101 protein-coding genes are annotated in these 105,952 nt (G+C 36.1%); 26 read left to right on the forward strand and 75 right to left on the reverse strand.

From position 1 onward, the window contains the following. Nucleotides 1-151 precede the first annotated feature (151 nt). Nucleotides 152-1,507, forward strand: coding sequence for an SGNH/GDSL hydrolase family protein (locus tag LRP81_RS11895; protein WP_230501499.1), 1,356 nt, complete (start codon nt 152-154; stop codon nt 1,505-1,507). Nucleotides 1,508-1,578: 71 nt separating this feature from the next. On the opposite strand, the gene LRP81_RS11900 is transcribed toward LRP81_RS11895, so the two are convergent. From LRP81_RS11900 to LRP81_RS11915, 4 genes are all read right to left on the reverse strand, one after another. After that, a complete protein-coding gene (locus LRP81_RS11900; RefSeq protein ID WP_230501500.1) occupies nt 1,579-3,066 on the reverse strand; it encodes a hypothetical protein in 1,488 nt (495 codons plus the stop codon). 90 nt (nt 3,067-3,156) lie between these two features. Then, the gene (locus LRP81_RS11905) at nt 3,157-3,477 is read right to left on the reverse strand and encodes an ArsR/SmtB family transcription factor (protein ID WP_230501501.1); all 321 of its coding nucleotides are present in this window, start codon (nt 3,475-3,477) and stop codon (nt 3,157-3,159) included. Next, nucleotides 3,474-3,899 carry an SRPBCC family protein gene (locus LRP81_RS11910; protein ID WP_230501502.1) on the reverse strand — a complete coding sequence of 142 codons (426 nt, stop codon included), beginning with the start codon at nt 3,897-3,899 and terminating at the stop codon, nt 3,474-3,476. The genes LRP81_RS11905 and LRP81_RS11910 overlap by 4 nt, the downstream gene beginning before the upstream one ends. A gap of 77 nt (nt 3,900-3,976) precedes the next feature. Beyond that, nucleotides 3,977-6,556, reverse strand: coding sequence for a helicase-related protein (locus LRP81_RS11915; RefSeq protein WP_230501503.1), 2,580 nt, complete (start codon nt 6,554-6,556; stop codon nt 3,977-3,979). A gap of 244 nt (nt 6,557-6,800) precedes the next feature. On the opposite strand from LRP81_RS11915, the gene LRP81_RS11920 reads away from it, so the two are divergent. After that, on the forward strand, nt 6,801-7,331 hold the full coding sequence (locus LRP81_RS11920) for a YceI family protein (protein ID WP_230501504.1): 531 nt from the start codon (nt 6,801-6,803) through the stop codon (nt 7,329-7,331). Nucleotides 7,332-7,460: 129 nt separating this feature from the next. Here LRP81_RS11920 and LRP81_RS11925 read toward each other — a convergent pair whose 3' ends face one another. The 9 genes from LRP81_RS11925 to LRP81_RS11965 form a co-directional block, all read right to left on the reverse strand. Beyond that, on the reverse strand, nt 7,461-8,135 hold the full coding sequence (locus LRP81_RS11925; protein WP_230501505.1) for a GNAT family N-acetyltransferase: 675 nt from the start codon (nt 8,133-8,135) through the stop codon (nt 7,461-7,463). A gap of 159 nt (nt 8,136-8,294) precedes the next feature. After that, a complete protein-coding gene (locus tag LRP81_RS11930) occupies nt 8,295-8,561 on the reverse strand; it encodes a DUF1871 family protein (protein ID WP_230501506.1) in 267 nt (88 codons plus the stop codon). 18 nt (nt 8,562-8,579) lie between these two features. Next, a complete protein-coding gene (locus tag LRP81_RS11935) occupies nt 8,580-10,547 on the reverse strand; it encodes a penicillin-binding transpeptidase domain-containing protein (protein WP_230501507.1) in 1,968 nt (655 codons plus the stop codon). 97 nt (nt 10,548-10,644) lie between these two features. Further along, on the reverse strand, nt 10,645-11,028 hold the full coding sequence (locus LRP81_RS11940) for a VOC family protein (RefSeq protein ID WP_230501508.1): 384 nt from the start codon (nt 11,026-11,028) through the stop codon (nt 10,645-10,647). A 66-nt stretch (nt 11,029-11,094) separates the two neighbouring features. Further along, a complete protein-coding gene (locus tag LRP81_RS11945; protein WP_230501509.1) occupies nt 11,095-12,087 on the reverse strand; it encodes an LLM class flavin-dependent oxidoreductase in 993 nt (330 codons plus the stop codon). Nucleotides 12,088-12,109: 22 nt separating this feature from the next. Next, nucleotides 12,110-13,279, reverse strand: coding sequence for a M20 family metallopeptidase (locus LRP81_RS11950; RefSeq protein WP_230501510.1), 1,170 nt, complete (start codon nt 13,277-13,279; stop codon nt 12,110-12,112). A 131-nt stretch (nt 13,280-13,410) separates the two neighbouring features. Continuing rightward, nucleotides 13,411-13,503, reverse strand: a complete 93-nt coding sequence (locus LRP81_RS11955; RefSeq protein ID WP_230501511.1) for a YjcZ family sporulation protein — start codon at nt 13,501-13,503, stop codon at nt 13,411-13,413. Between the two features lie 86 nt (nt 13,504-13,589). After that, on the reverse strand, nt 13,590-14,801 hold the full coding sequence (locus tag LRP81_RS11960) for an aminopeptidase (protein WP_230501593.1): 1,212 nt from the start codon (nt 14,799-14,801) through the stop codon (nt 13,590-13,592). A gap of 140 nt (nt 14,802-14,941) precedes the next feature. After that, nucleotides 14,942-16,219, reverse strand: coding sequence for a hypothetical protein (locus tag LRP81_RS11965; RefSeq protein ID WP_230501512.1), 1,278 nt, complete (start codon nt 16,217-16,219; stop codon nt 14,942-14,944). A gap of 283 nt (nt 16,220-16,502) precedes the next feature. Here LRP81_RS11965 and LRP81_RS11970 point away from each other — a divergent pair, with 283 nt between their 5' ends. Continuing rightward, complete coding sequence (locus LRP81_RS11970) at nt 16,503-17,252, forward strand: AraC family transcriptional regulator (protein WP_230501513.1); 750 nt, start codon at nt 16,503-16,505, stop codon at nt 17,250-17,252. Nucleotides 17,253-17,569: 317 nt separating this feature from the next. Here LRP81_RS11970 and dat read toward each other — a convergent pair whose 3' ends face one another. The 3 genes from dat to LRP81_RS11985 form a co-directional block, all read right to left on the reverse strand. Beyond that, the gene (dat, locus tag LRP81_RS11975) at nt 17,570-18,427 is read right to left on the reverse strand and encodes a D-amino-acid transaminase (protein ID WP_230501514.1); all 858 of its coding nucleotides are present in this window, start codon (nt 18,425-18,427) and stop codon (nt 17,570-17,572) included. A gap of 20 nt (nt 18,428-18,447) precedes the next feature. Next, entirely contained in the window at nt 18,448-19,212 is a 765-nt protein-coding gene (locus LRP81_RS11980; RefSeq protein ID WP_230501515.1) for an exodeoxyribonuclease III, read from the reverse strand. 84 nt (nt 19,213-19,296) lie between these two features. After that, nucleotides 19,297-20,199, reverse strand: coding sequence for a DUF899 family protein (locus tag LRP81_RS11985; protein ID WP_230501516.1), 903 nt, complete (start codon nt 20,197-20,199; stop codon nt 19,297-19,299). Between the two features lie 107 nt (nt 20,200-20,306). Between LRP81_RS11985 and LRP81_RS11990 the strand changes: the two genes are divergently transcribed. Together LRP81_RS11990 and LRP81_RS11995 are read left to right on the forward strand one after the other, a co-directional pair. After that, nucleotides 20,307-20,591 carry a hypothetical protein gene (locus LRP81_RS11990; protein ID WP_230501517.1) on the forward strand — a complete coding sequence of 95 codons (285 nt, stop codon included), beginning with the start codon at nt 20,307-20,309 and terminating at the stop codon, nt 20,589-20,591. Between the two features lie 457 nt (nt 20,592-21,048). Next, nucleotides 21,049-21,387: a hypothetical protein gene (locus LRP81_RS11995; RefSeq protein ID WP_230501518.1), complete on the forward strand. Its 339-nt coding sequence runs from the start codon at nt 21,049-21,051 to the stop codon at nt 21,385-21,387. Nucleotides 21,388-21,507: 120 nt separating this feature from the next. Here LRP81_RS11995 and LRP81_RS12000 read toward each other — a convergent pair whose 3' ends face one another. From LRP81_RS12000 to LRP81_RS12030, 7 genes are all read right to left on the reverse strand, one after another. After that, nucleotides 21,508-21,822, reverse strand: coding sequence for a ferredoxin family protein (locus LRP81_RS12000; protein ID WP_230501519.1), 315 nt, complete (start codon nt 21,820-21,822; stop codon nt 21,508-21,510). Further along, nucleotides 21,804-23,099: an FAD-dependent oxidoreductase gene (locus tag LRP81_RS12005; RefSeq protein WP_230501520.1), complete on the reverse strand. Its 1,296-nt coding sequence runs from the start codon at nt 23,097-23,099 to the stop codon at nt 21,804-21,806. The genes LRP81_RS12000 and LRP81_RS12005 overlap by 19 nt, the downstream gene beginning before the upstream one ends. Before the next feature lies 1 nt (nt 23,100). Next, the gene (locus tag LRP81_RS12010; RefSeq protein WP_230501521.1) at nt 23,101-24,123 is read right to left on the reverse strand and encodes an electron transfer flavoprotein subunit alpha/FixB family protein; all 1,023 of its coding nucleotides are present in this window, start codon (nt 24,121-24,123) and stop codon (nt 23,101-23,103) included. After that, nucleotides 24,120-24,950, reverse strand: a complete 831-nt coding sequence (locus LRP81_RS12015) for an electron transfer flavoprotein subunit beta/FixA family protein (protein ID WP_230501522.1) — start codon at nt 24,948-24,950, stop codon at nt 24,120-24,122. The genes LRP81_RS12010 and LRP81_RS12015 overlap by 4 nt, the downstream gene beginning before the upstream one ends. Before the next feature lie 284 nt (nt 24,951-25,234). Further along, nucleotides 25,235-25,804 (reverse strand): DUF402 domain-containing protein, encoded by a 570-nt coding sequence (locus LRP81_RS12020; RefSeq protein ID WP_230501523.1) that lies wholly within the window; start codon nt 25,802-25,804, stop codon nt 25,235-25,237. An 11-nt stretch (nt 25,805-25,815) separates the two neighbouring features. Beyond that, nucleotides 25,816-26,433, reverse strand: coding sequence for an NUDIX hydrolase (locus tag LRP81_RS12025; protein WP_230501524.1), 618 nt, complete (start codon nt 26,431-26,433; stop codon nt 25,816-25,818). 65 nt (nt 26,434-26,498) lie between these two features. Then, the gene (locus LRP81_RS12030) at nt 26,499-27,377 is read right to left on the reverse strand and encodes a LysR family transcriptional regulator (RefSeq protein ID WP_230501525.1); all 879 of its coding nucleotides are present in this window, start codon (nt 27,375-27,377) and stop codon (nt 26,499-26,501) included. A gap of 109 nt (nt 27,378-27,486) precedes the next feature. Between LRP81_RS12030 and LRP81_RS12035 the strand changes: the two genes are divergently transcribed. Next, nucleotides 27,487-28,569: a citrate synthase/methylcitrate synthase gene (locus LRP81_RS12035; RefSeq protein WP_230501526.1), complete on the forward strand. Its 1,083-nt coding sequence runs from the start codon at nt 27,487-27,489 to the stop codon at nt 28,567-28,569. Nucleotides 28,570-29,168: 599 nt separating this feature from the next. Here the strand turns inward: LRP81_RS12035 and LRP81_RS12040 are convergent. From LRP81_RS12040 to LRP81_RS12050, 3 genes are all read right to left on the reverse strand, one after another. Then, a complete protein-coding gene (locus LRP81_RS12040) occupies nt 29,169-29,882 on the reverse strand; it encodes a DsbA family oxidoreductase (RefSeq protein ID WP_230501527.1) in 714 nt (237 codons plus the stop codon). An 80-nt stretch (nt 29,883-29,962) separates the two neighbouring features. Then, the gene (locus tag LRP81_RS12045) at nt 29,963-32,164 is read right to left on the reverse strand and encodes a DEAD/DEAH box helicase (RefSeq protein WP_230501528.1); all 2,202 of its coding nucleotides are present in this window, start codon (nt 32,162-32,164) and stop codon (nt 29,963-29,965) included. A gap of 38 nt (nt 32,165-32,202) precedes the next feature. Next, entirely contained in the window at nt 32,203-32,505 is a 303-nt protein-coding gene (locus LRP81_RS12050) for a hypothetical protein (RefSeq protein WP_230501529.1), read from the reverse strand. Between the two features lie 70 nt (nt 32,506-32,575). Between LRP81_RS12050 and LRP81_RS12055 the strand changes: the two genes are divergently transcribed. Then, nucleotides 32,576-32,890, forward strand: a complete 315-nt coding sequence (locus LRP81_RS12055; protein WP_230501530.1) for a hypothetical protein — start codon at nt 32,576-32,578, stop codon at nt 32,888-32,890. Between the two features lie 38 nt (nt 32,891-32,928). On the opposite strand, the gene LRP81_RS12060 is transcribed toward LRP81_RS12055, so the two are convergent. Continuing rightward, nucleotides 32,929-33,567 (reverse strand): DUF1232 domain-containing protein, encoded by a 639-nt coding sequence (locus LRP81_RS12060; protein WP_230501531.1) that lies wholly within the window; start codon nt 33,565-33,567, stop codon nt 32,929-32,931. A gap of 165 nt (nt 33,568-33,732) precedes the next feature. Here LRP81_RS12060 and LRP81_RS12065 point away from each other — a divergent pair, with 165 nt between their 5' ends. Continuing rightward, a complete protein-coding gene (locus LRP81_RS12065) occupies nt 33,733-34,725 on the forward strand; it encodes an LCP family glycopolymer transferase (RefSeq protein WP_230501532.1) in 993 nt (330 codons plus the stop codon). Between the two features lie 59 nt (nt 34,726-34,784). Here the strand turns inward: LRP81_RS12065 and LRP81_RS12070 are convergent, their stop codons facing one another. From LRP81_RS12070 to argC, 14 genes are all read right to left on the reverse strand, one after another. Then, a complete protein-coding gene (locus LRP81_RS12070; RefSeq protein WP_230501533.1) occupies nt 34,785-35,642 on the reverse strand; it encodes a YihY/virulence factor BrkB family protein in 858 nt (285 codons plus the stop codon). A 16-nt stretch (nt 35,643-35,658) separates the two neighbouring features. Next, nucleotides 35,659-36,498, reverse strand: a complete 840-nt coding sequence (locus LRP81_RS12075; RefSeq protein WP_230501594.1) for a dimethylarginine dimethylaminohydrolase family protein — start codon at nt 36,496-36,498, stop codon at nt 35,659-35,661. Between the two features lie 164 nt (nt 36,499-36,662). Next, a complete protein-coding gene (locus tag LRP81_RS12080) occupies nt 36,663-37,535 on the reverse strand; it encodes a CAP domain-containing protein (RefSeq protein ID WP_230501534.1) in 873 nt (290 codons plus the stop codon). A gap of 103 nt (nt 37,536-37,638) precedes the next feature. After that, nucleotides 37,639-38,595, reverse strand: coding sequence for a Gfo/Idh/MocA family protein (locus tag LRP81_RS12085; RefSeq protein ID WP_230501535.1), 957 nt, complete (start codon nt 38,593-38,595; stop codon nt 37,639-37,641). An 87-nt stretch (nt 38,596-38,682) separates the two neighbouring features. Continuing rightward, nucleotides 38,683-39,204 carry a type 1 glutamine amidotransferase domain-containing protein gene (locus LRP81_RS12090; RefSeq protein ID WP_230501536.1) on the reverse strand — a complete coding sequence of 174 codons (522 nt, stop codon included), beginning with the start codon at nt 39,202-39,204 and terminating at the stop codon, nt 38,683-38,685. A gap of 75 nt (nt 39,205-39,279) precedes the next feature. Continuing rightward, nucleotides 39,280-40,650: an argininosuccinate lyase gene (gene argH, locus LRP81_RS12095; protein ID WP_230501537.1), complete on the reverse strand. Its 1,371-nt coding sequence runs from the start codon at nt 40,648-40,650 to the stop codon at nt 39,280-39,282. Nucleotides 40,651-40,663: 13 nt separating this feature from the next. Further along, nucleotides 40,664-41,875, reverse strand: coding sequence for an argininosuccinate synthase (locus LRP81_RS12100; RefSeq protein WP_230501538.1), 1,212 nt, complete (start codon nt 41,873-41,875; stop codon nt 40,664-40,666). A 68-nt stretch (nt 41,876-41,943) separates the two neighbouring features. Further along, entirely contained in the window at nt 41,944-42,918 is a 975-nt protein-coding gene (argF, locus tag LRP81_RS12105) for an ornithine carbamoyltransferase (RefSeq protein WP_230501539.1), read from the reverse strand. Further along, nucleotides 42,903-46,127, reverse strand: a complete 3,225-nt coding sequence (carB, locus tag LRP81_RS12110; protein WP_230501540.1) for a carbamoyl-phosphate synthase (glutamine-hydrolyzing) large subunit — start codon at nt 46,125-46,127, stop codon at nt 42,903-42,905. Before carB ends, argF begins: the two co-directional genes overlap by 16 nt. Further along, nucleotides 46,114-47,190 carry a carbamoyl phosphate synthase small subunit gene (locus LRP81_RS12115; RefSeq protein WP_230501541.1) on the reverse strand — a complete coding sequence of 359 codons (1,077 nt, stop codon included), beginning with the start codon at nt 47,188-47,190 and terminating at the stop codon, nt 46,114-46,116. The genes carB and LRP81_RS12115 overlap by 14 nt, the downstream gene beginning before the upstream one ends. A gap of 1 nt (nt 47,191) precedes the next feature. Continuing rightward, a complete protein-coding gene (locus tag LRP81_RS12120) occupies nt 47,192-48,376 on the reverse strand; it encodes an aspartate aminotransferase family protein (RefSeq protein ID WP_230501542.1) in 1,185 nt (394 codons plus the stop codon). Continuing rightward, nucleotides 48,369-49,163, reverse strand: a complete 795-nt coding sequence (gene argB, locus LRP81_RS12125; protein WP_230501543.1) for an acetylglutamate kinase — start codon at nt 49,161-49,163, stop codon at nt 48,369-48,371. Before argB ends, LRP81_RS12120 begins: the two co-directional genes overlap by 8 nt. 15 nt (nt 49,164-49,178) lie before the next feature. After that, nucleotides 49,179-50,399: a bifunctional glutamate N-acetyltransferase/amino-acid acetyltransferase ArgJ gene (gene argJ / locus LRP81_RS12130; RefSeq protein ID WP_230501595.1), complete on the reverse strand. Its 1,221-nt coding sequence runs from the start codon at nt 50,397-50,399 to the stop codon at nt 49,179-49,181. A gap of 35 nt (nt 50,400-50,434) precedes the next feature. Then, on the reverse strand, nt 50,435-51,481 hold the full coding sequence (gene argC, locus LRP81_RS12135) for an N-acetyl-gamma-glutamyl-phosphate reductase (RefSeq protein ID WP_451923574.1): 1,047 nt from the start codon (nt 51,479-51,481) through the stop codon (nt 50,435-50,437). A 400-nt stretch (nt 51,482-51,881) separates the two neighbouring features. Here argC and LRP81_RS12140 point away from each other — a divergent pair, with 400 nt between their 5' ends. The 5 genes from LRP81_RS12140 (at nt 51,882) to LRP81_RS12160 (ending at nt 57,074) form a co-directional block, all read left to right on the forward strand. Continuing rightward, entirely contained in the window at nt 51,882-52,889 is a 1,008-nt protein-coding gene (locus LRP81_RS12140) for a Gfo/Idh/MocA family protein (RefSeq protein ID WP_230501545.1), read from the forward strand. Nucleotides 52,890-53,029: 140 nt separating this feature from the next. After that, nucleotides 53,030-53,245, forward strand: a complete 216-nt coding sequence (locus LRP81_RS12145) for a hypothetical protein (protein WP_230501546.1) — start codon at nt 53,030-53,032, stop codon at nt 53,243-53,245. Between the two features lie 27 nt (nt 53,246-53,272). Next, entirely contained in the window at nt 53,273-53,743 is a 471-nt protein-coding gene (locus LRP81_RS12150; protein ID WP_230501547.1) for a spore coat protein, read from the forward strand. 665 nt (nt 53,744-54,408) lie between these two features. After that, nucleotides 54,409-55,239, forward strand: coding sequence for a hypothetical protein (locus LRP81_RS12155; protein WP_230501548.1), 831 nt, complete (start codon nt 54,409-54,411; stop codon nt 55,237-55,239). Between the two features lie 197 nt (nt 55,240-55,436). Continuing rightward, the gene (locus LRP81_RS12160) at nt 55,437-57,074 is read left to right on the forward strand and encodes an AMP-binding protein (protein ID WP_230501549.1); all 1,638 of its coding nucleotides are present in this window, start codon (nt 55,437-55,439) and stop codon (nt 57,072-57,074) included. A 159-nt stretch (nt 57,075-57,233) separates the two neighbouring features. Here the strand turns inward: LRP81_RS12160 and ltaE are convergent, their stop codons facing one another. Further along, on the reverse strand, nt 57,234-58,253 hold the full coding sequence (gene ltaE, locus LRP81_RS12165; protein ID WP_230501550.1) for a low-specificity L-threonine aldolase: 1,020 nt from the start codon (nt 58,251-58,253) through the stop codon (nt 57,234-57,236). 150 nt (nt 58,254-58,403) lie between these two features. Between ltaE and LRP81_RS12170 the strand changes: the two genes are divergently transcribed. Together LRP81_RS12170 and LRP81_RS12175 are read left to right on the forward strand one after the other, a co-directional pair. Continuing rightward, on the forward strand, nt 58,404-59,648 hold the full coding sequence (locus LRP81_RS12170; protein ID WP_230501551.1) for an MFS transporter: 1,245 nt from the start codon (nt 58,404-58,406) through the stop codon (nt 59,646-59,648). Between the two features lie 74 nt (nt 59,649-59,722). After that, complete coding sequence (locus LRP81_RS12175; protein ID WP_230501596.1) at nt 59,723-60,793, forward strand: DUF3900 domain-containing protein; 1,071 nt, start codon at nt 59,723-59,725, stop codon at nt 60,791-60,793. Nucleotides 60,794-61,012: 219 nt separating this feature from the next. Here the strand turns inward: LRP81_RS12175 and LRP81_RS12180 are convergent, their stop codons facing one another. The 5 genes from LRP81_RS12180 to recQ all read right to left on the reverse strand — a co-directional run bounded on the left by LRP81_RS12180 (nt 61,013) and on the right by recQ (nt 65,927). After that, the gene (locus LRP81_RS12180; protein ID WP_230501552.1) at nt 61,013-61,402 is read right to left on the reverse strand and encodes a VOC family protein; all 390 of its coding nucleotides are present in this window, start codon (nt 61,400-61,402) and stop codon (nt 61,013-61,015) included. 40 nt (nt 61,403-61,442) lie between these two features. Further along, on the reverse strand, nt 61,443-62,630 hold the full coding sequence (locus LRP81_RS12185; RefSeq protein ID WP_230501553.1) for a DHH family phosphoesterase: 1,188 nt from the start codon (nt 62,628-62,630) through the stop codon (nt 61,443-61,445). A 22-nt stretch (nt 62,631-62,652) separates the two neighbouring features. After that, complete coding sequence (msrA, locus tag LRP81_RS12190) at nt 62,653-63,198, reverse strand: peptide-methionine (S)-S-oxide reductase MsrA (RefSeq protein WP_230501554.1); 546 nt, start codon at nt 63,196-63,198, stop codon at nt 62,653-62,655. Between the two features lie 263 nt (nt 63,199-63,461). Further along, a complete protein-coding gene (locus tag LRP81_RS12195) occupies nt 63,462-63,731 on the reverse strand; it encodes a hypothetical protein (protein WP_230501555.1) in 270 nt (89 codons plus the stop codon). Between the two features lie 75 nt (nt 63,732-63,806). Continuing rightward, nucleotides 63,807-65,927 carry a DNA helicase RecQ gene (gene recQ / locus LRP81_RS12200; RefSeq protein ID WP_230501556.1) on the reverse strand — a complete coding sequence of 707 codons (2,121 nt, stop codon included), beginning with the start codon at nt 65,925-65,927 and terminating at the stop codon, nt 63,807-63,809. A gap of 270 nt (nt 65,928-66,197) precedes the next feature. Between recQ and adh the strand changes: the two genes are divergently transcribed. The 6 genes from adh (at nt 66,198) to trhA (ending at nt 72,502) form a co-directional block, all read left to right on the forward strand. Continuing rightward, nucleotides 66,198-67,718, forward strand: a complete 1,521-nt coding sequence (adh, locus tag LRP81_RS12205; RefSeq protein WP_230501557.1) for an aldehyde dehydrogenase — start codon at nt 66,198-66,200, stop codon at nt 67,716-67,718. A 1-nt stretch (nt 67,719) separates the two neighbouring features. Next, the gene (locus LRP81_RS12210; protein ID WP_230501558.1) at nt 67,720-68,049 is read left to right on the forward strand and encodes a DUF779 domain-containing protein; all 330 of its coding nucleotides are present in this window, start codon (nt 67,720-67,722) and stop codon (nt 68,047-68,049) included. Nucleotides 68,050-68,202: 153 nt separating this feature from the next. Further along, nucleotides 68,203-68,652 carry a cupredoxin domain-containing protein gene (locus tag LRP81_RS12215; protein ID WP_230501559.1) on the forward strand — a complete coding sequence of 150 codons (450 nt, stop codon included), beginning with the start codon at nt 68,203-68,205 and terminating at the stop codon, nt 68,650-68,652. A gap of 94 nt (nt 68,653-68,746) precedes the next feature. After that, a complete protein-coding gene (locus tag LRP81_RS12220) occupies nt 68,747-70,366 on the forward strand; it encodes an ABC-F family ATP-binding cassette domain-containing protein (RefSeq protein WP_230501560.1) in 1,620 nt (539 codons plus the stop codon). 257 nt (nt 70,367-70,623) lie between these two features. Further along, on the forward strand, nt 70,624-71,721 hold the full coding sequence (locus tag LRP81_RS12225; protein WP_230501561.1) for an AI-2E family transporter: 1,098 nt from the start codon (nt 70,624-70,626) through the stop codon (nt 71,719-71,721). Nucleotides 71,722-71,854: 133 nt separating this feature from the next. Continuing rightward, nucleotides 71,855-72,502, forward strand: a complete 648-nt coding sequence (gene trhA / locus LRP81_RS12230; RefSeq protein WP_230501597.1) for a PAQR family membrane homeostasis protein TrhA — start codon at nt 71,855-71,857, stop codon at nt 72,500-72,502. Between the two features lie 166 nt (nt 72,503-72,668). On the opposite strand, the gene LRP81_RS12235 is transcribed toward trhA, so the two are convergent. From LRP81_RS12235 to LRP81_RS12250, 4 genes are all read right to left on the reverse strand, one after another. Then, nucleotides 72,669-74,096 carry a phospholipase D family protein gene (locus LRP81_RS12235; RefSeq protein ID WP_230501562.1) on the reverse strand — a complete coding sequence of 476 codons (1,428 nt, stop codon included), beginning with the start codon at nt 74,094-74,096 and terminating at the stop codon, nt 72,669-72,671. A 73-nt stretch (nt 74,097-74,169) separates the two neighbouring features. Beyond that, nucleotides 74,170-74,934, reverse strand: a complete 765-nt coding sequence (locus tag LRP81_RS12240) for an STAS domain-containing protein (protein ID WP_230501563.1) — start codon at nt 74,932-74,934, stop codon at nt 74,170-74,172. A gap of 302 nt (nt 74,935-75,236) precedes the next feature. After that, nucleotides 75,237-76,325 carry a PQQ-dependent sugar dehydrogenase gene (locus tag LRP81_RS12245; protein ID WP_230501564.1) on the reverse strand — a complete coding sequence of 363 codons (1,089 nt, stop codon included), beginning with the start codon at nt 76,323-76,325 and terminating at the stop codon, nt 75,237-75,239. 97 nt (nt 76,326-76,422) lie between these two features. Then, nucleotides 76,423-76,626 carry a DUF6501 family protein gene (locus LRP81_RS12250; protein ID WP_230501565.1) on the reverse strand — a complete coding sequence of 68 codons (204 nt, stop codon included), beginning with the start codon at nt 76,624-76,626 and terminating at the stop codon, nt 76,423-76,425. A 106-nt stretch (nt 76,627-76,732) separates the two neighbouring features. Here LRP81_RS12250 and LRP81_RS12255 point away from each other — a divergent pair, with 106 nt between their 5' ends. Further along, nucleotides 76,733-77,437, forward strand: coding sequence for a class I SAM-dependent methyltransferase (locus tag LRP81_RS12255; RefSeq protein ID WP_230501566.1), 705 nt, complete (start codon nt 76,733-76,735; stop codon nt 77,435-77,437). 13 nt (nt 77,438-77,450) lie between these two features. On the opposite strand, the gene LRP81_RS12260 is transcribed toward LRP81_RS12255, so the two are convergent. Further along, on the reverse strand, nt 77,451-77,903 hold the full coding sequence (locus LRP81_RS12260; RefSeq protein WP_230501567.1) for a hypothetical protein: 453 nt from the start codon (nt 77,901-77,903) through the stop codon (nt 77,451-77,453). Nucleotides 77,904-78,123: 220 nt separating this feature from the next. Between LRP81_RS12260 and LRP81_RS12265 the strand changes: the two genes are divergently transcribed. Beyond that, complete coding sequence (locus tag LRP81_RS12265; protein WP_230501568.1) at nt 78,124-78,711, forward strand: cell wall hydrolase; 588 nt, start codon at nt 78,124-78,126, stop codon at nt 78,709-78,711. A 54-nt stretch (nt 78,712-78,765) separates the two neighbouring features. Here LRP81_RS12265 and LRP81_RS12270 read toward each other — a convergent pair whose 3' ends face one another. Beyond that, entirely contained in the window at nt 78,766-78,963 is a 198-nt protein-coding gene (locus tag LRP81_RS12270) for a DUF2187 family protein (protein ID WP_230501569.1), read from the reverse strand. A gap of 66 nt (nt 78,964-79,029) precedes the next feature. Beyond that, the gene (locus LRP81_RS12275) at nt 79,030-79,896 is read right to left on the reverse strand and encodes an alpha/beta hydrolase (protein ID WP_230501570.1); all 867 of its coding nucleotides are present in this window, start codon (nt 79,894-79,896) and stop codon (nt 79,030-79,032) included. A gap of 146 nt (nt 79,897-80,042) precedes the next feature. Here LRP81_RS12275 and LRP81_RS12280 point away from each other — a divergent pair, with 146 nt between their 5' ends. Beyond that, nucleotides 80,043-80,591: a YhcN/YlaJ family sporulation lipoprotein gene (locus tag LRP81_RS12280; RefSeq protein ID WP_230501571.1), complete on the forward strand. Its 549-nt coding sequence runs from the start codon at nt 80,043-80,045 to the stop codon at nt 80,589-80,591. A 54-nt stretch (nt 80,592-80,645) separates the two neighbouring features. On the opposite strand, the gene LRP81_RS12285 is transcribed toward LRP81_RS12280, so the two are convergent. The 9 genes from LRP81_RS12285 to LRP81_RS12325 form a co-directional block, all read right to left on the reverse strand. Further along, nucleotides 80,646-81,845, reverse strand: a complete 1,200-nt coding sequence (locus LRP81_RS12285) for a toxic anion resistance protein (RefSeq protein ID WP_230501572.1) — start codon at nt 81,843-81,845, stop codon at nt 80,646-80,648. A gap of 32 nt (nt 81,846-81,877) precedes the next feature. Further along, on the reverse strand, nt 81,878-82,510 hold the full coding sequence (locus LRP81_RS12290; protein WP_230501573.1) for a 5-bromo-4-chloroindolyl phosphate hydrolysis family protein: 633 nt from the start codon (nt 82,508-82,510) through the stop codon (nt 81,878-81,880). A gap of 232 nt (nt 82,511-82,742) precedes the next feature. Further along, nucleotides 82,743-84,143 carry an NAD-dependent succinate-semialdehyde dehydrogenase gene (locus LRP81_RS12295; protein ID WP_317987068.1) on the reverse strand — a complete coding sequence of 467 codons (1,401 nt, stop codon included), beginning with the start codon at nt 84,141-84,143 and terminating at the stop codon, nt 82,743-82,745. Nucleotides 84,144-84,250: 107 nt separating this feature from the next. Next, entirely contained in the window at nt 84,251-85,453 is a 1,203-nt protein-coding gene (locus LRP81_RS12300; protein WP_230501575.1) for an MFS transporter, read from the reverse strand. Nucleotides 85,454-85,591: 138 nt separating this feature from the next. After that, nucleotides 85,592-86,107, reverse strand: a complete 516-nt coding sequence (locus LRP81_RS12305) for a YusW family protein (RefSeq protein WP_230501576.1) — start codon at nt 86,105-86,107, stop codon at nt 85,592-85,594. Nucleotides 86,108-86,159: 52 nt separating this feature from the next. Continuing rightward, nucleotides 86,160-86,813, reverse strand: coding sequence for a phosphatase PAP2 family protein (locus tag LRP81_RS12310; protein ID WP_230501577.1), 654 nt, complete (start codon nt 86,811-86,813; stop codon nt 86,160-86,162). 94 nt (nt 86,814-86,907) lie between these two features. Next, nucleotides 86,908-88,821, reverse strand: a complete 1,914-nt coding sequence (locus LRP81_RS12315; RefSeq protein WP_230501578.1) for a vWA domain-containing protein — start codon at nt 88,819-88,821, stop codon at nt 86,908-86,910. Between the two features lie 11 nt (nt 88,822-88,832). Next, a complete protein-coding gene (locus tag LRP81_RS12320) occupies nt 88,833-89,711 on the reverse strand; it encodes an AAA family ATPase (protein ID WP_230501579.1) in 879 nt (292 codons plus the stop codon). Between the two features lie 121 nt (nt 89,712-89,832). Continuing rightward, complete coding sequence (locus LRP81_RS12325) at nt 89,833-90,615, reverse strand: TerC family protein (RefSeq protein ID WP_230501580.1); 783 nt, start codon at nt 90,613-90,615, stop codon at nt 89,833-89,835. A gap of 371 nt (nt 90,616-90,986) precedes the next feature. On the opposite strand from LRP81_RS12325, the gene LRP81_RS12330 reads away from it, so the two are divergent. Both LRP81_RS12330 and LRP81_RS12335 read left to right on the forward strand, forming a co-directional pair. Next, a complete protein-coding gene (locus LRP81_RS12330; protein WP_230501581.1) occupies nt 90,987-92,351 on the forward strand; it encodes an MATE family efflux transporter in 1,365 nt (454 codons plus the stop codon). A gap of 94 nt (nt 92,352-92,445) precedes the next feature. Further along, nucleotides 92,446-92,823, forward strand: a complete 378-nt coding sequence (locus tag LRP81_RS12335) for a hypothetical protein (protein WP_230501582.1) — start codon at nt 92,446-92,448, stop codon at nt 92,821-92,823. 42 nt (nt 92,824-92,865) lie between these two features. On the opposite strand, the gene LRP81_RS12340 is transcribed toward LRP81_RS12335, so the two are convergent. The 12 genes from LRP81_RS12340 to LRP81_RS12395 form a co-directional block, all read right to left on the reverse strand. Next, on the reverse strand, nt 92,866-93,672 hold the full coding sequence (locus LRP81_RS12340) for a CAP domain-containing protein (RefSeq protein ID WP_230501583.1): 807 nt from the start codon (nt 93,670-93,672) through the stop codon (nt 92,866-92,868). Nucleotides 93,673-94,035: 363 nt separating this feature from the next. Further along, nucleotides 94,036-95,187, reverse strand: a complete 1,152-nt coding sequence (locus LRP81_RS12345) for a homogentisate 1,2-dioxygenase (protein ID WP_230501584.1) — start codon at nt 95,185-95,187, stop codon at nt 94,036-94,038. 10 nt (nt 95,188-95,197) lie between these two features. Next, nucleotides 95,198-96,109 (reverse strand): fumarylacetoacetate hydrolase family protein, encoded by a 912-nt coding sequence (locus LRP81_RS12350; RefSeq protein WP_230501585.1) that lies wholly within the window; start codon nt 96,107-96,109, stop codon nt 95,198-95,200. An 18-nt stretch (nt 96,110-96,127) separates the two neighbouring features. Further along, nucleotides 96,128-96,736: a flavin reductase family protein gene (locus tag LRP81_RS12355; protein ID WP_230501586.1), complete on the reverse strand. Its 609-nt coding sequence runs from the start codon at nt 96,734-96,736 to the stop codon at nt 96,128-96,130. Next, a complete protein-coding gene (hisC, locus tag LRP81_RS12360; RefSeq protein ID WP_230501587.1) occupies nt 96,733-97,842 on the reverse strand; it encodes a histidinol-phosphate transaminase in 1,110 nt (369 codons plus the stop codon). Before hisC ends, LRP81_RS12355 begins: the two co-directional genes overlap by 4 nt. Before the next feature lie 246 nt (nt 97,843-98,088). Next, nucleotides 98,089-99,207, reverse strand: a complete 1,119-nt coding sequence (gene hppD / locus LRP81_RS12365; RefSeq protein WP_230501588.1) for a 4-hydroxyphenylpyruvate dioxygenase — start codon at nt 99,205-99,207, stop codon at nt 98,089-98,091. 121 nt (nt 99,208-99,328) lie between these two features. Continuing rightward, nucleotides 99,329-100,750, reverse strand: a complete 1,422-nt coding sequence (locus LRP81_RS12370) for a dihydrolipoyl dehydrogenase family protein (protein WP_230501589.1) — start codon at nt 100,748-100,750, stop codon at nt 99,329-99,331. Beyond that, nucleotides 100,750-101,988 carry a dihydrolipoamide acetyltransferase family protein gene (locus LRP81_RS12375; protein ID WP_230501598.1) on the reverse strand — a complete coding sequence of 413 codons (1,239 nt, stop codon included), beginning with the start codon at nt 101,986-101,988 and terminating at the stop codon, nt 100,750-100,752. The genes LRP81_RS12370 and LRP81_RS12375 overlap by 1 nt, the downstream gene beginning before the upstream one ends. 16 nt (nt 101,989-102,004) lie before the next feature. Beyond that, complete coding sequence (locus LRP81_RS12380) at nt 102,005-103,000, reverse strand: alpha-ketoacid dehydrogenase subunit beta (protein WP_230501590.1); 996 nt, start codon at nt 102,998-103,000, stop codon at nt 102,005-102,007. Beyond that, the gene (pdhA, locus tag LRP81_RS12385; protein ID WP_230501591.1) at nt 103,000-104,064 is read right to left on the reverse strand and encodes a pyruvate dehydrogenase (acetyl-transferring) E1 component subunit alpha; all 1,065 of its coding nucleotides are present in this window, start codon (nt 104,062-104,064) and stop codon (nt 103,000-103,002) included. Before pdhA ends, LRP81_RS12380 begins: the two co-directional genes overlap by 1 nt. 16 nt (nt 104,065-104,080) lie before the next feature. Then, nucleotides 104,081-105,217 carry a Leu/Phe/Val dehydrogenase gene (locus LRP81_RS12390; protein WP_230501599.1) on the reverse strand — a complete coding sequence of 379 codons (1,137 nt, stop codon included), beginning with the start codon at nt 105,215-105,217 and terminating at the stop codon, nt 104,081-104,083. 23 nt (nt 105,218-105,240) lie between these two features. Next, on the reverse strand, nt 105,241-105,639 hold the full coding sequence (locus LRP81_RS12395; RefSeq protein WP_230501592.1) for a thioesterase family protein: 399 nt from the start codon (nt 105,637-105,639) through the stop codon (nt 105,241-105,243). Nucleotides 105,640-105,952 lie beyond the last annotated feature (313 nt).

Below are 105,952 nucleotides of genomic sequence, written 5' to 3' on the forward strand. Positions count from 1 at the left end.
AGGAGGAAAAAGAATTGTCCCAAATGATCCTATTATCATTATCTAGAAATATCTTGAGACGTCCAAGCATTATGCAAGTCGCTCAATTAAAAAGAAGGAAGATTTTAGCTCTGCAGAAGGGCTTAAACATATAATACGAGGAGGATTTTAAGTGAAGCTGAAACATTTATCAATTCTGTTTGCTGTTTTGCTAGTGTTTAACTTGTTTACTTCCACCACTGTATTTGCTGAAGCTGAAACAAAACCTAAAATTGTTGCCTTAGGGGACTCGATACCTTTTGGGACAAGCCTTCCTGAACAAACATTACCATTTCCACACTTACTCTTAAATGGACAGACAGATGTCATTAATCTTTCTATACCTGGGCTTCAGACAGAAGGGCTACTTACGCAGATAACTACAAATTCAGAAGCTAAAGCTGCGATTCAATCTGCAGATATCATCACACTTAATATTAGTAACAATGATTTATTACAAGCTGCAGATATTAATGCAATTAGACAAGCTCTTTTAGCAGGAGAATCAATTGATTTTGATTTAGTCGAAGCAAATGTTACACTTGCTGCTCAGGCAGCATTTAGTAATGTACTACAAATCTTAGCTGTACTTACTACTTATAACGATGATGCTACCATTCTATTTTATAACCTTTATAATCCTTTCCCTTATGTTGATACTGAACCTGAACAGACTTTACATTCATTTGGAGAGAGCATTTTATCAGCAGTAAATCCAGGATTCGCTACTATTCCAAATATCTTTTCCAATACAATCGTTCTCGATGCCTACGGGGCATTTCATGGAAAGCAAGCAGAATTTGTTTATGCTGCACCAGATATACATCCCACCCCAGCTGGACATAAAGCATTGGCTAGCTTGGCTGATCAAGCACTAAAAGGTATATTTCCCCCAGAACATCCTGAACCAGAACCTGAGCCAGAACCTCAATATGATTTGGTACTGAGTGCTACTCTTGAAGGAACAGCTGCCACTATTAATATTGATACAAAAGGTCAAGCACCACATACTCTTATGTGGCTACCCGGTGATAGAGAAATTACTGATTTCATAGATAATCCAGATGTAAATCTTTTAACAAATACATTTTTTGAAGTAACTGAAAATGGAATTTACTCTGTGCTTGCACTATTCCATAATGATACTACTACACCAACTGCAGTCCTTAAAAAAATAGAAATAACAAATATTGTACCGCCAAAAGGGGATCCACCTACCGAGGAACCTCCTGTTGAAGAAGAGCCTCCAATAGAGGAACCACCAGTCGAAGAGGAGAATAAAACTCCTCCTCCTGTAAAAGTAGATGATAAAAAAGATCAAGGAAAAAAGAAGCCTGAATCAAAAAATGAGTCAAAGAAAGGTAATAAATTACCCAATACTGCAACAGGTGCCAATAATTACATCCTTTGGGGTAGTGCTCTCTTTATTGCTGGGATTGCGGTAATGACAGGATTATTCTATTTTAGAAGAAAAGTCACTGTTTATTAGAAGATTCATTCTAAGATATAGCGACGAACAAGCTAATAGTGAAAAGTCTAAAAACGATTTTTTCATGCTAATCAAAAGCATCTCCCATTTAGATGAGATGCTTTTGATAATTCAGTAAATTGATCCATTAAATACGTTAAGGTTCGTTCAAAATTAGTAATATTCATTAGCTTATTTTGAAAGATGAGTCTTTCTTTCAACTGCCAACTTCCTGTTTTTATCCATTCTATTTTGCGATAGGATGGTGCATTAGGAAACTTCGGAAACATATAATCTGAAGTAATCCTACCTAATGCGATAAGTTTTTCACTACCATTCTTAATAATTACATAGTCTCCAACTTTCATTTCATGGCAAAATTGATATAGTGCAGAAATTTTTAAATAGGGAATTTTCGTTTTTCGGTATTTTTGTCTAAATGTTTTCCATAGCACTTGTTTGTTCTTGTATGTGAGGATGTTTCCAAGCTTGCCATGGTGCATGGTCAACAAACCTCGGTCAAACTGTATTCCACCTGAGGCTAATTCATAAAGCCAGTATTGGCTATCTTCTTTTTCAGAGAATTGCTCCAGCTTGTTTTCGATATGGACTTTATAAAAGTAATATAAAAAGCAGCTGACTTCATAATAAATGGGAAGCTCTGTTCTCCTCCCTACAATTTCGAGATACTTTTCTGGTAGGTAGCTTTTTTCAATCAAATCTTGATAATATTGAATTTTCATTCCGATTGATAACATTTGTTTTGGGTCCTCCCCATACAAAATTTCAACAGCTAAACTTTCAAAACTCGTTAATCTACAGAAGTAAGTGGGAAAGATATTATGCATCATCTCTCCGATTGCTTGGTGGCCAAAACCAATCAGCTTAAATTGAGTGTTTGCGTAAAATAGTTGAATTCGATCACTAATTGCTCCTTCACCTTTAGTCAGGAAGAGAAAACTATTTCGGTATTTTTCCAAAGGTTCTCGTTGTTTGCCAAGCGCCCTCTCTTTTGCAAAAGGAAATTGAAAGGCGTTAAGCTGGTCTCCTATTGCTTGAACTTCTTTCCAGTTCATAGTGGTTAAATGTTCTTCTTTACTGAATTCTCGAAAAAAGCGATATCTTTCTTTTTGAATGTTTTCATTTCCTAGCCACTTTTGAGCCACTTTTTGAAACAAATATAAATAATTGTCTAGGTAATGATACTTTGCTTTGTCTGGCAATGAACCAGGAATCTCTAAAAATGATTGAATGAGGAGATCTTCTTTCATCGATAACCTTTGAAATTTTATCGTATCCAATCTAAACAAATCCAGGTTTTTTAATCCCCAAATTTTCCTTAAGTGTTTGAATGGTAGTATTTGTTTCTCGTGAATAATTTCCATTGTAAGCGTTATATGTTCTTTTATTCTTATATCAACCAGTTTACAGATATGCTCAATTCCATCTGAGTTACTATAGTAGATTTTGTCACCAATTGATAACGGCATGATTTTGTGGTGTTCATACATATCCAATTGCATGGAAATTATTCCGGCTGTTGCTTGTAGTTTATCCCCACGAATAATCCAGGTTGGCATGCTGAACTCCCCTTTCAATTTTTCCCTCTTATACACTTTATTTTCAAGAAAGAAAAACATTCAAAAAGAATGAGCTACCATTTAGGTACCTCATTCTTTTTCAGATATATACTTTAATTTCAGTAGTTTGTTACTCCAGAACTTTTCATAATATGAAAGAAATTCATGAATTTCTGTAAGACCATCTGGCATCAATCTATATCTCTTTTCTCTGCCAACTTTTCTACTTGAGACAAGAGATGCTTCTGATAAAATTACAAGATGTTTTGTTACTGCTGTTCTACTTATCGGGAATTCTTTGGCAATATCTGATATCGCAAGCTCACGTTCCGATAACAAATGTAAAATACTTCTCCTCGTTGAATCTGCAATAGCTTGAAATGCATCATGCTTTTGGCTAGTTTGATTCATCCATTCTCTACTGCCTGTTTTAATCTATTGACAATTTGGCTCCAGCCACCATTCATTCTTTCACGAACTACGGAACTCTTTTCGTTTGCTTTTAGCAGTATGACATCAGCCTCTTTCCACCCGCCATGAATCAAGGTAAACTCAGTTTGTCCATCTCCTTCGTTTAAAAGAAAGGTAATAATCCAGCCTTCACTGTCCCAAGAAAAGCTAAGTTTTTTTGGCTTATCCACCTCTAATACTTTACACGGGGATGGACCAAAAGGTGATTGAAGAGTAAACTCATGTCCTTCTTCAGGTTCAAAATTGTTTGGCATAAACCACTCTTCTATTCCTTTTGAAGACGCTACTTTTTCCCATACTTTGTTTATTGGAGCATCAATTGTAACGGTTTGCTTAATTGAATCAAGTATTTTATTTGTCATTTTATCTTTACTCCTTTAATTTAAAATAAAACCAACAGGTGTTATAATTCCACTATATAACACCTTTTGGTTTCGTGTCAATTGCTTTTATTATTTCTCCCTTGTTTCCTCAATTGAGTGTAATGACATGCGTCACAAACTTCATATGAGAATGATGGGTCCAGTTTCTTTCTGCATTTTTTACATGTCTTTTTTAATGATATTACATCCTCGTTTAGTTTTTCATGAACTTCATCACTAAAGGATTCTCTTACTTTTTCCCAATAGGAGGCTTCTGTTCTTCTATCCAAACGATATAAAAAGAGCAAATAAAGTCCAATTGATTTATAGGAAAGTTCAGTTGTTTCTAAGGAATTCTTACTCATATACGGTTCTGGAAGGGGCTGTTTAGAAACAATGGCTTCCATTGTGTTTTTCCACTGATCAATCAGTAGTTGTTCGTTTTTTGAAAACGGCATATGTAAAAAACTGTATAAATATTGTATCGATAATCTAGCTTCAATCATTGAGTCTTCTATTTCTTCGTAAAGCAGCTGTTCTTCAGTAAGTGTAGCTTTTTCTGTTCCAATAGGACTCTTGAATTTATCCCATAGTTCAAAAAAGATGCTTAGCTTGTTGAAATACTTTTCAAAGCGGTTCAATATTGCACTAGTCGGTGCGATGGCAAAAGTATGCACCAGCTTATCTTTTTTTGTTAGGAGACGCTCCATTTCTTTAATATCACTAGTGAAAGAAACACGCCCCACATTATAAATTCCTTTCCTTCCAGCTCTTCCCGCAATTTGTTTCACTTCTTGGGATGTTAGCCTTCTCCTTCTTGTCCCATCAAATTTGTCATTTTGTAAGAAAACAATTCGTCTTATCGGTAAATTTAATCCCATTCCAATGGCATCAGTAGCAACAATAACGGTTGTTTCTCTATCTAAAAATCGCTTAATCTGCTTTTTCCTAGTTTCTGGAGGCATACTGCCATATATCATGCTAACAGAATGACCATTATTTTGGAGAATAGATGCTGTTTCAAGAACTCTTTTTCTGGAAAAGCAAACAAGAGCATCCCCTTTTTGAGTATCAGATAGCACAAATGTTTTAGTCTCTACCTTTAGAGGAGTATCTCTTGTATATTCAATTACTTCAACATTTGCATCTCCCAATAGTTGGAGTATCATTTCCTTCATATTAAAGCTTCCAATGATATGAACCTCTGTTGAATTTGCTTTTGTGATAGCTTTATACCAGGAAAACCCCCTGTCTTTATCAGCAATCATTTGCGCTTCATCAATTACCAATATGTCATAATACTCCCTCTCGTGAAACATTTCCACAGTACTTGCAACATGTGAAGCACCTTCTGTTACTTTTTCTTCTTCACCAGTTTTTAACGTACATCTAACCCCCTCGGCATTTAATTGATCATATACTTCTAACGCCAATAATCGCAATGGTGCTAAGTACAATCCACTTTTTGCTGCTTTCATTCTTTTCAACGCATGAAATGTTTTTCCTGTATTTGTTTCTCCAACATGCATCACATATTTTACATTTTGCACAGTGGAGGGAATGTATTCTTTGCCAAAAATATCGTCCATCATTCTTTGTTCTTTTTCTTGTTGCCTCCGTAGCTCTTCCTCTCTCTCCTTTAGTTTATACTCTCTGTCTTGTATATCAGCTAGAAGTTGTTTTTGATGTAATGGAAGATCAAAAGTTGTATCTGCCAATTGAATTAAGTCAATTATAAAGTCGTCTTGTAACTTTTCCATATATTCATGAACTAGGAGATGAAATGAGTTAGCGAGCATCTTTCTTAATATAGAATCTGATAGCTCTTCGTGAGTAGCTAATTCAAATTGTCCAATTATATGAACTTTGATTTCTTCTTTGATTAAACTTGGGAAAAATCCGAATAGAAAATCTGTTACATTCTTTTCGTAATAGGTAAAGTAAGTTTCGTACTCTATAAAATCTCCATCATAATCCACTATTTGATGGACAGCGCCTGTGTATTCTGAAAAGAAATCTTTTAATGTTAGATAATCGGAATATTGGAGCTTTCCGACCTCCCGAATTACATCTCTTCCCCTATTTGTATAAATCTCTTCATATTTTTTATTTGAATTAAAATTTCCATTCAGTTTTTTTGCAACAAAATGACGTACATATAAAAAGTACTCATTTCTCTTCATTTCAACAATATTTTGTGCAGCTGAAAAAATAACTTCCTTCGAATTCTCTAATAAAAGCTTAAGTTCTTCTTCTTCCTGTCTCTTAATTTGTGCCTTTTTTACTTGATCGAATTTACTTTGCCAATTTCCTTGCTTTAATAATTCTGATGAGAGGAGCCAATTTAAAGTATCGAAAGGTTGGTAGTTTCGCATTTCGTTTCGAAACAATTGATTGATAATTTTCTTATCCATTCCCTCTGTATCATAATCCAATTCAGATAAAATTTGCTTCTTTTCCTTTCTAGATACATCATTGGTAACTTTATTAAGCCAAACATTTATCCAAATTTGATCCAAGTAATGAGATCGTTCTTTTACATATTGTTCTGGAGTGGAAATATCATTTTTTGACTCCATGAAATTTTGTATATCCTCTTCTACTTTATATTTCGTCCTGTCTTGGGCCATTTCATATATCAGATTAAATTTATTCATATTTTTAAACTCCCTATGATCGTCCACCATAAATTTTTATTAGCTTTTCACTTTTACGTATTATCATTCTAAAACATTCGCATGAAACATATGATATCAACAATTTCCGAATCTTTCATGTGTAATTTTGTAAATTTCAAGAAAATATATTGACAACATGTTAAACCGAGAATATAATTTATCTTGAAGTTATAAATCTTGAATTAAAGATAAATTAACTAAAGGGATATTGGAGGAATTTCTAATGGCAAAAACAGTTTGGAATGTAGACAAAGCTCATAGTTCAGTTGACTTTTCAGTTAAACACATGATGTTTGCAACTGTTAAAGGTGGTTTTCAAGAATATGACGCAACAATAGTTGCAGACCCAACAGATTTAACTACCGCAGAAATTGAATTCACTGTAGATGTAGCAAGCATCGATACACGCAGTAATGACCGTGATGCACACTTGCGCTCTGCTGAATTCTTTGATGTAGATAATCATCCAACTATGACTTTCAAAGCTACAAATATTGTTAAAACAGATGATAATGAATATAATGTTACAGGTGATTTGTCCCTTCTTGGTACTACTAAGTCAGAAACATTCTCCGTCGTTTTTGAGGGCACAGGTCAAGATCCATGGGGGAATGAAAAGGCTGGATTCTCCGTTGATGGTAAAATTAAACGCAGTGATTATGGTCTTACATGGAATGCAACGCTTGAAACTGGTGGAGTATTAGTTGGAGATCAAATTAAGATTTCCTTACAATTACAAGCGGCAAAAGGTTAAGCTATAGATAAAAAACACCGCAATCCAACATATGATTGCGGTGTTTTTTTCATCTCAAGGTCTGTCAAGAAGTTGAAAACCAGCCTTCTCACAGGCTAAGTTTAAGCACATCATGCTTGACAAGTGCATTCACTTTTCTAATTTTTTGAAGGGATTTTTCCATTCCATCAATGTACCGTAATTTAAAGAGTCCTCATCTTCTAGGTAGTTTTCAATCAACTTCACTGGCATACGACCGCATCTTAAAAGAAAAGTGATGACCGGATCCTTTATATTTCCAGCCAGGACTTCATTGATATACTCTTCTGCAGATAGTTTTTTTGCATGACTACTATAACCAGGCATCCTACCACCACCTAAAAGTCTATCTAAATTCAGTTGAATGACTACTTCATACATAGATTGCATTAGCCATTTACCAAGTCCTAAACCCCTATATTGTGGACTAACACTAATGTCGACTACATATAGAGTGTTCCCGTTTGGTGTGTGATTGGAAATATAACCATTGTCTGTTATCTCTTCCCACGTATGGTCAGGATCGTCAGGATGATAGTTAACTAATAATCCCGTCATCGAGCCAACCATTTTACCTTCCACCTCTATACAAAGTGCTCCGTCAGAAAATAATGAAACATGATTCTTTAATTGATTCTTATTCCACCATAGGTCAGCAGGAAAAGGTGGTGGAAAGCTTTCTTGCTGAATTCTTATCAAATTATCGAAATCTACTTCTGTATAGTTTCTGATAACTGCATGGAGTGGCTTGCCATCATCAAATACAAGCCAATCTTTTCGATACATATTTGTCCCCTCCTTAATAAGAATATTAAGAAAACCTTCAAAAGAAAGAAACTCTCATATCGCTTTCCCCGTTTCAAGAAAGGTTGTTTTCAACCATTCTTGCTTTTTAAAATGTATAGTAACGCAAAATTATCGTTACTATTTTGTTAAAGAAAACTCTTATCTAATCTCCTCCCAAACCATTACAGCTACTTGCAGACAGGTTATAGGAGAAAGATCTGTTGAAAAGGAGTTGTCGAACACTGTCTTGATCTGGACAGCTAATTCTTCTACTGATTGACAGTCTTCAATATATTTTATAATTTGACATACTTCCTTGATGTATTTGTCTTCGTGTGCTCCTAGTGCTAGAAAATCCAAAGGGTCCCAGTCATTCACGATTGTTTTTGTAACCTCTATCAATCTTTTTTTAGTTGAAAGTTCCAATATGAACACCTGCCCAACTTATTGTGATAGAGCTTGATAAAATTTACTGGTCAACTCAATTGTATGTCTGCTGCCGCCTTTCTCAAGAACATCTTCTATTAGCATCGCAGTTATTAAGGTAGGGTCTTTCTGGTCATATGACACCCATAATCCGTTTTCAATTCCTTCTTCTTTATTTATTTCAGCAGTTCCTGTTTTACCAGCTATTTCACGACCAGGTAAATTGGCAATATTTGATTTACCTTCTGTAACCGTTGTACGTAAAAGCTTTTGTAATAGTTGGGCATTTTCAGTCGAGGCAATCTCTTTCCAAATTTCAGGATTTTCATTATTTATTAGCATCGGTTTCATCATGGAACCATCATTTACAATCCCACCATAAATACTCGCTAAATGGACGATGTTAATCAAAAATTCACCTTGACCGTATGCAGTATGTGCTAACAAAACATCATTATCAAAAGTGCCATTATTGGATATTTGTGAATTTCCTTGAATGGGATATGCGAAAGGTAATTCCTCTCCAATACCGAGCTTTTTTAGGCCATCTTCAAAATCTTTAGCTCCAATGTCAACACCAGCCATGGCAAAATAGATATTATCAGAATTGTTCATACCACTTCGCAGGTCTACTCTTTTATCATCCGAGTAAACTCTTGTTACGGTACTACCACCTATATTCCATTGTTTTTCGGGGATATCATATTGATGGCTAGGGTCAAGTTTGCCGCTTTCCAATCCGATGATAGATGTTAAAAGTTTCATTGTTGAACCTGGTGAATACGTATATCGAAATCTATTGGAGGTATCAGCAGATAAATCCTTTAATGGAGTTTCTTTACTTAGACTCGGACCTAAAGTTACCCTATTTGGGTCATAGGCAGGTACACTTAGAAGGCTAAGTACTTCTCCAGTAGTAGGATCAATCACGGTAGCTTGCCCGACATCATCCTTCATTGTTTCATAAAGCTTTGTTTGGATGTCCGCATCAATCGTTAATGTTATATCTTCTCCTCGTTCTGGTTCAGTCCTGGCAACCGTTTTTTCTGTGCCATCTTCTTTAACTTGAGTTACTTCAATACCTTTCTTTCCTTTGAGCCTATCTTCGTACAGTCCTTCAATTCCAGCTTGTCCTATTCTATCTCCTGCAACATATCCATCATATTTTTCAAGATCTTCTGAAGTTACTTCGTCGATATATCCAACAAGATGGGCCGTTGCTTCTTCATATGGATAAACGCGTTCCATTGAACGGTGATTTGTTACCCCACCGATTTCTATAGCTTCCAGTACAAGAGGTCTATCTTTCTCCCTAAAATTCTTTACATACATTAATTGGTCATCTTGAGCCCAACTCACTGTATATCGCTTCGTAATTTCTTCTTCCGACATATCTATCATGCTGGCAAGTTTGGTTAAATCATTTTCTGCATTAAATTGTCCTGGGACAATCCCAAGATTCATTACTTCTTCGTTTGCAGCAAGTTTATTTCCTTTGTTATCGAAAATTTCACCGCGAGTTGCTCTTGTATACGTTACCTCAAATGAATCAGCAAATTCGTATTCAGGAAATATAAAGGTTGGTTGCCAGTCAAGATACCAAGAATCGTTATCGTCTTCATCTAACACCTTTTCCATAACAAATTCAACGTCGAAATCTACTTTTCTCGCAAATGTATCATAAGAGATGTTAGCTGGAATACTAATTGTTTCTTGTTCTTCCCAATCAATCTCGTTATCTATTACCTCAATCTCTAAATTTTCCATTTCGAAAAAATCATATACTTCCCTATGTTTTTCTTCAAACATTTGGAGAGTGAATTTATCTTTGACCTCGGAAGAAAGATAATCATTATACATTTGAGTGTATTTATTATCTTGCCATGCGGTTACAAAATCATTTAATACATCATATGGATTGACAGGTTCTTTCTTACACCCAGTTAGTAAACAAATCATTCCAATTAATAATAGTACTTTTTTCATAAAAACCTCCCCGTCTAATTCTTGTTTCATCTACAATTAAGCATACAGTATTTCCATACATGAAAAAAGGAGAAAATGCTTGTATGTGGGTACCCCTCTAATTTTGGTCTACATTAAATTCAATTAGGTTATTATCAGGATCCATGCAAAATATTTGCTTAAATCCACTTTTACTGTTAGGTTTGGCCTCCACTTTTAAACCATGATCATTCAGGTATTGTAATGTATCTTCATAGCTTTTTACCCTTATGGCAAAATGACCGTCTCTGCTATCAATCGTTTTACTAGAACGCAATGACTCTGCTCCGTTATTTTGAATTAGATGTAATTGGCTACTTCCAATTTGATACCAAGCTCCAGGAAAGTCGAAGTTTGGCCTCTCCACTTCAATTAGACCAAGGAGCCCACCGTAAAACTGCTTCGACCTCTCTATATCTGTTACACATAGACTAACATGATGGATATTTTCATACTTTATCATTTCATCACTTCCTTATTTAATATTTGTGACAAACCCAGAGAAACCTCTCCTATTGAGGAGAGGTTGTTAAAACCAAGCATCTGCAAGAATTTGATAGGATATCAATCTTGCATTTTGGTCATATACATGAGTATTTACAATTATTTCATCAGCTTGGGTTTCTTCTTGGATTTGTTTTAGTTGGGTTTTTACTGATTCTTTGCTTCCCGTTACAGTATATTTCAGCTGTTGATTAACAGCATGTTTTTCATATGCACTCCATAATGTATCCATATTAGAAATGGGTGGTTGTAACTGTCCTGGTTTACCCCTTATTAAATTTAAAAATTGTTGTTTAATAGAAGTTCCCAAATATTCGGCCTCTTCATCAGTTTCAGCGGCAATTACATTCACGCCTATCATTGCATATGGTTCACTTAGCTGATCTGATGGCTTGAAGTTCGCTTTGTAATATTCTAATGCTGGTAAAGTATAATCAGGTGAAAAGTGACTTGCGAAAGCAAATGGTAACCCTAGGTCAGCAGACAGCCTTGCACTAAATCCACTAGAACCGAGGAGCCAAATAGGTATCTCCAGTCCCTCTCCTGGTACTGCGCGGACACGTGTTGTTCCATCTGGATTAAAATAGGATCTTAATTCCGCCAATTGATTTGGAAAGTCTTCTCCACCACTTTTTCGGTCACGGCGAAGTGCAGCAGCTGTTAATTGATCACTTCCTGGTGCACGGCCAAGTCCAAGGTCAATTCTACCAGGGTATAAGGACTCCAATGTCCCAAATTGTTCTGCAATTACAAGTGGAGCATGATTAGGTAACATAATTCCACCAGAGCCGACTCTAATCGTTTTTGTTGCACCTGCAATATGACCAATGACGACCGATGTAGCAGAGCTGGCAATACCACGCATATTATGATGTTCGGCAAGCCAATATCTAGTAAAACCAAGGCCTTCGACATGCTGTGCTAACTCCACGCTGTTTTGGAAGGAGACACTTGCATTACTTCCTTCCACGATTGGAGCCAAATCAAGCACAGACAAAGGAATATTATTATTTTTCATCGATTTAACTCCTTTCTAATCATTATTTTTTAGTTGCTTGAAATTCTTTTTTTATCTCTTCCAAAATATAAGGCTTTGTTAAAATTTCAAATGCTGTAAAGGCCATCGCCTTTGCACCTAGCATCATAGCCTCTTGACCTTGTTTACTTAATGCTGCTTCACGAAACTCTGTCGTGTGGCAGCTATACATTTCGTTACAAATTTTTATATATGGATGTATGGAAGGACACACAAGGCTTACATTCCCCATATCAAGAGAGCCTGAACCATCTCGGCTTTCTATAATATCTGAAGTGTCTACGCCTAGTTCAACAAGTTGATCAGAAAAGATGTCAGACAAAACTTCATTTGTTACCATATTGTCGTATGACAATTCATAATTAGACATTTGCATCGTTGAGCCTGTCATCAAGGCAGCACCTTCTGCAATGGCTTTTACTTTTTGGACAAGCTCATTCACATAGCTTCTAGTGTTTGCACGAACGTAGAACTGTGCTACTGCATAATCCGGTACAACATTGGCTGCTTTTCCTCCTTCAGGGATAATGCCATGAATTCTCGTGTCAGAAGTAACATGTTGCCTTAGTGCATTTATTCCATTAAACGTATGAATGACTGCATCTAGCGCATTAATTCCCTGTTCAGGGTTTGCTGCTGCATGGGCTGGTTTCCCATAAAATTCAAATTGGATTGCATCCATTGCAAGGGAAGATCCACTTTTAACATATGAATGAAGTGGATGAACCATCATTGCGACATCTAGTTTATCAAAAACCCCTTGCTCAGCCATTGTAACCTTTCCACCCTTTGTTTCCTCAGCAGGAGTTCCATAAACGATTACTTTTCCACCCGTCTCAGAAATAATCCTACTAGTCGCAATACCTGCTGCAATTCCCATAGTGCCTATCAAATTATGACCACAAGCATGTCCGATTTCAGGCAGTGCATCGTACTCACACATAAATCCGATTACAGGACCAGGTGCTTTACTTTCAAATACTGCTTCAAATGCAGTAGGCAACCCACATGTGCCCATTGATACTTTGAAGCCATGTTCTGAAAGTTTTTGTGCCAGTATTTTGGAAGATTGAAATTCCTCATGTCCTAATTCTGGATTATTCCCAATGTATGAACTTATATCAAAAAAATCCTGTTTATGTTTTTCAAGAAAATCTTCCATAATCTGTTTCATTTACATCCCCCAATATATGTCTATGTTTGTAAAAAATATAGTAACACGAAATTTCTTGGAATAATAATTTTCTGCCTAGAAATGCAAATAAAAAAACGGCTGGATAATTTACCCAACCATTTCGGTTATTTCTAGTATCTTAACGCTCCGGCACCAGCGATAATTAAAATAATAAAAAGAACAACTATTAACGCAAAGCCCCCACCATAACTTCCACCAGACATAAAGTTCCCTCCTTCACATAGACTACTTTACAATCTATGCAGGATACATGTCATGGGTATAGGCTATAGGGGGCTTTTTTTGAAAACTACGCCCAATTCCCCTGTCGGAATAAAGGCACCCTCTTTCCTTCTTGTGTTATTCCGTCAATATCCATATCACTTGAACCAATCATAAAATCAACATGGGTGATGCTCGCATTTGCTCCTGCTGCTTCCAGCTCTTCATCACTCATTTGCTTACCACCTTCTAATGCAAAAGAATATGCATTTCCAATTGCAAGATGATGGGAGGCATTTTCGTCAAATAATGTATTATAAAAAATTAGATTCGTATTGGAGATAGGTGAATCATGTGGTACCAAGGCCACCTCGCCTAAATAATGAGAGCCTTCATCTGTTTCAATTAATTTTTGGAGTGTCTCATACCCTTCTTCGGCTTCATATGACACAATTCTTCCATTTTCAAAGGTAAGTGAAAAATCTTCAATTAAATTGCCACCGTAATTTAATGGTTTTGAACTCGTTACTTTTCCATTTACACCTGATTTTAATGGTGTTGTGAAGACTTCTTCAGTTGGCATATTTGCGATAAATGAAACCCCATTCTCATTCGTGCTTTCAGGTCCAATCCAAACATGCTTTTCAGGTAGCTCAATAGTTAAATCGGTACCTTTTGCTTTATAATGTAACGCTTTAAATTTATTATCGTTGAGGAAAGCTACTTTCTCACTCAATTTATCTTTATGCTCTATCCAAGCTTGAACTGGATCATCTAAATTTGCTCTTGTAGCATGAAATATTGCTTCCCATAATTTTACTTCCTGCTCTTGTTCAGAAAGCTCGGGAAATACTTTTGCAGACCATCCTTTAGAAGGTACAGCAACTATTGACCAACTTATTTTATCTGCCATTACCATTTTACGGTATGCTTTTGTTGCTTCACCTGCAGCTTTCTGCAGATTAGCAATTTTGTTCGCATCGACACCTTTTAATAAATCGGGATTGACAGAAGTTATTGCTAACATTGCTGCCCCCTCCTGAAAAGCTTTTTCCATCATTTCTGCTCTCCAGGATGGGAAGTGATGAAAAGACTCATCTAGTGCGATATCATAACGAATTCTTGTAACTTCTTCATCCGTCCATTCGATATGGACAAGTTTTGCTCCAGTTTCATAAGCTTTTTTTGTTACAAGTCTTACAAATGGAGCTGTTGCAATATCAGCATTAATAATTAATGTTTGCCCTTTTTGAATATTGACTCCAACTTTAACGGCAAGGTCTGCATATTTTTCCATCATATCTATTAGTTTATTCACTACGTACAGCCTCCTTTTAGACTACTTCTATTACCAAAATTATCATGTAGTTATAAATTTGTCTACCTAACTTACATACAAGAAAAAACAGTAACAGTTCAGAAAACTGTTACTGATAATTGTTAGTTTTTGTGTGATGTACTGATTTTTGGAAGATTGTCACTGAAAAAGGACATGCCATGCTTAAAGGCAGTTAATCCGTAAAGCATACTGCTCCAGTCAATCAGTGTTACTTTTGTTGGATACCAGCGTTTTGGTTGTTCAAGATGCCACCAAGATATCCGGTGTAGACCGAACTTATAGGCAGCGCGGAATTTCTCTTCCTCTTCTTTGTCGTTTGGATTCTCATAAACATCATAAGGAATGTGCAAGGAATACTGTGCATAAAGATCATAAATTCCTGCTGGGTATACTGGTAAATATCCACCAATGATATACGATGAAGCAATATTATGTGGTGCGTTGTTTATTTTATCTGCGTGATAGCCATCGAATAACCCGTCATTAGGTCCTGCACCATAACCCCAAATGTAGGAAGGAACATCATCTAGTTCTCTCCACTTCAAACGATCAGCTAGGCATGCATTTCTAAAATATTCTAAGTATGTTTTGCTCTCAGCATATTCTGGAACTAGGTAAAATGGGAATTGGTGAACAAAGGAAGATAAAAAAGCTCCAGGATAATCATTTAATAAAGGTAACCCTCTAAAATCTTCTTGTGAAAGCTTATTGATTTTATCCTCAGCAAAGTTATTATGCCATAATGCTTGTACATTATGATCATCAGGCTTTCCTAACATAGCGAGATACGAAACCATAACATATTCATTGAATGCTGGTAATGGAGCAATTCCTTCTCCATCTTTTGAAATCATATTGATGACACCTTTATCTTTATCAGCCACGACGATACTCCAATTTATAGAGTAAAGCAGTTGCTCTGCCATATGTAAAATACGTGGTTCTTTATTTTTGAATTGATTACCTGCCAATAATGCACCTGTAATTAATAAAGTTGTATCTATAGTTGAATATTCTGAATTAAGGTTTTCTCCTGTTTCCATATCTACAAAGTGAGCGAAGAACCCAGATTTTTCGTCCCTTGCAACTTTACAACCTTCTATTTCCCCTGACACAGCTTTTAAAGTTATAAGTGCTTTTTCCGCTGCTTTCCCGTCCCAATTTTCTTTTTCGGCAATTGCCAAGCTTATTAAGCCAACGCCAGTAGCTGCAATAGAACTGCGAAAATCAGGATTTTCTCCTAAAGTCATGTACCCGTCAGCATACAAGCCTGTATATGGATGACGAGATGCTTCAAAAAGTGCATAGGAGTCATAAAATTGACGGTCAAAAAATTTCTTTACGTTTGAAGGTAGTGCCTCATAATATTGATTTGACATTATTTTGTCCCCTTTCGAATTGTAAAATTGTATATTTTATTAATATTGAAATTACAATCACTGTTTTTAATAATATAATAAGTAGCACAAATGCTATAATTAATCATATACAAATTCTATTCTTTTGAAAATAGACAAAACTATACTATTTGGATGATTTATCGATTGTTTTTCATTATCTTATTGAAAAGCTTTAACTAGTTTTATAGGAAAAGAGTGCGCTTCTTGAAAATACACATAAGCAATAATTTAGGCAAATCAGCTTTTTTTAGGGGAGAATATGATGACAATCATTCATGGTGTTTTTTATGATATTGCACCACATTGGTGTGTGGAAAACGCAAAGGGTCAGGATACTCTAGTTTTTGTAACAGAAGGAAAAGTTCATTATCATGTGGAGAATGATAACTTTGAGTTAACAAAAGGTGATTTACTATTCATTCCATCAAGGTTTAATCGCAAATGGATCAATGATGAAAAAGAGCTGCATAAAAAATATGCTGTCGTTTTTGAAAAGGAAAACAATTCATTCGTTGACGAGGACCTTTTTTACTTAAAACCGAGAAAATCAGGATACTTTGAACAACGTCTAGCTTTTTTAAATGAACAATGGCTAGGAGAAAGAATTTATTTTCAAGAACTATCTCAAAACATATTATCTGAGCTACTGATTATGATTGCACAGGAAAAATCAGAATGGCGAACCTCTCCGATAAAGGAATCTTCTGTTCGAAAAATGCAGGATTATCTTCTAGCTAACTACCGAAGAAATATTTCAATCGAGGAACTTGCTGAATTAACAGGAGTAACACCTAATTATGTTACCGTTCTTTTTAAAGAGGTGTTTGGTAGCACCCCTATACAGTATTTACATCAAATCCGGATAAACACTGCTTCCAATTTAATTCGCACTACAAATATGTCCGTTCGTGATGTAGCGGAATATTTAGGATATTGTGATCAATCCTACTTTAACAGGATGTTTAAAAAATGGATGGGTGTGCCTCCATCTCATTTAAAGATCAAAAGGTAAAAAGCATAGCATTTTTTTCTATGCTCAGACTGATGACAAACCCAAATTATTTGTAGATTTGCATTTAACTGTTGATCTTCGTTGCAGACGCTTCGCTTTCCGCGGGCGGTCCGGGAACCTCTTCGGGCTTGCGCCCTGCGGGGTTTCCCATGTCCCTTCCTCCCGCAGGACAAAGGCTTCGACAGCGATTCATCGCACGAAGAAAATGTGGTAGCATTTTCGAGGAGTCTTCGCGTCTTTCACTACGATCAACATAGGAATCGCGTTAACTTATGAAAAGTACCTTTGTCTACACACTGAGCATAGCATTTTGTATGCTATTCTTTTTCATATGATTGAATATCCTTTTCCACTGCTTCCCGAAATGCACTCTGTAATTTCTGGGTCATTGGACCTGGAATTCCGTCGTGGAAGACAACGTCATCTACTTTAATAATCGGCATTATTTCGCTGGTTGTGGAGGTCAAAAATACTTCATCCGCCTCTAATAACTCCGATTTTGTAAATGGTTCCAATTGATATTCCCAGGCATGTTGATCCACAATTTGAAGTAATTTCATTCTTGTAATACCATTCAAAATTTTGTTGTTTGCAGGATGTGTTTTTACCATTCCATCTTTTACAATAAAAATGTTGGAAGAGGTGCCTTCTGTCACTATTTCTTCTCTTATAAGAATGGTTTCAAATGCCCCAGCCTTTGCAGCTTTTTGCTTACTCATAATATTGTATAGAAGATTCAAGCTCTTTATATCACAACGTAGCCATCTTAGATCTTCCTCAGTAATTGCAGTTACACCATTCGTTTGAGGTGCTAAAACATCTTTATGTGGGAGTGGGTATGCGATTAGTTTTGATTCTATTGCTTCATCATAGTGATGAGTACGAGGAGCTGTTCCTCTCGTAATTTGTAAATACAAACCACCTTGAATTACATTGTTGGCATCTAGAAGACTCATTAAATTTTCTTTGAGTTTTTCAGGACTATACGGAATGGACATACCTATTTCTTGTGCACTTCTGTACAGTCTTTCAATATGTTCATTGAACGTAAATGGAACACCATTATATATATTAATCACCTCATATACTCCATCTCCGAATTGATAGCCGCGGTCTTCAAAATCTATCTTTACTGCTTCTTTGTCGAGAATGGATTCATTCACTAAAACTTTCACAATTCTGCACCTCCAAGAATTTATACGTCTAGTTCTAAGATAACTGGACAATGGTCACTTCCATGGATATCAGCATCGATGTCAGCTGAAACTAGAAAGTCATGTAACCTATTAGAAACGAGAAAATAATCAATTCGCCATCCGATGTTCCGCTCCCTAACCTTATTCATATAAGACCACCAGGTGTACCTCTCTTTTTCATCCGGATAAAAGTACCTGAACGTATCGGTAAAACCTGTCCCAAGCATTCGAGTCATTTTTCCTCTTTCCTCTTCAGTAAAGCCCGAATTGTTTTTATTCGACTTAGGATTTTTTAAGTCTATTTCTTCATGAGCAACATTTAAATCACCACAGATAATGACTGGCTTTAACTTATCTAACTTTTTTATATATGCAAAAAATCTATCTTCCCAATCCAACCGAAAAGGGAGCCTAGCTAAGTCCCTTTGTGAATTAGGTGTATAAACATTTACCAAAAAGAATGATTCATATTCTAGCGTTAAAATCCTTCCCTCTGGTTCCCTGTCACCGGTCTCTTCTTCATCCAAACCATATGTAACATGTATAGGCTTTATTTTGGTGAAAACAGCTGTTCCTGAATATCCTTTTTTAATTGCATAATTCCAATATTGATGATAATCAGGAATAGACAACTCAATTTGTCCTTCTTGTAGTTTTGTCTCTTGGATAGAAAAGATATCTGCATCCACTTGGTGAAAATACTCTAAAAATCCTTTTTTTACACATGCTCTCAAACCATTAACATTCCACGATACCAGTTTCATAGTTGAATTTATTTCTCCTTATTTATTTAAGAGCAAGTATATCAAACTATTTCGTTTTTAGAAAAGAAATAATACCATAATTACTTACACCTCAAAGAGATGAAAAGATAATCCAAACGGATCTCTAATCATATAGCTTTTGTCATTATATTTCTTTATTATGTTACAATCGAAATTGTTCAATTCCTGGATTGCTTTGTTGATATCCACTACAGCAAATTCTAAAAATAACGTTCCTGATTTATATTCTTTATCTTCAATGTAAATATTTGTATTATTTAAGGAAAAGTGAGTTTCTGATTCGGTGCTTTTTATTGGCTTCATTCCAAAAATTCGATGATAGAAATGTATCGCCTTTTCATATTCGCGAACCTGAAGTGCTATGTTATTTGTCAATTGATATTGTGACCGATCATTTATCTTCTTGTCTGGCCTATAGTCATCATATCCAGACGGTAACAGATCAAAAAGCGGCCAAACTGGGCAAAAATCATCCCCAGGACCGAACGGTGAACTAGAGTGTTTGTAGATATTCCCCTCTATATCCTTTGAAAAAACGGTTACACCTGGATAACTGTGATTGTCTTTAGCGAAGCCCATATCTTCTTTAAAAGTGGTTTCCTTGGTAGATATCATAGGGAAGCTCCAGCCTCTCTCCGCTGCAATGTTTTCTTGTTCAATAACAGCATCTGGAGTAGAAACAACAAATGCAGCTTTTCTCTTTATATGATGGTAAAGACCGTTCAGACCATCTGCCCACATCGTGCAATAGGAGCAACTTCTTCCCATATTATGGACAATAATCAATTCATCCTTATCTTCAAACAGTTCTATTAGCGAGACCTTCCCCCAAGTTTTAGATGAAAAAACATAATTGCAAACAAGCTGGGGTTCTACATTTTTCCTCAGGGAAGCTAATCTTTGTTTTCTCTCCACTATTTCTTTTTCAAGATTTTGTATTTCTCGAAGTAATTCTTGGTCTATCATGTAACCTTCTCCTTTCATTGTGTAATATTTTGTCATGAATTAATACTGTTCTTTTTTTCAGCAATCCTTTATAGTAGTAGATAATCTTATTTTGGAGGTGGAAAGAAATGTTCATAAAAGCAGGGTGCCTGATTGCTGTTCTAGTGGCATCTTTTTGTATAAATTCAAACCTTTCTACACCGGATAAGATTCTAGATATGTATGAACAATCCCTTTTTTCTGATATAGATAAGAAAATTATTTATGAACATGATGATGGGCATACTCCACCTCATTTAACTAATTTTATTCCTACTTGGAATGAACTTACTTTATCGATAGTTTTTGAAGAGACTTCTCATTTTCATCGTGACCATCTTGTTACGGTATATTACCAGGCGAACTATGTTTAATGGCAACCGCTTCATTCAACTTCATTCTAAACTAAATTAGAATATAGGAGGCGTTGCGTTATGTTATGGGCAAGAGTAATTGCCATTTGCTTTTTTTCTTTTACATCTATTAGTCTATTTCTTTTTCAGGGAATCGAATTTGTAAAAGCATTTAGTGAATATTTTCATAATAAATAAGATAAATAAGATCGAAGCCGCACAAAGTACACATGTGCGGCTTTTCTATTTTCTTTTATTAAATCGTTAAACTTTTATTCCAGAGATCGTAGTTCTGAACTTGTTTCTTGCAAATAAATTGTTGATTTTGCTTTAAAAACAATTATTTCGAGTTTCCTGAAAATAATTTTAAAACATTCTCATTTAAAATTTTCAAAAAATACAAAATATTTTATGTCGTAAATCATATAATAATACAACAATATATCACTATTATTTTAACGGAAAAGGAGCGTTGTACATGAGAGAAGCACCAAATTTTGGTGAGTTTTATCCAAAGTCATTGGTTCCAATCAGCAAAGACGATCTTCTTATTTTTTTAGAAAAAGTACAGGACTTTGAGTGTTGTGATAACTACAGTCACTGGCTGATAGCCTTAGAAGGAAGACAAATTAACCTAGGTGAAGATTATTATCATTGGCAGGTGGTCGTATTCCCAGCCGAAATTGGTGGTGGATTTGACTATAAACATCCTTTGTATGTGTCTACTTTCTTTTTTTCTATTGATGAGGCGATTGATTATACATCGGTAGTAGAAAAAATTGCAAATAATGGTCAATTGTATACCATTGCTGGATAATAACACCAACCGTTTCTAACGGAAAAAGAAAAACTATAGTTTTTCTTTTTGAAAAGGTTTGTGAAACAATATACATATTTCTTAAGAATGAAAAAAAGCTACCGTCAAAGCGATAGCCTTCTATGCTAGTCGGAATACTATACCGTGTCCGCCTTTAGGATATTCCCATTTTATATTTTGATGCGGACAGCCAATCCTGCAGCTTCCACATTCATGACACCCCTCATAACCTACGTGCATGCGAATTTCTTCCCATTTATAAATTTCAGCTGGACAAAATATGGTGCATATTTTATCAGGACATTTGGTCAGACAGATATCTTCATCCATCACAGTTAAATGCGATTTAGTGTCAGCATTGAATCGAACAAGATATTGTTTCTCTTCGATTGACTGATATTTCTTCTGTTCACTCATTACTTCATCACCTTCCATGCCCGGTAAGCATCTCGAGCTAATTTGAGCTTTTCCTTCGGTGAGCCAAGGTCTTTCCAAATTTTCTTCTGTTTCTCCCATTTAGACTTACCGTCAACTGTAAACATTTGACTTGCAGCCCGGTTAACCATCGGAATATACTGATCAAAGTATTGTGGAAATTTATTAAAATGATGGGTAGAATCCTTGTATTTTTTCATATCTTGACCGACAAAGCTTTTCATTAGATTTCTTCGATATAGATCCAATGTTGCCTCTGAAAAATCGCCAACTTTCATCGCATGAAAAATCGTTTCTGCAGCAAGTCTTCCAGATGTCATCGCAAGATTCGATCCTTCCCGGTGAATGGCATTGACAAGCTGGGCGGCATCCCCTACCACTACTACACCATTTCCAACAATTCGACCCATTGATTTCAACCCGCCTTCTGGAATGAGGTGAGCCAAGTATTCAATTGGTTCACCACCTGCAATTAGGGTGCGAATCATCGGATGGTTTTTTACATATTCCAAAAGCTCATATGGTTTTATTTTATGCTCAATTAGCCCAGATAGAAGTGTTCCTACACCAATACTTAACGTATCTTTATTCGTATATAGAAATCCAGTCCCTAGTATTCCTTTTGTTGCGTCACCGAACAGTTCGATAGTACAGCCTTGATTTTTTTCAAGATTAAATCGTTCTTCAATGGTCTTGCTGTCCAGTTTAATGATTTCCATCGTTGCAAGGGCTACTTCATCTGGACGGTATTCTTTGTGAAAGCCTAATGATTTACCTAACAACGAGTTTACTCCATCTGCAAGGACGACGACATCTGCATATACTTCTCCATCCGGACGATCCGTGCGGACCCCAACAACTTTTCCGTTTTCAACTATACACTCCAATACTACCGTTTCATTTACGAGTAAAGCCCCTTGTTCCACAGCTTTATTGGCAAACCATTGATCAAATTTTGCTCGCATAACAGTAAAATTATTATAAGGTTCTTTGGCCCACTCTAGGCCTTTATATCCAAAAGTGAGTGCAGATTCTTTATCCATCATCATAAATCGTTGCTCTACAACAGGTCGCTCAAGTGGTGCCTCCTTATGGAAATCAGGAATAATATCTTCCATCATTTTACGATATAGGACCCCGCCCATGACATTTTTACTTCCAGGGTACTCGCCTCTTTCCAAGAGAAGGACATTTGCTCCTCCTTTTGCTAATTCAAAGGCACAAGAGATTCCTGCTGGTCCAGCTCCTACGACGATGCAATCAAATTTTTCTGCCATCTTAGACTTCGACCTCCTCTCCATGTAATGCGGTATGAAAAGCTTGAATTAATAAAGGGATTATTTCAAATGCATCTCCTACTATTCCGTAATGACAAGACTGGAATATAGGTGCATTTGGGTCTTTATTTATCGCAATGATTAATCCGGAATTTTTCATCCCAACAATATGTTGTATGGCGCCAGATATTCCAATTGCAAAATAAATTTTTGGTGTAACCGTAACACCAGTTTGTCCAACCTGGTGATGATGCTCCACCCATCCTGCTTCTACGACATCCCGGCTCCCCCCAACTACGCCACCGAGTGTGTGTGCAAGTTGGTGTATAAGGTTAAACCCTTGTGCACTTCCAAGTCCCTTACCACCAGCTACAACAATGTCAGCCTCATCTATCTTAATTTTCTTACTCGTATGACGGACAATCTCCAAAACCTTTGTGCGTATGTCCTCTTCCTTTAAATCAATCTTTTCTTCTATCACATTCCCTATTCGTCCTTTTTCCTGGGATAGGGCCTTCATTACTTTCGGCCTAACCGTTGCCATTTGTGGTCGATATTTCTTACAGAGGATAGTTGCCATAATATTACCACCGAAAGCTGGTCTACTAGCCAAAAGTAACCCTGTATCCTCTTCCACATCCAACTCGGTCGTATCTGCAGTCAAACCTGTAGGCAAGTCGGTTGCTACTGCACTTGCTAAATCCTTTCCGGTTGAGGTTGCCCCGTACAGGATAATTTCCGGTTTATACTTTTCACTACAGTGAAGTAGTGCTTGCATGTATGATTCTGTTCGATAATATTTAAAGATTGGCTGATCATATACATAGAGAGAGTCTGCACCGTATTCAAAAATCGTTTTCGATAGTCCATTTATCTTATCTCCGATCAGGACTCCTGCAAGCTCCACTCCTCTTTTATTAGCAAGAGCTCGACCGGCCCCTAACAATTCAAGAGACACCTGAGCTATTTTCCCATCGTTTTCTTCAATAAACACCCATACTCCACTGTACTCTTCAAAGTTCACTCCGATCCCCTCACTTCTTCAAACAACTCTTTCTTTTCCAATACGATAGAAAGTATTTGTTCAACTTTCTCGTCTGTACTGCCTTCTATTAGCTTGCCACCCTCTGGTTTAGGAGGTGCCCATACCTTTGCCACAATTGTAGGCGATCCTTTTAACCCTAATTGTTTCTTATCAATCCCATCCAAATCATTTACTGACCAAATATGAGGCTTGTACCTGGCAGCTTTCAGCATATTGGGAAACGACGAATATGGAACATCATTTATTTCTTTTTCCACTGCTAGTAAGCAAGGCAACGAAGTTTGGATGACCTCATGTCCATCCTCTAGCTTCCTATGAACAACCATGAATCCTTCCTCTTTATTCACTTCCACCACTTGATTCACAGATGTTAAGGGGGGAATATCCAAACGTCTTGCAATACCTGGTCCAACTTGTCCGGTATCACCGTCGATGGTCATCTTTCCGCAAATGATTAAATCAATCGGTTTTATTTCACTGATTTTATTAATTGCTTTTGTAAGAGCGTAACTGGTTGCTAAAGTATCTGCCCCGGCAAAAGCTCTATCCGAAATCATATAGCCTTCATCTGCACCAATTTCGATACATTTTCGAATTGCTTTGACAGCTGGAGGCGGTCCCATTGTCACTACTGATACCGTTCCTCCGTATTTGTTTTTCAGTCGAACCGCTTCTTCCACTGCATGTGCATCATATGGATTTAGAATCGCTGGGGCACTTGCCCGGTCCATTGTGTTTGTTTTTGGATTCATTTTTATTACTTTAGTATCTGGAACTTGCTTAATACAGGCAACAATATGGAGCAAATCATATCCCTCCTTACCTTTCTCTACATGACATTCATGTATATTTGTCCCACTACTATTACTATATAAATCTAGTATGCAGAAAATACCGATTTATACAGAATTGCTAAAAGAGTTTAGGTAAAATTTATTTTCCTACGATTTTTCAGTTGCACTAACTCAATAATTATTAAGTCTGGTGAGTAGACCCAGCATTGCCACAATTCCACCTGATGTAACGAAAAAAATGTGTATGGAAGGTAAAGTGGTGTTGGCCTGATAATAAAAAGCTATCCTAGGAGTCGTTAATACGGTCTCTTAGGATAGCTACAATTCCACCTATTTATCATCAAACTCAAATGTTCCTCCGATGTACCCAACAAAGGAAATCGATTTGTCCTCACTCTATCTTCTATATCATTTGCTGCCTTTATGGCAGTTTCCATTTCCTTTTTATTTATGTACCCTGACTGAAAAGCCTCCTTTAATTCTTCTTCATCCAAACGGAATACTTCTCCAGAAGGTAACACAATAATATCAAGATATAAATCTTTTAACCATGGTTCTTCTTCAGGCAGCAAAGAAATTTTCTCACAGATATCAATATACCACTGCAAAATCTCACCCTTATCATTAATGGAGGTGGTAACTGAATAGTTCTCCCCAGTGGGAAAATGTTGAAGCCAAAAATAACCATGATCTGCGATACACAATTCATTTCCTTCATAGTTTACTAGTAAAGGGGTGGTGATCTCCTGAATTTGTATTAAGCTGATATGTCCTGAAAAGGTATGGTTTCTTAAGTAATATTGGGAATAGTTACGTTTCGTAACGCGGTTCCATTCTGGTCTGGAAGCATATTTAACTTTTTTCATATTTCTTCCAGCTAATCCACGTATACTTGTTTATCAGGGTTTTCATGGTATTTAAACATTTGAAGTATTTGGGATTCTGTATTTCTTTCAATAGAAAGTTCAGGTATATTATTTTTCCCAAAAAAACCTACATCAAGCGTTTCCATTCCTGTTTTTAAACTTCCACCAATTATTTCGCAAAGGATAAAAAGCTTATAAACATGATATGGAGATGGTGGGTGTGGGTGGCATTTTTTGTCCATTACTGCAAGTAATCTTAACGCGTTTACATGAAGTCCAGATTCTTCGTACACTTCTTTGGCGGCTACTTCTTTTGGAGAAAGACCTATATCCCCCCATCCACCTGGAAGTGCCCAGCCCCCATCCAGCTGTTCTTTTACCATTAGTAGTTTCCCTTCTTGAAAAATTACTGCTCTTACATCAACCTTTGGCGTCTGATAGCCAGTTTCATTGGCAAACAAATCTTTCACCTTTTCTTTTGGAACATTCGTCTGTTCAGTCAGCATTTCCACACTGATCTCCCTTAAATACTCAAAGCGTTCTATATCATATTTGTCTTTTGAATAAGTAAGTCCAGCTTGTGCAAGTGCTTGAATTTGTTTAGCCCAATCTAACCATTTATATGTCATTAGGATTCTCCTTTCATCACGATTAAACATTCTTCGGTAAAAACAAGCAAAATCCTCTTTTTCCTTTATATTCGATAATTGGAAAGGAATCCTAGGAATTCTTTTTGAACGGTGTGTTTGTATTTCATCAGAGCATAAGTGGCTACTTCAGGAAATATTATCGTCTTGCATACTACCTCCAGTAATCGTCCCTCCATTAATTCTCGTCTGACAGTGGACATCGGAAGAATTGAAACACCCAATCCTTCTATAATAAATCGTTTCGTAATATGTGTTTGTGAAACTTTCATCATTTTTGTAGTTGGATATTTAGCTTTTATTTGTTGACAAAGGTCGTTCCAATAAGCTGGATGATTATGTGTTAATAACGTATAATTCAAAAATATACCTTCTTCATCAATTGGGGCACCTCGTTCTGAATCATACCCATCATGAGGTACGACAAGAGCTAGGGAATCTGATGCTACTTTATGCGAAAATATGGAAGAATCTCTTTTATCTAAGCATGATAGACCTATATCTACTTCTTCATTCATTACTGCTTTTTCTATTATGTTGGACTCGATTATTTTAACGGTTATTTCAAAATTAGTATGCTTCTTTAAGAATTGCTTTAATACGAAAGGTAAAACGGTATCTCCAATAAGCGGTGATATTCCAATTATTAATTTTGTGTTAAAGCCTTGTTGAATAGAGTGAATTTCATTTACCCCTTCTTCAAATTTGTTTAACAATTCGTTCGCATGTTTTGCATATCGTTTTCCTGCTTCGGTTAATACCACATTTCTTCCTTCTCTTTCAAACAACTGTGCACCAATTTCCTTTTCCAATTGCTTGATATGGACCGTAATGGTTGGTTGAGATAAAAATAACAACTCTGAGGCTTTTCGAAAATTAGAATGTTCTGCAGCTGTAACAAAAGTACGCAACCAATTTAGTTCCATTTCAAAACCTCCCATCAATTTAGAATTATAATTATTTCATTTAAAAATATTTAATTTTCATAATTAATTTAATTTTATACAATTTATATATAGAAAGGAAGGGATAATTATGAACATTCAAAAAGGATTAAAAGGGGTAGTAGTCACTGAAACACAAATAGGTGAAGTGGATGGTACGGAAGGAAAGTTGATCTATCGGGGGTATGACGTTAGAGATATTGCATCAAGCTATACGTTTGAGGAAATTGCACATTTAATATGGTATGGGGAATTTCCCACAATTGAACAGTTGGACCAAACTGATTTCATGTTTAAGAAGTATCGCAAACTTACACCAGTAATGGAAAAAGTTCTAACGTCGTTACCAGAAAACATGACTGCCATGAGCGTTTTACGAACTGTACTTTCGGCAGCTGGTGATGATACTTTTATAAATAAACCATCTATTGAAGAAGCAATAAAACTAACAGCTGTCATACCCACTATCATTGCATATAGGTTTAGACTATTGGAAGGAAAAGTAGTGGTACCACCAAGTAAGGATCTTAGTCATGTTGAGAATTATTTGTACATGTTAAATGGTGAAAAAGAAGCTGAGGAACTTGTTAGAGTGTTAGAAACCTATATGAATCTGACTATGGAACATGGAATGAATGCTTCTACTTTTGCTGCAAGGGTTACTGCATCAACAGAATCAGATATGGTATCTTCCATTACTTCTGCGATTGGGACAATGAAAGGGCCATTGCATGGCGGGGCACCTTCTGAAGTGATAAATTTATTAGATGAACTATCTCTTGTTGATAATTTAGAAGAACACCTTCGCGCTAAAGTACAGTCCGGTCAAAAGTTAATGGGATTTGGCCATAGGGTTTACAAGACAATTGATCCGCGTTCTGTTGCTATAAAGAATCTTCTTATTAGTTTGGTTGGAAAAGATGAATGGTTGGACTTGGCTTTGAAAGTTGAACAACTTGCACTAAAGGTATTACAAGAAGAAAAACCAGGCAGATCTTTATATACAAATGTTGAATTTTTTGCAGCAGCAATCATGAAAGCAATTTCTTTGGACCCTTCCTTGTTTACACCAACTTTTTCTGCAAGCAGAATGGTTGGCTGGACTGCTCATATTATGGAACAGGCAGAAGACAATGTGATAATCAGACCGCTTTCCAAATATATAGGAAAATAATGATGAAGTCGTCCTCTTTCTCTAATTCATCGTTGAATTTGTTAACATAACATTATTATCGTATTCTAAATCTGTTGGAATGTTGAAATTGTAACACTTTTGATAAAAAGAACTTATGAAATAAACTAGCCAATAAATTTTGGCTAGTTTATTAGGGAGGTAGATTTATAAGAGGATTGCACTAAAGAATAATAGATTATTCTACTTCTATTATGGTTAATTTGAGATATATTCTTTTTTTCGACAAATACACACTATAAGTGGACAATTCTCTTGAAATGTACTTTTATCAAAATTCCCATACATTTGTTCGATGATCAATCTATTATAATAAAGTAAAGTCTCGAGTTCTTGTGGGAATGTGTAAGGTAGTACGAAAGGTTCAGTTGTTTCCCTAATAAATGTTTCATCTTTCCATAATTGGTTTGTAAAGGTGTAATATTCCATTTGGGTCTTATGTTCATAAGTGAAGAATTTTCAAAATCCTCTCACACTTTAATTTTTTACAAGGAAGTAATAATGTAACCTTGCATGAAAATAGTACTTTTTTATACTAAAAAACCCGGCACCTTTTGGTTACCGGATTTGTATTAAATAATTTAATCACAACAATCATCTGAGCAATAGGATGTTTCTGTTTTTTTCCCAGATTCAAATGTTTGAAGCTTAGGCTTTTCATTTTCTTCTTCCCATACCCGTTCTAATGCTTCCAAAAATACGTCAGGAGGCTGCGCACCAGATATTGCGTATTTGCTGTTGAAAACAAAGAAAGGCACTCCTTGCACACCTATTTCCCTTGCTTCTTTTTCATCAAATCGGACATCTTTTTCATACTCTTCTCCCGCTAGAACTTTTTTTACTTCATGTGCTTCTAGACCAATTCCTTCTGCCAGTTCTGTAAGAAATTCATGATCTCCAATATGTTTGGAATCAGTAAAATAGGATCTAAGGAGACTTTCAGTCATTTCACTAGCTTTCCCTTTAGTTTCTGCATATTTTGCCAATCTGTGTGCATCAAATGTATTGGCTGTTATAGCTGTATCAAAGTTGAAAACGAGACCGATTTCTAAGGCTTGTTTGGCAACATTGTCACTCATTTTTTTAGCTTCTTCTACAGGCATCCCGTATTTTTTTGCTAAACTTTCGTAAACTGTCGTGTTTGGGTTACTCTTAGCATTTGGATCTAATTCGTAGCTTTTAAATTCTATCTCTACTTTTTCGTTGTGTGGAAATTTTTCCAATGCTGACTCTAGTCTACGTTTGCCAATGTAACAAAACGGACAAACAAAATCAGACCAAATTTCTATTTTCATCGTTGTACACCTCTTTCTTATGACTAGTAGGAATATCATACCATAATAGATGAGAAAGAACCCCAAATATGCACCACTGGTTATAGATCTATTTCCTTCAATAGTTTACTGCAAATTATGTTAGAGAATACCCTAATACTTACATAAGGTGGCTGGATTCTCATTGCTGCTTCTATAGGTACACCTAACCATAAGCACTGATGATCAATCATTACGAATGGGAAGGAGCTTTTTGCAGAGATTATCAAAATATTTATTTGCTTTTTTACTTTTTGTAACGTTTCTTGCCATTCTATTGGAAGCTTGCGCTTATCTGGTAAAGAAATAATAATGCTTGTTCTGGCGTGTAGGATATCTAAAAAGATCCTTTCTACTTTCCGCGCGTGCATCCATTGAACATTTGGGTGCTGATGTTGAATCCACTTACCGATATCTTTTGGATAAACAGTAGATTGGTTTCTTTCTTGAAAATCTACTAACTTACGGATGGTTTTATTACTAGAAACCTTTGTCTTAATAAAATGAGAATCACAAATATGGACGAATTTACCTCTTGCTCTAGTAATTGCCACATTTATAAGTCTTTCACTGTCTTTCCCAGTTAGGAGTAAGCTTGTTCGATTAAACGGATAGCTTTCCACAGTATCAAAGATGACGAAATCTCTTTCGCTCCCTTGAAATCGGTGTACAGTTGCAGCAGTGATATCAGTAGCAGCAATTTCGGTTGGCAAAAGTTCTTCTAATAATTGTTCAAACCACTTAGCCTGTGCTCGGTAAGGAGAAATATAAGCAATGGAATGTGTACCATTCAAATATGCTTCGTATACTAGCTGAAAAGAAAGAAATAAATGCCATAAATTCACTCTCGACTTTGATCCTTTTTCAAAGAATGCATGTTCACCTGTCCATGAGGATGAAAGCATTAATGAAGCTATGTTCGCGTATGGTTTTCTTTTTGTAATTGCTTCTCTTTCTTTTGCAACGTTAGGATGATCTCCTACAAGTAATTGATAAACATAGCGATTAGTAAAAGAAGATATCTCAGGATGCATTCTTCTTTGTTCATTCAGTAAAAACAAATGTGGGTGCATAACATTAGTCTGAACCGATCTTGCTACTCTTGAGCTATGAAATACATCTTCCTTTAACCATTTATCTACGAGTTGATGTTTGGCTGATGCTATAGGTGGTAGTTGTTTGAAGTCGCCACAAACAATTAAATGCTTACCTAGTGAAGCAGCAAAAGCTATTTGGGGTACATAAGCCATACTTGCCTCATCTACAATGACAACATCATATTGTTTTTCATAGAGAGCTGGATCAGCTGCAGCTTTCGCTAAAGTTGTACCAATAACATAGGCATTTTCTAATAATTGTAGTTCTTTCTGTTTCATTCTTTCAAGGAGCTTAGCGAGTTTCGATTCTAGCTTCAACAATTCCTCAGAGTCTCTACTACTAAAAGATTTGGCCAGATCCTCTTTTAGTCCCCTTCGTTCTTCCACGACATTTCTCTTTTCTTCTGCTAAGCTAGGATTGAATTTTTGAATGAGACTGTTACTTGTGAAAGGCTGAGCATTATTTTCTATTATTGTGGTGGAAGAACCGTATCTCAGTATATCCCCGTCCTGAAACTTGTTCCGTTTGGAAATAAATGAAGATACTTCTTTTACTAATACATCAACAGATTGATTACTGTGGGAGAGTAGTAAAACTTTTTTCTTTTTAAAGTATTTATTGGCAGCAACTCGTGCTAGTGTGTAAGTTTTTCCAGTACCTGGAGGGCCCCAAACAAAAGTAACCGGATTGTACTTACTTCGAAGAATTAATTCATGTACATTGGACTTTATGATATTAGTTGGATGCTTCGGTGGCATTTGAGGGTTCATAAGCCGTTTAATACGGATTCGCTTCTTTTTACTTTCTGTTATTTCATTTAAACGTTGAATTAAATTATCAAGTAGTTCCCATGGATCATGCACTACATATGCTTCTGTCAAGGTGTCACCTATATGGTTTTCTGAAGCTATTATCATGTTCTTTCCTTCTGATGATAATACCTTCGCTTCCGTTTTCATTCCTCCCCATTCTACCTTTACAATGGAACCAATAGGAATAGTAACAATTGATATAGTATCAAAATAATAAATGTATCCTTGTAGCTTCTCATATTTAAGCAAAGATCCATTCACTAATAAATATCTAGTACTACCAAACTTTTTAAGATAGTAAATTTCAGCTTGCAATGCCTTCTTCCATTCTTGTATATATACGGAGGTTTTCACTTACCATCTTCCTTACTATTTTGACTCATATAAGAAGATTAATCGTACCAGCTATCCTCTTCTCCGTCCACTATTCTTTCTAATTCATTTAAAAAATTGAGCTGTAAAGGAGCAGGTAATGTCTCAAGAATTTCTTGAACGAAAGATAGTGATTCTGCTTCTTCTATTGTAAAAGGCTTACTCAGTTGCCTTTGTAGCCATGTTTCAAAAGTTCTAATAAAACGGTAAAAATCGGTTTCCAACTTTTCTGCCCATTCAGAGCCTTCGTCTCCTTCTGTATTCTGCATCCAGCTCCAATCCTCAAGTATAAGCATAAGGTTATCCTTTACTTCCTTCTCCACATAAGTCCCTCCTTCTTTTGTTTTTATTTTAAAATGACGGGTATTGTTTACATATAAGGTGGTGATAAAGATGTTTTTAGTATATGTAAGCATCGGCTTACTAATTGTTTCTCTCATTATAGTAATTAGGGCGTTAATATCTTTTCGTAAACGGACAGAACCTACCTTTACAACTTTCAATGAAATTAGTGAAGAGATGCAAGAAAGAAATAATGCAATCCAAACTCAGATTAATCTAATGAAAGAAAAACAAAGTGCATTGAAGTATGATTTGGACTGGAAAAAATCTGTTTTCACCTTTACTATGAGAGAAGTTAAAAAACTCCCTAATACCTTTAAGAGTACATCAAAACAAACCGTAGACGAACACGATTATAGCTTATGAATGCCGAACCTAGTTCACTATCGGTTCGGTCCTTTTTATCAGTAACTTCCTTTAAATACAGAATACGCTACCAATTTAACGGCAATAGCATCATCAAGATAACCAATAGGAAAAATGTAGTCTGGGATACAATCTACTGGTGCGATAAAGTAAAGTAAGGCACTTCCAATTAACACTCGATCACGGAATGTTACATTATTAAGGCGGAACGAATGAAACATTTTTTTTAGATGCTCTATAAATGGTCCGTGACTGTCAACCTTTTGCAACTTCACCTCAAATTCATTTAAAATAACTTCCTCTCCTTTACTAGTGTGGATGTAATCTTCGTATTTAGATAACTCCTTTTCCACTTTTTCCATACTAAATTTTGCATCATAACCATCGTACGTCCTTAGCACATTCTCTATTTGATGAATGGATGCATAAAGATCCTTACTTTCTTCTTTAAGTGGATGACCAGCAGCAATATATAATTCAGATGTCGGAATGTTTAAACTTTCAGAGAAACGCTGCAAATGTTCGGGAGTAGCTTTTCTTTTTCCATTGATTATTCTAGAAATGGTAGCTGGGTCCACATTTGTAAGTATGCCGAATTTTCGGATCGATAAAGATTTTTCTTTTAATAATTCCTTTAATTTAGAACCTAGATTTATATCTATGTGGTCATTCAGCATGTTAATTATCCCTTCCTATCCATTTTTCATATCTTTTTCAATCTTAGAGTATATAGAAATCTATACTAATATTATTACCCATGTGTTGACAAAACGTCAACACATGGGTATATTTTTGATAGCAATTACATACCTTGAATTGTGTCGGTAGGGGGAATAATGGTAATGAGAAGAAAGAGAAGAAAGAGAAAAATGTTAAGAAATATAGTCATTGTCCTTAGTCTAATAGGTTTACTTGTTATTGGTGGTGTAACTTGGTATATTTCAGATAAATTAACTGAGGTTTTTACAGATGATGAACAACTTGAAAGAGGGGACAAATCTGCGCTCCGACAAGAAGGTGTTTCTCCATCCAAAGACAATTTTTCTGTATTACTTTTGGGAGATGATGCTCGTCCAGGAGAATCCGGTGCAAGAACAGATGCAATCCTAGTTGCCACGTTTAATAAAGATGAGCATTCCATCTATTTAACTAGTATCCCAAGGGATATGAGGGTAGAAATCGTTGGAAAATCTGAGTTAGATAAAATAAATCATGCATATGCTTTCGGTGGTATTGATATGGCAATAAATACAGTAGAACAATTCCTCGACATCCCTATTGATTATTATAGTGTGATAAACTTTAACGGACTTGTTGAAATTGTGGATGCACTTGGCGGGATTGATGTTGATGTACAGCTTGATTTTAGGGAAAAAACACCGAGTGGAGAATATGTACAATTTCAAAAGGGTACTCAACATCTAAATGGCGATGCGGCTCTTGCATATTCCCGAATGCGCAAGCATCCTGAGGGTGGCGGTGATAGAGGTCGGGGTCAACGTCAGCAACAAGTCATTGAGGCAATGATCAATAAGGCCGGTGGTTTCACAACTATTACTAAGTTTGACGAAATACTGGATTCTATTGGTGATAATATTAGAACTAATTTATCATTTCCTAACTTAATTTCATTACAAGGTTATGCGAAATCGTTATCACAAATTGAAATGATTCAATTACAGGGCGATGATGCTAGGATTGATAATATTTACTATATGATACCATATGAAGATAATGTTTATGAGGTACAAGATATGTTAAAGCGCCACCTTGGTTTAGCTGTGCAGTCAGCAGATGACTCAAATGAGTTGACATCAGATGACTTTTCCAACTAAATAGACGTATAAAGTAAAGGGAAAAGCCGCTTTATCTGGCTTTTCCCTTTTTATATAAATTATAATGCTGTAAAATCTTCATCTTTGTATTGTGGCGGCTTAGTTATTTTATCTTTATGATAAATGGCGTTAATTTCCCCACCAATTACAAGTGCAAGACCCGTTAAGAACAACCAAAGCATTAGAATGATCACGCCACCAAGACTACCGTATGTGGCAGAGTAATTTCCAAAATTACTGACATAAAAGGAAAAACCAAAAGATACCAACTGCCATATCACCGTTGCTACCATTGCACCAGGTATAAGTTCTTTATAGGTTTTGTCAATGTTAGGTGCAAACCTATACAGACTAGTTATTATCGTCAGTATTAAAAAGAAAGCAATAATCCATCTAATAACGTTTAATAGTATTGCTGTATTCCCTTCAATTCGTAAAAATGACTCCAGTTGATTTATGATAATTCCGCCAAAAACAGGAAGAAAAAAAGCGATAAGGAAGGCGAAAATTAATCCGATGGTTAGTCCAATGGACAGCAGTCTCACAATATAAAATGGCCTATTTTCTTCTACGTTAAAGGCCGCATTCATTGCACCAATAAATGCATTCATTCCGTTGGAAGCCGACCAAATAGTCCCAAGTATCCCGAATGTCAAAAGACCGCCATTCGGAGTTTCCAGAAATTCATATATATTAGCTTCAAATACAGCGATAGTTTCCGAAGGCATAATTGTTTGTAGGAATTCAATTGCTTTTTCTGGATCAATATTCAAATATGGAAGAAGTGAAAGACCTAAGAAAAGTAGAGGAAATAATGCGAGCATATAATAGTAAGCCTGTTCAGCTGCAAGTCCAGTTGCCCTGTCTTTTTTCATTTCATCCCCTAAACGTTTAGTAAACTTTACGAATCTCTGCATGCTCGCGCTCCTTTCTTCATCTATTGGCTCTTGCTAATGGCATAGTGCAGCAACGAAATGAGCCACCTGACTTAATAATTTCTGAAATGTCTACTTCAATTACTTCATATCCTCTCATTCTCAGCTTAGTGTTTATGTCTTTATTACATGGTAAACTGATTATTTTCTTGCTTCCTATCGATAACACGTTAGTTCCTAAAGTAAATTGTTCTTCTTTTGTTACTTCAATAAGGTCGTATCGACTAGCAAGATATTGCCGATCTTCTTCTCTGATACCTTCTGGGAAAATAATGGCTTCATTTGGTGAAATAACATTAAATACACAATCAAGATGTAAATACTCTTTATCAATTAGAATTGGGAGAATTTTATAACTTGGAAGCTCCTCTTTCAACACATTTATGGCCTCAATAGTTGTTCTTCCGCTAATTCCAACAAATATCGTACTTCCATCTACTAACACATCCCCTCCTTCTATACTGTGTTTTGATTGAGGGATAAAACTCGTCTTATTCTCTTGCAACCACTTCCTTAAGATTTCTTCCTCTCCAGACCTGATGTCACTTCCCATATGTGAAACAAATACTTTATCACCTAAAGTAAATCCAATATCTCTTGTGAATACCTGCTCTGGAAATTGCTCTTCCGGAGGTAATCCATAGACCTTTATCCCATTGATAACTAACGTTTCCACGAACTTCTTATGTTGCTTAACTGCCAACGATTCATCAATATTTTCTTTTGCAAAATGTTTTTGTGTTTCATTTATGATTTCTTTAATTTTCATATGAATGGGTGAACACACAATTACTTCTTTTAACTCGCTAAATTCATTTGTACAAGTTTTTTTCATCATCGTACTCTCGGATTCAAGGTTAATGGTCACTTTATGGGTCCTCCGTTCATTATGTAAAGTTTAAAGATATATTCCCTTTATCGTGGCTTCTATAAACATGTCTTTGATGAATATAAAAAGCAAATTTAACATTGACATTAAATTTGCTTTTCATTAGTATTAACTTATTTTCCTGTAAACATTTGTGTCCAATAGTTTCCTTCTTCTACATAACCTACTCCGATATGAGTAAACTGCCCATTAAGGATGTTTTTTCTATGACCTTCACTATTCATCCATGCTTGAACTACTTCCTCTGGAGAACGCTGTCCCATTGCGATATTCTCACCCGCCGTGTTATAGGAAATACCATAGTCCCTCATCATATCAAACGGAGATCCGTGAGTCGGACTCGTATGAGAGAAGTAATTGTTCTGTTGCATATCTTTTGATTTGTCACGGGCAACATTGCTTAATGAAGCGTCTGCTTTAAGATCAGACAAACCATTCTTTCTGCGTTCTGCATTTGTTAGCTCGATAACTTTTTGTTCTGTTTCTGAAATTCCTTCAGTTGTTTCTGCTTGCTGCTGGTTATTATTTTTTGCTTGTTCATTATTCCGTGGTGCGGCCTGACCAGCTTCTGGTTGCCCTTGAGGAGCTGCACCCGGCTGACCTTGAGGAGCTCTTTCTGGTTGGCCTTGAGGAGCCCCTTGTTGATATTTATAAATAGCAAAAGGACCTTCCTGCTGGAATTGTTGAACATGTGGAAATTTTTCACTAGGAATTGTCGTGCTAAATGAATTCTGATCAATTGTAATGTAACCGTTATTGATTTCTTGAATATCTGCACTTCCATTTTGAGCAGTATTAAATCCTACATTGGTAATACCGTTTTGATCATTCAGTCTATCTCGATTAAACAATCCCCTTTGATTGTCTCTGTCATTAAAAGCTGTATTACGATTATTTAAATTATCCTGAGTCGTACCGTAATTACAGCCGACTAGCAAAGATAATGAAAAAGCAATAATTGTCGTGATTTTTAATATCTTTTTCATGATACATCTCCTTTTTTGTGGTTAATACCTCTTTAGTTTTACTTTTCTTATGAAAACTATAAATGGTAAAAACCTCAAAAAGGACATATTACTGGAATTGTCTTTATTTTAGAAGCTTCTCAAGGGTCTTTTGAATGTTGAATCCATCATTAAAATCAACAAGATGAGCATCCTGCATTTGCATTTTTTTAACAAACTCACTGACTAAATTAGAGGTTTCTGGCATCATTTCATTTTCCATTAGTTCATTCCATTCTCCCCCTAATTGAGCAATGTAAATTTTTCGCCAATTAATAAGTGAAAGACTAGATTTTTCACCATGTATAGTAAATGCTATTTCTTCTTTTTCTGCCTGACCACTAATGCCATCCATTAATACCTTGATACCATTTTCTAATTCAATTGTTGCGATAAGCCCAGTTTCACATAGCTCTGGATCTATCGGATAGTCAACGTGACTCGTTACTTTAATGACAGTTCCGAAGAAGTAGGTAATTAATTGCAAATAATGTGGGGATATTTCTCTAATAAACCCACCTTGTTTTCTAGAGCTTATCCAATTTGTTTGCTGCCAAGGACGTGGCCATTGATGAAAATGCATTTTCAATGTAACTCGTTTTATCTCTCCAAAATATCCGTTTTCTATCATGTTTTTAATCGTTGCAAACCCTTTTTCATATACTAAGGGGAAATGAATAGCATGTACTAACTTTTTTTCCTCCACTATTTTGAGCATATCCTCAGCCTCTTCTAAAGAATTTGCTAGTGGTTTTTCACAAAGGATATGTTTATTATGCTTGGCAGCTGCTAAAACTACTTGATGATGATAGGCTGGCGGCACAGCAACATATACGAAATCAATATCTTCTAGTTCTAAAAGTTCGTTATAATTTGTAAATTGGTCGGCATCCTCACACTCCAAAGCCGTTATCTTTAACAAATCTTGATTGGTATCACATACTGCTCTAATTTTTATATTCTCATTCTTTTTGAATTGAGAAATTAAGCGCTGACCAACAACACCAAGGCCAACAATCCCCACATTGAATACTTGTTTCATCGTTTATCTCCCTTTTATCGGACAGCTTCTTTTTATATGCTGACCTAACCCTATTCGCATTAATTTATTGTCTCATTAGTAAGCCGTTTAATTACTTAAAACCTTAATAAACTCTCTCATATAATCAGGCAGATCAGGTGGACGGCGACTTGAAACGATATTCCCATCAACCACAACTGCTTCATTGACCCATTCTGCACCTGCGTTTATCATGTCGTCTTTTATACCTGGTGTACTTGTAACCCGTTTTCCTTCAAGTATTTTGGCAGAAATTAATACCCAACCAGCATGGCAAATCTGTCCGATAGGTTTTTTCTGCCCATTCATTTTCTGGATCATTTCTACTATTTCCTCATATCGACGAAGTTTATCTGGTGACCATCCTCCTGGAACGAGAATCGCGTCATAATCATCAGGATTGGCATCAAGAAAGGATATGTCTGATACTATTGGGACTCCATATTTTCCGATATACGTAGTATTTGCTTTTTCCCCTGCAATTATTACTACTGCCCCTTCCTCTCTTAATCGAAGAACAGGATACCATAACTCCAAATCTTCAAAATCTTCACTCACTAGCTGTATTACTTTTTTATTATGTATTGTCATAAAAAAATCCCTCCTTCACGTTATATACGTATATTGTGAAGGAGGTGGGCTGTATTTGCAAATTGAATATTTGAATTAGATAAAAGATTCAGCTAGCTGGATTTGTTGTTCAACTTGTTCAAATGAAGTCCCTCCCTCACTTACACGTGCCTGAACAACTTGTTTTGGAAGAAGGATTTGAAAAATATCTTCAGAAAAATATGGAGAAAATTGAGTATATTCTTCTAGCGAAAGGTCCAAAAGGAACTTATCATTATTTATTGCATGTAAAACAATTTTTCCAATGATTTCATGGGCTTGACGGAATGGCAGCCCTTTTGTTACGAGATAATCTGCAATATCTGTTGCATTAGAAAAATCTTGTGAAACAGCACTATACATATTCTCTTGTTTTACTATCATTGTTTCAATCATCGGCGCTAGCAACCTTAATGTGCCATCCAATGTTTTCACTGTGTCAAACATGCCTTCTTTATCTTCCTGCATGTCTTTGTTATAGGTAAGGGGAAGCCCTTTAAGAACAGTAAGCAGTCCCATTAAATTCCCGTAAACTCTGCCAGTCTTTGCTCTAAGTAGCTCTGGAACATCAGGATTTTTCTTTTGCGGCATAATGCTAGAGCCTGTACAGAACGAGTCATCTAGCTCAATAAATCTGAATTCTTGGCTCGACCATATAACTAACTCCTCTGACAATCGGGAAATATGTGTCATAATTAAAGATGCATGGGAGAGGAACTCAACGATGAAATCTCTATCACTGACTGCATCCATGCTATTAGGATATACCATCTCAAACCCTAAGATCGCCGCAGTTTGCTTTCTATCGATTGGAAATGTTGTACCAGCAAGTGCTCCTGCTCCTAGTGGAGACCAATTGATTCTTTTTAAACTATCTTGCAACCGACCTTTATCTCGTTCTAGCATCCAAAAATATGCCATTAAGTGATGTGCAAAAGATACCGGTTGTGCACGCTGCAAATGTGTATAGCCTGGCAAGATAGTATGTACATTTTCTTTTGACTTGGCTAGAATTGACTTTTGTATGTCAACTATTAGATTTATGATAGTTTCAGTTTGTTTTTTTAGATAAAGATGCATATCCGTTGCAACTTGATCATTACGACTTCTCCCAGTATGTAATTTGCCGCCAACTGTCCCTATTTCATCAATTAGTAGTTTTTCGATATTCATATGAATGTCTTCGTGAATCACCGAGAATTCCACTTCACCAGCATTAATTTTCTTTTTAATTGAAAGTAGGCCATTTTGAATGACATGAACATCTTCAAGTGGAATTATTCCACAATCACCAAGCATTTTTACATGAGCCAAACTTCCTTGGATGTCTTCCATTGCAAGTTCTTTATCAAATTCGATTGATGCAGTAAATTCTTCAACTAACTTATCGGTTGCTTTCGTAAATCTTCCGCCCCATAGTTTCGACATGTTGTATTCTCCTTTAAAGAGTGATTTTTTGCTTGGAATGAATTTCTGAGTAGACCTTTGTTGGTAAGCCCCAAAGCTTGATAAATCCAACTGCAGCTTGATGATCAAACATATCGCCTTTGGAATAGGTAGCAAGCTCCTCGTTATAAAGGCTGTTTTCTGATTGGCGACCGACCACGGTATGGTTTCCTTTTTGCAGTTTAACGCGAATTTTACCACTTACATCTTTTTGGGTTTCTTCTATAAAAGCAGCTAATGCTTTTACTAAAGGAGAAAACCATAGCCCTTCATATATGACTTTTGCCATTTGGGCATCAACGGTTGTCTTGAACTGAGTGACTTCTCTAGGCAGCGTTAATAATTCCAATTCTTTATGGGCATTTATTAAAATAAGAGCAGCTGGATTTTCATACACTTCACGAGATTTTATCCCTACTAGACGATTTTCGATATGGTCAATTCTTCCAACTCCGTGTTTACCACCAAGTACATTTAGTTCTTCTATTAAATCCACTAATTCCATTGGTTTATCGTCTAGTGCAACTGGTACTCCCCCATGAAAGGTAATTTCCACATATTGTGGCTCATCTGGTGTTAATTCAATCGGATTCGTCCAGTCAAAAGCTGCCTCTGGTGCTTCATTCCAAGGGTTTTCTAAAACTCCAGCCTCACATGCTCTCCCCCAGATATTGGCGTCAATGGAAAATGGATTTTCTAAGTTTACCGGAATTGGAATATTATGTTCTACTGCATAGGCAATTTCTTCATCTCGAGTCATTCCCCATTCACGGACTGGGGCTATTACTTTTAAATGAGGATTTAGTGCTTGAATAGACACTTCAAAACGCACCTGATCATTTCCTTTTCCAGTACAACCGTGTGCAACAGCCACAGCACCTTCTTGTTCTGCAACTTCCACAAGTAATTTAGAAATTAATGGTCGAGATAATGCTGAGGATAGTGGATACTTCCCTTCATACATAGCATTTGATTTAAGTGCTGGTACTATATATTCTTTAGCAAGGAGTTCCTTTGCATCGATCATAATTGCTTTTATGGCACCAACATCAAGTGCCTTTTGCTTGATGGATTCTAAATCTTTTCCTTCTCCCACATCCAACCCTAGAGCGATAACGTCATACCCATATTTTTCTTGAAGCCATTTAACAGATACAGAGGTGTCAAGGCCTCCAGAATACGCTAAGACAACTTTCTCTTTAGTCATTTCTTCATCCTCCTACAGTATAAAAATCTAAGTTGTTGTATTTTTATTCATAAATTTGTAAAAAAAAATTAACTTCCCATTAATGCTTTTAATACGGCCTTTTGAGCATGAAGGCGATTTTCTGCTTCGTCTAAAACAACAGAATGAGGGCCATCTAGAATTTCGGCAGTTACTTCTTCTTCCCTATGAGCTGGTAAACAATGAAGAAAAATAAAATCATGTTTTGCATGTTTACAAAGAGCTTTGTTTACTTGGTATGGCGCTAAAGTGGCCAACCTTTCTTCCATTTCTTCTTCCTGCCCCATACTAGTCCAGACATCCGTAACAACCACATCAGCATTCGTAATCATTTCCTGTGGGGATGTTCCAATTTGAATGACAGCACCGGTTTTTTTTGCAATCTTTCTTGCATTTTCAAGAATTAACTTATCAGGCTGATAATTGTCAGGACAAGCAATCGAAATATTCGTGCCTACCAATACTGCTCCCTCTATTAAGGAATGACACATATTATTACTCGCATCTCCCAAATAACATAACTTCAAACCTTTCAAATTTCCTTTCTTTTCTTTTATTGTCAAAAGATCAGCAAGAACTTGTGCAGGGTGGTGAAGATCTGTTAGACCATTAATAATAGGAACACTTGCTTGATCAGCAAATTCTTCAAGTATTTCATGCCCATAGGTCCTAATCATCATCCCATCTACATATCTAGATAATACTTTGGATGTATCTGTTGGAGATTCTCCCCGTCCGAGCTGAATATCATTTGAGCTTAAAAACATCGCGTTTCCACCTAGCTGTAGCATTCCAACTTCGAAGGAAACTCTCGTACGTGTGGATGATTTTTCAAAGAGCATCGCAAGCACTTTTCCTTTTAGATATGGATGAGGTATTCCTTCTTTTTGATATTTTTTTAATTTACTAGCTTCATCCAACAAGTAATGAATATCATTTGTTGTAAAAGACCCCAACGTCAAGAAATGAGATTGACTTAGCTGATTGGTATCATTTGTTGGTTCCCATTTTAGTACATTTTGCATAAATATTCAACCTCCCTATTTCCTTTTTTCAAATAATCCGTTATGGTAAGGTATTCCATTTTGTTGTTTTCTTGTATTGTTAATGCCTTAGAAACAGTATCTAAATGAGTAAACGTTTTTATTCCGTGTTTTAAAAATAAGGCTCGTAGTTTAGCACCATTACGACTATGATCTCGTCCTCTAGTTGGAATAATTATAGCAGCTGTATATTCTTCGGTTTGCAAGTATTCATGTGTTTCGCATTGTGATAATGCTTTTGCTGGGATTCCAATACTATTAATGAAAGCTGCAGTTCCATTTGTTGCCTGAATCGTAAAACCCAATCTATGCAATTCAGTAAAAATCGGAATAGCGTGTTGTTTTTCACGATCAGTAACGGAACAAAAAATTATTTTTTTCTCTCCTATTTTTGTAAAAGGGTTATTATCCCTACTGAAAAGTGCTTTGTGAAGGGCCACGTCAAAAGTTGTTCCCATACCAATAACTTCACCAGTGGATTTCATCTCAGGTCCTAATGAATGATCCACATCTTTTAATTTGGCAGCTGAAAAAACTGGTGATTTAACTGTCCAAAAGTTCGGTTCGGATAACAAACCGGTATTAGTAAGTTTCTCTTTCAATTGTACGCCAACAGCCAGTTCTATCATGGGAATACCTGTCACTTTGCTAACAATAGGGAGAGTTCTTGAAGCTCTTGGATTTACTTCAAGAACGAAAACCTCTTCTTCTGAAATAACAAATTGAATGTTTGCAACTCCGATAATTTGTGCTGTTGTACTTATTGTTTTTGTATATTCAAGCAGTTTTTGTTTAAGTTGCTCAGATAATGTAACAGGCGGAAAAACAGCAATGCTGTCACCTGAATGAACCCCTGCTCTTTCAATATGTTCAAATATTGCCGGGATCACGATTTCTTCACCGTCTGAAATGACATCTAATTCACATTCAAGGCCAGGAATGAATTGGTCGACTAATAATGGCCAAATACTTTCATTATTAGCCTGTGATTGAATAAATGCGTTCAGGTCATCTTCATCATAAAGAGTAAACATGGATTGTCCTCCTATTACATACGATGGACGGACAAGGACCGGTAGACCAAGATCCATAGCAGCACTCTTTAATTCTAGTGGTGATTCTATCGTAATTCCCTTTATATGGGGTATTTCCGCTCCTTCGAGCATTTTATAAAAACGTCCTCTTTCCTCTAACATATCAATGGAATCCATTTTTGTTCCTGCAAGATTTACCCCTGCTTTGTGTAGTCCTTCTGCTAGATTTATAGCTGTTTGCCCCCCAAATTGGTTGAAAACAAGGTCCACTTTTTCCTTTTGGATTATTGGGAGAATATCTTCACATGTTATCGGTTCGAAATAAAGTTTATCTGCCACCGAGAAATCAGTGCTAACCGTTTCAGGATTATTGTTTACAACTATCGTTTCATAGCCGGCTTTCTTCAAAGCCTGAACCGCATGTACAGAACAGTAATCGAATTCAATTCCTTGACCTATACGAATTGGACCAGATCCTATAACAAGTGCTTTTTTATTTGTACTTACCTTTACTTCATCGTATCCGTTAAAGGTCGAGTAATAATAAGGGGTAATCGCATCAAATTCTGCTGCGCATGTGTCCACTAATTTATAGGAAGGAAAAATTTGATTTGCTTGTAACACTTTTGAAAGTTCTACTTCTTTACATTGTAAAAGAGAGCTTAGTCTTTTATTGCTGATATTGTACTTTTTTGCCATTAATAATAGTTCAATGGGCAGATTTCCCAATCGATACGTTTGGATGACATTTTCCAATTTTACGATATTGTTTATTTTGTGAAGAAACCACTTGTCTATGGATGTTATCTCATGGAGTTCCTGAACCGACATCTCTTTTTTCAGTGCTTGAGCAAGTCCAAATAATCGTAAATGAGTTGGAGTTGTAATAAACTTCATCCAATCTTGTTTCGTTAATTTATCTAGGCCGGGATGAACAACTGTTTCTAATTTCATTTCTAATGAACGAATTCCTTTGTTTAAAGCCCCTTCAAATGATCGGTCGATCGCAAGTACTTCCCCAGTTGCTTTCATTTGTGTGCTTAAACTTTGATCTGCCTCTGGAAATTTATCAAATGGAAATCGAGGTAATTTCACTACCACATAATCCAAAGCAGGCTCAAAGGATGCAAATGTGTTTCCTGTAATTGGATTCGGTATTTCATCCAGGTTGTATCCTATTGCACACTTAGCTGCAATTCTTGCAATGGGATAACCCGTCGCCTTTGAAGCAAGTGCAGATGATCTACTAACTCGCGGATTGACCTCTATTATGTAGTAATCATCTGATTGAGGATCCATGGCAAATTGGATATTACAGCCTCCAATTATTTTCAAACTACGAATAATGTGAAGAGAAGCATTTCTTAATAGCTGATATTGTCTGTCTGTCAATGTCTGAGATGGGGCAACCACGATGGAATCACCGGTATGAACTCCGACTGGATCGAGATTCTCCATGTTACAAACGATAATACATGTATCATTGTCATCCCGCATTACTTCATATTCAATCTCTTTCCAGCCTTTGATGCTCTTTTCAACAAGTACTTGATGAATTGGGCTAAGGTAGAGGCCTTTACGTAACAACGCATCAAATTCTTCATCGTTGTAAGCAAAGCCACCTCCTTCACCACCAAGTGTGTATGCAGGTCTGATAATTACAGGATAGCCAATTTCTTTTACAAACTTTTTGCCGTCTTCCACTTGATTAATTATTTTTGATTCTGGGATGGGTTCCTGTAATTCCATCATTAGCTTACGGAATTTTTCCCTATCTTCTCCTTGTTCAATGGAAGAAACAGAGGTCCCTAATACTTTAACATTATATCTATCTAGGATTCCTTCATGATGTAAGGAGACAATTAGGTTTAATGCCGTCTGACCACCTAAGGTGCCGATAATACCGTCCGGACGTTCTTTTTTAATCACCTCGCACAAGCATTCCACATTGAGAGGTTCCATATATACCTTATCTGCGATATTACTATCAGTCATAATAGTAGCAGGATTGTTATTTACAAGTATTACTTCCAATCCCTCTTCCCTCAATGCCAAGCAGGCTTGTGTTCCTGCGTAATCAAACTCTGCAGCCTGACCAATTACGATTGGACCAGAGCCTATAACTAACACTTTTTTTATCGTTTCATATAGTGGCATATGACATTACTCCTGTTTTTTCATTGATGTAATTTAAAAATTGGATAAAGACATAATGTGTATCCTGTGGACCTGGGTGTGCTTCTGGATGAAATTGAACACTTATCACTTTGAAAGAATTATGCTTAAGTCCTTCTACTGTTTGGTCGTTAATATTTTTGTGAGTGACTGTGAAGATATTCTGATCTATTGAAGTTTCGGAAACTACGTAACTATGGTTTTGCGAAGTCATGAATACTTTTCCTGTTATCAAGTCTTTTACAGGATGATTTCCCCCCCGATGACCAAATAACAACTTTTCTGTATCTGCACCAAAGGCAAGTGCTATTAGTTGGTGACCTAAACAAATACCTAATGATGGATACGCTTCTGCCATCTGTTTATATTCTATTAGGAATTTACTTAACACCTTGGGATCTCCTGGACCATTACTAAACACAATACCATCAGGATTTAGTTTTACTATTTCGGTAAAAGTAGAGGTATATGGCATAATCGAAACGCTACATCCCTCTTTTAACAGCGCTTCTAAAATGGACTTTTTATACCCAAAATCGAGCAGTGCAACGTGAGGACCATTCCCTTGATAAAACATCATCTCTTTTGTTGATACAACCTCAACCCAGTTTGGATAATCCTTTTGTTGAGGGAAAATACCAGGTTGTTTCGTAATGATGCCTTTCAAGGAGCCATGCTTCCGAATGGTTTTTACTAGTTCCCTAGTGTCAACGTCTACCAAACCGCTAATATTCAAGCTTTCCAACCATTCATTTGCAGCTCTTTCTGATGAATAATGGTTTGGAAATGTACATGACTCACCCATCACAACTCCCTTAATATGAATAGTATCACCTTCAAAATCACGAGAATTTATACCATAGTTGCCAATAAGCGGATAACAAAATACAATAATTTGTCCTGCATAGGAAGGATCAGACATAATCTCCTGATATCCTGTCATACTTGTATTGAATACAACTTCCCCAACAGCGTCTTTTTCACTTCCAATAAATGTACCAGGGAATACCTCTCCTGTCTCAAGTACTAAGAACCCCTTTTCCATTTTATACCTCCTCACACATGTGTAAGACTTTGATGAATTGACCCAAAAATAGCTGTATGGTTTTCTTGGATACATTAATCGGGGGAAGAATACGTATCACATTTTTACCTGCACTAAGTATAAGAAGCTTTTCCTGAAGTGCAGCTTTTACGTATGGTAATGCATCTCCTGCTACTTCCAACCCAATCAAAAAACCGATTCCTCTTACCTGTATTATGTTTGGAAATTTTTCACTTACCTTTTCTAATTCTTGCAGAAAAAATTTACTAGTTTGATTTGATGCATCTAGAAAGTCTGGAGAAATCTCTGTCAACGTGGCGATTGCCGCACTACATGCGAGAGGATTACCTCCAAAAGTGCTTCCATGCATTCCTGGTTGAAAAGTGCTTGCAACCTTTCCCTTTGCAAGCATGGCACCAATTGGGAATCCTGACCCAAGTCCTTTTGCTAATGTCATAATGTCTGGTTCAATCCCATATTGTTCGTAAAGAAATAGGCTACCAGTTCTTCCCATTCCTGTTTGAACTTCATCCACAATGAAAAGAATATCTTGTTGTTTACATATTTCAGCAAGCTCTTTTATCCATGCCGGCTCTGCTGGAATTACACCACCTTCTCCTTGAAGTAACTCCAACATCACCGCAGTTGGTTTTATTTCTTTTATTGCCTGTAAAGTTTCCCACTCATTAAATCTCAAATGGATAAATCCTTCAGGTAATGGTTCAAAACCGGTTTTTATTTTTTCTTGTCCTGTTGCAGCAACTGTTGCAAGAGTTCTACCATGAAAGCTTTGATGAAAGGTTATAATTTTTGCAGACCTTTCCGTCTTTTTATTTTCATAGGCTTTAACAAGCTTTATTGCTGCTTCGTTTGCTTCCGCACCACTATTACAGAAAAAAACTTGGTCAAAACAAGAACGAGAAGTTAGGATATTTGCAAGTTCTTCTTGTTTTGGCAGTTGATAGAGATTGGATATATGCCATAGGGAGTCGAGCTGTTCTTGGAGGGCTGCCTTTACTGGTAAAGGGCAGTGCCCGAGATTGCAAGTTGCAATACCAGAAGTGAAATCCAAATATTCTTCTCCATCAGCTGACCAAACGATACTTCCGCTTCCTTTCGTAATCGCCAGCGGAAAACGGCTGTAAGTATTCATAATGGAAGAATAGTTACTTAATGTATTAGACATGCTGTTTCAGTACCTCCTCTATATAAAAGGTAGTTCCAGCTACTGCTTCCCCTGTTGCAAATTTATGAACTAGATTTGCCTTCGAACCATTCACTATCCCTACTTTTTCTACGCCAGACTTCAAGCATGAAATTGCCGCTTTTACCTTTGGGATCATCCCACTTGTAATGTGTTGCTCTTCAATTAATTTGGTCACTTCTAAATCTGAAATAGTTGGGATAACGTTACCATTAAGTAATACACCATCGACGTCACTTACCATACATAACGGTGCCTGAAAATGTTTTGCGATAGCTGCTGCTGCCAAATCAGCATTAGTATTATAATGCTGACCTTGTTTATCTACTGCAACTGGAGAAATAACTGGAATAATTCCCTCATTAATCAACGTCAAAAGTAAATTCTTGTTAACTTCAAAAATTTCTCCTACCAAACCTAGTTCTTCCGAATTTTCTAACGGTTTTGCTTTTAATAGCATACCGTCTACACCACTTAACCCTAAGGCTATCCCTCCTGCCTTTATAATGTGTCGAACAATGAGTTTATTAACATTACCAGAAAGAACCATTTCAACAACATCTAAAACTGGAACTGTTGTTTTTCTTAAACCGTTTACAAAAACGGTCTCCACATCCAATGTATGTAAAAGTTCCGTTATAGCAGGCCCGCCACCATGAACAATAATTGGATGTATCCCATTTGACTTAAGTTTTACAATTTCGGTAAAGAATGAGGAAGGAAGAACATCTACCGTACTTCCTCCACATTTAATCACTAACATTTTCATAAAATCCCCTCCCCATTAAGTACGATAAGAGGCATTTATTCGGACATAATCGTAGGAAAGATCACAACCCCATGCTGTTGCATTATTCGTACCTTCTCCAAGCTGTATATGAATATCAATTTTTTCATTTTTCAAATATAATGCTGCTTCAGATTCCTTAAATGATATAGGCAGACCGTTTTCAACAATTTTTATTGGTCCAAGACTTATATGAATGTTCATAGGATCAAACAGAATTCCACTATATCCAACTGCTGACACAATTCTTCCCCAGTTTGCATCTTCTCCGTATATCGCTGTTTTTACAAGACTTGAACCGACAATCGTTTTGGCAATAGTTTGGGCATCAGAGTTCGTTAATGCCCCTTTAACCTGTACTTCTATAAGCTTAGTGGCACCTTCCCCATCACGGGCAATCTGTTTAGCTAATGATTCACAGACTTGCTTCAATCCTTCCTTGAAAAGTAAATATTCTTGATCATGAAGAGACCATTCACTATTGTTGGCTAATCCATTTGCAAGTACCAATACCATATCATTAGTACTTGTGTCACCATCTACAGTTATCATGTTAAATGTTTCATTCGTTACATCTTTCAATGCCTGATTAAGTGCACTTGATTGGATATTTATATCTGTAGTGATAAAACCAAGCATTGTTGCCATATTAGGGTGTATCATCCCAGATCCTTTGGCAGCGCCAGCAATGGTCATCGTTTTTCCGTCAATTGTGATTTGTACACATGCCTGCTTAGGAAATGTGTCCGTCGTAAGGATGGAATGATGAAAGGCATCATAATCCCTTACTCCTTCGATTGTTGTAATCGATTCGACTCCCTGCTGTATCTTTTGAATAGGAAGCTGCTCTCCAATCACCCCTGTCGAAATAACAGCAACATCGTTTTCTAAAAGCCCTGCCTTCTGGGCATATATCCTCCGCATTTCATAGGCATTAATAAAACCAATTTCTCCTGTACACGAATTTGCATTGCCGGAATTAACTAAAACACCTTGAAGTGTTTTATTCTCATTAATGCTTTCTTGTGTAACCTTTAATGGAGGTGCTTGGAAAATATTTGTTGTGTAAACTGCTGCTGCTTTAGCTGGAACACTAGAGTAAATCCAACCCAGGTCTTTTCTTTTTCGATTAATCCCGCAATGTAAACCTCCTGCAGAAAAACCTAATGGTGTACAAATATGCCCATGAGTTACGTCAGTCCATTTTACATGTTCCATTAATATATCTGTTTTCACATTTTCACCCCATTTTCTTATGGATAAACAGGTGTCATTTGTAGTCCTGTTTGTTCTTCCCAACCATTCATAATATTCATGTTTTGTATTGCTTGCCCTGATGCACCCTTCATGACATTATCAATGACAGATACAATAATGAGACGATTTGTCCTTTCATCTACTTTTAGACCAATATCGCAATAATTGGAACCATAGACCTCTTTTGTAGAAGGCCAAGCATTTTCAGAACGAATTCTGACAAAATAATGGTTTTGATAATAATGGTTATATAGTTCTAATAATGTTTGAGTTGATTCATTTTTGGAAAGATCCGCATATATCGTACACATAATACCTCTTGACATAGGAATCAGATGAGTGGAAAAAGTTATGTTACAAGATTCTGCAGCGAGATTTTGCATACATTGTTCCATTTCCGGGATGTGCTGATGTGTTCCAATTTTATATGCTTTTACATTCTCATTCACTTCACAATAATGTGTTCCTAGGGTTGCCTTTCTTCCCGCACCAGTTACACCGGATTTTCCATCTATAATAATGGAATTTGTATGAATCGAATTTTTTACTAGTAATGGTGCTAAACCTAATAAAGTTGCTGTCGGATAACATCCAGGATTTGCAATAAATGTTGATTGAGCAATTTCCCTTTTATATAATTCCGATAATCCATATGTAAATTTTTGTAGTATTTTACTAGGTGATGATGAATTTTTATACCATTCTTCGTATAATGAAGAATCTTTTAGCCTGTGGTCTCCTGATAAATCTATACATGGAATCTCATTCTCTATAAATCTTGGGATTAACTCTTTTGCAACACCAGATGGAGTTGCGAAGAAGAAAAAGTCTGCCTCATTCATTGCATGATCAACATTTGTTTCTTCTAATTTCTGCTCAATAATTCCTTGTAGATGAGGATACTGCTCTGAAATCATTTTTCCACTTGTGGAGTGGGATGCAAGGAAACTTATTTCTACTTTCGGATGCTGTTGTAATATTCTAATTAATTCTACTCCGCTGTAACCGTTAGCTCCGATAATTCCTACCTTCAAATCCCTCATCCTTTCCCTAGGTTCATAATATGAATTATTATAACTATATATGCATAAAAATACAATAAAGAATTGTAAAAAAAGTTAACAAGGTTCAGTGATTATTTTCGGAATAAACTATTTTATTGATTTCTTCTCTACATTTATGCTATTGTTTAACTGCGATGAGCTGAATTGTGTAAGTCGATGAACACGCTGTTTAAGCAAGGCATGAATGTGGTCATGCTGTTTATCGCCTCAATACGCAAGAAGGCACCTTTTTAGGTGCCTTCTTTTTTAGTTTCATCCTCTTGTTTTTGTTCGTGGTCTGCTCAAATACTTATCAAGGTTGGACTAAACTCTTCTGCTTTTCTAAATTTTTCTTCTTTTGATATAATAGCTACATCATGAAATGAAAGAAGGAATTATATTGGTACGCTTTGGTATTATAGGAACAAATCGGATTACAGAGTCCTTTATAGATGCAGCAAGAGAGCTAAATGACTTTAAATTATCAGCCATCTATTCAAGAAAACAGGAAACTGCCACTGATTTTGCAGCTAAATATGATGTAGAGCATACATACACGGATTTGAATGAATTTGCAAAAAGCGAACATACTGATGCAGTCTACATTGCCAGTCCTAACTCTTTACATTCCAGTCAGGCGATTACTTGTATGCAACATGGAAAACATGTAATTTGCGAAAAACCATTTGCCTCCACTTCAAAGGAAGTAGAACAAATGATAGATGTTGCCAGAAGGAACGATGTAGTTCTAATGGAGGCAATGAAATCAACTGTATTACCAAATTTTATTACTATTAAAGAGAACTTGCACAAAATTGGAAAAGTCCGCAGATACTGTGCAAGCTACTGTCAATATTCCTCACGATATGATAAGTATAAAGAAGGTATTGTTCTCAATGCCTTTAAACCAGAGTTTTCTAATGGCGCATTAATGGATATTGGAATATATACCATTTACCCTATGGTCGCTCTTTTTGGTAAACCTAAATTCTTACATGCGAGTTCGTATATGCTCTCTACTGGTGTAGACGGGCAAGGTAGTATCATGTTTACTTTTGATGAAATGGAAGCGACCGTTAATTATTCAAAAATTGCAGATTCTTTTCTTCCTACTGAAATCCAAGGTGAAGCAGGTAGTATGATTATTGACAAGATACACACTCCTGAGAATGTAAGAATACTCTACCGGAATGGTTCGGAAGAAGTCTTAACAGTTTCTCAACTTTCCAAGTCCATGTACTATGAAGCGAAAGAATTTATAGACCTAATAAATAGTGGAAAAAAAGAATCGTCACTAAACTCCCATAATAATTCATTGCAAACAATCAAGTTAATAGAAGAAGCAAGAAGAATAACCGGGATTGTCTATCCAGCAGATCTAACAAATAACGAAAGGGACCGCCATTAGATGGCTGGTCCCTTTTTCTAGTAAACTATTACCCAATTTATTAAATCTATTAAAAATGGACTATAGGCAGAGGTCATTCGTCCACTCTTTTCTCTATTAAATTCATACAATGTGGTAGATAAGAAAAGGGGGTGTAAGGAATGGCAGAAAGTAAAAAATTACAAAGCGACATTTCTAATCTGACTCAATCTACAACCAATATGATGCTACAAAATGTTTTAAAGAAACACAAAGTAAAACTAAATGGAGATAATCTCTCCAAAGATCAAAAAGCGCAACTTCGTAAGCTGGTTGCAGATATTCAGGATTCCTTTGGAAAACTGGAAAAGCTTCAAAATGAAGAAAAAAATCAATAAAACAAATCTTAATGGGGGATTTTTATAATGAGAAATGTAGACAACTGGTTATTTGGAAGTAGAGAATGCTCAAACTCTTGTAATAACACTTGGAACGCATTAGATGAGAGAAGTAGACATCCACTAGATGATATAGCTCAAGAAGCTGACCAAGTAAATAAAATGATTCAAAAATCATTTGAGCAAATAGTCATTAGAAATTCTTGTGATGTAGAAGTTTCCACAACTGATACAAAAATTGCCGCTTCTTTACAGGCTGCTATTCAAGCTGCAATTGCTTTAGTTATTAGTGTAAGTATTGCAGATAGCAGCAAAGCAGAAACAATCACTCAAGAACTACTACAAAAATCTAAGTCCGTTCAAGTAAATCATCAACAAACTGTCATTGAAAATTCTAAAGGTGTACGTGTAGCAACAACTGATACAGACGTTACCCTTAACATTCAATTGTTAATTCAATTATTAATTGCTTTGGTTGTTAGTGTAGATATTCTATAATTGGAAGCTTTGCCCTCTTTCAAAATACTAGATGCTTATGCTACACTCCTTTCTTATCATGAAAAACGACCCGCCTATCGTTTTTCAAACTTTTCATCAACTTTTTAGCCTCCTCTGTTAAACCCATCTTACACCACCACACCTATAAATAGAACGGGAACGAAGAAGATCCTTAGTGATCTTCTTTCAGTGTGTAGACAAAGGTACTTTTCTTATGTTAACGCGATTCCTATGTTGATCGTAGTGAAAGACGCGAAGACTCCTGCGGGAGGAAGGGACATGGGAAACCCCGCAGGGCGCAAGCCCGAGGAGGTTCCCGGACCGCCCGCGGAAAGCGAAGCGTCTGCAACGAAGATCAACAGTTAAATGCAAGTCTACAAATAATTTGGGTTTGTCAACAGTCTGGAAGAAGATCCTTAGTGATCTTCTTTCACTTTGTCAAGAATCTTTTCTAAGTTCCTGAGGCTTTTAACCCGTAAATAGCCGGCTTCTGAACTTTTTTCTAGCAAGATCTTGAAAACCTTCCCTTCTTCTTCCTTAGCTTATTTCATGCTAGTATTTTATAGCCAATCGCCTAGTTTTTAAAAATATAAAATCAATTATGGACTTTCTTCATATGATGAAATATATTACCAAACTTCAGGAGAAGAAAAAGGAGTTAGCATATGAGAGAATTTGAAAAGGAGTTAACTGCAGAACCTAAAATTTTCGCACGACCTACAAGTGCAACATCCAATCAGCAAGAATTCAGAAAAAATTTTTTAAAGACAATTCTTGAAGAACAGAAAGAAATAAATAGAGCTATTACTTCATCCTTTGAAAAAATACATGATAATTTTGAAGTTAATAAACAAGTGCAAGAAAATTACTATATCGACCTTTTAAAAAAGCTTCAAACACAGGATTCAAAAAGCGATGAATTAAAGGAAAACATCATCATAAATGAGAAAGCTAATATGGAATTAGGATTAAAAATTGAAAAACTAAAAGTATATATCAATGAACAAATTCATCTTGAATTAAAAGAAAGGTTATCAAAGCTGGAACGTTTATTTGAAGAAGAAAAATTAATAAATCAAGCAACCATCGACCAACTTGCCCATCAAGAAGATTTAACTAGAACTATAATTTCAAGGCTAGAAAAATCAGAAAGTTTATATGAGGACATTCATGCTACTTTATCTCAACAAGAATCATTGCATAAACAAATTAATGAAAAATTAGATGTTCAGGAAATGTTTCATAAAACAGTCATGCAGCGTCTAGACACACAGGATAAAATGTCACAAAAGCTGACCGAACAACTCGAAATATTAAAGAAAACCATTTTAGAAAGATTAGAAGCAACTATTTCTTCCATTGAATGGAGATATAAACAAACCCTTCAATACTTTGGAGGAATCTTCGGCTTAAAGGATAGAGTGATACAAAAGCAACAAACATTACCAGAACAACAAGAGCTAGAGGAAGAAAAAGTGGAAGTGGAAATAAAGTAACAACATATCCATATTAGCAAGACTGTAGTCAATTTCCCTGAGGTTGTCTACAGCTTTTTGTTTTATTTATAGTCAGCTTCCTTTCTCCATCCTTCCTATGCAATTCCATTTAGAACAAGGTAATAATGTTATTTTGTTTGATTTTTCTAAATATTCATTCTAATATACAAGTATCATTCTTTTAAGGGGACTAAATTATGGAAAAGTTGGTACATAAAACAATTGGACAACTTTTGGATGATACTGTTTCGAAGTATCCTGACAAAGAAGCAGTTGTATATGTAGAGGAAGATTTACGTTACACGTATACAGAATTTCAACAAATCATCAATCAAGCTGCCAAAGGTCTAATGAGCTTAGGAATTAAAAAAGGTGATCATATTGCAATCTGGGCATCCAATAAACCCGAATGGGTAATTACTCAATTTGCCAGCGCCAAAATTGGAGCAGTACTAGTTACAGTAAACACAAGTTATCAAATCAAAGAGCTTGAGTATTTGTTACGCCAATCTGATTCAACTACACTTATTCTAATGGATGAGTTTAAAAGTGAAAATTATTTAGAAATTCTGTATCAATTATGTCCAGAACTACGTCAATCCAAGGTGGGAGAATTAAAAGCTAATAAACTTCCACTATTAAAGAATATAATATATTTAGGATCTGACAATCACCCAGGCATGTATAGCTGGACTGATTTACTTGAAAAAGGTTCTACTATATCAGATGAAGACCTTTTTATTAGGCAAAATAACACTTTCCCTCAAGAAGTCATCAACATGCAGTATACTTCTGGGACAACGGGATTTCCAAAAGGAGTAATGCTCACCCATTCAAACATAATTAACAACGCTATCAATGTAGCAGAATGTCAAAAAATTACTTCAGTAGATAAAATTTGTATCCCCGTCCCTTTTTTTCATTGCTTTGGGTGTGTGATGGGTACTTTAGCTTCAGTTGCTACAGGTGCAACTATGGTCCCTCTCATAATGTTTGATCCCCTTCAAGTACTTAGAGCTGTGGAACAAGAAGACTGTACGGCTCTTTATGGGGTACCGACCATGTTTATTGCTGAATTAAACCATCCTGATTTTCCCAAATATAATTTATCTAGTTTAAGAACCGGAATTATGGCTGGCTCACCATGTCCAACTGAAATAATGAAAAAAGTAGTACATGAAATGGGAGCGACTGAAATTACGATTGCATACGGACAAACAGAAGCCTCACCTGTCATCTCACAAACAAGAACCCATGATTCAATAGAAAGACGAGTGTCAACAGTTGGAAGCGCTTTAAACAATGTGGAGGTAAAGATTGTGGACCCAGTAACTAGAGAAGAATTGCCAACTGGAGATCAAGGAGAGCTTTGTACAAGGGGCTACCACGTCATGCGTGGCTACTACAAAATGCCAGACCAGACTAAAGATACAATTGATGAAGATGGATGGCTGCATACTGGAGACCTTGCAACAATGGATAAGGAAGGTTATCTCGTAATAACGGGTAGACTAAAAGATATGATTATTCGTGGGGGAGAAAATATTTACCCGCGTGAAATTGAAGAATTTCTTTATACTCACCCAAAAGTGTTTGATGTTCAAGTAGTCGGGGTGCCTGATGAAAAGTTTGGAGAACAAGTAGCAGCTTTTATTAAGGTTAAACCTGGTGAAACTCTAAATGAATCAGAAATAAAGGAGTATTGTAAAGGTAATATCTCTAATTTTAAAATACCCTTCTTTGTAGAATTTCTGGATAATTATCCTATGACTGCATCAGGTAAGATTCAAAAATTCAAGTTGAGAGAGCTTGTAGAAAAATCATTATTTTCCTGAATTGACGTTTAATATAGTTGATTACTGCAACAGGCCACTAGATTTCATTGCCCAGAGATGAAAACAAAGCCTGTTGCGAGAATCAACAACGTTTTTTTCATCAAGTAATTCTTAAATAATCTCTAGCTGTAAGTGTTTTATTTGATAATCTATCCTCTTTTAATTTATAGTTCTCATAAGCTTCACCGTATGTAAAAGATCTTCCTCAGTCACGTCAAAGTGTGTAACAAACCGTACAAGAGACGGTCCAAATGTTACAGCTAGAATTCCTTTCTCTTTTAATAAACTTATATATTCTTCTGCTGTCAAACCTAACCCTTTCACATCTATCACGACGATGTTGGTTTCCACTTGGTTGACAACTTGTATCCCATTCATTTCGTGTAAGTTTTCTGCCAGCAGTTTTGCATGAATATGGTCCTCTATGAGTCTATCCGTCATTTGAGTTAAAGCGACTAATCCTGGAGCTGCAATGATTCCAACTTGTCGTAACCCTCCCCCAAGCCTTTTTCTCCATTTTCTTGCTCGTTCAATAAAAGGTTTGGGCCCTGCTAATATGGAACCAATCGGTGCTCCTAATCCTTTGGAAAGACATACTTGAACAGTATCTGTATATTTAGTAAAAGATTGAATGGAGCTCTGTTTACTTGCTGCCGCATTAAACAAACGTGCACCATCTAAATGAACCGGAACAGAATATTTAGATGCGATTTCATAGATTGCTTTCATGTTTGCAGAAGGAATGACAGCGCCACCTGCACGATTATGGGTATTTTCCAGACAAATCAATCCGGTTTCAGGGAAATGCTGGTCCTCCCCTCTTATCGCCGCCTCCACGTCATACGGTTCCATCATACCTCTTTTTCCTTGAATGGTTCTTGTCTGTACTCCTGCCAATGCCGCCACTGCACCCGATTCATAGTAAAATATATGAGACTCTGATTCTAAAATAATTTCATCACCCGGTCTGCAATGTGTTAGAACGGCTATTTGATTCCCTTGAGTACCACTTGTAACAAAAAGAGCTGATTCTTTTCCGAGCAATTCAGCTGCAGTTTCTTCTAGCTTTAGAACTGTTTTGTCTTCTCTATATACATCATCCCCTACTTCCGCATCATAGGCAGCCTTCCTCATTTCTAATGTCGGTTTGGTTACTGTATCACTTCTCAAATCTATCATTTGAAGAACTCCTTTTTTAACTATTTATATAGTAATAGACTAACAATCTGTTATTTAATTGTCTATGTATTTCGGAATCCGTAAAATAATCACCCTTTCAAATATTTTTCGTGCTATCATAGGGTTATTGAAATTAAAGGAGTTATTATGATGCAGGCACAAAAAATCAATGCTAATTCAGATCAATCAAAAGCACAAACTGTATATCCGATTTTAATTGTTATTGGTATTGCACATCTTCTAAATGATGCATTACAGTCAGTTGTTCCGGCCTTATTTCCTGTTCTTCAAAATTCTATGGGGCTTACCTTTACTCAATTAGGCCTAATTGCATTTGCTTTAAATGCAACTTCCTCACTCATTCAACCCATTGTTGGAATGTATACAGATAAGAAACCATCTCCATATGCGTTACCTATTGGGCTCACGCTTTCCTTGTTTGGAATAATCGGTTTAGCATTGGCTCCTTCATTTTGGATTATTATGATTTCAGTTCTATTCATCGGACTTGGCTCTGCTGCATTTCACCCGGAAGGTTCCAGAGTTGCGTATATGGCTGCAGGTAACCGTCGGGGATTAGCGCAATCTATTTATCAAGTGGGGGGGAATTCAGGTCAGGCATTAGCACCATTGATGGCAGCATTTATCTTGTTACCACTCGGACAAATTGGAGCACTTTGGTTTACCTTAGTAGCTGCTGCTGCAGTTGTTTTACTTTTGTACATAGCAGCCTGGTATAAACAGCAGGTAAATAAAAGCAAGCCTGTTGAAAAAATAGTAGTTCACAAAAAAACGATGAAACATGAGAAACGATTAAATGAAAACAAACGAATTATCGTTTTTTCTATTAGCCTATTAATTTTCCTAGTGTTTGCACGATCGTGGTTTCATGCAGGTATAACAAACTTCTATGCCTTTTATGCCATAGAAAACTATGGAATACCGATTGCAGATTCACAAATATACATTTTCGTATTTTTAGGTGCAGGTGCTATCGGTACATTTTTTGGTGGACCGCTTGCAGACCGTTTTGGAAAAAGAGTCGTTATATCACTTTCTATGTTAGGATCAGCTCCACTAGCCATCTTGCTTCCTTTTGTTGACCCAACATTTGCTTATCTTCTAATTGCCATTATTGGCTTTATCATTCTATCAAGTTTTTCTGTTACAGTAGTTTATGCACAGGAGCTTGTTCCAGGTAGAATTGGATTAGTTTCCGGATTAATTGTTGGTCTTGCTTTTGGCATGGGGGCTATTGGTTCAGTGGCACTTGGGGTTTTAGCAGATTGGATAGGATTGACAAATACCATTATTTTCACAGTTTGTTTACCCTTAATTGGTCTGCTCACCTTTTTACTACCATCTGACCAAAAGGTGAGAGAAATGCACAACTAATTTAGTTGACCAAGTTTATTGGGGTGCCTATACTAAATTAGGTGTAAATAAGATTTTTGAAAATGGTGATGAAAATGGATTTCGAAATAAAGTCACTCGCTTTTTACGTCATTGAAGTAGAAGGCAGTGGTGAACATGCAAAAAAGAAATACAAACAAATGGCAGTTCTCGATGAGGCAATGTACGAAGAAAGCCCGTTAAAATCTTTTCTTGACGGAGAGTTAATGAAAATTTCAAACAGAAAAGTAGACCGTCATCCTAAAAATGAACAGGTTCCTACCAAAATTGGCAGATTTATCGTCGAGCAAGGATACGATCTTGGATCAAATCCAAATTACAATTTGTTTCATCGGATTAGAATATCAGACTCATTAGATTCATTTTCCAAGGAGTCAAGTGAAGTAGCTTCTACCTATACAGATACTACTGCCATCCGTGGCGGAGTTTTAATTATTATTAAGGCTAAATTAAACAAATATTTTGATGAACCATTTGTCTTCATCCTAAAATGTGATTTTGAGCAAAAAGTGGCATCTATTACAGACGAAAACACTTTGATTCGTAATGTACAGATGGCAATTACGACTAAAAATATGAAGTCCATTCAATATCCTTTTATGCCAGAAGAAGGAATGGTAGAAGAAGGAGAGCTAAAAATACATCAGTCTTCCCACTCAAGGTATTTTGAAGATTTTTTGAAATATGTGGAGTACGGTGAATCGATGCCTGAAATAATTATGAACCAGGTGATGGGATTGGTTCACCGAGAAATATCTGAAACATATGTGGAGGAAAGTGATGAGAAAGAAAAAGTAGAGCAGGCTATGGAAGCTTGGGCAACCTCCCCTAAGCGTGAACTTCAAGAACGTTGGTCAGATGAACAAGTAATGGAAGCATCGGCAAGCTTGATCGAACACACCCCGGAAATTGAGTTGAAATTTAAATTAGATCATCTGAGTGTGAAGGGACTTCTTGCTGACTATGGAGAGAATGTGCATATTGCAAAAATAAATGATCGGTATGTTGTTTTATTAGAGGGTGACTTTCTTCAATTCGAAAAAAACGTCTCTCCTGTCGAAATGTTAAAGCCATCTGACCTTAAACTTGTCTTAGAACGAATGAACAAGAAATATTCCAATCTTTGATAAATAATGAATAATTGTCACCTTTTTATGGAAATATATGAACCACTATCTTCTAGGGGTGACTTTTATGGATTGGATGTCCATAGTACGCTACACATGTTCATTATTAGGAATAATCTGTCTTGGATTTACGTATAAGCACATGCTGAAAAGCTCCCGCACTAAAGGAAAAATGATGAATAGAGACAAATAAAAAACCGGGCCATCCACCCGGTTTCCTTATTTTTTGGATTCAAAAAGTTCAATCCACTCTCCATCTGGTCCAGTAAAAAAGATGTACCTTGCTCCGTCTGGTAAAATAGTAATTTCCTTCTCAATAAATGTTACATCTAGTTCCTTCAATCTTTCATACTCCACTTCAATATTATCTACAGTAAGTGCAAGATGATGAACTTTTCCTTCTGCTGGTAACTGATCATGATAGCCTTGAATAAGTTCTAGTTCTGTTTCTTCGCAATCATTAAATCCGAGAAATGCTAGTTTAATTTGTCCATTTGGATGGTCTACCTTCCCTTTAGTTATGAATCCTAGTACATTTGTATAAAAGTCGATAGACAACTCCATATCTTTTACCATTACCCCAATATGTTCCAACCGTTTAATAGCCATTTATTCGTCTCCCCTGTTGTTACATAAAGTGATTCTTATATCATTTCTCTTTCAGTCTTTTGATATTTTCAACAAGAAAGTTTACGTATTCTTCATCTTTTTGGAGCCAAGCCCCATGGTTTCGTTTGATATGTTTTTCAGCTTCGAGAAAAGTACTAAAACTACTTTCGATAAGGTGAGCTTTATTTTCCACATACCAAGAACCATTATCTTTTGGAAAAAGAAAAAATGTTCCTTGTTCCTTTGAATCATATAAAACCCCATTGGAAGATTCTTTTACATTAAATATATTATTCTGTGCATCCTGTTTTACAGGGACTAATGAAAAGGCTTCTTCTACAAATAGTTTGTATGCTTCTTCATTTAATTGGCATCCTGAAGCTTTCGCATGTCCTCCCCCATCAAATTTTCTTGCAACTGCTGAAACATCAATATTATCGTGGATCGTTCTTAGACTTATCCTTTTATTCCCCATATTTATCATGGCAATATAATCAAGATGTGTATTCTCTTTCCCTAGTACGTTACCTAATTCTGATAGAAATTGCTCAGCATGCACAATACCTACCCAAAGGTTATCTATTGGTTTTTGGACGATTTCACGACGTTTTTTCCGAAGGTATCTTTCAAGTTTTTGTTCTTCCATATCTAATATTTTTGTTTCAAAATCATCAAAGTCGAAAGCTGAATCATTAGATAGTTTCTCCAACATTCTTTCTTCAAACTCTTCAATGGAAATCATATAGAGCAAATCATTTAACCTTTTAGCTTTAACATTATTTAATTTATCCCATTCCCAAGTGTCATATTGCCTAATAAGTTCCACCGCTTCGTCAAGTGACTTTGTTCTTTGGATATAATGATGCTTAACAAGGTATTCATAAAATAATGAAGTTGCACTTGTTAATCTCCCATCCTCGTACTCGACAACAACAGATGCCCATTCAAATTCATTTAAATGGAGCGCTGTTTTATGATGGTCAATAAACTGTGCAAAGCCACCACCTGTTACAAACTCTTCTAACTTAAGTGCATTTTCATCATGGACAGAAAGATCTGTAATATAAATCTGATGCTTAGTCGTCGCCTCATTCAAAAAATCCGCAACTTGATAATTCAAGCTTCCGACCGAATTATAATGCACCATTACTTTATCTTCAAAGGCAATTTTGGCTAATATACCGCAGCCCACCCCATCTAAATCATTATGTGTAAATAGATGTATCACTTTCTGACCCCTCTCTTATCTTCTACTTTGTATATTGTTCTCCCCAGTATTTTTTAATATGAGCATTTCTTCCAGACTCTTCTCTTTCTTGTTTATATTTCTCTGGGTTTTTTTTGTAAAACTTTTGATGGTATTCCTCTGCATCATAAAACGTTTCAGCTTTTTTTATTTCTGTGACGATTTGCTTTTTATATCGTCCACTTTTAGCCAATTGTTCCTTTGACTCTTGGGCAAGCTTATGCTGTTCTTCAGTATGATAAAAAATTGCAGTACGATATTGTGAGCCTCGATCAAAAAACTGACCCTCATTATCAGTAGGATCAATTTGTGGCCAATATAATTCCAACAACTTTTCATAAGGAAATACTTTAGGGTCAAATTCAATTTGTACTGCTTCATAATGTCCCGTGTTTCCTTTTTTTATATCTTCATATGTAGGATTCTTTGTATCTCCACCTGTATATCCAGAAACAACCTTTTCAATTCCATCCATCTCATCAAATGGTTTTACCATGCACCAAAAGCAACCCCCTGCAAATGTAGCCAACTCTGTATAATTATTTGTCATTTCCTTACTCCTTTACTTTGTTGTATGTGATGGAATTTTACACTATAACTCTTATTAAAACAATTACTTCGGAAATAAAAATAACTTCTCTATTCCAAAACAAGAAAAAATCTATAGCATAGCTTCATAGGGATTGCCCGAACGGAAGTAGTCACTTTCTAAACAGCAATGATTGTTTACGAATTAAAATACATTATCTTTAGGAAGTGCACCATTTGTAAAAATAAAAAGAGGCAAGCTATTACTAGCTATACCTCCATTTTTTACTGCATTTTTTTATTGTAATACTCTACTGAATATTGGGCTCCCTCACTTACCATATTGTTGTCTTGAATGTCTTCTGGATCAGGATTGCCAGCTTTCTCAATTGGTAGATTCGTTTTTCTATATTTTAATGGAACTAACTTGTTTTTTAGTTTCTTTGAAAAGAAAGTTATTTTTTCTCTGTACGGTTTATATGCTAAGAGACCTGCACCAGTTAGACTTGCTACTCCTGCAATCATTAAAGGTTTTTTCAGTTGACGTGTATTCATAATGAACGCCTCCATTTTTATAAGTATTACTATTGGAGGTGTTATTCCCTTCTTGGTGGATGTTAAACATGTTAATTACAACCCGTGTTTCGTTATGACAGCTTTAATTGCCATATAGTCCACAGCGTCTGGTAGTTGCTCTTTAATTGGTTTTAATTTTTCAGAACCAACATCAACAATTACCTTAATGATTTCTTTCTCAAACTCTCCAGGAATAAAGTCATCCCAATCAATTTCCATTTCCTCTTCCGTCACACACTTAAAAAGGTGATTTTGAATGGTGATAATGGTCATTCCTCTCAACTTAGCAATATCTTTTAGTGAGTGTCCATCAGTGTACATGAGAAAAGTTTTTATATGACTTTTTTCGGTAGGGTATTCATTGATTTCTTGCTTTGACGAGATTTTCTTTTTTTCCGGAATACCATTTCTCTCGACGTAGTGGCTTATTTCCTCTAAAAACAGATTTCCATACTTTTTGAATTTCAATGCCCCTATTCCTTTTACTTGAAGCATGGATTCCTCATCAAGAGGTAATTCCTTACACATCTCCTTAAGGGTACTGTCAGGGAAGATAACATATGGTGGAACTTCCTCTTGCTTAGATAGGTTTAGGCGAAGCTCTCGCAATTTATTAAACAATTCATTGTCTTCTACAATTGATTGTACTTCTTCTTTCATTTTAAAAATTACTTTTTCTTGCCCTTTTAATACAGCTACAGCCTTATTCCCAATTTTTACGATTGGATATTGCCCTTCTGTCAAATAGAGATAACCTTCTGCGATAAGAATGTTAATCAGATCTACTAGTTGTTTCTCTGTATAAGAGCTCATCAAACCATATGTAGGTAGCTGTGCGAAATTAAATTGAGCAATACGTTTATCCTTGGAGCCTTTTAAGACTTTAGCCACCAATGTTGCACCAAATCGTTCATTCATTCTGTGAATGCAACTAAATATTTTCTGTGATTCCATTGTGATATCTCGTTCAGTAAACTCTTCAGAACAGTTACTGCACTTCCCACAAACCATGTCTATCTCTTCCCCAAAGTAGGAAACTACATAGGATTGAAGACATCGCTGTGTATAACAATAATCCATCATTGCTTGAAGTTTTTGATATTCCTGGCGTTTTCGTTCAGGGGAACTAACACTTTCTTCGATAAGAAACTTTTGAATTTGAATATCTCTGGCATTAAATAGTAAAATGCATTCGCTGTTCTCCCCATCTCTACCAGCCCTTCCCGCTTCTTGATAATATGCTTCCACGTTCTTCGGCATATTATAGTGGATGACAAATCGAACGTTTGACTTATCAATTCCCATCCCAAAAGCATTTGTAGCAACCATTAATTTAAGACGATCAAATAAAAATTCATCTTGGTACTGTTTTCTTTCTTCCTCTGAAAGACCAGCATGATACTTCCCTATTTTATATCCCTTTTTTTGAAAAGTACGATGGAGTTTATCAACTTCTTTTCTTGTCGTGGCATAAATAATACCTGATTCATCTTTGTTTGCTTGAATGAATTTTGTAAGAAAGGTTTCTTTATCTTGACCACGTAACACAGTAAAAGATAGATTGTCTCTCGTGAAACCAGTAACATATGTATTTTCTTCTCTAATGTCCAAAAGCTGCTGAATATCCTGGATTACTTGTTTCGTTGCAGTTGCTGTAAAAGCAGCAACAACTGGTCTACCAGGAAGTTTATTAATAAAACTACCAACTTCCCTATAACTTGGACGAAAATCATGGCCCCATTGTGACATACAATGTGCTTCATCAATTGCGATTAACGAGATTTGTATTTCTCTAATCACTTCCGTAATTTCATAGGATTCCAGTCTCTCAGGAGCTAAATATAAAATTTTCGTTTCACCATTGACGATGCTAATTAATCGTTGTTTTATTTCAGCTGAATTTAAGGAACTATTAATATAGGATGCCGAAATACCAACGTCATTTAGGGAATCAACCTGATCCTTCATGAGAGAAATTAATGGGGAGATAACAATGGTTAGACCTTCACTTAATAAGGCTGGAATTTGAAAGCATATCGATTTCCCTCCACCAGTAGGCATCACTCCAAGCGTGTTAGTATTGTTCAGTATACTTTTTACAATATTCTTTTGACCTGGTCTGAAATCTTCATAGCCAAAATATTGTTGTATTAGAATTTTCCCTTGTTCGTACAATTTGGATACACCTCTTTATGAAATAAAGTTTGGGAAGATAATAAAGGCTGAGGATTTTTCGTGGGTTATTTGCTTTCTTTTAGTCTATAACAATAAAAAGTAGTCTGCAAATGCTTGGTAAAGGATATTCTATCTAATTTCTTGATTTTAATTGTCAGAATGTTTAAAATTTGTATTATGATGGGTTGTTGATCTTTTTTTATCCACTTTTGAATACGCTTACATAAAGAGGATTAATAATCTATTAATCTATTTTAAAGGAGGATTTTCATGATTTACGCAAACCCCGGTGAAAAGAATTCAAAGGTAACTTTTAAAAGTCGCTATGATAACTTTATTGGTGGCGAGTGGGTCCCCCCTGCAAATGGTGAGTATTTTGAGAATGTAACTCCAGTAACGGGACAAGTGTTTTGTGAAGTAGCCCGTTCCACTTCCGGTGATATTGAACTTGCTCTAGATGCTGCCCATAAAGCTAAAAAAGCTTGGGGTCAAAAAACAGCTGCAGAAAGAGCCAATATATTAAATAAAATTGCTGATACAATGGAAGAAAACCTAGAAATGCTAGCAGTGGCGGAAACATGGGAAAACGGGAAACCTGTTAGAGAAACAATGGCTGCAGATATTCCACTTGCCATAGATCATTTTCGATATTTTGCTGGTTGTATCAGAGCGGAAGAAGGTTCTATTGGCGAAATAGACAATGATACGATTGCTTATCATTTTCAGGAACCTCTAGGTGTTGTGGGACAAATTATTCCATGGAACTTTCCACTTTTAATGGCGACATGGAAATTGGCACCTGCGCTTGCTGCTGGGAATTGTGTTGTGCTAAAACCAGCCGAACAGACACCTGCGTCAATAATGGTTTTTGCTGAATTAATTTCTGACCTCCTCCCTCCTGGAGTTGTCAACATAGTCAATGGTTTTGGACTAGAAGCAGGAAAACCGCTTGCATCAAGTAACCGTATTGCCAAGATTGCCTTTACTGGCGAAACAACAACTGGTCGACTTATCATGCAATACGCTTCCCAAAATATCATACCGGTAACACTAGAGCTTGGAGGTAAGTCTCCAAATATCTTTTTTGAAGATGTACTGGATCAAGATGATGATTTCTTTGACAAAGCGGTGGAAGGATTCGTTATGTTTGCCTTAAATCAAGGTGAAGTTTGCACATGCCCTTCTCGCGCATTAATACAAGAGTCCATTTATGATAAGTTTATGGCACGTGCACTCGAGCGAGTTTCCAAAATAACACAAGGTAATCCGCTAGATACTGAGACGATGATCGGTGCTCAAGCCTCCTCAGAACAATTAGAGAAAATCCTATCATACCTTGATATCGGAAAACAAGAAGGCGCGGAATTGTTAGCCGGTGGAGAGCGGAACATGTTCGAAGGTGACCTAGCAAATGGTTATTATATTAAACCGACCGTTTTTAAAGGGGACAATAATATGAGGATTTTCCAAGAGGAAATTTTTGGACCTGTTGTCTCTGTCACTACTTTTAAGACACCAGAAGAAGCATTAGAAATAGCCAATAATACGTTGTATGGTCTTGGTGCTGGTGTTTGGACGCGCGACATAAACACTGCTTACCGTTTCGGACGCCAAATTGAGGCTGGGCGGGTATGGACAAACTGCTACCATGCCTATCCTGCAAATGCAGCTTTCGGTGGTTACAAAATGAGTGGAATCGGTCGTGAAAACCATAAAATGATGCTTTCCCACTATCAACAAACGAAGAATCTGTTAGTAAGTTATAGTCCTCAGAAATTAGGATTTTTCTAAGATGGAAAAAGTTTTAGCTACTGACTCTGCCCTAAAACTGATACGAAAACTCGAGTCAAAGCACGGCCCTCTCCTATTCCACCAATCAGGAGGTTGTTGTGATGGAAGTTCTCCTATGTGCTATCCAAAAGAGGATTTCTTGGTTGGAGAATCTGACATATTATTAGGAGTAATTGGTAGCAACCCTATTTATATGAACAAAAAACAATATGAATATTGGAAACATACACAATTAATTATTGATGTCGTTCCTGGTCGTGGTGGCATTTTTTCTCTAGAAGGACCAGAAGGGGTAAGATTTTTAACTCGTTCTAAAGTATTTCCAACATAAAAAAGAGGCTATCCCGTTAGTTTGGGAAGCCTCTTTTTCTTGTTTTCGTCCTATTACCTACTAAATGAAAATTTCTGTAGAATTTAAGACAAGCTACCCCTTTTTTGTGCATACATATAAAAAGATAATGTATGAAAAGAAAGGATGATTAAGATGAAATTTTTTATCATTAAAAGAAGTCTACTAATCACCATCGCACTGTGCATAATAAGTGGATTAGGTGGCTGGTATGTAGTCAACAAAGGAGTTGTCCCCACTACTGGTAAAGCAAACGAAGATGAATTGGTTTTTCACATGATAACAGCAGAGTTTAAAACCAAGTTAGAAGATGGAACTGAAGTGGAGGCCTATCGATTTGATCCTGGTACAATTACTGTACCTAAGGGGAAAGATGTTACTATTAATATCTATGGCCTAAATGGTCATGAACATCCTTATTCTATAGAAGGAACAGATATTAATGGAGTAATTAAAAAAGGAGAAGAAACTTTAATTCATACTAGATTTGATAAGACTGGAGTTTATAAGATAATTTGTTCCACCCATGCCCATCATAATGGGCAACATGCACCGCCTATGATTGCCTATATTTACGTTTATTAAGAACTACAATCCAAGATTCATTATATTTACTTTTGTTCTATCCCTATTTAATGGTATAATTTCAACGACATTAAATTTGGAGGAAACAAATTACATGCTTACAGTTACAAATATTAGTCTTCGTTTTGGAGACAGGAAGCTATTTGAAGATGTTAATATAAAATTCACACCAGGAAATTGTTATGGGTTAATTGGGGCAAATGGTGCAGGAAAATCTACTTTTTTGAAAATCCTATCAGGTGAAGTGGAGGCACAAACTGGAGATGTGCACATGAATCCAGGTGAACGGATGGCAATTTTGAAGCAAAACCACTTCGAATATGAAGAGCATGAAGTATTAAAAGTAGTTATCATGGGGCATACCCGCCTTTATGAAGTGATGCAAGAAAAAGACGCGATTTATATGAAAGAAGATTTTTCTGATGAAGACGGTATGCGCGCCGCTGAATTAGAAGGTGAATTTGCAGAATTAAATGGTTGGGAAGCTGAATCAGAGGCTGCCATTCTATTAAAAGGTCTTGGAATTTCTGAAGATCTACATACTAAGAAGATGGCAGATATCACAGGTTCCGAAAAAGTAAAAGTATTGTTAGCTCAGGCTTTGTTTGGAAAACCTGATGTACTATTACTTGATGAGCCTACTAACCACTTGGACTTAAAAGCGATCCAATGGTTAGAAGAGTTCCTTATTAACTTTGAGAATACTGTAATTGTTGTTTCACATGACCGTCACTTTTTAAATAAAGTTTGTACCCATATTGCCGATTTGGATTATTCAAAAATTCAAATCTATGTCGGTAACTATGATTTCTGGTATGAATCCAGCCAACTTGCTTCTAAACTGGCTTCAGACGCCAATAGAAAAAAAGAAGAAAAGATAAAAGATTTGCAAGCATTTATTGCGAGATTTAGCGCTAATGCGTCTAAATCTAAACAAGCAACGTCTAGAAAGAAACTGTTAGATAAAATCACATTAGATGATATTAAACCTTCTTCTCGTCGTTACCCTTATGTTCACTTTACGCCAGAACGTGAGATTGGAAATGACCTACTTCGTGTAGAAGGAATCACCAAAACAATTGATGGAGTGAAGGTTTTAGATAATATTAGTTTTGTTATGAACAAAGATGACAAAATTGCACTCGTTGGTGGAAATGAAATTGCCAATACCACCCTATTAAAAATTCTTTCAGGAGAAATGGAGCCAGATAGTGGTACCTTTAAGTGGGGGATTACCACATCTCAATCATATTTTCCGAAAGACAACTCTTTCTTTTTCGAAGGAATTGACATGAATTTAGTAGAATGGCTTAGACAATACTCCCCTGCTGATCAAACAGAAAGCTTTTTGCGTGGGTTTTTAGGTCGAATGCTGTTTTCAGGAGAAGAAGTACTAAAAAAAGCAAGCGTCCTTTCAGGTGGAGAAAAAGTTCGCTGTATGCTATCTAAAATGATGCTAAGCGGTTCAAATGTACTTCTGTTGGATGACCCAACGAACCACTTAGATCTTGAATCCATTACAGCACTAAATAATGGATTAATTAACTTTAAAGGATCCATGATCTTTACATCTCATGACCACCAATTTATTGATACGATTGCTAACAGAATCATTGAAATTGCACCAAAAGGAATTCTTGATAAACAAATGAAATATGATGAATATTTAGAAGATACATCTGTGCAGCAAAAATTAGAAGAATTATATGCATAATTAGAAAAGCTCTAGCGAATTGTTTAGCCCCCCATAAGCATAAGACGAGGTGTCAAAAAGCTAGCTTTCACCTTCTTGACCGATTGACTTATGAACTCAAGGGGCTAGGCTCTATTCTAAGGAAAAAATAATAATATCTGCTTTAAAGCCCTTACTTTTTAGGGCTTTTTAAAATACTTGAAACTTTTTACATCTATCCTCGTAATATAATTATTCCGTTGTAATAATTTTAATCATTAATGAATGAGGTGTATCACATGCCACAAACAAAGTGGTTTCGTATTGGTTATGGAATTATCGTAATCCTTTTAATCATTTTTCTAGCATCTTTAGTGGACTTTATCTTCTCTCCTATTACCATTATGATAAAGACTTTATTTGCACCAATCATTTTAGCTGGTGTCATGTATTATTTACTTCGTCCACTGGTAAATCTAGCTTCGCGATATATTCCAAGAGGCCTTTCCATCATAAGTATTTATTTAGTGTTTATTGGTCTCATTTCCCTACTCGTCTTCCTTATAGGTCCAACATTGCAACAACAGGTGAATAGTTTAGTAAAGAATACACCTGCAATTGTAGATGATATTAGAGATTATTTAGTCGAATTGCAAGAAAATGAATATGTGGCAAGGTTTCAGCAAGATGAACGCTTCTCACTTGAAGAAATTTCTGGTAAAGTAGCTGATAACTTAAATGCCTATCTTGCAGCTTTTGGTTCAAATGTGGTAAATATTATAAGTGCCATTACTGGTTTTGTGGTGTTGCTGGTCATTATTCCATTTGTCCTTTTCTATATGTTAAAAGATGGAGATAAGTTACCTAATCAAGTATTAAGAATTATTCCTCGCCAACATGAACGGGAAGGTCGTAATGTGTTAAAAGATATGGACATTGCGTTAAGCTCGTATATCCAGGGACAAATTATTGTCAGCGTTTTTGTTGGTGTATTATGCTATATAGGTTTCCTTATTATCGGTTTAGAATACTCTCTGGTCTTAGCATTAATTGCTATGTTTACCAATGTAATTCCTTTTATTGGACCATTTATCGGGACGATTCCAAGTTTAGTGGTTGGATTTCTTGATGAACCGATCATGGCAGTATGGGTTCTAGTGGTTGTACTTATCGTACAACAAACAGAAAGTAATCTTATCTCTCCTCAAGTCATGGGTAAAAAACTTGATGTTCACCCATTAACTATAATCTTATTACTATTAGTTGCAAGCAAATTTGCGGGGTTATTAGGACTGCTTCTAGCAGTACCAACATATGCGGTTTCTAAAGTAGTCGTACTCCATACGATACGATTTATTAAGCTAAGAAAAGTAAAAGTAAGCGAAGAAAAAGTATGATAGATAATAGAAAGCATGCAGAGTTTTTTTAACTGGCATGCTTTTTTAGTTTATTAATGGATTCTGAATCTGTATGCTGGTATGATAGTAATTAATCTTTAGTCCATTACATAACAAAAGTGAGATGAATAAAATGGCACAAACTCATACTTTTTCAAAAGGCGAAGAAATCGCAAATTCTATTACTCATGGAATTGGCATCCTACTCAGTATTGCTGCATTAGTTTTATTAATCATTTTTTCTGCAATCAACGGTACATCTCTTCATTTGTATACGTTTATTGTCTATGGAATTACGATGTTAATGCTATATACAGCCTCTACCTTACTCCATGCACTTCCTGCTGGAAAGGCTAAAAATGTGTTTGAAATACTAGATCATTCCTCTATTTATTTTTTTATCGCTGGTAGCTATACACCTATTACGCTTGTCATTATGGATGGAGCTATTGGGTGGACACTTTTTGGGATTGTGTGGTTGCTCGCTATCGGAGGCACGATATTTAAGGTTTTCTTTGTAAAAAGATTTATTTTCGCTTCTACTATTCTATATGTCATTATGGGCTGGCTTGCTATCTTTGGTTGGAATGAAATTACAGCTAAGATAAGCATGGCAGGAATAATTTTTCTAATTGCTGGAGGTGTTGTTTACAGTATAGGTGCCATTTTTTATGTATGGCGCGGGTTTCCATATCACCATGCAGTATGGCATATTTTTGTACTCGGTGGAACAGTTTTACATTTCTTCTTTGTTATTCTATATGTTCTGCCAGTTCAATAAACGGGACTGCCCTCGAAGTGAATACTTTCGTCTGGCAGTCCCAATTTATTAGCAAAGTTCTATAAAACGAGCAGTTTATCTCTCCAACAGACTTCGCTTATCCAGGGACCTCGCAAATATGTGGACTTAGATGTCTAGAATTAAGTAATTATCGAAACCCCTATTTTTAATATGTTGTAAACCTCAAAAGCTTTTGCAGTCTGTATAACAACTTTTTTACACCTGTTAATTCATCTTTGTACTCTTCTAATGGAACTGTAAAGGTGTTATCCCTATTATTCCAAAGCCGATCAAAATATTGATCCATATCATCTACTATAGCCTCATCTTTGTTTGAAATAATTTTGATATTCGTTTCTAGATTTAAATCATATAAATTTCTCCTTGTAAAGTTGGCAGACCCACCAATGAAGATGGCTTCTCCATCCCTTTTTATATATATCATTTTGGGATGATACTGTTCTCCCTGAGTATTGTACCATCTTATTTCGATATTACCTTCCCCGTTTTCAGCTAGTTCTGCTGCAACAGGTCTATTTGGTAATCCTATTTTCTTCTGTCCAAAGGCATGCTCGTTAGGGTCCAATATTATATTAATCGTGACTCCCCTTTTTGCTGCAGCTATTAATTCCTCTATTATTTTTCGCTCAGCCAAATAAAACATTGCAAGCCATATTTCGTCTTTTGAGTCTGTCGAATTTATTTCTTGAAGCACATGTTTCATAATTTTACCTTCTGTTAAAAGTTGTACAGCAATTTGCCCCTCTTCTACCTCCCCTTTGTATTTTGGTAGAGTTCCACCGCCAGAGAAGTTTAAAACTGCTTGCTCTGTATTTAGGATATCTTGAATGATTGGTCCAGAAACTTCAAACGCTATATTCGAATGAAAGCCACTTGCATCATGTGGATTTGCTGAAGAAATGATGGCTGATTTATCTGTAGCAACTACTTTTCTGTGATTTGCTTTAATATTTAATAATTGTAAATAAGATCGCACTGTTACTTTTGGTGCATTTTTTGCCATAGGATTCTGTATCCAACCTTTTCCTTCTTGTCCGAACCACTGGAAGAAAACTCTCCAAAAGCCTGAATACAAAGGATTAGAATCTCTTAATTTATGAACATCTGTCTCTATTACTTTTACCCCACTTTCTCTTAAACTATTTAATCCTCTAGATTCGTGGGAACCATATGTTGTATTGACCTCATCAGTAATAAAGACGATCTCAACTTCAGGCTGTAATTTTTTCTTGTTTATAATATGTTGAACGAAAGTGTTACTTAACGTTGGATAATCTTCTTCCCCATCATGATAATCATTAAAAAGGAACATATCTATTACAACAAATTCCTCTGCCTCCGAGATGATTTGATATATTCGATCAAATATTTCTTGTTCATGGATGGGCTTTTCTTCTTCACCATAAGTAAGATCATACAATAAGTCTACATTTGTAACGTAATGGATCCCACTCTCATAAGAAACTCCTGCAGGCAGGGGTTTATAACTATGATAAGTACTTGTTATTACAAGCAAAAGAATTAAAAATGTAAGAATCGCCATTATTTTATGTTTTTTTATAAAGGTAACCAAGAATCAACCCTCCATTAAGTAAAAAGAAAGAAGCTTGGCATTCATTCACAAGCTTCTTAGTACATCAATTTGGTTATTTTTTTACAAGTTCATAACCTTTTTTCTCCCAAACATATGCAATTCCTTGCCTGAATGATTGGAATGTTTTCACTCTAATATTTAGTCCTTTTTCTATCATATTTTGAATAATAATGGGATTCAATCCAACAAATATTGCTTCTGAACCCATAAGCTTCAATGCATCTGCCAATTGATCTAGATGAAAAGCTACCATATCGTCTATATCCTTGGCGATTCCTGTAAAATCAAATATGATATACTCCGCTTTTTTCTCTCCGCAAGCTACTAGAATTGCATCCTTTGAATATTGTATTCTTTCTTCTGTCAAGTTACCAGTAAGTGCAACAAGTATAGCAGATTCAAGTGCGGTCTCAATAATCGGAGTGTAAAGACTTTTTAACATCTCTCTGTGGGAAGACAATTCCTTTTGGTAATCAGTAACATCCTTCCACGTCAACACAAAGCCTGTAAATTCTCCATCATTATTTAATACCCTATCCACTACAATTCGTGCAGAAAATCGATTAAATAGTTTGATATTAGCGGAATGTGGAAATACCTCACCCATTAATATATCGTGCTGTTTTTGCCCATGGAATTGCGAAAGGCTTTTCCCGATAAATTCTTCCGGTTGTTGAATCCCAACATATGGACCTATTAATTGTAACAAGTCTTGTGCAGGCTTATTGAACCATGTTATGTATAGTTCCTTATCTGCAAATATTAAACTTTCCCCTATACTATCAAGTAGTTTTATAACTTGTATATTTTCAAACATCTTTATACTGCTGGCATTCATACTTTCCCTCTCCATAATCCAAATGTGATATTTATTTTTGACATTTAATATTGAAAGGAGCGTTCGATACTCATTTCAATAGAAAGAGCTACTAGTTCTTCCCCAAACTTTGCTATTAAACAAGGCTCTTTTTAAAAGAATATTTCTATTTACCGGTTAAAAGACGCCTAACTAAAGCGCGGAAAAAAGATTAATAAAATTATCTACAGATATAACTAAAAACGCAATTGTAAAAATTCCTATTTCCTGTAAAACAATGTAGAGATATTGCTGAGAGTGAACTAGTCAATAGTTACGAGAATCAATTGATCATCATCTGGACTTGGATTCCCTCTACCATCTGTATTGTTGGTGACAAAATAAAGTTGATTACCATCCAAAAATATGTCTCTTATTCGACCATTACCTTCCCAAAAGATGGATTCCTCCATATCAGTAAGATCAAAACCTCGTATAGCCTCTCCTCTAAGATTAGCTACATAAAGTTTTTCATTATTAAAGACCATACCAGACGGTGCCCATGTTTGTTCATATGAGTGAAATAATGGTACTTCCATTCCTTCTGCCTCTTCATCGCCAATAATAACTGGCCAACCGTAATTTTTACCAGGTTCTATGATATTAATTTCATCATGAGCTGAAGGACCATGTTCGGAAGCGTACATAACTTTTGTTTCAGGTTCCCAAGCTATGCCTTGTGGATTGCGGTGACCATAACTATAAACATATGAATTGGAAAATGGGTTATCTTCGGGAACGGTTCCATCAAGGTTTAAACGTAATATGCTTCCACTAAGAGAATCTTGGTCCTGTGCGCTTTCTGGTACATTGACATCCCCAACCGTTGCATAAAGTTTATTATCTGGTCCAACCATCAATCTTCCGCCATTATGATGAATGGCACCAGGAATATCGTCCAAAAGCACGTTTTCTTCTTTCCATCCATCCTCTTCATTATACCTTATTTGGATGATTCTGTTTCTAACATTTTGTTCTGTTCCATATGTATGATAGGCAAAAGCTAATTTGGTATTATTGAAGTCTGGATGCAATGCTAAACCAAGGAATCCACCTTCTCCATATGCTAGTACGGGTTCATTGACTTGTACATCATTTCTAGTTTCCGTTCCATCTTCCTCCACTTTTACGATAGTACCCTGCCTCTCAGAAATGAAAATGGTTTCTCCTGCTTTAGCTATGGACCAAGGAATTTGTAATTCTATTGCTAAAACCTCTGATTCTAATTGATCATTAACCTCCAATTGTGCAGAAGTTTCTGTTTCATTATTACTTTCTGGTTGTGTTTCTTGATTTGTACAGCCTCCGATAAAAATTATCACCAGTAATAATAAGATATTTTTATTAAACATAAATTGTATAGCACCCCCCCTTTATCCATTCCCTGAATAATTTACAAATAATCCTATATGTGAAAAAAACAAGGCACTTTTACGCCTTGTTTTTCGATCAAACTGTTTCAAAATAGGTTTTGTAGTATCCTCCAATATTCCCACTATTATCAATGACAAATAGAAACTCATCTGTTTCATTTTTCACTTCATATGTATGACCAACTGTAAGCATATTGTTGACAAGATACTTTTTCGCATCAGTATGAATACATTTCACTTTTCGTAGCGTTTCTTTTTGTTCCCAATTACGATGAATCATATTTTCTACACCTCCAGATTACTCCCTTTTATATTACCGCATGTTATTAACAAGAACAAACGTATTCTTTTCAACATATGATTTCTTGAGGTGAATTAGTGTGAAAATGAGTAATTATACAGATCTACTTGCTATCTTCGGAATTGGTGGAGCTCATCCTGGTGGATTAGAATTAACAAAAACAAACTTGCTTCAGGAAAATTTGAAAAATAAATCTCTTCTAGAGGTTGGCTGTGGTACAGGACAGACATCATTTTTTCTACATTCAATGGATGTAGATGTTACCCCCATCGACTATCATCCATTAATGGTTAGCAAAGCAAATAAGCGATTTAAAGAAAGCAAACTTAGCTTGGAAGCACAGCAAATGAATATGATGGAACTTCTTTTCGCGGATAATTCTTTTGATTTTGTACTTTCGGAGTCAGTTTTAGCTTTCACAAAATTATCAAAGACACTTCCTGAGTTGTTCCGCGTCATGAAAAAAGACAGTATCCTTCTTGCTATAGAAATGACAAAGAAAGATTCTCTTCCTTCTGATGTGCAAGGGAAATTGACGGATTTTTACGGATTGCCTTCTATTCTTAGGAAAGATGAATGGGAGTCTGTTTTACAGCAATATGGCTTCCACGGAATAAACATACAAACAATTTCATTATCAGAGTTAGAACCAACTGAACCTGATATTGATCCTTCCATACTTATTCCAGATGAGATGTTTGATATGATGCAAGCCCATGAGGAGTTAACAGCTGAATCTTCTAAACATCTGGAGTTAAGTATAATCAGAGCCACACCTGCAAAGAACTGAAGCAAAACCTGCTTCAGTTTTCTTTTGTCAAAGTGGAATCATTTTCATAAATATTTTCTTTTCGCATTATTGGTATTTGATTGACTCTTGCAAATTCTAACAAATTCTCATAAATCTCTTCTGGCTTATAATTAATGACTCTTTTAGGTAAAAAATGCATGGTATAGATATAGACTCTGCTACTCCTTGCCGCTAAACGCTTAAACTCTATCTTTCGAATATTTGAAGCATGTAAAGATTTATGATAAAAAACTACACCTATAAATGCTATTTCAAAAATCAGGGTCAAGTCATTCAATTTTAACCTGTATGTAATTAAATAGGAAAATATTATAAGACAAGCTATTGTTAATTGCACAATTGCTCTCCCATAATTTGTTTGAAGCAATTGATACATTCCTTGTATTAACATAAATGATAAAATGAAGCTATGAATGACAGTTGGGTATTTAGATGTATAAATCAATAGTATACTCCTTTTGAAACAGTAACTGATTATGTATTTGTGATTATTATCTCGAAAATATACCAATTTAAACCTTTTTCTTGAGAAAACAAGGTAAATTCTACAATATATATGTATTGATACCATCAATTCTCTAATGAAACGGACTATAGTACTTGTTATTATGTCAATTAGAGCGTCCACCGGTTGCTTAAAACAACACAAGGAGGAACACATACTGATGAAAAAAATAATTTCTGTCGCAATTATTGCTGTAGCATTGATTTCCGGGACTGGAAAGAGTGCATTTGCAGCTGAATCATATAAAGTAGAATCTGAAGACACTTTATGGAATATCGGCAAAACCTACGGTGTATCTGTTAAAGACATGAAGGAACTAAATAATAAAAGCAATCACTTAATTTTTCCTGGTGAATCATTGAAACTACCAGAACCAGTTTCTGAAAATGAGAAAGAAGTGTTGGCACGTTTAGTGCATGCAGAGGCTAAAGGTGAGCCTTATGAAGGTAAAGTTGCGGTTGCTACTGTAGTACTAAACCGTGTAAATAATGAGACTTTCCCGGAGTCCATTAACGAAGTAATTTATGAAACATCTCCTGGCGGTGTTTACCAATTTTCTCCGGTAGGCAATGGAGAAATTAATAAACCTGCTGACAAAGAAGCTGTTAAAGCAGTGGAAGAAGCGATTGCTTTCCGTGGTGATGGAAACAACTCTCTATATTTCTATAATCCAGAAAAAACAAACGATCAATGGATTCGTACCAGAAATGTTACAACTGTAATCGGTAATCACGTGTTTGCACAATAAACACCATATATTGAAATAATTAAAAACCCAAGCATGCTTGGGGTTTTTAATTACTTAGATCTGCTTATAATTTTTATGATTGATTACTGTTCTTACTGGTTCACCTGTGTTTAAATTCTTCCCAATCTCTACTATTACGGAACTGTCTCTTACTACGATGACAGTTCCGGTACTTCCCTTTTTGGAACCTTTGTTGATTTGTATCATGTCTCCAATTTGAATGTTTGGTGTCTTATTCGTTTCTTCCGTCATTCTAATTCCACCTTTAAAAAATAGTTATTTACATATTATTTCCATAGTTACTCTCGATATTGATGATTATTCCATTTTTAAAATTCTTTTAATAAGATGGAACGATATTTCCCTTAATGCTTCTCGTTCATTGAATAGTTGATGATTCGCTTGGTCGATTAGGGTACATGTTGAATTCGGAAATCTATTCAACAGAAAAGGAATATTATGTCGCCAGTCAACTGTGGTATCCTTGTTTCCTTGAATAACGTAAAGAGTTTCATTGCCTCTTATCTTAAACAAAGTGTTATTATGCCACTCACTAAAAGCAAATAACCAATTGGTTGGCAATGTTGAAAAATGAAGAGGATCTTTTCTCACAAAATGAAGATAATTTTTATCAGAAGAGTTTCGCCTATATACTCTTTTTATATATTTTTGTTTTCTCCCCATGAGTTTAACACCAATTTTTGAAAAAGACCACAAATATGGCTGTACCAATGGAGCAGCTAAAATCATTTTATCAAAAACATTTTGATGAACTTGCAAATAGGAAAATAAAATGGCACATCCAGTACTATGTCCAATGACAGACCATGTTTCATCATTATACCCGATACTTTTATAGTTTTCTAATACGGAATGCAAAATATCAATATATTCATCAAAATTGTTTATAGCTCCTCTTTCCCCAAAAGAATGCCTATGACCTGGTAAATCAAATGTGATGACCCCGTAATAATCCAATAATAAAGAATTTATAAGATGAGAAAAAGATCCAGAATGGTCTAAGTACCCGTGGATGATAAGAACGAGTCCTTTTCTTTTATAAGGAATAAAGGATTGAGTAAAAATTCTGTGATGATTATGTATAACTAATTGATGATTATGTATGGAAGACCACTGGGAAAGCTGATAAAACTTTAAATATGACAGCTTTTCGTACTTTATCATATATCAATTACTCCTATCTAGTCATTCTAATTTGCTTGGTTAATCTTTTACTTACTATCATTTTACCTCTTTGATAAAAAAAATCCGAATAATTCAGCAATGTTAGTAGAAGAATAACCATAAACGTTAGAAAGAGGTGTAAAAGAATGAAAATGAAAGGCTTATTAGTAACCGGATTAGCCGTAAGTATGCTCGTAACTGGCTGTGGTAATGTAAATAATTATGGAGCCGAACGTGGAACTCGGCACGGAGATAATCCTGGAAACGCATTCAATGTTAATTATGATAACCCTAATCGTGACAATCGGAATGTTAGAAACGATAATATCAATCCAAGAAGAGTGAATGATACGAGAGAACCAAGGCTGCAAGTTGCTGATAAAGTTGCTGATAAAGTAACTGACTTAAATGAAGTGAATACATGCAATGTCATGATCACAAATCATAATGCTTATGTTGCAGCTGTTCTGGAAGGAAACAATAATCAGGAATTATCGAATGATATTGAAAAAAAGATTGCCAATCAAGTTAGAAAAGCTGATCCTAGTGTAAGAAATGTTTACGTGTCGGTAAATCCAGAGTTTGTTGACAGAATGGAAGGATACACAAATGACATTAGAGAAGGTCGTCCGATAACTGGAATTTTTGATGAATTCACAGAAGTCGTGCGTCGTATATTCCCTACTAACCGTTGATGATGGAAAAGCCCCTGATACTTACCGAGATCAGGGGCTTTTTTTGATATTTTATTATTTTTTATTAGTGCGGGAACGTACATCCAACAACTTTGTTTTCAAGTCATTTTCCATTTGAACTAGCTCTAATTCTACTTGATGTCGTTTTTCACGTCCCTCCTGTTGGATTTGTAACGTTTCTTCAAGTGTTTCTATTAGGTTCTCCTGTGTTTTCTTTAACGTCTCTATGTCCACTAGTCCTCTTTCATTTTCCCTTGCAGCGGAAATTGTGTTTTGTTTCAACATTTCAGAATTTCTAAGAAGAAGCTCATTTGTTGTTTCCGAAACATTTTTTTGTGTGTCCACTGCTTTTTGTTGATTATATAAGGAGACAGCAATAACTAGCTGATTTTTCCACAATGGTATTGCTGTTAATATAGACGATTGAATTCTTTCCACTAACGTTTGATTCGTGTGTTGAATCATTCTAATTTGAGGTGCCATTTGAAGCGTTATTTGACGGCTAATTTTTAAATCATGAGTCCTTTTTTGCAAACGGTCTGAAAATTGCATCATGTCACTGACAGCCTGTACATCCATCTGATTATTTGTTGATCTTGCCTTTTTTTCAAGTTCAGGGATGATGGTTGTTTGTATTTCATCGTATTTATGCTCCGCTGCAGCAATATAAATGTTTAATGCTTGAAAATAGTCCTTGTTTTTATCGTACAAGGATTCAAGCATAATATTGTCTCTTTGCAGCACTTTTTTAAAGCTTTCCAATTGGTCTGATATTTTGTCAATCTCAAAACCAATCTTGCGGTATTTTGCAAACAGTTGCTGAACAGAATTATTTACATTACCGAAAAGTTTCCCAAAGAAGCCTTTTTTCTGTGGTTCCAGCTCTCCAGGCTTTACTTCTTTAATCTTTCTCATTAAATCAGTTACAACTTCTCCAACTGGTCCTGCATCTTTTGCTTGAACATGTGACAAGATGGAATTCGAAAAACTAGAAAGCTCATTTTGTGCTGTAATACCATACGAAGAAATTGCCTGTTGGTCATTCGGATCTATTTGTTTGGCAATTTCTAATGCCTTTGTACGGTATTCATCAGATAGTGTATCCATCACCTTTTCTTGCTCAGGGCTTTCTTTTTCCTCAGTATTCGGAATTAATTCATTTTCCATTTTTGGAGTGGAGAATGGATTATTTAAAAGATCATTTAGTGTATCTTCCTTTACTTGTTGTTCAAGTTTGTTTTCATTATTCTTCATCTTCAGTCACCTCATTAACTGCTTCATTTACACTATTTATGGTTTGTTTTCGGTTGTTGGGAATTATTTTGGTTCAATAATTTAATCTCGGTCTGAAGGTTATTGATATCCCCTGATAGGACATTGACCCATTCATCTTCCATTTTGCGTTCCAATTGTTTTAATGCACTTTCCGTTTCTCTAATAGCTCGTGAAACATCATGTGTACGGACAGGTTGATTTAACAATTGGACATACTTATCTGTAATGATGGCAGATGAATCTAGATGATGATGGAAAAAGTTTTGCGCTGTACGATAACGATTCGGCTCATTTTCCACTAACTTGATTACCTTTGACGAGATTTTTGATATTTTTGTGATCGTTTGATAGATAAAAATGGAGCGAACCCGAAAGCGAGCACTATTAATTTTTTTTTGTTTTTCTTTTGCAAGCCTTAACTGTGTATGAACATATTTCTTTTCTTTTCGTTCTATCTTATCTAATTCGTTATTAGGTAGTAATTTCCTTTTTAGCCCCAAATAGCTAAGCAAAGAGAAACCAATTGCACCTAGAACCCCAATTTGCCAATGGTTTCCAGTTAATAAAAAAACTGCAAAGAAACCAATAACACCTATATTAAAAGAAGCTAATAATATAAATCCCTGTACAAAAAACCGCTTCATGTATATCACTCCTCACCTTTAAAAGACTATTGTTCAATCAGAATGATTAGTTGTTAAATATCATTTACTACTGTTACTTTATATACGTCGTATATGTGGAAAAGTTTCATCTTTTAGAACTTATATGTCCATTATATAGGAAAAAAGGTGGAAGAAAAAATGATTTTTTTGATTTGATAGATGGAGGAGAAAAAAATTAGCCGAACGGGAAAAGTTCGGCTAAAAAAATTATCTAAATCCCAATGGATACATATTTTACCTCTAAGTACTCTTCAATACCATGGTGACCACCTTCACGCCCAATCCCACTCTCTTTCAGACCTCCAAAAGGAGCCTGTGCAACAGAAGGAGCACCATCATTTACCCCAATAATTCCATAATCAAGCCCTTCTGTTACCCGATAGATTCTTGAGAAACTTTCAGTAAAGATATAAGCAGCCAGTCCATATGGAGAGTTGTTTGCACGTTTTACAACTTCTTCTTCCTCATTAAATGTCGTAATTGGTGCGAGTGGGCCAAAAGTTTCTTCCGTCATACATATCATGTCGTCTTTGACACCGGAAAGTATAGTAGCTTCCATGAATGTACCTTCTAAGGCTTCACCGCCGTATTGAACGGTTGCGCCTTTTTCTTTAGCATCATTTAAATGTTCTTTTACCTTCTCAAGTGCATCCTCATCAATTAAAGGACCAATGTCAATGCCGCGCTCCATTCCATTTCCAATTTTTAATTTGGACACCTCTTCTACGAAAAGTGCAGTAAATTTTTCAGCAACGCTCTCCTGCACATAAATTCTATTTGCACATATACAAGTTTGACCTGCATTTCGAAACTTGGATTGGACAAGTCCCTTTGCTGCTTTCTCAAGGTCTGCATCTTCAAACACAACAAATGGTGCATGACCACCAAGCTCCAAGGAAAGCTTCTTTACCGTTTGAGAAGCTTGTTCCATTAACGTTTTTCCAACTTGTGTAGATCCTGTGAACGTTAATTTTTTTACATCATTGTGCTTCATCAATGTTTCACCAATCATACTAGACTTTCCGGTTACAACCTGCAATACTCCCTTTGGTATACCTGCTTCATGTGCATATTTTGCTAAAAGTATTGCGGTTAGTGGTGTTTGCCCAGCAGGCTTTACTATAACAGTGCAACCAGCTGCTAGTGCTGGTGCTACTTTTCTTGTTATCATTGCTGCAGGAAAATTCCAAGGTGTAATTGCTGCCACCACTCCAACAGGTTGTTTTTGAATGAGGATACGCTTATCTTTCGAAGAAGAGGGAATTGTCTCTCCGTATATTCTTTTTCCTTCTTCTTTGTACCATGACAAAAAACTGTTGGCATAACCAACTTCACCTAGTGCTTCTCGAAAAGGTTTTCCTTGTTCTTTAGTTAAAGTTTCTGCAATTACCTTTTTATTTTCTTCTAATAGGTTAAACCATTTATCCAAAAGTTCTGCTCGCTCATATGCAGTATAGCTTTTCCAAATTTGAAATGCATCATTGGCATACTCGATTGTTTGATTTAATAACTTTTCCGTGATACTTGGTACTGTTCCGATTATTTCTCCAGTAGCCGGATTATTTACTTCAATTACTTCGTCAGTATCTACCCAATCTCCATTTATGTACATAGAATATGCTTTCATAGTAATTCCTCCTATTGTAAATTTATTGCATCATTAAATTATATTCACTTAAAAATGGTGATTCCCTTTTTGTACAACAAAAAAACACCTAATTAAGGTGTTTTTTGCTCGGCAATTGTTATAGGCTGTCGTAAAAGCTTTAGTCCATAAATAATTATAACTGTTAGGGATAGGAAACCGAATACAATACCCATCAATTGCAGCCCGATTGTATCTAGAAGTATGCCTGCTCCAAGCAGAACAACCTGGAATAGCACTCTATCGAGCATATTACGGAAAGAGAAAAAACGGCCGTGAAATTCTTTAGGTATTTTCGTTTGAAATATCGTTGCTGCTATAGGGAAGAAGCAGCCCACAGCTAATCCAAATAATCCAAAAGAAAATAGGGTCATCCATTTTATATCGGCAAAATAAAGACTAAAAAGGGAAAATGCTATTATGGAAACAAAAACAAACAGTAATGGGACCATATTCTTTTCATTGGAAACCCGCTTCACAGCAAATGCACCAATCATGAAAAAGATTCCCTCTATTGTGTAAATCCAACTTTTTATTGTCTGATCATCCTGAATCACACTAATATTGATAACCATAAGGTTAAAACCACCGATAAAAAGAATCGGAATAAACGTAAGGATCAACACAGTCAGGGCAATTGGGGTATCTTTCAAAACTGGTAACATTTCCTTAAAACTACCAGATTTCCCTTTCCCTTTTTTTGTTTCAGGCAATTCTTCTTCTTGAAAATTCAATAAGAATGTCAGGGCAAATAAAATGCTATAAGCAATCATGGAAGCCAAGTACAACGAGTTCAAACTCATAATAACAAGCATCGCACCCGCAAGTGCTGTGCCTGCTATTCTTGCGATAGTCGATACATTCATGTGCACACCATTCATCTCAAGTAAATCCTTATCCTTTACTATCAACGGGATAGAGGATTGGAGTGCCGGAAAATAAAAGGCAGCAGAGATTTGGATCGCTATCATAAATATAATCATAAACAATATTGATTGATATTCAATCGCCATAAACATAAAGATAACACTAATCATTCTGCCAAACCCGGCTGCCAGCATCACCTTTTTCTTACTTTGACTATCAATTACCCTTCCTGCAATTGGACCGACCATCACACCTGCTAACAACCCTGCAAATAAAATAAGAGCTTTAGCAAAGTCAGATGGTACTAGTGCCTGCATAAATTCCAAGTTCCCAATTATACCCGTCCAAAGCCCAAGACCAGCTATAAATTCACCTATTAAAATAATCCAAACATTGCGGTTTTTCCACATTTTTATTTTGCTCCGTTCCTGTTTGTTGTAAGAAAACTATACCACGGAACGATTTCATTCGCCACACGAAATTTTATATGTATTGATATTTATCAAATAAAAAACTGAAATGGAAACATTCCATTTCAGCCGGTATCACTATCTTTTATCTTCATATTTTTTCTTTGTGCCATCGGAAAAAATTACTTCTAATTCAAATTCTTGATAATCATCTTGTAACCCAAAAACATCAAGTACTTGAATTATTACATCGTTCGTTTCAGCATTTTGGACAAAATCCAATTGACCCATCAGTGGCGATAACATTTTATAGGCTTCATCACCTTGCAAGAAATTATTATTGATGCCGTCTTCAACTTCCGCTTCCCCATTTCCCTCTGCTTCAAATTCAACTTCGAATTTCGTATTATTTTCATACTCCACTTCTAGATCAAATTTGGTAAATTGATGTCCTGTGCCATTATCTTCTTCATTCGTTGGTATATTTTGATTAGTATCCCTATTTGATCCAATTGCATCGTTTTGTTCAGGAGGTGCATTTTCTGGAGCTGGTGATAAATCGTTTTCATCAATTCCACAACCTGTTAATATAGCTGCTGCCAAAATTGTGCTGATCACTGCCATCACTGATTTCTTAGTAATTTTCTTTTCCAAAAACCTCATCCTCCCTTTATTATTCTTCCTATTATTACCCGATGTAACATATTTACCCTTTATCTATAGCTAAAAACTCTTTTTTTAAGTAGACTGCCCACAATGCACTAATGAAGAATAGCCAGGTTAGTCCAGCAAAAAATCCTGCTAATACATCTAATGGAAAATGAACACCTAAATATATCCTACTGATACCGATAAGCAATATAAGTATAGAAAACAACAAGATAAATGCATAGCTCAACCATTTTCTTTTTACATATATAAATGAGAGTATGGCCAACAAACCAAAAAAAGCTATAGAATTCATAGAATGTCCACTAGGAAAGCTATAATAGCTAGCCTCAACTACGTGTTCTAGAGTTGGTCTTTCTCTTACAAAAATGGCTTTTAACCATGTATTCATTAGTCGCACCCCTAAAAGATTAACCCATAAAAGGATGATGATTAGCCATTTTTTTCTTACCGCTAAAAGAATACTTATTACTATTAATGCCGGATAAAAAAATATTCTAGATCCAATATCAGAAATAATAATAAAAAAAGTATCCATTGAAGCAAATTGATAAAGAGATTCACCTAATCTTTTATCCAGATTTACAACTTGATTAAATCTTAGAATTACAACTATTGATAGAAAAGCTATGCACATACTCCCACTTATATAAAAATATGATTTGGGTTTCATATTTACTATTTTAATCACCCCGATTCACAAAAACTATTCATCAAAAACATAAAGGCTACTCTATACACGTGGATTAATCTCCATGTTTTTTAGAGTAGCCTTCCAACATTGTTTATAAACTTTTTAATAGTAATTTTTTCAGTAGTGGAAATAATACATCTGGTAATTCTTCTATTTGTGGGACTAGTATGCTGTACTTTCCATACATATTTTGAATGGTTTTGACTTGACCCTCTTCAATTTCCCCATTTGCCAAAAAGACGTTTATTACTTCCAAACCGTTCTTACGAGCCTCCATGACGGCTTGATGGGTATCAACTATACCATTCTTTTCGTAATCCATTGCAGCAGGTTCCCCATCAGAGAATACTAGAAGAAACTTTTGCTTTTCTCTTCTTTGTACTAATCGCTTCGTCATATGCCGGATCGCGTACCCATCTCGGTTGTCTTCTTCTGGCTCTAGTTGTAAAATCTCTGGCCCTGAAGTTTGTTTAAGACTGGATGAAAAATCGATTACTGATTTAAAATAATTTGGTTGGCTAGTTTTAGTCGCATCGTTTGTATCTTCCCAAAACCCAACCACTTCATGGGGGACTCTCACCGATTTTAATGCTTCATGAAATAAGGTAATCCCATATTTGGTCTGGTTCATTTTATCAAACATCGAGGCAGAACAATCCACTAACAAAGAAAAAGCGGCATCTATTTCGATAGATGGATTATCTTTTTTATAAAATACCCTGGGATTATCATCGGTAAAAAATGGTATCAATCTTTTACTCAATCTTCCAAAGGGCAGATCATTCCTCGGCAGGATCTTTTTATGTTCCAGTGTCTTTTGTATAAGTTGTTTGAGCCTTTTTTGATAAACTAATACTAATTGCTTAAACTCTTCATACGTTACTCGATCATCAGAAGTAATGGGATCTGGTTTAAGAAAAATTGGATATGCATACTTGTTCTCTTTCCCAAACTCCGCTCCATTTCCTCCATCTTTTTTGGATTCATTTATATTGGTTAGTATCTCCCGTTTTGAGTAATCAGTACGATTCGTTTGCTGACTATGACCTTGAACAAATCCCATCGCCTGGTCGCCATCTTCTCCTTCTCTTACCCCTTCCCCCATTAAATCCATCTTTGTCCCTGATTCCATATCAAATTGTAAAAAGCTCTTACTGTTACTCTCTGATTCTCGATGCCATGTTGGTAGCTTATCTTCGTGAATATCCTCATCTTCTGTCTCTTTACGTTTGACATCTTCATTTTTTAAAGCACTTTTTCGTTTCATTTCATCAAACGTATTAGGTTCCTCCACACGATTGGAGAAATCAGCGAAGAAGAAATAAGTATTTAGTAAATCTTTTTCCAATAATTCTTCAAGGACCTCCATAATGTTCAATGTTATTTTCGTCACTTTCTCCGTACTTAGTGCTTGATAACATTTGGATGCCTCATCCCTTATAAATGGTAAAGCAAGATCTATTTCTTTTGTTAGATTTGGTATTTCTTCAAGGGGATTATCCGTTGTTAAGAGAAGGTAAAGTAAATTGTATAGACCATCTGTTAGAATATTTCTCTCTACATTCACCGTCAACTGACTACGAAAATATTTCCGATACTCTACTCTCCGTACAAGAAAAGTATTTTTAGTCCCCGGACGCTCACGTTTACATATTTCTTCTAGTCGCAAATCCTCCAAAAGCATAAATAGCTGTTTAGCAAAGCTTTTTAAAGAAGAATGCTTTATCTTTTTTATAAAATCCTCTACCATTCGGTAATCAGTGTGATGGATTGAGCCGATGCTACGTAAATAAACATCACTTTTCATTCCTTGAAATTTCTCAACAGAAGGGTGATTATCCCAAAAAAGACTTAGGAACACTTTATTCAAAAAGGGATCATAATAAGATTTAAACGCATATTCAACCTCCAAATCACCCTTTTTGGCTAAAGAAACTACTAAGTCAGAGAGCTGCATGTAAAGGAAAGAATCTATCTTTTTATCGTTAAAAACTATAGGTCTCACGTTCCATCGCCTCAGTCAAATAAAGTTTGTGCAACATTAAGAATTGCTGCCTTTTCTCGATCATCTTCAAGTTTTTCGACAATTCCCCGTTGAATGGCACGTAATGGTGGTAAAAATAAACTAAGATCACAAGTGTCTATTAAGGCACGAACAGATGCCGCTTCCTCGGAAAGATTTCCTGCTTGTACAAGTGCTATCAAGTCTGCAGATAGAGTCACATAATTCTTGAGGAGTTTCTCATCTGTTAGTTGAGATTGTTCTTTTAAGACATTAAATAATACATCTCCTTGAACATACGGTACATCTATTACTACAAATCGATTTTTTAATGCTTCGTTAAGTGGAACCGTTCCCACGTACCCTTCGTTTATAGCTGCAATTACCCCAAAACCTTTCTTTGCTTGCACTACTTCGCCAGTAAACGGATTAGTAATGGTTTTCCGATAGTCAAGTACACCGTTCAAAATAGGTAACGTTTCCGGCTTAGCCATATTAATTTCATCAATATATAAAAGATGTCCTTTTTTCATTGCTTGAATTACTGGACCAGGAACGAATTCTATCGTTGCCTTTCCGTCTTTATTGTCTATCGTTTTGAATCCTAGCAATGCCTCAGCATCTAAATCTATGGAGCAATTGATACTATGCATCGGTTGACAAAAAATAGATGAAAGAGTTTCAGCTAATTTAGTCTTCCCTGATCCGGTTGGGCCTTTCAAAAGAACATTTTTCTCTAATGCTAGGCTAATAATACTGTCATATAAAGTACTTTCGTCAATCGCTGTGTATCCTGGTTTCCCAATTAATTGTTGAGATTCTGTATCCTTTTCTATCTCATTTATCTTTGTCTGTATCGATTTTGGCAATTGATCTAATGTGAACAAAATCATTTCTCCTTTGCAGTTAACATGTATTTCTAGTATACCATTTTATTGAAAAAAGCTGCTGACAGTGAGTGTCAGCAGCTTTTTCATTATAACAGTAATCGTAGGTAACTTGAAGTAAATGGTGTTATTTTATACTATCCACTTCTTTTACATTTTTCTTTTTACCTGAGACAAACCAGGAAACAACTGCGATACCAATTAACACTATCCAGAATAATGCTTTGAATAAAGAACTATGTGGGATGTGATATGGAATTACTCCAACATTCGGATGTGCCAATGTGTACATAGCAAGTTTAAAACCTACCCAACCTACTATCAAGAAGGCTGCGGTTTCTAGGCTTGGGCGTTCTTTAAGTAATTTTACAAATACAGTTGCTGCAAATCGCATGATGACTACACCAATAAAACCACCAAGGAAAATGACGATAAATTGCCCTCCATCAATCCCACCTATTTTAGGCAAGTCGGTTTGAGGTAATGTCATCGCTAATGCAAAGGCAGCCAGGATAGAGTCGACTGCAAAAGCAATATCGGCAATCTCCACTTTAAGTACCGTCATCCAGAAACCAGATTGTTTTTTTGGTTTATCAACTGCAGCGGCATGTTCTACTTTGGCGACAGCATATTTTCTCCATAAATGATTTAAGGCAATAAACAATAGGTATGCTGCCCCGAGAGCCTGGACTTGCCATATAGAGACAAGAAAGGAAATAGCAAATAAAGATCCTATACGGAATACGAGGGCTCCTGCTAACCCATAAAAGAGTGCTTTTTTTCTTGCTTCTTCTGGGAGATGTTTGACCATAATTGCAAGGACAAGTGCATTATCTGCAGCCAAAATACCTTCTAATGCAATTAGAACAAGCAGTACCCAGCCATACTCTAGTAATAATGATAATTCCATGGTTTTCTCTCCTTTTTACATAAACAAAGCCTCTACCCTGGCAGCGGTAAAGGCTTTTTCAAACATAAAAAGACCTTCACCTAGAACTGTCCAGTTTAGGCAAAGGTCTTGCTAACAACGTTCACGTTGCCAATAAAGCCGGAGACTGATAATCAGTCACGTCATGACGGCAATATTGTTCTCATAGCTACTCCCCTTTGAAATGGGCTTGAGTATGTAGTTTTAATATATTCCTATTCTAGTAGCTTTAAAGTGATGTGTCAAGCGTCATTAATACAAGATTTTCAAATATTTTTATTTCTACCCTCTAAATATAATTTTGTGATATAATCCTTAGCATTATCATATTATTTGAAGGTTGAGGCACTGTCATGTATCAGGTATTTAGTTACAAAGAAAGATTTAAGCTTTTTATTAACATTGTTTTTCCCGTTCTTTTAACGCAGCTTGCGCTATTCTCCATGAGCCTTTTTGATATTATGATGACCGGGAATGTAGGTGCAAGCGATTTAGCAGGAGTAGCAATTGGGGCTGGATTATGGGTGCCAGTTTATACTGGATTAAGTGGGATATTACTCTCTATAACACCAATCGTTGCTCAATTAGTTGGAGGAAAGAAAACTGAGAATGTCTCCTATACCATCACACAAGGGATCTATGTTTCGATTGTCATGAGTTTATTAGTCATGATACTTGGGGCAATTGCTTTGAACCCAATTTTAGGAGCAATGAACTTGGAACCAGAAGTAAAGCATGTTGCTTATTACTATTTGGTTACACTTGGAATTGGGATCGTCCCTCTTTTTGCTTATACGGTTATTAGGTGTTTCATTGATGCTTTAGGACACACAAGAACATCCATGATTATTACCTTAATGTCGCTACCGATTAATGTTATTCTTAACTATTTATTAATCTTCGGTAAATTTGGATTCCCAGCTTTAGGTGGTATTGGAGCAGGTATTGCCTCTGCTTTGACCTACTGGTTAATAATGATTATCTCTTTAGTAATCGTTACGAAAAAAAGTCCATTTAATAATTACCATTTGTTCAAAAAGTTTCATCCTATCTCATTTTCAAAATGGAAGGAAATTTTGCTTATTGGAGTTCCTATTGGACTCTCTATATTTTTTGAAACAAGCATTTTTTCGGCTGTCACACTATTGATGAGTTCTTTCAATACAGTAACAATTGCGGCACATCAGGTGGCGCTCAACTTTGCTTCCCTTTTGTATATGATTCCGTTGAGTATATCAATGGCATTAACAATTCTTGTAGGTTATGAAGTCGGAGCTAAACGAATTAAAGATGCCAAACAGTATGCGGTGTTAGGAATTGTCTGTGCTGTGTTTTTATCATCTGTTTGTGCAGTGCTTCTTTATTTTTTCCGTCCAGAAGTGGCATTTTTATATACAAAAGAGCCCGAAGTTATTTCTTTAACAACAGCCTTTTTATTATACGCTATTTTCTTCCAACTATCAGATGCGATTGCAGCTCCTATCCAAGGGGCACTGCGAGGATATAAAGATGTAAATGTTACCTTTATTCTTGCTTTCGTGTCATATTGGATAATTGGCTTACCTATAGGCTATATCCTTGCTAATTATACACATTTTGGAGCATTTGGTTATTGGATAGGATTAATTTGTGGATTGGCAGCTGGAGCAATTGGGCTCGCATGGAGGCTCCTTATATTACAAAATAAATTTATGAATAGCAAAAGTTACAACGTTTAATTTCTAAGTATTCTTATAGGAATGTTTAAAGGGTATATGTAGGATAATGTCGAAATTAGTCATAAAATTCATTTGTTATTAAGGGGTAAAAACAATGAACCATTATGATTACGAGAAAGCAGTTGCTTCATTTAATTATTATCGACAAGAACTTTATATGCTCTTATGCTTACTCGAACAATATGACAGAGCTGATCTATTAGCAAAGAAAAATTCATATCTACAGCTCATTGCCCATTTTAAAGCATTAAAGGAAGAGTTAAAAAAAGAAATAAAAATCTTGATTCAATATGATGCTAATATGTTGGTTTGTGATTTTCTCTTACCATCTTTATCAGTTGTTTTCATTTATTTACAGGATATTGGAGTTAACCGAATAAATCCGAATAGCATAAATAAGGTAATTCAACATGTAAAAAGAGCATACCTTTTTATGGAACAGCACCATCAAAAATTAATGGAAGCAAAGTAAAAAAGACAGCACGAGTGGCTGTCTTTTTGTCATTCTTTATTATTATTTTCCGATGAACATTTGAGTCCAATAGTTACCTTGTTCTACGTGACCTACTCCAATATGAGTATAGTTTCCATTCATAATATTAGCACGGTGACCTTCAGAGTTCATCCAAGCATTTACAACTTCTTCAGGACTTCTTTGACCTTGTGCAATATTTTCACCTGCTGTGCGATAGTTAATTCCATATTGCTTCATCATGTCAAACGGAGATCCGTAAGTTGGGCTATTATGAGAGAAGTATTTATTCTTCTGCATGTCTTTAGATTTCTCTTTTGCTACTTTGCTAAGCTCAGTGTCTAATTTAAGTGGTGATAATCCTTGTTTTGCTCGCTCTGCGTTTGTAAGTTCAACAACTTTCTTTTCAAACTCACTAACTTGACCTGCTGCCTGCTCATTTGCAGATTGCTTCGGTTGTTCTGTAGTTTGTTTTGGAGCTTGTTGTTGAGCTGGAGCTTCCTTTTTTGGTGCTGGTGCAGCAGCCTCTTGTTTAGGTTCTTGTTTAGGTGCTGGTGCGGCAGCTTTCTCCTCTGCTTTAGGTTGTGCTTTTTCTGCAGATGGAGCACCGTTCATTTGAATTTTCACACCAAGTTTATTTTCTAAGTCTTTTATATAGCTATCCAAGAATGCTTTTGCATCGTCTTGGTTATTAAATACTTTTGCATTAAATGATGTGACATTAGATAAGTCACAAGTTGGTTTTGCTGGTGCGTTGGATTCTGCTTTTGCAGTTAATCCGAATGGTGCTGCTGTTAGTACAGCTGCAGTAGTAACAGCAGTAATTAATGTTTTCTTATTGAATTTCATAGGTGTATTTCCCCCTTGAAAGTTTTTGTGTTGCTCGTTGCTACACGAAAATCATAACACGAGTTTTATGTAATATTCCTGGAAAAATATTGAATTTACACCTTTCATAATTCAAAAAAATCCCAACTTTAGACCTACCAAGGGTTTTCTTTATTCATTTACAGATAGGATTTATGACTTTTTTACCATAATCAAGAAGCTCGTATAAATTATACTAAAAAAATAGTATTGACAGGTTTTTAAACCGCCTAAAATATTACAAAATCCACATTTTCCATTACAAACATTTCACCTAAAAATCAATTATAAAGAAAAGCTCTTATACAATCACTTTACGTCATTGTAAAAGAGCTTTTTTGTTCTTCATTTTTCTATCCATGTAAACATATAATTCTTATCTTCCACTTCCCGTGCTTTTTTCACTACTTTTAGAGGTCTGAACGTATCAATCATTACGGCAAGTTCTAACGTTTCTTTTTTACCGATACTAGCTTCAGTCGTTCCAGGATGTGGACCGTGTGGAATACCTGAAGGATGAAGTGTAATGGACCCTTCTTTTATTCCTTTTCTACTCATAAAATTTCCTGCTACATAATAAAGCAGTTCATCGCTGTTTACATTGCTATGATAATAAGGAGCCGGAATTGCTTCTGGATGATAATCATAAAGCCTTGGCACGAAGGAGCAAATGACAAAATTATGCCCTTCAAATGTTTGATGTACAGGGGGCGGCTGATGCACCCTTCCTGTTATCGGTTCGAAGTCCTCTATATTAAATACCCACGGGTAAAGGTAACCATCCCACCCTACGACATCGAGTGGATGATGTCCAAGTATATGGGAATGTAAGTAACCTCTTGTTTTAGTAATTACTTCATATTCACCTTTTTCATTAAAAGCCTCCAATGTTTCAGGTCCTCTAAAGTCACGTTCACAAAATGGACTATGTTCAAGCATTTGACCGTATTCATTTCGGTATCTTCTAGGAGTAGTTAATTGGCTAAATGATTCCACAAAAAGCATTTTTGTTTCATCTGTTGGAATAACCCGATATATCGTTCCAATAGGGATCGTTATGTAATCTCCCTGCCTATACGTAATGGTTCCAAACATTGTCTCCACTTTACCAGAACCGTAATGAATAAATAGAAGTTCATCTCCATCCCCATTACGGTAGTAATTGTTCATGGATTCTGTAACAAGTGCTGTTCCAATTAATAAGTCGTCATTTCCAAGAAGGTATTCCCTGGCATCCAGTGCGTTTCCTTTTACGTCTATTGAGGTTGTTAGAAGATGCCGGTGATTCAATGCACCTTGCTCTTCGTATTCTGGTAAGTAGCTTCCAATCACTTCCGATTTTACCACTTCAGTTGGAAGGTAGTAATGATATAGGATGGACTGTGTTCCGGAGAAACCTTTTGTACCCATTACTTGCTCTCGAAATAAGGTACCATCTTCTTTTTTAAACATTGTATGACGTTTATGAGGAATGCGCCCCATTTGTCGATAATACATGGTATCCCCCCTATTTAATTGTGTTTGTAATTTTTCCTAACCCATTAATGGCCAACTCCACTTCATCCCCTGACTGGAGCCAGCGATGTACATCAGTGCCAAGCTCTAAGATGCATCCTGTTCCGACAGTTCCCGATCCTATAACCTCTCCTGGATATAAAGTAACTCCTGTTGAAGCATGTTCAATCATTTTTTCAAAAGAGTAATAAATAGATTCAAAATTTCCTTCAGACAATTGTCTTCCATTTACTTTGGCAGTCATTATTAAGTTATAACCAGATTCTGTTTTGAATTTCTCTAATTCATCCTTCGTTACAATATATGGTCCAAGTGTGGTTGCAAAATCTTTTCCTTTTGACGGTCCTAACCCGACCTTCATTTCTTTTGCTTGTAGATCTCTTGCACTCCAATCATTCATGATGCAATATCCAAAAATATATTTATGCGCATCTTCTGATTTTATATCTTTCCCTTCTTTTCCAATAATGCATGCAATCTCCAGTTCAAAATCAAGCCATTCACAATTTGGTGGTGCTTCGATTGATTCTCCAGTCCCTTTTACAGCAAGGTGATTCGTAAAATAAAATACGGGAATCTCATACCATTCTGGAACTATATCTAACCCTCTACGGCCTCTTGAGGTTTTTACATGTTCCTCGAATGCATAGAAGTCCCTAATACTTATAGGTCTAGGTAATGGGGCAAGAAGGGTGACAGCCTCCCTCTGATAGACACCAATGGTTGGATTCTTTTTTATTAGTGCATTAGTTTTTGTTTGATATTTGTCGTATTCCTCAATAATTGCTAACAAACTAGTGGGCAAAAGTCCTTCTGATGCCTCAAATAAATCGATTATACAGTCATCATTTAACAATCCTGCACGAATCTCTCCCGACTTCTTTTTAAATGTGACATACTTCATTGTTTATCCCCGCATTCCTTATTTCCTTTTAAGCTCAAAAGTATCTGAAATGGCTCTTGTATATATGTTCCCAGCCATTCTTCCAACAGGATTTAGTTTTGTTGTATCTATTTTACCTTCATAATAAAGTTCATCTGCTACATGAATCATTGCTACTTTTCCGATTACTAGACTCCCTGCTCCTGCTACATCGCCAAAATGTAACACTTGGTGCAGACTGCATTCTAATTGAACGAGGCTTTCTTTTACTCTTGGTGGCGCTATGGTTTGACTAGGTATTTTTGTAAAGCCTGATTGTTCAAATTCATCTATTTCTTGAGGGAAATCGGTTGCAGTTATGTTCATCTTTTCTACCATTTCTTCACTTACAATATTTATGACGAATTCATTTGTTTCTTCTATATTAATTAGAGTATCTTTTTTCGATCCATCATTTCCTTTTCTCATAGGAGAGAAACAAACTAACATAGGATCTGCACTAATCGCAGTAAAAAAGCTAAATGGTGCTATATTTGTTATTCCATCCTTATTAATAGAAGAAACCATTGCAATTGGCCTTGGCAATATAGAGCCAATCATTAGCTTATAGGCATCCTTCCAAGGTAAACTACTTGGATTCACATTCAAGGTTGCACACACTCCTTTACGGCCATTTTTAATGCTTCAATGAAATGCCGGTTGTCATCCATTGAACTGATTGTTACCCGGATGCTCTCTGGATATCCTAATGGCTTCCCTGATTTCACGATAATTCCTTTGTTTAAAAGAGCTTCTGCAAGTTCATTTCCATCTATATTTACATGTATCATCATAAAATTTGATTGAGTCGGAAAGTAGGAAAAACCTAGGCTATGAAGTGCCTTTTCCAAAAATGCCTTTCCTTCTTCATTTTGACGAATACAATCTTCACGGAAACCTTGATCATCTAAAGCCACTACCGCTGCAGTTTGACCAAGCTGATTGACATTAAATACTTCTTTCACTTTTGTGAGTTCGCTTGTAATAAATGAATTCATAATTCCATAACCTACTCTTAGTCCCGCAAGTCCGTATACTTTTGAAAATGTCCGTAAAATAACAAGGTTATGGTATTTTTCAAGTAAGGAAATGGATTGGAGATATTCTTCACTTGTAGCATATTCATAATATGCCTCATCTAATATGATCAAGATATTTTCGGGCACCTTATCAATAAAGGCTATAAGGTCACTTTTAGGGACAATGGTTCCAGTAGGATTATTAGGATTACATACAAAGACCATTTTTGTTTTTCTGTTTATCGCATCATACATAGCAGAAAGATTATGTACCCCACTCTCTAGCGGAACTAAAATTGGTACACCACCTTCAATCGCTACATTTGTCCGATATCTAGGGAAAGTGATATCAGCCATTATCGCCTCTTCTCTATGGTTTAAAAATGCCCTTAACAACAGCCTGATAATTTCATCAGAACCGTTCCCGATAAAAAGTTGATTTTGGTCAACTCCCAAAAATTCTGAAAGTTTTAGAGTCAAGTTTGCAGAAGATCCATCAGGGTAATGGAAAAGTTGATTCAGGCTTTTTTTTAACTGTTCTTTAACTAGAGGTGAACAACCAAATACGTTTTCAATTTCTGACATGTTTCTTACCATTGGTAACCCAAGTTCCTTTTGAATATCAAGAATGCTTTTTCCGAGTGGATAGGCAGTAATACTCTGAAGAACTTCTCGACTTTTCACTTTAACTGCCATATTGATAACCCCCCCCAATTATGAAAAGCGCAAACACCATAGTCAGCCTCGACAAAAAGGTTGGCTTTCTCCTTCTCGGTGAATCGATTTATGACCTCGAGGGCTAAGCGCTTAAGCTAGTTATATAAGAAAAGCCTACTCGCCTTTTTCAGCCCCTTACAAACATAAGCCGAATCGACGAATAGGTTTTATACCTTCTTGACGAATCGACTTATGAATCGAGGAAAGGGAAGGCTTAGCTTTTACTTATAAATTTCCTCTTAACTCTTGTTCTCTCTCAATGGATTCAAATAACGCCTTAAAGTTTCCTTCTCCAAAACCTTTTGCACCTTTACGTTGTATGACTTCAATAAATAGTGTCGGACGATCTACAATTGGTTTAGTGAAGATTTGCAGCAAATAGCCCTCATCGTCCCTATCTACTAAAATACTTAATTCACGAAGCCTTGCAATTTCCTCATCAATTTCCCCAACACGTTCTGATAACATCTCATAATATGTATCAGGGGTGCTTAAGAACTCTACACCATTTTCTTTTAATGCGCTAACCGTTTGAACAATGTCTTCAGTAAGTATGGCAATATGTTGCACTCCAGGGCCGTTATAGAACTCTAAGTACTCTTGGATTTGTGACTTTCTTTTTCCTTCAGCAGGTTCATTAATTGGGAATTTTATTCTGCCCCCATTGTGCATTACTTTGGACATTAACGCCGAATACTCTGTATTGATGTCTTTATCTGTAAAGTGAGTCATTTCTTTAAAACCCATTACTTTTTCGTAATATTCCACCCATTCTTCCATCTGTTCCACATTACCAACTACATGATCAATACCGATAATTCCAGCATCTTTTACTGGCGTAGAATTTTTATATTCTTTAAATCCAGGCATGAACACTCCTTTATAATTACTGCGTTCTACCAAAGTATGAATCGTGTCACCATAAGTACCGATTACTGCTTTTTTTACTGAACCGTGCTCATCAGTGCTTTCTTGAGGAGGAGATATCGCTATTGCTCCTCTTTCAACAGCTCCGTTGTAAGCACTTTCAACATCTTCCACAACTAAAGCGATGTCTTTGACACCATCACCATGCTTTTTTACAAATTCAGAAATTTTCGTTTCTTCCTTTAGGGAGCCTGTAATGACAAGTCGAACATTTCGTTGCTTTAATACATAGGAAACAGATTCCCTGTTTCCTGTCTCAAGACCAGAGTATGCAATTGGTTCAAAACCGAAAGTGGTCGCAAAAAAATGAGCAGATTGCTTTGCATTACCAGTATAAATCTCTAAATAATCAACATCCTTAACCGGAAAAACTTCTTCCATTTGCTCATTTGGTTGCATTGTCTTATCAAGTTTCATTTGTAAGTAACCTCCAATATTTTAAAAAATTATAGTATTCTGAATTCAATATAATTCATTCAATTTATTATTTGCAAGAGTCCCATTTAAAGCTAAAATGCTTTCCAGTAACAGAGTAATATCAGTTAGTCGGGATTTTTTGTTTACGTGGTTTTGGCATTTTATGAATAGCAACTCCTGTGACATCTTCCACTGCTTCTAACATCACTTCATTTACACTTGGATGGGGATAAGTTGGGAAAAGTAAATCTTCTAATCTTCCTACCATTTCTAATGTCACAACTCCAGTACTGATTAACTCCACCGCTTGTGAACCGATGATGTGCATTCCAAGCAATTGTTCTGTTTCTATATCTGTTATGGTTTTGACAAGACCATCTTTTTGGGACAGTATGGTAGCATATCCATTAGTTTGAAAAAAGCTTTCTCCTACTTTGACCTTATATCCCTTTTCAATAGCTTCTGTTTCTGTTAATCCTACTGTAGCGATTGGTGGTATGGTTTGAATAACAGTAGGTAAAAAAGTAATATCATATTCTGTTTGTCCCCCTGCGATATTTTCTGCAGCTACTTTTGCTTGTTTAATTGCTTTTATCGCAAGTCCAGATCCTGATGTGATATCACCGACAGCATATATATTTGAGATGTTTGTCATACATTGTTTGTTAGTTATAATAAAACCTTCTTCATCTACAACAACCCCCGAACGGTCTATCCCGACCGTATTGGTAATTGGCACTCTCTCATCTTCTACATAGAAATGTGTAGCACTAAGTGTCTTATCTGAAAATACTACCTCCCATTGATTTTGATCGTAATATGCTTTGGGAGCTTCTGTAACTTTTACAATTTTTATTTTTTGTTTCTTCAATTGTCTTTGTAGTTCTTTATTAATGGAAGGATCAAAAGAAAATAATTCTTTATCTGGTGGAATAATTAAGGTCACGTAAGCCCCAAGACGATTAAATGTTGTAGCAATTTCAAGTGTTATGTCATTACTGCCATAAAGGACTAGCTCTTGCGGTATATCATCTAACTTCCAAATTGTTATAGGTGTCAATGCCTTATCTTGTACATCCAAAATTAGTTTTCTAGGAGCTCCGGTTGCAATAATAGCGTGATTGAATGTGTATGTGTCATATTGATGCCCATTTTCAACACCGATTTTTTTTTCAGAAATGAATGAAGCTTCTCCTGTTACTATCTCTACTTTATTTGCTTTACATAGGGCATTGATTCCTTGTTTAAGGTTGTGGACTGTTTTTCTTTTATTTTCTTGCAACAGTGCTAGATTGAATGTTACATCTGACGTATTCAAACCGAAAGTGTCATAAGACGTTAGTTGGTTGAATTGTTGTGCTGCTGCAGTATGTATTTTAGATGGTATACATCCTTCATTTAAACAAATTCCACCAAGTTCATTTTTTTCGATTAACGTAACTTGGCGACCAAGTTGTGCAGCGCGAATTGCTGCATGATATCCACCGGGGCCTCCACCGATTATGACGACATCCCGTTCTTGGGTTAGTTCTCCTACTACCATTAAACCAACTCCATCATTAATAAATTCGGTTGTTCAAGAAGTTCTGTCAGCCGGTTAGTAAACGAGACCGCTGTTGCTCCATCTACTACTCGGTGATCAAAAGACATAGAGATATTCATCATCGAACGAACTACTATTTCATCGTTGTCATTTACAACAGGGCGCTTCTTTGTCTTATGAAAAGAAATCAAGGCTACTTCTGGTTGATTTATTATTGGTGTAGCACCGATACTTCCTCCTAAAGGACCAACATTACTAATGGTAAAGCTACTACCTTTGATCTCTTGGATTGAAAGTGTGTTCGTTTGGGCTTTGGCTGTTAAGTCTTTCAAATTAGCATGTATCTCTTTAAGGGATTTCTTTTCCACGTTTTTTATAACAGGGACGATTAAACCTAGATCTGTATTTGTTGCAATTCCTATATGATGCTCCTCAATTAGTTCGATCGTCTCCTCTTTTTCATTTAATCTTGCATTAAACATCGGGAATTCTTTCAGTGTTGTGGAAATGGCTTTAACGAAAATTGCGGATGCCGATATACTCTGGTTATTTTTTTTCCAACTTTCGCGCATATTTATAATTTCCGTTACATCTACTTCCTCAAAATGAGTACAGTGCGGAATAGTTAGAAGAGACTGGGACATCTTATGTGCAATCTGTTTTCTTCTTCCTTTAAAAGGGATAGTATTTTCAATTGGTGCTGGATTACCTCTAATGTTTTTAGAGTTGTAATCCTCATGATGAGTTTCTTGTTTGTCCACTATTTCATCGGTTCTTTTAATAAAGCGTAATACATCTTCGTCTGTAATTCGTCCACCTGAACCAGTACCATTAATTTCTTCAATATTAACACCGGCTTCCCTCGCAATTTTTCTTGTATAAGGTGCCGCCATAATACGAAATGCAGTCTTTTTTTGTATTTGTTCAGTGTTTGTTAGCCCTTTTTTCAGAAGAGGAAAGTTTGTTTTCTCTACATTTTCTGAATATGAAATGTTGGTTGCCTTTGTCTCGCTTTCAAGAAGGAAGATTGTTGTACCAACAGAAATGGTTTGTCCCACATCTACTTTTATTTCTTTTATCACACCCGCGAAAGGTGCAGGAATTTCTGCGGTCATTTTATCTGTCTGAACTTCCACAAGTGGTTGATCTGGTTTTACCTTATCACCTGCCTTGACAAAAAGGGACAGCACATCAGCCTGTGTCATTCCTTCCCCTATATCATGAAGTTTAACTTCCATCATGTATTCATCCCTCCTAAAACGTCATCACTTTATTTACTGCAGCTATGACTCTTTGCTTGCTAGGTAGGTAAAAATCCTCAAAACCGAAATATGGTACTGGAACATCAAACCCAGTTACTCTTTCAATTGGTGCTTTTTGATATAAAAAGGAAGTCTCATTAATGATTGCCATAATATCTCCACTAACACTTGTTGCAGCATGTGCTTCGTGAATGATGACAGTTCTTCCTGTTTTCTGAACCGATTGTGCAATCATATCCGCATCAATTGGGTAAAGGCTGCGAAGATCAATTACATCACACATAATGTCATTAGTGCTTAGTTCCTTTGCGGCTTGCATGGCCACTGGAACCATTGCTCCCCATGCTATTACCGTTACATCATTTCCTTCCCGACAAAGCTTTGCTTTTCCAATGTCGACTGTATACTTTCCTTCAGGTACTTCATCTCTGATTGACCGATAACACCTCATCGGCTCAAGAAAAAGAACTGGGTCAGGATCTTCAATTGCAGCAATCAATAACCCTTTTGCATCATAAGGATTGGAAGGACAAACCACTTTAATACCAGGCATATGTGTAAAAATGGCTTCTGTACTATCTGAATGTATTTCTGGTGCCCTAACCCCTGCCCCATATGGTGCACGAATAACCATTGGGACTGTATAATGACCCATCGTTCTTGCCCTGATTCTTGAAGCATGGGTCATAATCTGTTCATATGCAGGATAGATGAAACCGAGGAACTGGATTTCTGTCACTGGCTTAAATCCATTTATCGCCATTCCTATAGCTGCCCCTATGAATCCCGCTTCACTTAATGGAGTATCAAGCACTCTTTGCTCACCATATTTTTCTTGAAGTCCATCAGTTGCCCGAAAGACACCACCGTTTACTCCAATATCTTCTCCCATTAAAATGACCTGTTCATCTTGAAGTAGCATTGTATCTAAACCGTCTGTTATGGCCTGGACCATCGTGAGCGTTTTCGTTTTCAACGCTGTTTTCATTACACTTCCCCCCTCAATACTTGCAGAAGTTCTGATTTTTGTTGTTCAATTCCTCGTGTTGGCTTTTCAAATACATAGTCGAACATATCAGAAGGGTTTGCTTTAGGGTATTTCTCCATTTCTTCAATCGATTTATCAATTTCCATCGAAAGTTCTTGTAGGATGTTATCTCTCTTATCCTCATCGAACCAACCTTTATTTTTCAAAAAGCGTTCCATCCTGAGAATAGGGTCGCTTTCTCTTCGTTTTTCACTTTCTGTTTGATCTCGATACTTTGATGGATCATCTGCAGTTGTATGGGCACCATATCTCCATGTAACTGCTTCAATCAAAGTAGGTCCCTCACCATTCCTGGCAGTTTCCAGTGCATTCATTGTATAAAAATAAACTGCGAAAACATCATTCCCATCAATACGGATGCTTGGAATGTCATAGGCAAGTCCTTTTTGTGCAATAGTTTTTGTATTCATCTGCTTAAATAATGGAACAGAAATAGCAAACTGATTATTTTGATTTAAAAATACTACTGGTGCTTTCAGAATACTTGCAAAGTTCAGGCCTTCATGGAAGTCACCCTCAGATGTAGCTCCATCTCCGAAGTAAACAATGCTAGCGTTTTTCGTTCCTTTTCTTTTTTCTGCGTATGCAGCTCCTACCGCGTGTGGCAACTGTGTTGCAATTGGAATTCCTGGTGGAAATACTCTTTTTCCATTTGCTGGAACACACCCTTCGTTTCTGCCATTCCAAAATAGAAGAATATGAAGTAGGGAGTGACCAAATGTCATTGTTGCACCGTGATCACGATAGGAAGGAAACATCCAATCTTCATCATTTAAGGCGATGGCGCTTCCTACCTGCGATGCTTCCTGTCCTTCATAGGGGGCATATGTGCCGATTCTGCCCTGTCTTTGGAGACTAATAGCTTTTTTATCAAAGGTTCGAATTCGTAACATATGCTTATACATTGTTGTCGCGAGTTTTTCTGTTATTTTGGATTCGAATGTTTTGTCCGTTAAATTGCCTTGATTATCGATTATTTGCTTAATAGGAAATTGATCTATCATCGCATTTCCTCCTACATTATATTCTTACAGACCATTTTGGGCGTTTAGCATGCGTAAAAAAGCTGTTGCGTCGACTTCTATCTACAAGTCGTTGTTCACAGAAATTATTTGCCGCTTCCACAGTCGTAATCGTCATTTTTTCAGCTTCTTTATAAACATCCATCAGAGTATTATAGATTGCCATCGTTTTTCTTAGAACTCTTTCTTTATTCGGTTCATACAATTCATCTGCTACTTGAATTAATCCACCTGCATTAACAATATAATCTGGTGCGTAAAGAATCCCTTTTTCCTGAAGCAATGCACAATGATGATTTTCGAGCAATTGATTATTTGCCGATCCCACAACAGCCTTTACTTTTAATTGTTCTACTGTATGATCGTTAAGGATTCCTCCTAATGCACAGGGAACGAACACATCAGCTGGTACAGAATAAATCTCTTCACCACTAACGGCTTTTACCGTTGCTCCAATTTCTTTTGCTTTTTGTGTTAGCTGTTGAATCGCTTCTTCATTAATATCTGTTACGTATAAATCTGCACCAGCATGAAGGAGCTGTTCAGCAACTTTTGATCCTACTTTTCCTAAACCTTGAATGGCATAGCTTTTTCCAAAAAGGTGCTTTGAGCCCCATAATGTTAAGTTAGTAGCCTCTATTCCATAAATAACCCCTTGGGCAGTTGGAACCGAGGAATCCCCACTTCCACCGTACACTTCATCCACTCCCACAATACAATTGGTTTCCTTAAGAGCATGAACAAAATCCTCAGGTGAAGTACCCATATCTGTTCCTGTATAAAAACGGCCATTTAATGATTCAACAAATTGCCCGAATGCACGAAAAAGCTCTGGTGTTTTATCTTTGCGTGGATCTCCAATAATTACTGCTTTTCCACCTCCAAAATCTACATCTGCTGCAGCACATTTGTATGTCATCCCTTTGGAAAGACGAAGTACATCATAAAGGGCAGCGTCTACCGAATGATAAGGCTGCATCCGGCATCCCCCAAGCGCTGGGCCAAGTGTAGTATTATGTATGGCAATAATGGCCTTTAAGCCTGTATCCGGATCATTGCAAAATACCACTTGTTGATGTTGTTGAATTTTTTCAAACATTTCCATTCCCCCAACTTCAGAAGTAAGCGTTTTCATATTTGTCATCCTTATCATCCTTTTTATCTATTATTCTTATTAGCTATCAATGAATTTATTTTACTTTTTGGTAATACAATCTGAACGACTTCCCCTTTACCAATCAGGGAATCATTTACCAACGCATCTACATTTGTAATGAGATAATTATTCTTTTCATAAATAACCTCTGCATCAAACCTGATTACATTTCCTTCTGTCACTGGAGCAAGATGTTTCACTGATACTTCGGCTCCCATTCCTTCTTCATACTGTTCTAGATAAGGCAATAATATTTGTCTTGAAACCCATTCCATGTGATATACCATTGAAACAGTTGAATAGACAGGATGTACAACTTCACCTTCAAATTGGGCAAACATTTCTTCGGTAACAGTTATTTGAATGGAATGCTTTAAACCTACTCTCATACCAGTCTTCATTTTCTCACCCCAAACGTATAACGTTTATTCAACGATATCATAACATTTCGTTAAATAAAGCGTCAACAAATTGTGGAAATTTTATAAATTATCATAAAAGTAAGAAAAGCACATTCGTCTTGATTAGCTACAACAGGAATATAATGATGTTCCAATCTGTAATATTATTTTCTTATTGGCTCTAGCTAATAAAAAAGAGGCTGGGACAAAACTAAAGAACACAAACAAAAAGACGAACAATATAATGGCCGACAATAAATACCGCTATTGATTTCCGTGCAAGACTTCGCTTTCCGCGGGTGACCCGCGAGCC

This window comes from Sutcliffiella rhizosphaerae (genome assembly GCF_917563925.1).
Taxonomy (GTDB): domain Bacteria; phylum Bacillota; class Bacilli; order Bacillales; family Bacillaceae_I; genus Sutcliffiella_A; species Sutcliffiella_A rhizosphaerae.

Excerpts from the sequence above, each read along its gene's own strand:
- argH (WP_230501537.1), bottom strand. The coding sequence starts at position 40,650 with ATGTCGAAACTATGGGGCGGAAGATTTACGAAAGCAACCGATAAGTTA.
- LRP81_RS12295 (WP_317987068.1), bottom strand. The coding sequence starts at position 84,143 with ATGTACATAAATGGAGATTGGGTAGATACTGACGAAGTAATTGAAGTA.
- argF (WP_230501539.1), bottom strand. The coding sequence starts at position 42,918 with ATGCAAAATGTACTAAAATGGGAACCAACAAATGATACCAATCAGCTA.
- LRP81_RS12285 (WP_230501572.1), bottom strand. The coding sequence starts at position 81,845 with ATGAAGAATAATGAAAACAAACTTGAACAACAAGTAAAGGAAGATACA.
- LRP81_RS11905 (WP_230501501.1), bottom strand. The coding sequence starts at position 3,477 with ATGAATCAAACTAGCCAAAAGCATGATGCATTTCAAGCTATTGCAGAT.
- LRP81_RS12270 (WP_230501569.1), bottom strand. The coding sequence starts at position 78,963 with ATGACGGAAGAAACGAATAAGACACCAAACATTCAAATTGGAGACATG.
- LRP81_RS12145 (WP_230501546.1), top strand. The coding sequence starts at position 53,030 with ATGGCAGAAAGTAAAAAATTACAAAGCGACATTTCTAATCTGACTCAA.
- LRP81_RS11945 (WP_230501509.1), bottom strand. The coding sequence starts at position 12,087 with ATGAAAAATAATAATATTCCTTTGTCTGTGCTTGATTTGGCTCCAATC.
- LRP81_RS12180 (WP_230501552.1), bottom strand. The coding sequence starts at position 61,402 with ATGGCTATTAAACGGTTGGAACATATTGGGGTAATGGTAAAAGATATG.
- LRP81_RS11995 (WP_230501518.1), top strand. The coding sequence starts at position 21,049 with ATGAGAGAAGCACCAAATTTTGGTGAGTTTTATCCAAAGTCATTGGTT.
- LRP81_RS11910 (WP_230501502.1), bottom strand. The coding sequence starts at position 3,899 with ATGACAAATAAAATACTTGATTCAATTAAGCAAACCGTTACAATTGAT.
- LRP81_RS12170 (WP_230501551.1), top strand. The coding sequence starts at position 58,404 with ATGCAGGCACAAAAAATCAATGCTAATTCAGATCAATCAAAAGCACAA.
- LRP81_RS12195 (WP_230501555.1), bottom strand. The coding sequence starts at position 63,731 with ATGAATACACGTCAACTGAAAAAACCTTTAATGATTGCAGGAGTAGCA.
- LRP81_RS12150 (WP_230501547.1), top strand. The coding sequence starts at position 53,273 with ATGAGAAATGTAGACAACTGGTTATTTGGAAGTAGAGAATGCTCAAAC.
- LRP81_RS12060 (WP_230501531.1), bottom strand. The coding sequence starts at position 33,567 with ATGCTGAATGACCACATAGATATAAATCTAGGTTCTAAATTAAAGGAA.
- LRP81_RS11950 (WP_230501510.1), bottom strand. The coding sequence starts at position 13,279 with ATGAAACAGATTATGGAAGATTTTCTTGAAAAACATAAACAGGATTTT.
- LRP81_RS12155 (WP_230501548.1), top strand. The coding sequence starts at position 54,409 with ATGAGAGAATTTGAAAAGGAGTTAACTGCAGAACCTAAAATTTTCGCA.
- LRP81_RS12100 (WP_230501538.1), bottom strand. The coding sequence starts at position 41,875 with ATGACTAAAGAGAAAGTTGTCTTAGCGTATTCTGGAGGCCTTGACACC.
- LRP81_RS12070 (WP_230501533.1), bottom strand. The coding sequence starts at position 35,642 with ATGCAGAGATTCGTAAAGTTTACTAAACGTTTAGGGGATGAAATGAAA.
- LRP81_RS12340 (WP_230501583.1), bottom strand. The coding sequence starts at position 93,672 with ATGAAATTCAATAAGAAAACATTAATTACTGCTGTTACTACTGCAGCT.
- hisC (WP_230501587.1), bottom strand. The coding sequence starts at position 97,842 with ATGGCAGTTAAAGTGAAAAGTCGAGAAGTTCTTCAGAGTATTACTGCC.
- LRP81_RS11940 (WP_230501508.1), bottom strand. The coding sequence starts at position 11,028 with ATGATAAAGTATGAAAATATCCATCATGTTAGTCTATGTGTAACAGAT.
- LRP81_RS11920 (WP_230501504.1), top strand. The coding sequence starts at position 6,801 with ATGGCAAAAACAGTTTGGAATGTAGACAAAGCTCATAGTTCAGTTGAC.
- argB (WP_230501543.1), bottom strand. The coding sequence starts at position 49,163 with ATGAAAATGTTAGTGATTAAATGTGGAGGAAGTACGGTAGATGTTCTT.
- carB (WP_230501540.1), bottom strand. The coding sequence starts at position 46,127 with ATGCCACTATATGAAACGATAAAAAAAGTGTTAGTTATAGGCTCTGGT.
- LRP81_RS11990 (WP_230501517.1), top strand. The coding sequence starts at position 20,307 with ATGTTCATAAAAGCAGGGTGCCTGATTGCTGTTCTAGTGGCATCTTTT.
- LRP81_RS12265 (WP_230501568.1), top strand. The coding sequence starts at position 78,124 with ATGAAAAAAATAATTTCTGTCGCAATTATTGCTGTAGCATTGATTTCC.
- LRP81_RS12335 (WP_230501582.1), top strand. The coding sequence starts at position 92,446 with ATGAACCATTATGATTACGAGAAAGCAGTTGCTTCATTTAATTATTAT.
- LRP81_RS12020 (WP_230501523.1), bottom strand. The coding sequence starts at position 25,804 with ATGAAAAAAGTTAAATATGCTTCCAGACCAGAATGGAACCGCGTTACG.
- LRP81_RS12330 (WP_230501581.1), top strand. The coding sequence starts at position 90,987 with ATGTATCAGGTATTTAGTTACAAAGAAAGATTTAAGCTTTTTATTAAC.
- LRP81_RS12220 (WP_230501560.1), top strand. The coding sequence starts at position 68,747 with ATGCTTACAGTTACAAATATTAGTCTTCGTTTTGGAGACAGGAAGCTA.
- LRP81_RS12395 (WP_230501592.1), bottom strand. The coding sequence starts at position 105,639 with ATGAAGACTGGTATGAGAGTAGGTTTAAAGCATTCCATTCAAATAACT.
- LRP81_RS12225 (WP_230501561.1), top strand. The coding sequence starts at position 70,624 with ATGCCACAAACAAAGTGGTTTCGTATTGGTTATGGAATTATCGTAATC.
- LRP81_RS12025 (WP_230501524.1), bottom strand. The coding sequence starts at position 26,433 with ATGACATATAAATGGTTAGATTGGGCTAAACAAATTCAAGCACTTGCA.
- LRP81_RS12090 (WP_230501536.1), bottom strand. The coding sequence starts at position 39,204 with ATGACAATACATAATAAAAAAGTAATACAGCTAGTGAGTGAAGATTTT.
- LRP81_RS12115 (WP_230501541.1), bottom strand. The coding sequence starts at position 47,190 with ATGGAAAAGGGGTTCTTAGTACTTGAGACAGGAGAGGTATTCCCTGGT.
- LRP81_RS12080 (WP_230501534.1), bottom strand. The coding sequence starts at position 37,535 with ATGAAAAAGATATTAAAAATCACGACAATTATTGCTTTTTCATTATCT.
- LRP81_RS11935 (WP_230501507.1), bottom strand. The coding sequence starts at position 10,547 with ATGAAAAAAGTACTATTATTAATTGGAATGATTTGTTTACTAACTGGG.
- msrA (WP_230501554.1), bottom strand. The coding sequence starts at position 63,198 with ATGACAAATAATTATACAGAGTTGGCTACATTTGCAGGGGGTTGCTTT.
- LRP81_RS12030 (WP_230501525.1), bottom strand. The coding sequence starts at position 27,377 with ATGGAACTAAATTGGTTGCGTACTTTTGTTACAGCTGCAGAACATTCT.
- hppD (WP_230501588.1), bottom strand. The coding sequence starts at position 99,207 with ATGAAACTTGATAAGACAATGCAACCAAATGAGCAAATGGAAGAAGTT.
- LRP81_RS12005 (WP_230501520.1), bottom strand. The coding sequence starts at position 23,099 with ATGGCAGAAAAATTTGATTGCATCGTCGTAGGAGCTGGACCAGCAGGA.
- LRP81_RS12345 (WP_230501584.1), bottom strand. The coding sequence starts at position 95,187 with ATGTATTATCGACAAATGGGGCGCATTCCTCATAAACGTCATACAATG.
- LRP81_RS12275 (WP_230501570.1), bottom strand. The coding sequence starts at position 79,896 with ATGATAAAGTACGAAAAGCTGTCATATTTAAAGTTTTATCAGCTTTCC.
- LRP81_RS12035 (WP_230501526.1), top strand. The coding sequence starts at position 27,487 with ATGAACATTCAAAAAGGATTAAAAGGGGTAGTAGTCACTGAAACACAA.
- LRP81_RS12000 (WP_230501519.1), bottom strand. The coding sequence starts at position 21,822 with ATGGAAGGTGATGAAGTAATGAGTGAACAGAAGAAATATCAGTCAATC.
- argC (WP_451923574.1), bottom strand. The coding sequence starts at position 51,481 with ATGAGGGATTTGAAGGTAGGAATTATCGGAGCTAACGGTTACAGCGGA.
- LRP81_RS11980 (WP_230501515.1), bottom strand. The coding sequence starts at position 19,212 with ATGAAACTGGTATCGTGGAATGTTAATGGTTTGAGAGCATGTGTAAAA.
- LRP81_RS12160 (WP_230501549.1), top strand. The coding sequence starts at position 55,437 with ATGGAAAAGTTGGTACATAAAACAATTGGACAACTTTTGGATGATACT.
- trhA (WP_230501597.1), top strand. The coding sequence starts at position 71,855 with ATGGCACAAACTCATACTTTTTCAAAAGGCGAAGAAATCGCAAATTCT.
- LRP81_RS12075 (WP_230501594.1), bottom strand. The coding sequence starts at position 36,498 with ATGATGAAAAAAACTTGTACAAATGAATTTAGCGAGTTAAAAGAAGTA.
- LRP81_RS12175 (WP_230501596.1), top strand. The coding sequence starts at position 59,723 with ATGGATTTCGAAATAAAGTCACTCGCTTTTTACGTCATTGAAGTAGAA.
- LRP81_RS12380 (WP_230501590.1), bottom strand. The coding sequence starts at position 103,000 with ATGAAAACAGCGTTGAAAACGAAAACGCTCACGATGGTCCAGGCCATA.
- LRP81_RS11970 (WP_230501513.1), top strand. The coding sequence starts at position 16,503 with ATGACAATCATTCATGGTGTTTTTTATGATATTGCACCACATTGGTGT.
- LRP81_RS11900 (WP_230501500.1), bottom strand. The coding sequence starts at position 3,066 with ATGCCAACCTGGATTATTCGTGGGGATAAACTACAAGCAACAGCCGGA.
- LRP81_RS12120 (WP_230501542.1), bottom strand. The coding sequence starts at position 48,376 with ATGTCTAATACATTAAGTAACTATTCTTCCATTATGAATACTTACAGC.
- LRP81_RS12065 (WP_230501532.1), top strand. The coding sequence starts at position 33,733 with ATGAGAAGAAAGAGAAGAAAGAGAAAAATGTTAAGAAATATAGTCATT.
- LRP81_RS12375 (WP_230501598.1), bottom strand. The coding sequence starts at position 101,988 with ATGGAAGTTAAACTTCATGATATAGGGGAAGGAATGACACAGGCTGAT.
- LRP81_RS12255 (WP_230501566.1), top strand. The coding sequence starts at position 76,733 with ATGAGTAATTATACAGATCTACTTGCTATCTTCGGAATTGGTGGAGCT.
- pdhA (WP_230501591.1), bottom strand. The coding sequence starts at position 104,064 with ATGATAGATCAATTTCCTATTAAGCAAATAATCGATAATCAAGGCAAT.
- LRP81_RS12350 (WP_230501585.1), bottom strand. The coding sequence starts at position 96,109 with ATGAAGTATGTCACATTTAAAAAGAAGTCGGGAGAGATTCGTGCAGGA.
- LRP81_RS12240 (WP_230501563.1), bottom strand. The coding sequence starts at position 74,934 with ATGTTTGAAAATATACAAGTTATAAAACTACTTGATAGTATAGGGGAA.
- argJ (WP_230501595.1), bottom strand. The coding sequence starts at position 50,399 with ATGGAACATGTAAAATGGACTGACGTAACTCATGGGCATATTTGTACA.
- LRP81_RS12040 (WP_230501527.1), bottom strand. The coding sequence starts at position 29,882 with ATGAAAATAGAAATTTGGTCTGATTTTGTTTGTCCGTTTTGTTACATT.
- LRP81_RS12370 (WP_230501589.1), bottom strand. The coding sequence starts at position 100,750 with ATGGTAGTAGGAGAACTAACCCAAGAACGGGATGTCGTCATAATCGGT.
- LRP81_RS12300 (WP_230501575.1), bottom strand. The coding sequence starts at position 85,453 with ATGTGGAAAAACCGCAATGTTTGGATTATTTTAATAGGTGAATTTATA.
- LRP81_RS12210 (WP_230501558.1), top strand. The coding sequence starts at position 67,720 with ATGGAAAAAGTTTTAGCTACTGACTCTGCCCTAAAACTGATACGAAAA.
- LRP81_RS11915 (WP_230501503.1), bottom strand. The coding sequence starts at position 6,556 with ATGAATAAATTTAATCTGATATATGAAATGGCCCAAGACAGGACGAAA.
- LRP81_RS12055 (WP_230501530.1), top strand. The coding sequence starts at position 32,576 with ATGTTTTTAGTATATGTAAGCATCGGCTTACTAATTGTTTCTCTCATT.
- LRP81_RS11960 (WP_230501593.1), bottom strand. The coding sequence starts at position 14,801 with ATGATGGAAAAATATGCAGACCTTGCCGTTAAAGTTGGAGTCAATATT.
- LRP81_RS12245 (WP_230501564.1), bottom strand. The coding sequence starts at position 76,325 with ATGTTTAATAAAAATATCTTATTATTACTGGTGATAATTTTTATCGGA.
- LRP81_RS11955 (WP_230501511.1), bottom strand. The coding sequence starts at position 13,503 with ATGTCTGGTGGAAGTTATGGTGGGGGCTTTGCGTTAATAGTTGTTCTT.
- LRP81_RS11965 (WP_230501512.1), bottom strand. The coding sequence starts at position 16,219 with ATGTCAAATCAATATTATGAGGCACTACCTTCAAACGTAAAGAAATTT.
- adh (WP_230501557.1), top strand. The coding sequence starts at position 66,198 with ATGATTTACGCAAACCCCGGTGAAAAGAATTCAAAGGTAACTTTTAAA.
- ltaE (WP_230501550.1), bottom strand. The coding sequence starts at position 58,253 with ATGATAGATTTGAGAAGTGATACAGTAACCAAACCGACATTAGAAATG.
- LRP81_RS12215 (WP_230501559.1), top strand. The coding sequence starts at position 68,203 with ATGAAATTTTTTATCATTAAAAGAAGTCTACTAATCACCATCGCACTG.
- LRP81_RS11925 (WP_230501505.1), bottom strand. The coding sequence starts at position 8,135 with ATGTATCGAAAAGATTGGCTTGTATTTGATGATGGCAAGCCACTCCAT.
- LRP81_RS12320 (WP_230501579.1), bottom strand. The coding sequence starts at position 89,711 with ATGATTTTGTTCACATTAGATCAATTGCCAAAATCGATACAGACAAAG.
- LRP81_RS12290 (WP_230501573.1), bottom strand. The coding sequence starts at position 82,510 with ATGAAGCGGTTTTTTGTACAGGGATTTATATTATTAGCTTCTTTTAAT.
- LRP81_RS11985 (WP_230501516.1), bottom strand. The coding sequence starts at position 20,199 with ATGATAGACCAAGAATTACTTCGAGAAATACAAAATCTTGAAAAAGAA.
- LRP81_RS12325 (WP_230501580.1), bottom strand. The coding sequence starts at position 90,615 with ATGGAATTATCATTATTACTAGAGTATGGCTGGGTACTGCTTGTTCTA.
- LRP81_RS12390 (WP_230501599.1), bottom strand. The coding sequence starts at position 105,217 with ATGAAAACGCTTACTTCTGAAGTTGGGGGAATGGAAATGTTTGAAAAA.
- LRP81_RS12280 (WP_230501571.1), top strand. The coding sequence starts at position 80,043 with ATGAAAATGAAAGGCTTATTAGTAACCGGATTAGCCGTAAGTATGCTC.
- LRP81_RS12250 (WP_230501565.1), bottom strand. The coding sequence starts at position 76,626 with ATGATTCATCGTAATTGGGAACAAAAAGAAACGCTACGAAAAGTGAAA.
- LRP81_RS12085 (WP_230501535.1), bottom strand. The coding sequence starts at position 38,595 with ATGAAACAAGTATTCAATGTGGGGATTGTTGGCCTTGGTGTTGTTGGT.